The 96,543-nt window shown below is 52.4% G+C and carries 89 protein-coding genes, 4 tRNA genes and 3 pseudogenes; 17 read left to right on the top strand and 79 right to left on the bottom strand.

Going from position 1 to position 96,543, the window contains the following annotated elements:
* Positions 1 to 348 precede the first annotated feature (348 nt).
* The 7 genes from phoU to CSA35_05060 all read right to left on the bottom strand — a co-directional run bounded on the left by phoU (position 349) and on the right by CSA35_05060 (position 8,443).
* Positions 349 to 1,104, bottom strand: coding sequence for a phosphate transport system regulatory protein PhoU (gene phoU, locus CSA35_05030; protein PIE54621.1), 756 nt, complete (start codon positions 1,102 to 1,104; stop codon positions 349 to 351).
* Positions 1,082 to 2,704, bottom strand: coding sequence for a hypothetical protein (locus CSA35_05035; protein PIE54542.1), 1,623 nt, complete (start codon positions 2,702 to 2,704; stop codon positions 1,082 to 1,084). Before CSA35_05035 ends, phoU begins: the two co-directional genes overlap by 23 nt.
* Positions 2,705 to 2,751: 47 nt before the next feature.
* Complete coding sequence (locus tag CSA35_05040) at positions 2,752 to 4,227, bottom strand: C4-dicarboxylate ABC transporter permease (protein ID PIE54543.1); 1,476 nt, start codon at positions 4,225 to 4,227, stop codon at positions 2,752 to 2,754.
* A 3-nt stretch (positions 4,228 to 4,230) separates the two neighbouring features.
* Positions 4,231 to 4,674 carry a hypothetical protein gene (locus CSA35_05045; protein ID PIE54544.1) on the bottom strand — a complete coding sequence of 148 codons (444 nt, stop codon included), beginning with the start codon at positions 4,672 to 4,674 and terminating at the stop codon, positions 4,231 to 4,233.
* Positions 4,675 to 4,689: 15 nt separating this feature from the next.
* A complete protein-coding gene (locus tag CSA35_05050; protein ID PIE54545.1) occupies positions 4,690 to 5,634 on the bottom strand; it encodes a recombinase RecA in 945 nt (314 codons plus the stop codon).
* Positions 5,635 to 5,708: 74 nt separating this feature from the next.
* Complete coding sequence (locus CSA35_05055; protein PIE54546.1) at positions 5,709 to 6,665, bottom strand: hypothetical protein; 957 nt, start codon at positions 6,663 to 6,665, stop codon at positions 5,709 to 5,711.
* Positions 6,614 to 8,443, bottom strand: a complete 1,830-nt coding sequence (locus CSA35_05060; GenBank protein PIE54547.1) for a DEAD/DEAH box helicase — start codon at positions 8,441 to 8,443, stop codon at positions 6,614 to 6,616. The genes CSA35_05055 and CSA35_05060 overlap by 52 nt, the downstream gene beginning before the upstream one ends.
* A gap of 167 nt (positions 8,444 to 8,610) precedes the next feature.
* Between CSA35_05060 and CSA35_05065 the strand changes: the two genes are divergently transcribed.
* Positions 8,611 to 9,753 carry an ornithine decarboxylase gene (locus tag CSA35_05065; GenBank protein ID PIE54622.1) on the top strand — a complete coding sequence of 381 codons (1,143 nt, stop codon included), beginning with the start codon at positions 8,611 to 8,613 and terminating at the stop codon, positions 9,751 to 9,753.
* Positions 9,754 to 9,931: 178 nt separating this feature from the next.
* Here the strand turns inward: CSA35_05065 and CSA35_05070 are convergent, their stop codons facing one another.
* The 5 genes from CSA35_05070 to CSA35_05090 form a co-directional block, all read right to left on the bottom strand.
* On the bottom strand, positions 9,932 to 11,374 hold the full coding sequence (locus tag CSA35_05070) for a proline--tRNA ligase (protein ID PIE54548.1): 1,443 nt from the start codon (positions 11,372 to 11,374) through the stop codon (positions 9,932 to 9,934).
* Positions 11,375 to 11,447: 73 nt separating this feature from the next.
* Positions 11,448 to 13,619, bottom strand: a complete 2,172-nt coding sequence (locus CSA35_05075) for a hypothetical protein (protein PIE54549.1) — start codon at positions 13,617 to 13,619, stop codon at positions 11,448 to 11,450.
* A 30-nt stretch (positions 13,620 to 13,649) separates the two neighbouring features.
* On the bottom strand, positions 13,650 to 14,138 hold the full coding sequence (locus CSA35_05080) for a chemotaxis protein CheX (protein ID PIE54550.1): 489 nt from the start codon (positions 14,136 to 14,138) through the stop codon (positions 13,650 to 13,652).
* Positions 14,120 to 14,611 (bottom strand): endonuclease, encoded by a 492-nt coding sequence (locus CSA35_05085; protein PIE54551.1) that lies wholly within the window; start codon positions 14,609 to 14,611, stop codon positions 14,120 to 14,122. Before CSA35_05085 ends, CSA35_05080 begins: the two co-directional genes overlap by 19 nt.
* A gap of 4 nt (positions 14,612 to 14,615) precedes the next feature.
* Positions 14,616 to 15,494, bottom strand: a complete 879-nt coding sequence (locus CSA35_05090) for a lipid A biosynthesis acyltransferase (GenBank protein ID PIE54623.1) — start codon at positions 15,492 to 15,494, stop codon at positions 14,616 to 14,618.
* A 136-nt stretch (positions 15,495 to 15,630) separates the two neighbouring features.
* Between CSA35_05090 and CSA35_05095 the strand changes: the two genes are divergently transcribed.
* A complete protein-coding gene (locus CSA35_05095; GenBank protein PIE54552.1) occupies positions 15,631 to 16,446 on the top strand; it encodes a hypothetical protein in 816 nt (271 codons plus the stop codon).
* Positions 16,447 to 16,459: 13 nt separating this feature from the next.
* On the opposite strand, the gene CSA35_05100 is transcribed toward CSA35_05095, so the two are convergent.
* From CSA35_05100 to CSA35_05135, 8 genes are all read right to left on the bottom strand, one after another.
* Positions 16,460 to 17,080, bottom strand: coding sequence for a hypothetical protein (locus CSA35_05100; protein PIE54553.1), 621 nt, complete (start codon positions 17,078 to 17,080; stop codon positions 16,460 to 16,462).
* A complete protein-coding gene (locus tag CSA35_05105) occupies positions 17,077 to 17,826 on the bottom strand; it encodes a 2,3-diphosphoglycerate-dependent phosphoglycerate mutase (GenBank protein ID PIE54554.1) in 750 nt (249 codons plus the stop codon). Before CSA35_05105 ends, CSA35_05100 begins: the two co-directional genes overlap by 4 nt.
* A gap of 204 nt (positions 17,827 to 18,030) precedes the next feature.
* Entirely contained in the window at positions 18,031 to 18,846 is an 816-nt protein-coding gene (locus CSA35_05110; GenBank protein PIE54555.1) for a potassium ABC transporter ATPase, read from the bottom strand.
* Positions 18,843 to 19,598: a 1-(5-phosphoribosyl)-5-amino-4-imidazole-carboxylate carboxylase gene (locus tag CSA35_05115; GenBank protein PIE54624.1), complete on the bottom strand. Its 756-nt coding sequence runs from the start codon at positions 19,596 to 19,598 to the stop codon at positions 18,843 to 18,845. The genes CSA35_05110 and CSA35_05115 overlap by 4 nt, the downstream gene beginning before the upstream one ends.
* Before the next feature lie 77 nt (positions 19,599 to 19,675).
* Positions 19,676 to 20,296 (bottom strand): 30S ribosomal protein S4, encoded by a 621-nt coding sequence (locus CSA35_05120; protein PIE54556.1) that lies wholly within the window; start codon positions 20,294 to 20,296, stop codon positions 19,676 to 19,678.
* Positions 20,297 to 20,402: 106 nt separating this feature from the next.
* Entirely contained in the window at positions 20,403 to 21,158 is a 756-nt protein-coding gene (locus tag CSA35_05125) for a hypothetical protein (protein ID PIE54557.1), read from the bottom strand.
* A 64-nt stretch (positions 21,159 to 21,222) separates the two neighbouring features.
* Positions 21,223 to 22,317: a hypothetical protein gene (locus tag CSA35_05130; protein PIE54558.1), complete on the bottom strand. Its 1,095-nt coding sequence runs from the start codon at positions 22,315 to 22,317 to the stop codon at positions 21,223 to 21,225.
* A 102-nt stretch (positions 22,318 to 22,419) separates the two neighbouring features.
* Positions 22,420 to 24,528 (bottom strand): hypothetical protein, encoded by a 2,109-nt coding sequence (locus CSA35_05135; GenBank protein PIE54559.1) that lies wholly within the window; start codon positions 24,526 to 24,528, stop codon positions 22,420 to 22,422.
* 133 nt (positions 24,529 to 24,661) lie between these two features.
* Here CSA35_05135 and CSA35_05140 point away from each other — a divergent pair, with 133 nt between their 5' ends.
* Positions 24,662 to 26,374 (top strand): hypothetical protein, encoded by a 1,713-nt coding sequence (locus CSA35_05140; GenBank protein ID PIE54560.1) that lies wholly within the window; start codon positions 24,662 to 24,664, stop codon positions 26,372 to 26,374.
* On the opposite strand, the gene CSA35_05145 is transcribed toward CSA35_05140, so the two are convergent.
* From CSA35_05145 to CSA35_05170, 6 genes are all read right to left on the bottom strand, one after another.
* Positions 26,375 to 28,843 (bottom strand): ATP-dependent Clp protease ATP-binding protein ClpC, encoded by a 2,469-nt coding sequence (locus tag CSA35_05145; GenBank protein ID PIE54561.1) that lies wholly within the window; start codon positions 28,841 to 28,843, stop codon positions 26,375 to 26,377. It abuts the gene before it with no gap.
* 13 nt (positions 28,844 to 28,856) lie between these two features.
* A complete protein-coding gene (locus CSA35_05150; protein ID PIE54562.1) occupies positions 28,857 to 29,336 on the bottom strand; it encodes a CtsR family transcriptional regulator in 480 nt (159 codons plus the stop codon).
* A 64-nt stretch (positions 29,337 to 29,400) separates the two neighbouring features.
* Positions 29,401 to 30,018 carry an acyl-phosphate glycerol 3-phosphate acyltransferase gene (gene plsY, locus CSA35_05155; GenBank protein PIE54563.1) on the bottom strand — a complete coding sequence of 206 codons (618 nt, stop codon included), beginning with the start codon at positions 30,016 to 30,018 and terminating at the stop codon, positions 29,401 to 29,403.
* Positions 30,015 to 32,027: a hypothetical protein gene (locus CSA35_05160; GenBank protein PIE54564.1), complete on the bottom strand. Its 2,013-nt coding sequence runs from the start codon at positions 32,025 to 32,027 to the stop codon at positions 30,015 to 30,017. Before CSA35_05160 ends, plsY begins: the two co-directional genes overlap by 4 nt.
* A 146-nt stretch (positions 32,028 to 32,173) precedes the next feature.
* The gene (locus tag CSA35_05165) at positions 32,174 to 32,482 is read right to left on the bottom strand and encodes a DNA-binding protein (protein ID PIE54565.1); all 309 of its coding nucleotides are present in this window, start codon (positions 32,480 to 32,482) and stop codon (positions 32,174 to 32,176) included.
* Between the two features lie 814 nt (positions 32,483 to 33,296).
* Positions 33,297 to 34,955, bottom strand: a complete 1,659-nt coding sequence (locus tag CSA35_05170; protein ID PIE54566.1) for a peptidase C69 — start codon at positions 34,953 to 34,955, stop codon at positions 33,297 to 33,299.
* Between the two features lie 251 nt (positions 34,956 to 35,206).
* Here CSA35_05170 and CSA35_05175 point away from each other — a divergent pair, with 251 nt between their 5' ends.
* Entirely contained in the window at positions 35,207 to 35,884 is a 678-nt protein-coding gene (locus tag CSA35_05175) for a hypothetical protein (GenBank protein PIE54567.1), read from the top strand.
* A gap of 43 nt (positions 35,885 to 35,927) precedes the next feature.
* On the opposite strand, the gene CSA35_05180 is transcribed toward CSA35_05175, so the two are convergent.
* The 12 genes from CSA35_05180 to CSA35_05235 form a co-directional block, all read right to left on the bottom strand.
* On the bottom strand, positions 35,928 to 36,647 hold the full coding sequence (locus CSA35_05180; GenBank protein PIE54568.1) for a hypothetical protein: 720 nt from the start codon (positions 36,645 to 36,647) through the stop codon (positions 35,928 to 35,930).
* Positions 36,619 to 37,407, bottom strand: coding sequence for a hypothetical protein (locus tag CSA35_05185; protein PIE54569.1), 789 nt, complete (start codon positions 37,405 to 37,407; stop codon positions 36,619 to 36,621). Before CSA35_05185 ends, CSA35_05180 begins: the two co-directional genes overlap by 29 nt.
* A 10-nt stretch (positions 37,408 to 37,417) precedes the next feature.
* A complete protein-coding gene (locus tag CSA35_05190) occupies positions 37,418 to 38,197 on the bottom strand; it encodes a hypothetical protein (GenBank protein ID PIE54570.1) in 780 nt (259 codons plus the stop codon).
* Between the two features lie 141 nt (positions 38,198 to 38,338).
* Positions 38,339 to 38,728, bottom strand: a complete 390-nt coding sequence (locus tag CSA35_05195; GenBank protein ID PIE54571.1) for a hypothetical protein — start codon at positions 38,726 to 38,728, stop codon at positions 38,339 to 38,341.
* 13 nt (positions 38,729 to 38,741) lie between these two features.
* Positions 38,742 to 39,848, bottom strand: coding sequence for an ABC transporter permease (locus CSA35_05200; GenBank protein ID PIE54572.1), 1,107 nt, complete (start codon positions 39,846 to 39,848; stop codon positions 38,742 to 38,744).
* Positions 39,845 to 40,888 carry an ABC transporter gene (locus CSA35_05205; protein ID PIE54573.1) on the bottom strand — a complete coding sequence of 348 codons (1,044 nt, stop codon included), beginning with the start codon at positions 40,886 to 40,888 and terminating at the stop codon, positions 39,845 to 39,847. Before CSA35_05205 ends, CSA35_05200 begins: the two co-directional genes overlap by 4 nt.
* Positions 40,888 to 42,495, bottom strand: coding sequence for a sugar ABC transporter ATP-binding protein (locus CSA35_05210; GenBank protein PIE54574.1), 1,608 nt, complete (start codon positions 42,493 to 42,495; stop codon positions 40,888 to 40,890). The genes CSA35_05205 and CSA35_05210 overlap by 1 nt, the downstream gene beginning before the upstream one ends.
* 194 nt (positions 42,496 to 42,689) lie before the next feature.
* Positions 42,690 to 43,898, bottom strand: coding sequence for a hypothetical protein (locus tag CSA35_05215; GenBank protein PIE54575.1), 1,209 nt, complete (start codon positions 43,896 to 43,898; stop codon positions 42,690 to 42,692).
* A 220-nt stretch (positions 43,899 to 44,118) separates the two neighbouring features.
* Entirely contained in the window at positions 44,119 to 44,655 is a 537-nt protein-coding gene (locus CSA35_05220; GenBank protein PIE54576.1) for a BioY family transporter, read from the bottom strand.
* A 101-nt stretch (positions 44,656 to 44,756) separates the two neighbouring features.
* Positions 44,757 to 45,608: a choline ABC transporter permease subunit gene (locus CSA35_05225; protein PIE54577.1), complete on the bottom strand. Its 852-nt coding sequence runs from the start codon at positions 45,606 to 45,608 to the stop codon at positions 44,757 to 44,759.
* A complete protein-coding gene (locus tag CSA35_05230) occupies positions 45,598 to 46,470 on the bottom strand; it encodes an ABC transporter ATP-binding protein (GenBank protein PIE54578.1) in 873 nt (290 codons plus the stop codon). Before CSA35_05230 ends, CSA35_05225 begins: the two co-directional genes overlap by 11 nt.
* A 50-nt stretch (positions 46,471 to 46,520) precedes the next feature.
* Entirely contained in the window at positions 46,521 to 47,270 is a 750-nt protein-coding gene (locus tag CSA35_05235; GenBank protein PIE54579.1) for a hypothetical protein, read from the bottom strand.
* Positions 47,271 to 47,479: 209 nt separating this feature from the next.
* Here CSA35_05235 and CSA35_05240 point away from each other — a divergent pair, with 209 nt between their 5' ends.
* The 3 genes and pseudogenes from CSA35_05240 (at position 47,480) to CSA35_05250 (ending at position 49,425) form a co-directional block, all read left to right on the top strand.
* A complete protein-coding gene (locus CSA35_05240; protein PIE54580.1) occupies positions 47,480 to 48,130 on the top strand; it encodes a hypothetical protein in 651 nt (216 codons plus the stop codon).
* Positions 48,124 to 48,606: a flavodoxin gene (locus CSA35_05245; GenBank protein PIE54581.1), complete on the top strand. Its 483-nt coding sequence runs from the start codon at positions 48,124 to 48,126 to the stop codon at positions 48,604 to 48,606. The genes CSA35_05240 and CSA35_05245 overlap by 7 nt, the downstream gene beginning before the upstream one ends.
* Positions 48,607 to 48,802: 196 nt before the next feature.
* Positions 48,803 to 49,425 (top strand): annotated as a pseudogene (locus CSA35_05250) (hypothetical protein).
* A 590-nt stretch (positions 49,426 to 50,015) separates the two neighbouring features.
* On the opposite strand, the gene CSA35_05255 reads toward CSA35_05250, so the two are convergent.
* The 10 genes from CSA35_05255 to CSA35_05300 all read right to left on the bottom strand — a co-directional run bounded on the left by CSA35_05255 (position 50,016) and on the right by CSA35_05300 (position 62,851).
* The gene (locus CSA35_05255; protein ID PIE54582.1) at positions 50,016 to 50,951 is read right to left on the bottom strand and encodes a hydroxymethylglutaryl-CoA lyase; all 936 of its coding nucleotides are present in this window, start codon (positions 50,949 to 50,951) and stop codon (positions 50,016 to 50,018) included.
* Positions 50,952 to 50,954: 3 nt separating this feature from the next.
* Entirely contained in the window at positions 50,955 to 52,151 is a 1,197-nt protein-coding gene (locus tag CSA35_05260) for a carnitine dehydratase (protein ID PIE54625.1), read from the bottom strand.
* A 27-nt stretch (positions 52,152 to 52,178) separates the two neighbouring features.
* On the bottom strand, positions 52,179 to 53,459 hold the full coding sequence (locus CSA35_05265) for a C4-dicarboxylate ABC transporter permease (GenBank protein PIE54583.1): 1,281 nt from the start codon (positions 53,457 to 53,459) through the stop codon (positions 52,179 to 52,181).
* A complete protein-coding gene (locus tag CSA35_05270; GenBank protein PIE54626.1) occupies positions 53,456 to 53,962 on the bottom strand; it encodes a C4-dicarboxylate ABC transporter permease in 507 nt (168 codons plus the stop codon). The genes CSA35_05265 and CSA35_05270 overlap by 4 nt, the downstream gene beginning before the upstream one ends.
* A gap of 85 nt (positions 53,963 to 54,047) precedes the next feature.
* Positions 54,048 to 55,040 carry a C4-dicarboxylate ABC transporter substrate-binding protein gene (locus tag CSA35_05275; GenBank protein PIE54584.1) on the bottom strand — a complete coding sequence of 331 codons (993 nt, stop codon included), beginning with the start codon at positions 55,038 to 55,040 and terminating at the stop codon, positions 54,048 to 54,050.
* A gap of 100 nt (positions 55,041 to 55,140) precedes the next feature.
* The gene (locus CSA35_05280; protein ID PIE54585.1) at positions 55,141 to 55,806 is read right to left on the bottom strand and encodes a hypothetical protein; all 666 of its coding nucleotides are present in this window, start codon (positions 55,804 to 55,806) and stop codon (positions 55,141 to 55,143) included.
* 306 nt (positions 55,807 to 56,112) lie between these two features.
* Complete coding sequence (locus tag CSA35_05285) at positions 56,113 to 56,931, bottom strand: polysaccharide deacetylase (GenBank protein PIE54586.1); 819 nt, start codon at positions 56,929 to 56,931, stop codon at positions 56,113 to 56,115.
* Positions 56,916 to 60,602, bottom strand: a complete 3,687-nt coding sequence (locus CSA35_05290; protein PIE54587.1) for an exonuclease SbcC — start codon at positions 60,600 to 60,602, stop codon at positions 56,916 to 56,918. The genes CSA35_05285 and CSA35_05290 overlap by 16 nt, the downstream gene beginning before the upstream one ends.
* 9 nt (positions 60,603 to 60,611) lie before the next feature.
* The gene (locus CSA35_05295) at positions 60,612 to 61,832 is read right to left on the bottom strand and encodes an exonuclease sbcCD subunit D (protein ID PIE54588.1); all 1,221 of its coding nucleotides are present in this window, start codon (positions 61,830 to 61,832) and stop codon (positions 60,612 to 60,614) included.
* Between the two features lie 945 nt (positions 61,833 to 62,777).
* Positions 62,778 to 62,851, bottom strand: a tRNA-Gln gene (locus CSA35_05300).
* 137 nt (positions 62,852 to 62,988) lie between these two features.
* Here CSA35_05300 and CSA35_05305 point away from each other — a divergent pair.
* Positions 62,989 to 63,255, top strand: a pseudogene (locus CSA35_05305) (recombinase XerD).
* A 443-nt stretch (positions 63,256 to 63,698) separates the two neighbouring features.
* Here CSA35_05305 and CSA35_05310 read toward each other — a convergent pair.
* From CSA35_05310 to CSA35_05355, 10 genes and pseudogenes are all read right to left on the bottom strand, one after another.
* A pseudogene (locus tag CSA35_05310) lies at positions 63,699 to 63,920 on the bottom strand (addiction module antitoxin).
* 34 nt (positions 63,921 to 63,954) lie between these two features.
* Entirely contained in the window at positions 63,955 to 64,152 is a 198-nt protein-coding gene (locus CSA35_05315; protein ID PIE54589.1) for a CopG family transcriptional regulator, read from the bottom strand.
* Positions 64,153 to 64,201: 49 nt separating this feature from the next.
* The gene (locus tag CSA35_05320; GenBank protein ID PIE54590.1) at positions 64,202 to 64,465 is read right to left on the bottom strand and encodes a type II toxin-antitoxin system mRNA interferase toxin, RelE/StbE family; all 264 of its coding nucleotides are present in this window, start codon (positions 64,463 to 64,465) and stop codon (positions 64,202 to 64,204) included.
* On the bottom strand, positions 64,449 to 64,673 hold the full coding sequence (locus tag CSA35_05325) for a hypothetical protein (protein PIE54591.1): 225 nt from the start codon (positions 64,671 to 64,673) through the stop codon (positions 64,449 to 64,451). The genes CSA35_05320 and CSA35_05325 overlap by 17 nt, the downstream gene beginning before the upstream one ends.
* A 136-nt stretch (positions 64,674 to 64,809) precedes the next feature.
* The gene (locus CSA35_05330) at positions 64,810 to 65,997 is read right to left on the bottom strand and encodes a hypothetical protein (GenBank protein PIE54592.1); all 1,188 of its coding nucleotides are present in this window, start codon (positions 65,995 to 65,997) and stop codon (positions 64,810 to 64,812) included.
* Between the two features lie 237 nt (positions 65,998 to 66,234).
* Positions 66,235 to 66,444, bottom strand: coding sequence for a type II toxin-antitoxin system mRNA interferase toxin, RelE/StbE family (locus tag CSA35_05335; GenBank protein ID PIE54593.1), 210 nt, complete (start codon positions 66,442 to 66,444; stop codon positions 66,235 to 66,237).
* On the bottom strand, positions 66,428 to 66,649 hold the full coding sequence (locus CSA35_05340; protein PIE54594.1) for a hypothetical protein: 222 nt from the start codon (positions 66,647 to 66,649) through the stop codon (positions 66,428 to 66,430). The genes CSA35_05335 and CSA35_05340 overlap by 17 nt, the downstream gene beginning before the upstream one ends.
* Before the next feature lie 342 nt (positions 66,650 to 66,991).
* Positions 66,992 to 67,065 (bottom strand) — tRNA-Gln (locus CSA35_05345).
* An 88-nt stretch (positions 67,066 to 67,153) separates the two neighbouring features.
* Positions 67,154 to 67,363 (bottom strand): hypothetical protein, encoded by a 210-nt coding sequence (locus CSA35_05350; protein PIE54595.1) that lies wholly within the window; start codon positions 67,361 to 67,363, stop codon positions 67,154 to 67,156.
* Positions 67,364 to 67,585: 222 nt separating this feature from the next.
* Positions 67,586 to 67,918 (bottom strand): hypothetical protein, encoded by a 333-nt coding sequence (locus CSA35_05355; protein PIE54596.1) that lies wholly within the window; start codon positions 67,916 to 67,918, stop codon positions 67,586 to 67,588.
* Positions 67,919 to 68,574: 656 nt separating this feature from the next.
* Between CSA35_05355 and CSA35_05360 the strand changes: the two genes are divergently transcribed.
* The 5 genes from CSA35_05360 to CSA35_05380 all read left to right on the top strand — a co-directional run bounded on the left by CSA35_05360 (position 68,575) and on the right by CSA35_05380 (position 72,991).
* The gene (locus CSA35_05360) at positions 68,575 to 69,156 is read left to right on the top strand and encodes a hypothetical protein (GenBank protein ID PIE54597.1); all 582 of its coding nucleotides are present in this window, start codon (positions 68,575 to 68,577) and stop codon (positions 69,154 to 69,156) included.
* 5 nt (positions 69,157 to 69,161) lie between these two features.
* Positions 69,162 to 70,067, top strand: coding sequence for a radical SAM protein (locus CSA35_05365; GenBank protein PIE54598.1), 906 nt, complete (start codon positions 69,162 to 69,164; stop codon positions 70,065 to 70,067).
* The gene (locus tag CSA35_05370; protein ID PIE54599.1) at positions 70,064 to 71,059 is read left to right on the top strand and encodes a radical SAM protein; all 996 of its coding nucleotides are present in this window, start codon (positions 70,064 to 70,066) and stop codon (positions 71,057 to 71,059) included. Before CSA35_05365 ends, CSA35_05370 begins: the two co-directional genes overlap by 4 nt.
* On the top strand, positions 71,040 to 71,849 hold the full coding sequence (locus CSA35_05375) for a lipoate--protein ligase (GenBank protein PIE54600.1): 810 nt from the start codon (positions 71,040 to 71,042) through the stop codon (positions 71,847 to 71,849). Before CSA35_05370 ends, CSA35_05375 begins: the two co-directional genes overlap by 20 nt.
* Positions 71,850 to 71,962: 113 nt before the next feature.
* Positions 71,963 to 72,991 (top strand): 3-oxoacyl-ACP synthase, encoded by a 1,029-nt coding sequence (locus CSA35_05380; protein ID PIE54601.1) that lies wholly within the window; start codon positions 71,963 to 71,965, stop codon positions 72,989 to 72,991.
* A 52-nt stretch (positions 72,992 to 73,043) separates the two neighbouring features.
* Here the strand turns inward: CSA35_05380 and CSA35_05385 are convergent, their stop codons facing one another.
* The 6 genes from CSA35_05385 to CSA35_05410 all read right to left on the bottom strand — a co-directional run bounded on the left by CSA35_05385 (position 73,044) and on the right by CSA35_05410 (position 81,871).
* A complete protein-coding gene (locus tag CSA35_05385) occupies positions 73,044 to 74,558 on the bottom strand; it encodes a hypothetical protein (protein ID PIE54602.1) in 1,515 nt (504 codons plus the stop codon).
* Between the two features lie 109 nt (positions 74,559 to 74,667).
* Positions 74,668 to 75,690, bottom strand: coding sequence for an ABC transporter substrate-binding protein (locus tag CSA35_05390; GenBank protein ID PIE54603.1), 1,023 nt, complete (start codon positions 75,688 to 75,690; stop codon positions 74,668 to 74,670).
* Between the two features lie 155 nt (positions 75,691 to 75,845).
* Complete coding sequence (locus CSA35_05395; GenBank protein ID PIE54604.1) at positions 75,846 to 77,615, bottom strand: hypothetical protein; 1,770 nt, start codon at positions 77,613 to 77,615, stop codon at positions 75,846 to 75,848.
* A 597-nt stretch (positions 77,616 to 78,212) separates the two neighbouring features.
* Positions 78,213 to 78,288, bottom strand: a tRNA-Asn gene (locus CSA35_05400).
* Positions 78,289 to 78,389: 101 nt separating this feature from the next.
* Complete coding sequence (locus CSA35_05405) at positions 78,390 to 80,144, bottom strand: pyruvate, phosphate dikinase (GenBank protein PIE54627.1); 1,755 nt, start codon at positions 80,142 to 80,144, stop codon at positions 78,390 to 78,392.
* On the bottom strand, positions 80,144 to 81,871 hold the full coding sequence (locus CSA35_05410; protein ID PIE54605.1) for a pyruvate, phosphate dikinase: 1,728 nt from the start codon (positions 81,869 to 81,871) through the stop codon (positions 80,144 to 80,146). Before CSA35_05410 ends, CSA35_05405 begins: the two co-directional genes overlap by 1 nt.
* A 508-nt stretch (positions 81,872 to 82,379) precedes the next feature.
* On the opposite strand from CSA35_05410, the gene CSA35_05415 reads away from it, so the two are divergent.
* Positions 82,380 to 83,204: an alpha/beta hydrolase gene (locus tag CSA35_05415; GenBank protein PIE54606.1), complete on the top strand. Its 825-nt coding sequence runs from the start codon at positions 82,380 to 82,382 to the stop codon at positions 83,202 to 83,204.
* 170 nt (positions 83,205 to 83,374) lie between these two features.
* Here CSA35_05415 and CSA35_05420 read toward each other — a convergent pair whose 3' ends face one another.
* Positions 83,375 to 84,688: a hypothetical protein gene (locus CSA35_05420; protein ID PIE54628.1), complete on the bottom strand. Its 1,314-nt coding sequence runs from the start codon at positions 84,686 to 84,688 to the stop codon at positions 83,375 to 83,377.
* Positions 84,689 to 84,948: 260 nt separating this feature from the next.
* Here CSA35_05420 and rarD point away from each other — a divergent pair, with 260 nt between their 5' ends.
* Complete coding sequence (rarD, locus tag CSA35_05425) at positions 84,949 to 85,848, top strand: protein RarD (protein PIE54629.1); 900 nt, start codon at positions 84,949 to 84,951, stop codon at positions 85,846 to 85,848.
* A gap of 3 nt (positions 85,849 to 85,851) precedes the next feature.
* On the opposite strand, the gene CSA35_05430 is transcribed toward rarD, so the two are convergent.
* The 3 genes from CSA35_05430 to CSA35_05440 form a co-directional block, all read right to left on the bottom strand.
* On the bottom strand, positions 85,852 to 86,574 hold the full coding sequence (locus CSA35_05430; protein ID PIE54607.1) for a hypothetical protein: 723 nt from the start codon (positions 86,572 to 86,574) through the stop codon (positions 85,852 to 85,854).
* A 3-nt stretch (positions 86,575 to 86,577) separates the two neighbouring features.
* Positions 86,578 to 87,420 carry a peptide-methionine (S)-S-oxide reductase gene (gene msrA / locus CSA35_05435; GenBank protein PIE54608.1) on the bottom strand — a complete coding sequence of 281 codons (843 nt, stop codon included), beginning with the start codon at positions 87,418 to 87,420 and terminating at the stop codon, positions 86,578 to 86,580.
* A 235-nt stretch (positions 87,421 to 87,655) separates the two neighbouring features.
* Positions 87,656 to 88,369, bottom strand: coding sequence for an aspartate racemase (locus CSA35_05440; protein ID PIE54609.1), 714 nt, complete (start codon positions 88,367 to 88,369; stop codon positions 87,656 to 87,658).
* 70 nt (positions 88,370 to 88,439) lie between these two features.
* Here CSA35_05440 and mutY point away from each other — a divergent pair, with 70 nt between their 5' ends.
* Positions 88,440 to 89,504 carry an A/G-specific adenine glycosylase gene (gene mutY / locus CSA35_05445; GenBank protein ID PIE54610.1) on the top strand — a complete coding sequence of 355 codons (1,065 nt, stop codon included), beginning with the start codon at positions 88,440 to 88,442 and terminating at the stop codon, positions 89,502 to 89,504.
* Here mutY and CSA35_05450 read toward each other — a convergent pair.
* Entirely contained in the window at positions 89,491 to 90,327 is an 837-nt protein-coding gene (locus tag CSA35_05450) for a metal-dependent hydrolase (GenBank protein ID PIE54611.1), read from the bottom strand. The two genes, mutY and CSA35_05450, sit on opposite strands and share 14 nt — an antisense overlap.
* 425 nt (positions 90,328 to 90,752) lie before the next feature.
* Between CSA35_05450 and CSA35_05455 the strand changes: the two genes are divergently transcribed.
* Complete coding sequence (locus CSA35_05455; protein ID PIE54612.1) at positions 90,753 to 92,129, top strand: sodium-dependent transporter; 1,377 nt, start codon at positions 90,753 to 90,755, stop codon at positions 92,127 to 92,129.
* A 122-nt stretch (positions 92,130 to 92,251) separates the two neighbouring features.
* On the opposite strand, the gene CSA35_05460 is transcribed toward CSA35_05455, so the two are convergent.
* From CSA35_05460 to CSA35_05505, 10 genes are all read right to left on the bottom strand, one after another.
* Positions 92,252 to 92,626, bottom strand: a complete 375-nt coding sequence (locus CSA35_05460) for a sulfurtransferase (protein ID PIE54630.1) — start codon at positions 92,624 to 92,626, stop codon at positions 92,252 to 92,254.
* Between the two features lie 194 nt (positions 92,627 to 92,820).
* Positions 92,821 to 93,198, bottom strand: a complete 378-nt coding sequence (locus CSA35_05465) for a 50S ribosomal protein L7/L12 (protein PIE54613.1) — start codon at positions 93,196 to 93,198, stop codon at positions 92,821 to 92,823.
* Positions 93,199 to 93,261: 63 nt separating this feature from the next.
* Positions 93,262 to 93,789, bottom strand: a complete 528-nt coding sequence (locus tag CSA35_05470; protein PIE54614.1) for a 50S ribosomal protein L10 — start codon at positions 93,787 to 93,789, stop codon at positions 93,262 to 93,264.
* Positions 93,790 to 93,990: 201 nt separating this feature from the next.
* Entirely contained in the window at positions 93,991 to 94,698 is a 708-nt protein-coding gene (locus CSA35_05475; protein PIE54615.1) for a 50S ribosomal protein L1, read from the bottom strand.
* Positions 94,699 to 94,764: 66 nt separating this feature from the next.
* The gene (rplK, locus tag CSA35_05480; GenBank protein PIE54616.1) at positions 94,765 to 95,190 is read right to left on the bottom strand and encodes a 50S ribosomal protein L11; all 426 of its coding nucleotides are present in this window, start codon (positions 95,188 to 95,190) and stop codon (positions 94,765 to 94,767) included.
* 60 nt (positions 95,191 to 95,250) lie between these two features.
* Entirely contained in the window at positions 95,251 to 95,805 is a 555-nt protein-coding gene (nusG, locus tag CSA35_05485) for a transcription termination/antitermination factor NusG (protein PIE54617.1), read from the bottom strand.
* 86 nt (positions 95,806 to 95,891) lie between these two features.
* Positions 95,892 to 96,074 (bottom strand): preprotein translocase subunit SecE, encoded by a 183-nt coding sequence (locus tag CSA35_05490; protein ID PIE54618.1) that lies wholly within the window; start codon positions 96,072 to 96,074, stop codon positions 95,892 to 95,894.
* 49 nt (positions 96,075 to 96,123) lie between these two features.
* A tRNA-Trp gene (locus CSA35_05495) sits at positions 96,124 to 96,200 on the bottom strand.
* A 21-nt stretch (positions 96,201 to 96,221) separates the two neighbouring features.
* The gene (gene rpmG / locus CSA35_05500) at positions 96,222 to 96,371 is read right to left on the bottom strand and encodes a 50S ribosomal protein L33 (protein PIE54619.1); all 150 of its coding nucleotides are present in this window, start codon (positions 96,369 to 96,371) and stop codon (positions 96,222 to 96,224) included.
* 73 nt (positions 96,372 to 96,444) lie between these two features.
* On the bottom strand, positions 96,445 to 96,543 hold a 99-nt coding region (locus CSA35_05505), incomplete at its 5' end, for a hypothetical protein (GenBank protein PIE54620.1).

Consider the following 96,543-nt stretch of genomic DNA (forward strand, 5'->3'; position numbering starts at 1 on the left):
CCCAAAGAGAAGCACAAAAATATAAAGGGTCGGACTCTTAATACCTACCCTCCAAGGACGCAAAAGTTATAATACTACAAAATAGATAAAAACGTCAAGACCTTTATACGATCTTTTTTTGAGGGTACCTCTAAAAACCTACAACCGAGTTTCTCAACCTCAGGGCGTTCCACCAGATCTCTGTCTCGCCCAAGCGTATTTTTAACTTGCCTGCTCCCTACCATCGTCTCACAGGGTACCTCCTGTGCCCTCTTGGCTTGGGACGATGTCCGCCTCGCCCCAGTCGATGAATGGGCTCCGTCGAAACGATCTGAAGCGAGTTTCTGCGTTTTTAGAGGTCCCCTTTTGTCACTCTCTCAGGGAATGTCGTTTTTTCCCCAAGACGACGTCCTTTAAGCGCTCTCCCCGAACCATGAAGAAGACTCGTTCGGAGATGTTACTGGCGTGGTCGCCAATACGTTCGAGATGACGAACGGTCAAGAGGAGTTCCATAGCGACAGTGACGAGGTCCTCTCTGGTATCCAAGCCTGTTTTTATAATGTCCGTAAGTTCCTCTGACACGGCTTCGGCAAGTTGGTCCAGTTTTTTGTCATCCCGGAAGACATGCACAGCAAGGTCGGTATCTTCTTCGAAGAATGCCTGAAGGGATCGAGAGACCATACTGACTGCCATATCGGACATCTTAGGGATGTCGATCAGGGGTTTTAAAAGCGGATGGAAGGCCAGAACCAGGGCTCGTTGCGCGACGTTGACCGCCTGATCTCCGATACGTTCGAGGTCGGTGGTGATTTTGAGGACAGCAAAAATAAATCGAAGTTCGGACCGGACGGGGTTTCGCATAGCGATGGAGGCCAGGCATTCTTTATTGATGTCGATCTCAGTGATGTCGATGACGTCGTCTCCATCGATGACCCTCTGGGCCAAATGCACATCCCGATCCTGCATGGAGCGAATGGCATCGATCAAGGCGTTGCACACATGATCCCCCATGAAGGAGACGAGGGAAGATATCCGTTTTCTGTCGTCGCTTCCAACAACCCGGTCGAGGGACGATTTTTCGTCGGTGGTACTCTGTCGTGTTTTACTGCTCAGCCATTTCAGCATCTGTATCATTCCTGTCATCCCGAGAGAGAAGTTCGAAAGCCATTCGCTCCCCCCGGTTGATTTCCATACAGGCTTTCGCCAGTTGGGTTCCTCTGGCCAGATAGGCCAGACCGCAATGTTCTCCGTACCCTCCGCTTCTAAAGATATCTCGTCGAATAAGGTCGTCCAGGTCTTTGAGTTTTTGATACCAGAGAGCTCCATCATCGGCCATACTAAGGTCTCCCAGGGCAAGAGCACCCATGGATGATCGGACGAGTTCGAAGAGAACATTGTCGTATTTTTTCTGAAGGGGTGTTTTTTCCTTCCCCGGGCACTTCCCTTGACGTTGTCGCAGGAGCAGGGGATAAAGTCCGTTGTTGAGGGCTTCTTTGATACTGTGGAGAGCCCCAAGGTCATAGGCTATTCTGGAGTAGGTCCGCGCTGCATGGTCTTTGCCCGAGATACCGATGGAGTCGAAGTACTCTGACGCAGCGAACCAGAGTTCGTCCGTTCCCTGTTTTAGACGTTCCAGTTCGTGGCCCCCCCCTCCTGCACTGAGAAGAAGCCGGGTTTCGGTTTCAAGGTATCCTGCCAGACGGGTGAGTTCACGATTTAAGAGAGAGAGAGCAAGCCCTGGGAAGTCTACAAGCTGCGTATCGAGATAGGCAGGCTCCCCCACGGCCTGTTCTTTTCGTTGAAAACCCCGTCGCAGGATGCCTTCCAACAAACCAACACACGGCAGGAGGATGAGTGCGTTGAGCCAGACAACGGCAAATTGAAGTCCCACACATTGAAGCTCTGTGGACAGAAAGGAAAGTATCGACAACAACGAGGGAACGGCCGCAGCCAAAGGGATAGCGATGATTACGCCAATGGCTTTGTAGAGAGCGGAGCCTATTCCCAGAAGAGCAGCGTTTTGCTTGCCCGATATACCAGCGAGAACGACGATGACAGCTGAGCCAAGGTGAGATCCCAGGACGACAGGGTATACAGCCTGAACAGGAAGAGACCCCGAACCAGCCAGGGCGATAGCCAGAGCCATGACGGCCGAGCTGCTTTGGAGAACGGATGCGGCAAGGAGGGAGACGATGCCCATGATCCAGGGCCGTGACCCCCCATAGGCTAAGATTTCTACGAATCGGGGATCGCTGACAAGTGGGTCCACCCCATTTTTAATGAGAAACATGCCGGTAAGCACGGTAGCGATACCCCGAAGAGCTAAAGTGATGTCCCGAGAGCGTCCTTGGGAGAGTCCCACCGCGAGATGGGTGAGCGCTAGAAGCCCAGGGGCCAGTGAGACGATAGGCAGCCCCAGGAGTATGGTGACGAAGGTTCCCCCGACGCTGGCCCCCATCATGACAACCAAAGAGCCCGCCAGCGAGAGCATACCGACATCGACAAGCCCAACGGCGAAGGAGGTAGCCACCGAGCTGCTCTGGGTGATCATTGAGAGCCCAAGTCCAAAGGCAAAGGCCATTGGTTTGTGGTCGGTGATCCGAACTATTTTCTTTTTGGTCGACAGTCCTATACACTTTCTAAATCCGTTGGAGGTGGCAGAAACACCCATGAGGAACAGGGCCAACCCTCCTGCGATCTGTGCCCAAGAAAAGAGGGATGTCATGGCTCACTACCTCCTTTGGTCGATATAACTCAAAATAAAAAGAATCCCTACGACGTCTCTGGCGAAAGCCCCTTTCGTCTCAGTGCCGGAACAAGAAGGAGGATGATCAATCCCCACAGAACCAGGCATATAGGACGGGTAAAGAAGATCGCTGGCGAGCCATGGGAGATGATCAGGGATTGGCCAAATCCCAGTTCAGCGACAGGACCCAGAATGAGCCCCAGAACCACTGCCCCTAAGGAGAACCCTGCCCTGTGGAGAAAGTACCCCCCGAGGCCAAAAGCTATCATGAGCCACACATCGAACATGCTGTTGCTGATAGCATAACTTCCAACTACCGAAAGAACCGCTATGGATGGTATCAGCACGGAATTGGGCACGGTAGCGACTTTGGCAAAGAACCGAGCAAAAGAGAGACCTAAAATCAGGAAACAGACGTTGGCCAGAAAAAGCGACAGGATGAAACCGTAGGTGACAGTTCCGAATCGGGTGAAGAGCTCGGGACCAGGGATCAGTCCCTGAATCATCAGTCCCCCCATAAGAGCGGCTGCTACGGAGTTCCCCGGTATACCCAGGGTGAGGAGAGGAACCAGAGACCCTCCGACACACCCGTTGTTGGCGCTCTCCGCTGCTGCCACCCCCTGAGGATTCCCGGTGCCAAAGGTTTGGGGTTCCCGTGAGATCTGCTTGGCGAAGTTGTACGAGATGAATGAGGCGATGGTGGCTCCGGCACCTGGGAGAATTCCCACCACGGTACCGATGAATCCGCCCCGGACGATGGTACCGCCAAGCCCTTTGGGCAGACGACTTGTACTGAGCCCCACCGGATCCGCCAGTTCCTGTACGATATGGCTGTCGGCAGTGAGCTCCAGGATCTGGCTTACGGAAAAGAGGCCGATGAGAGCCGGCATGAAGGAGACTCCCTCAAAAAGATCGACGATCCCACCGGTGAACCGAATGTACCCGTCGATGGGATCCATACCCACCGTAGCGATGACCAATCCCAGCACTCCGGAGATGAGACCTTTCAGGAGGTTACCCGAGGTGAGGGTGACGATGCTGGCCAAGCCCATGACAGCCAGAAGGAAATACTCAGGAGGGCCGAATCGCAGGGCGAAATGAGCGAGGATTGGAGCGAGGAGCAGCAGCGCAGCCGTGGATATGATACCGCCCCAGAAGCTGGCCACGGTGGCAACCGCTATGGCGGTGCCTCCTCTTCCCTGCCGGGTCATTGGATAGCCGTCAAATGCAGTGGCCGCAGCAGCCGGGGTCCCCGGCGTCGAGAGCAATATAGACGAAATAGCCCCACCGTACATGCCGCCACTGTAGACCCCTCCCATCATGGCCAGGCCAACCACCGGATCCATACCGAAGGTAACCGGGATGAGCAGCGCCACAGCCATGGTGGCGGTAAGCCCTGGAATGGCACCGATGACGATTCCTCCCAGGGTCCCTGAGAGGATCGCCAGGAGCACTTCAGGATGCGCAAGAGATCCCAGGGCGTTCAGAAGCATAGCCGACATGGTTCAGGCCCCCCATGATCCCGGGGGGACCGGAACCGAGAGAAAACGGACAAACACCAGGTAGACGAAACCCAATAGCCCCCCTATGCAGGCGAGAAGCCACAGAGGTTTTCGGAACCCCAAAGTCCATCCAAGAACAGCCATGAAGAGGGCACTGGCGAGAAAGAATCCGAGCCAGGACAAAACGAAAACATACAGGGCCACCGCACCGACGGTGCTCCAGAAGAACCAGGGACGAAGAAACCACGAGACGGTTCGATTATCTCCAGATCGCCCCGACTGGATGAGCAAGAGCAGACAAAGGCAGCCCAACACAGCGACGAGGAAGAGAACGTATCCTCTCGCAGAAGGGGCTCGATCAGGGATTGTTCGGGTTTGGAGAAACATGGCAGCCGCCAGGACAAGCCCGGCGGCACCACATAACGCATTCAGTCGTTTTCGGGTCATGACGAAGAACGGTGATCACCACGGGGCTGTCTTGAAAGCAGCGTCGGTTTTTTGCTTGAGTTCATTCAGATACTGACCGTAGAGCTTGTCATCCAGAACATCCAGGAGCAATTGGCCCTGAGCGGCTTTGATAAATTTTGGGTCTTTGAGCACCTCGTTAAAGGCATGAAGGAGTTTCTCCATGGCTGCCTGAGGAATTCCAGCGGGTGCAGCAAAACCCCGAGATGAGTCGGAGAGGACGTTGTATCCCAGTTCCAGAAAGGTAGGAATCTCCGCCAGATACGAGCGTCTTTTTCGGGTCATGATGCCCAGAATTCGAAGCTCTCCCGAGCGGACCTGAGCGTCCACCTGGGAGGCGTTCATGAAGGCCATATCAACGTGGCCCCCCATGAGAGCCGCCTTCTGTCCAGAGGATCCCTTGGATGGCACCGCGTTGAGCTTTATAGCAGCAGCTTCTTCAAACTGCCGACGGGCGAAGTCGTCGTCGCCGCCGGGGCCTGACGTGGAGCTTGTGAGGGCCCCCGGGTTAGCCTTGGCGTGATCCACAACATCCTTTAAGGTGGCGAAGGGACTGTCAGCCTTGACCACAAGGACTCCCGGATCGGTGACGACGTTAGCCAGGGGGGCAAAGCTATCCAGAGTATATTTGGCCCGCCCCGACGAAATATGGGCCACCACATGAGGGGTGTAGAGGCAACCGATGGTGTACCCGTCCTTTTTCACCCTGGCAATGGCCTCGAATCCTATCTGGCCGCCCGCCCCAGGCTTGTTGACGATAACCATGGACTGTCCCAGATACGGCTCTATAAACTGAGCCACCAGACGGGCCATGGTGTCGGTACCACCGCCCGCTTTAGACGGCACGATAATGGTAACCGGTTTCTCTGGATATGCCGCCCACGCACCGGTCCCTAACACTACTGTCATACACAGAGCCAAAACAATCGAACGTTTTCTCATAATTTCCCCCTCCTGTGATTTTTCTTAACAACAAGACTCTTTACGTCTGCGCACGTGCTGTACGTTATCATATCCTACCTGAAAATCTCCTCGTTGAGAAGGACCCCCATGACACCGTGACGAAGACCTGATGGGGAGACCTTGATGAGGTCAACCTCAAGGGTTTCGCAAATAGCCCGGAGGATACACGCTCCGGCCAGGATAATCTCAGCTCTGCCCGGGACGATGCCGGGAATATCGCGACGTGCCTCCAGAGGAGTTTTTCGGTAGAGCTGAATCTGTTCCTCAACGGCTGCCAGGGGGAGATCTCCCTCAACGCCAGCCACCGAGGCTACCGTCGTGACGTTGCCGCCGACGCCTATGACGAGGGACGATGTAACTGGTGTGCATATGTCGTTCCCGATCAGGATGGTTCGAATCCACCCAACGGCCTGATCGACCTGCTCCTGAGAGACGAGATCTCCTGAGAGTCTTTTTTCAGTCAAGATAACGGCTCCTACGTTCAGACTCAGGGTTCTCAGTCGTTCCTGACCCCGAAATAAGATGAACTCGGTGCTTCCTCCGCCAGTGTCAAAGAGCCAGCCCTGGGCGTTTTCGGGAATGATAGCCTGAGCTCCCAGGAAGGAGTAGAACCCCTCCTCATCACCAGAGAGGATATGAAGGGGACTTCCCGTACAGGTCTCGACCAGTTCAGCAAACTCCTGAGAGTTAGTAGCAGCCCTGATAGCCATGGTCCCAACTACCGTCGGACGATCCACTCCCCATGAAGAGAGCTCCTTCATAAACTCGGATATGGAGGACAGGGTTCGGGCCATAGCCTTCTCCTGGAGCCCTCCTGTTTCGGTCAGACCCTGGGCGATTCGGGTTATTTGGTTTCGATCGACAAGGCAGGTTACGGAACCGCTTTCGTCTTTTTCAGCAACCAGGTATTTGACCGAGTTAGAGCCTATTTCCACCAGGGCTTTTCTCTCTTTTTGGCTCACGAGGATCGTCTCCTTCGAGGACGTTTTTTTCGGCTGTGGTGCCAAGATGAGTCTTTAATTTTCCCCGTGCCGCTCTTTTCAGCATGTCTGTTTTTTTGTACGGTCTGTTTCGAAAGCCGTTTTTTTCGTCGCTCCACTACGTTCTGAGCCATTTTGAGGTTGAGTTCTGGAAGATCAACTTTTGTGGTCTCCATTTCCCGATATTTTTCCTCAAAGCCAAAGACCGTGGGGTCGATGTCCATGATGGCGTCTTCCACAGCGTCCATACCGGTGAATTTATATTCGTCGGGTAGTGAATTGTTGAATCGCTTGACCTTGAGCAGAGCCTGGAGACGGTTTCTTTCCCTGGGACCCAGGCGATCAGCCGCAGTAAGGCCGTCAGGATGTGTGTATTCGCCTTGCTTTCCCGTTCCCCAGAGGAAAAGCTCCGCCATCTCAAGGTTTTGTTCGGTCTCCATCTCACCGTACCACAGATCCGCCAGGATCGACCGAAATCGGTCTCTCTCGGAAGAAGGCACCCGATGTATGCTTTGATCGATAACGTCCATTGCCAGGCGGATATCTCCAAGGACCTGTCGATAGTTTTGTTCCGGCAATGAGCCAAAGGCCACGATCTCCGCCTCGGTCTCGACTGTTCGCCGTCTCTTCAGAATGGCCCCCACGTCCGGTTTAAGGGTGACGGCCGCTTCCTCCATCGCAGCATCGCTCAGAGTCTGGAACATCTCTCCCGTGGAGACCCCAAAGGACTCGGCGGGAGAGCCCTCCAGCCAGGTTACATAACCTTTTTCGAAGAGCCCTTTTCGTCCAGCCCGGCCAGCCATTTGAAGGAAGGCGTTTTTCGAAATGGGACGGCGGTCATGAAACGAGACCAACTGTCCGAATACGACTTTTTCCGCCGGAAGGTTGACACCCAACGCCAGAGCATCAGTACCAACGACGACGTCGATGATTCTTTCTCTGTAGGCTCGTTCGACCAAAAGCTTTTCCTTGGGAAGCAGGCTTCCGTGGTAGAGACCAACTCCTTTGAACATACACCGTCGAATACTGGAGACCTCCAGTATCCAGGCCAGATCCTCAAGACGATGTTTTCGGCTATCGTCGAATCGCAGGCGATGGTTGGCGATGAGATCGGCCACCTGTTGTGTGCCTTTCTGGGAAAAGACAAAGACCAGGGCATCTCGAATGTCCCGGGGGGTAACGGGCTCATCACAGAATTTCAATTCGGTTACACGGTAGGATGACTGAAACAGGGCGAAGGCCCTGTTCGTGACCCGCTCGAGGTAGGACTGAACCCTTTCGGCTCCACCGAAGGTGGCTGACATGACCAGAATGGGAACGTCGGGAGCCGTTTTTCTGATGCCATCGATGTAGGCACGGCTCCGGTCATTATCCCCGAAGATGTAGTGAAACTCGTCTATAACGAGCCGGAGTCCCGATGTTCCAGCGTATTTCAGGGCGTAGATTTCCTGGGTACAGCAGATAATGGAGGCTCCCGTGTTTTTTTTAAAATCTCCAGTCTCGATACCCACGTCAAATCCCATTCCGATAAGATCCATGTACCGCTCGTTACTCAGGGCTTTGATGGGAGCGGTGAAGATAACTTTTTCTCCAGCGGATGGCTGATGCCGAGCTCCGTCGGGATAGAACAGACCCGACCAGATATAGGCCACCCAGGTTTTTCCCGAGCCTGTCGGGGCGGAGAGGACGGCGTTGCGTCCCGCCGTTTCCCGAATCGCGCGTTCCTGCCACGAATAAAGCGTCCTCCCGGAGATTTCCTGAACTGTCTGCTGTACCTCCAACGTCACAGATGCCTCCTCCTCTTCCATCCTATTGTCATCCATTATAGCGGTTTGGTTCAAAAAACGTGTTCCACACAGGGATACATACGATACAATATTATATAGTAATCTACGAAGCGAGAACGTCAGTATGTGAAGGGGTGAAAGCGGTGTTGGGGGTTCCTGCTACGTATACGTTTGACCTGGAGCGATTTATGCCGAGGGAGCGTTTTGAGAGGATCAAGGAGTTTGTTCGGGACAAGGAGATGCCCTGTCTCGTGCTGGATATGAAGAACATAGAGAGACAGTTTGATACGTTGCAAACAGCTATGCCCTATGCCACTATTTATTACGCTATCAAGGCCAATCCTCACGAAGCTGTTCTGCGTATGCTCATCGACAGGGAATGTTGTTTTGATTTCGCCTCCATAGCTGAGATGGAGACTATTCTGAGGCTGGGAGCGAGACCGGATCGGCTGAGTTACGGCAACACGATTAAAAAATCGGAACACGTGGCCTGCGCCTACGCTCAGGGCGTTCGGATGTTCGCCACGGACTCGGAGGACGATCTTCGTCGCATCGCTCGCAAGGCTCCGGGATCTCGAGTGTTTTTTCGGCTGTTCATGGAGTGCAGTGGAGCCGATTGGGCACTCTCCAGAAAATTCGGTGCCCATCCCGATACGATCTATCAGCTGATACAGTTGGCTAAGGAGTTGGATGTTGACCCCTGGGGGCTGTCGTTTCACGTTGGGTCTCAGCAGAGAGATATCGGTCAGTGGGGAAGCGCCATTGCAAGCTGTCGATATCTCTTTGACGCAGCTCAGGAGGTCGGTGTACAGCTCAAGATGATCAACCTCGGCGGCGGTTTCCCCGCCAGGTATGTGCAACCCACGGTTCCCCTTGAGGTCTATACCAAGGAGATCACACGATTCCTCACGGAGGATTTTCCATCGGGCATGCCCGAAATTATCGCAGAACCTGGCCGATCTCTTGTGGGGAACGGGGGAGTTCTTGTAAGTCAGGTGATTCTCAAGTCCAAAAAGGACAATTACAACCCCTATAGCTGGCTCTACATGGATGTCGGGAAGTTCGGAGGGTTGTACGAGACCATCGACGAATCAATCAAATACCCCATCTACTCGGAGAAGGATGGACCAGCGGGAGAGTACATCCTGGCAGGGCCCACCTGCGACAGTATGGACGTGTTGTATGAACGGGAGAAGGTCCTCTTACCGCAGAACCTCGTTGAGGGGGATCGGCTGTATTTTCTATCAGCAGGGGCCTACGTGCATTCGTGTTCGCTCGAGTGTTTCAACGGTTTCAATCCACCGAAGGTGTACGTGTTCGACAAGGACTAAAGGACGTCTCTAAAAATCAAGCTTTTAAATACAGAGCAGCCCTTCTATCGGCAAAAGAGGTCGTGAAATAGAGGCAAGATGTCTGTTTTTACCGTGGTTTTTCTGTTTTTAAAATTGTCCTCAAGTTAAAAAAGAGACCTGCATCGAGCAAGGTCTCTTTTTTCTCTTTTATCCTGCGTCAATACGCCTTGGCAAAGACGGCCAGTCGGGCGTCGTCACGGCCGGTGTAGAAACACCGACCACGAAGTTCTCGATCGACCTGAGGGTAACAGCGAACAGTAGCACCGGTCATGTCCTTGATGGCCTGTTCGTCCCCGTCGTCCCCGGCAAAATACGCCCGAATGAAACCGCCCTTGGTCTCCAGGATTTTTTTGAACTCGCCCATGGAAGTGACCTCGTGGGTGTTGTCCAGACGGAAATTCAGTGCTCTGTCGTAGAGAGTGTCCTGAATCTCACCCAGGAGTTTCTGGACGATCTCGACGACGTTGTCCCAGGGGATATCGATTTTCTCGCCAGTGTCCCGACGAACAGCTCGAACCGTGCCGTTTTTCAGCTCAGCTTCGCCGAGTTCGAGACGGAGCGGGACCCCTTTTTGAAGGTGGTGAAAAAATCGATCACTTGGACGGATGTGAAACTGACGATCAACGGAAACTCGGTTGGGTCCCAATGAAGCGTTCAGGGACTCGGCCAGTTCCAGAGCCTTGGGCAGCAAACTCTCCTGGAGCAGGGGCTCGTCCTTGCTTATGGGAAGAAGTACCACCTTGATCGGAGCGATCCGAGGCGGCAGGATGAGACCGTCGTCGTCCGAGTGAGTCATTATGATGGCTCCGATGAGCCGGGTGGAGATGCCCCAGCTGGTGGTCCAGGCGTACTCCATCCTGGAGTTCTGATCCTGAAACTGAATATCGAAGGCTTTGGAGAAGTTCTGCCCCAGGAAATGACTGGTGCCAGCCTGAAGGGCTTTGGTGTCGCTCATCATGCTCTCGGTAGTGTAGGTCTCCTCAGCTCCAGGAAAACGTTCCCGTTCGGATTTGACCCCGGTGATGACCGGCAGAGCAAGGTCCTCAACCATTATTTTTCGGTAAATCTCCAACATTCTGACGGTCTCTTCCTCGGCTTCCTGTCTTGTCGCATGGGCCGTATGCCCCTCCTGCCAGAGAAATTCGGAGGTTCGAAGGAAAAGCCGGGGTCTTTTCTCCCAACGCATAACGCTGCACCACTGGTTGATCAGGATAGGCAGATCACGCCAGGACTGGATCCACTTACTGTACATATGTCCGATGACGGTTTCTGACGTCGGACGGACGACCAAGGGTTCCTCCAGCTCATCTCCACCAGCGTGGGTGACCACAGCGCACTCAGGAGAAAAGCCCTCGACATGTTGGGCTTCTTTGTCAAGGAACGAACTGGGGATGAGGACCGGGAAATACGCATTGACGTGACCGGTCTCCTTAAAAGCCCTGTCAAACACCGACTGAATCTCTTCCCAGATAGCGTAGCCAGTAGGTCGAATGACCATGCACCCTCGAACCGGAGCGTAATCCGCCAGTTCACCGACCTTGATGATGTCCAGATACCACTGAGAATAATCCTTTTGTCTTGGTGTTACGTTCCTTGCCATATGTATGCCTCCAGATACGGTAAAGGTTTTCTCGCCACTGATGCGAGGAGTGTATTCATTGTAGCAGATTCGATCATGGGAAAGGATGATGAATTGACCACCGAGGCTCACCTACGGTGAATCCAAAAGTCCAGTCATTGTATTCGCTGTAGACGGCCAAAAGTCGGGCCTTGATCAAACGAGACGGGATGGTAAAAGCGAGGCCTACTTCCCATGGGTCGTCAGTCAGGGTCGATGCGTCATTCCAAACGTATCCCTGACCTCCGAAAAGCTCGGTACTCCACGGAGAGTTCCCCGATCCCAAGCGGTATTTCATCCCCACACGCCACCAGGCAAACCGCTCGCCCCTCAAGGGGTGATCCATCAAACTGTAGAGTTCGCCTCGCCCGCCCAGGTAGGCTGCCTGCATGGCGAAACGAGGATCCTCGTTGCCCTCCATAAACCCGCCTTTGAGGAACACACGCCATGCCGGAGATATGGTGACGTTTAATTTACCATCCAAGCGATAGAGAAGCTCCTCTCCGTCGTCGGGGAACCAGGCTCCTAGATAAAGGGACGAACATCCTGACGGATCGTTATGCGGTTTTGGGCCCTCCCAGGCAAGGCGCACCGTGGGGCCCCAAGTCTCGACGGTACCGCCACCATCGGTTCGACTGCCCATTATACCCAGGCTCACTTGAGCTCGTTTCATAGTAAAACTCCGGGAGAGGGATATGTTCTGGAATTCCCATTTAGAAAAACGACCGTTGAGGGGGGATATGGAGAACCGTCCAGACTGAAGCCCCACCTCGTAAAAGCCCTGCTCCGCCGCAAAATGATAGGCAGCTCGAACGGCCCAATCTTCTCCGATGATGGCGTCCAGATTCAGGTAGTCTCCGTCGGAGGCGAGATCCATGAACGTTCCCCTGATGCCAAGCCAGCTCTGATTTGATAAATTTGTGGCGTAGCCGTCAAGGGCCAGACGATAGGCAGGCTCTCGATTGATCTTGAGAACCACGTCTACGCCGTCATCGTTCTTCACAAGACAGTAATCCACCGTTCGGACATCCTCTCGGGTTCGAATCCACTCGGCTCCGCGAACGATGGCCTCAGGATCGACGGGACGTCCCACCCACTCTTTAAAGCGGTTCTTGATCCTTCGAGCCAATCTTGAGGGAATTCCCTCCACTTGGACACGGGAGACCACCCGAAGGGCTGTCGTGGAGCGCTGCGGTGCTGGAGGTGCCGAGGCAGCCAAGTTTTGAATCATAGCGATATTATCCCTGGTGGCAATCTCGCCTATCCTGAAGATGTCCTGAACGTCGACATCGCCAAGAAGAGGGGCCATCCCCACATCGGGACGGATGGTCAGGTCGGCCAGAGCGGCTTCCCGATCGACGTTCTGTCTCGTCAGAATGGTGATGGTCTGGTCTATGACGTCTATCATGGTCCTCATCTCGTCGGAAGTTCGAAGCATACTGCTCACGTCCACTGCGATTATGGGATAACCAGGGAATATCTCCTTGGCAGTGGTCACCGGAAGGTTGGAGACGAGGCCTCCGTCCACGAGAAGTCGCCCCTCAACGGGCCACGGTTCGAAGAGACCGGGGATGGACATGGAGGCCCTCATAGCCGATGCCAAAGAGCCGTGGCGAAGGACGACCTTTTCTCCTGTGACCAAGTCGGTGGCCACAGCAGCAAAGGGAATGGGAAGTTCGTCAAACTGGACAACTGAGACTCGCGATGTGAGGCGAAGGAAAAGATTTAACGCACCAGCACCGGTCAAGGGCCCCTTCGGGCCGATAACCTTGCGATGAATATTCAAGTCAAGTTTTGGCATGAGGGGGGAGAGAGGCTCTTCCTTGAACAGGGTGTCTGCATCGTTATCGGTTCCCAAAGCAACCGATGCCAGGTCGGTTTTTCCCAGAAGATCCTCCAGTTCCTGAGGGGTATAGCCTGTTGCAGCAAGTCCTCCGATGATAGCCCCCATGCTGGTGCCCACGATCCCTGCGATCGGTATGTGGTTTTCAGAAAGGACCTTGAGAACTCCCACATGGGCCAAGCCCTTTGATCCCCCCCCCGACAGTGCCAGAACAACCGCACCCTGTCCAGCACATGAGGCTGTGGAGATGACAAGGCACAGAGCAAGGGCGAAAAGCATGCGGGCTGTGTTTTTCATATGGGACCTCCTTGTGTATTTGTCAATAAGGCACTTTATTATACACCGAAAGGATGGGGGGCCCCTTTGGTTTAAGAAGCCCCCCATCCTTATCAGAACGTACCCACGGTACTGGTGCTATATAGTGTTAAATGAAAGAACAAGATAGACTCGCCCTCTCGGGGTAACCTGAAAAGGCAAAGTGAAGTTGATGATATCCGACGACTGTGAAGGGACCGTTTTGATGCTGGCTCCCGATATAAGCTGAGGCGGGGTCACATCGATACCGGGCAAAGAGGCTTGTGTAAGGGCTCGCCCACTTATCATATTGGAGAGCTCCCCCACCACGCTCATGGCGATGGGGTCATCCATGTTCGGCTGAATCATCCCCCCGGACATCGACGTAACAGTACACGCAAAACCACCGTTGTCCAGCATGATGACTACCGTACCTTGAACGCCTTCGCCCACGATACCAATCAACGACGCACAACAGACGTTTTCGACGTTGACCCCCTTTGTGATCTGAGTTTTAATAAGCTCAACCTCTACGCCGACCTCCCCGGCTACAGAGATCAATGACGTTCCAAAGGTATTAACCAGGGTTGTCAGTTTCTGGTTGGACATTCTTCGTTCTCCTTATCATAATCTAAAACAGCTAACTTTCGCATTCCTCTTAAGGCAATGCAGTACGCAGCAAGATCGTCTATGGGACGAGGCGGGACTTGCACAGAGAGAGGGAGCAAGCGCCACCACCCCTTCGGGGGATGAAAATGCCAATAGAGTTTCCGAGCTTCGAGTGTCGAGCCGACCTCGTCGACAAGGACGACCTTAAAAGGCACAGACCACCCAGGTTCTACAAAATCTCGATAGCCCGTGCCGTTTCCGACGAACAAGATCCGTATATCTTGCTCAATCACTTCGTTAAGTGTACCCTCTAATGGCGGCTCGTCAAGTGCTGGAGTCGAGGTTCCCGAAAAGATCGAAAAAAAAACATCGTATCTATCTTTTTCCATGATACCAGAGCATCGGAGTGAGCCAGCAGTATCCACGACAGCCCAGCCAAATTTGAACCGCCCAGGATCCACAGCCAAATACACGGTTTTACCGATCTCCCAGGGTACTAGCCCACCGGGGATAGAGCCACATCCATTGTTCTGGATGGCGACGAATCTCCGCTCCCAGGCACCGGTTACATCGTACTAAAGCCTCTTTTATGCCGTGCTCGCTCAACGGTGACTGGGGAATAGGCAACGGAGGACAGATACGAATGTGAAAGTGTGTCCCCTCCCTCTGACGAATGGAGAATATCGGGACGATCTGAGCTCCCAGCTTGGAGGCCAGTTTGACCGGGCCGTATGGGGTGCTTGCTGGTGCCCCTAAAAAAGGGACGATCATTCCCCTACTCTTAGCGTCCTGGTCGAGAAGAATACAGAGGATCTCTCCCCGTCTGAGACACGAGAGGGCCATTTTAAGGTCAAAACCCTTGCCTATGCCCCGAATACCACATCGCTCCCTGATGTGTACTATGAAATCGGTGATTCGAGGGTCTCGTTGCTCGGCACCGACCGCATTCATAGGGTATCCACGAAAGCCAAGCCAGGCAGCAGCCATCTCCCAGTTGCCCAAGTGGGCGGAGAGAAGGATAACGCCCCTTCCCCGCTCAAGAGCCCGACGAAGATGCTTCTCCCCCTCGACCGTGACGAGATCATCAAGAGCCCCAACTGTTTGGGGGAGCCGGACGAATTCGGCCACAGACCGTCCATGGTTTTCGTAGGATTTTCGAACGATCACCCGAGCAAGAGTCGGCCCCACTCCGAGGATGCGAACACATCGAGCTTCCGCCCGGTCCACCCTTGCTTTGCTCAGAAACCAAACGAGACGCCCAAGCCACGCACCAAATCCAACCGCTATCCTGTGAGGCAAGCGACGAAAAAAGGCGCACAGTCCCTCAAGCAAGCGCCATTGTCTGTCTTTATGCATGAAATCTGCCCTTTCACGTTTTCTGACTGTCTTCAGTTTCCAATGCCCCTGATGGACAAGCGATTTTTTTCCGATATGATACAGATAGAGGATGTGACTGCTGCCTCCCATATTACGAGAGAAAGGGGCCTTTTTCATGTTCAAGAAGATATTATACCCAACGGATCTCTCAGAACGGTCAGAAAGGGACCTTCGATGGGTTTCTTCCCATCTCTATGAACCCGGTGAAGAATTTATCGTGGCCCACGGTGTCGATGTCGCAGTAGGTATGGAGACTCCTTCGGTGGTCTCTCAAGCCGGTATGCTTCTCCAGGAGCTCTGCGAGAGGGCCATTCCCCCGTCGGTGGCCTTTCAATGCCGAATCAGAGCAGGCGGCAGGGATGAGGCTGTCCCCGCTATAGCCAAAGAAGAGAACTGCTCCATGGTTATCGTGACGTCATCTCCAACGGCACCAGTGGTTCCCATCATACAGTCTCTGGCTATTCCGCAGCTTATCCTCCGGTGGGAGAACCTGCCAACCGTACCAGGAGAGCTTCTGAAAAGCGTCGTCGTCGCCACCGATCTTGAGGAAGAACGCACCACCTCGGTCTTACAAGGGCTTCGGTCTGTCCTGGCTGTCCTGGATAAAAGCGACCACCATCCCAGAATCACCGTTCTCCACGGTGTCCCAATGACGGAAACTCAAACAGCTCATCAGGTGTTCAACCAAGCGAGTAAAGCGCTGGAGCTTCTACGAATCGACGTCGAGAGCTGGAACGGGCAGGCCGAAAGCCAACTGGTCGGCGGACAGACAGAGGAAGAACTTCCCCAAGCCATTGTCGAGCTCAACACGTCCCTGCTGGTTCTGGGGCTCCCCTCCCGAGGAGACGTCTGGCAACTTCTTCTGAGTAATACCGCAGAGGCCCTCGTGGAACGGACTAAGTGCCCTATCCTCATTGTCCCCACCGATTAGAGTACACAAACACTCACGGTGTTTTCTCGTTCTCAACGGTCTCCTGAAAGGAATGGACCATGTTGCCGTAGTGTTCCCATATGACCTCGGCTGATCCCGGAGCATCATCGTACCATCGGTTCACCATGGCCCCATAGTCTTGGCCGCTTTTTTCCAAGTTTCTCGACATGAGGTCCGTGCCGACCCGAATGTTAAGTACAGGTTTGCAAAGGATTCGACGGGATGTGATCCGTGGATGGTCTTCCATAATCCATCGTTTGTTGTCTCCCCAGTCCAGGCCCATAAGACCGTACTGATCGCCCTTGCTGGAGGTCCAAACCAAGCGAGAACGCTGAATCATAACCGCTGCGATGAGAAATGGATCCACCCTGTATCGAAGGGAGGATCGGGAGACGTAGATCCCGTAGGTGCGCCCCCGTCGATGGCTGATGCCATCGTTGACCACATCGAAATATCTCGCGATCACGTTCTGGATTGAGGATCTCCACTCTTGGTTGAAGCATCGCATCTGGACAAAGCGCCCATACTGCTTCATGTCCGACGGATACTGTGGGGTTGCTGTTGTAACTGTGGAGAGGACAAAAAAAAACGTCACAGAGACCAGAAAGATGCGGAGAAAGCGAGAGGAAATCATCGTCCGGCTTTGCCTTGGTTAGCGACGGCTTCCTGAGCCCGACGGATTTCCTCGGCATCTCCCAGATAGTAATGGGTAATGGGTTTGAGTTTGTCGTCCAGTATGTAAATCAGAGGAACTCCCGTTGGTATGTTGAGGCTGGGGATGTCCTTGCTGTCGACGTCATCGAGATATTTGACAAGGGCCCTCAGACTGTTCCCATGAGCGGCGATGATGACTTTTTTCCCAGAGAGGATGGCCGGAGCCACATCCTCGAACCAATACGGAAGAAAACGCTCCACCGTGTCCTTTAGACACTCAGCTCGAGGGATATCTTCCTCGGTCATATCCGCATATCGAGGATCGTTTCCGGGATATCGAGGATCGTTCAGCTCCAGGGAGGGCGGGGGGACATCGTAGCTTCTTCTCCATAGTTTCACCTGCTCCTCGCCTCGTTCCTGGGCCATTTCAGACTTGTTGTATCCCTGCAACGCACCGTAATGCCGCTCGTTAAGTCGCCAAGAACGTTTGACGGGAATCCACATCAAATCCATCTCTTCCAACACGATCCACAGGGTTTTTATGGCTCTCTTGAGAGTTGATGTACAGGCTAAATCAAAGACATAGCCCTTCTCTGCCAGAAGCTGGCCGGCTCTGTGAGCTTCGGCCATACCGTTCTCGGATAGGGGAACGTCGGTCCAACCTGTGAATCGGTTTTCCTTGTTCCAGACGCTCTCCCCATGTCGGAGCAAAACCAACGTATGCACGGTATATCTCCCCCTTTCTTGTCATTTTCCATAGAGGCACCTCTCAAAACCTGCCTCTGAGTCTCCCAACCTCAGGTCGTTCCGCCAGAGCTCTGTCTCGCCCCAGTCGATACTTCACGATGGCGGGTCAGAAATACGACTCTCGAAAAACGAGTTTCTGAGATTTTAGAGGTTCCCATAATTATACACCACTACCGAGATGTGTTATGGCCAGACACGGCCAGTTCGATATCCCTCCAGGTCCACCATGATCCGATGAAAATCATAAGGGGATAATATCTCCAGAATTCGACCCCGTGGGACGATCTGAGTCTCCCCTATTTCCGGGGGAAATTCAAGACAGACAGCTCCGGCCCATGCCCGCAATCGAACGTCAAATCCGGCGTTTTGCAGATCCCGCTCGGCGTTGCCGACCTTTTGAGCTTCCTGAGGATCGAGCTCGCTCCCCACGGGAAAACGAGTCGCCAGGCAGGCCGTAGCCGAACTGTTCCACCATGGAATTTCAAGCTCTCTGGCCAGAGCCCGAACACCTGCCTTGGACAGTCCTGCCAGAGCCAGAGGACTGAATACAGGATACCGGGCAAGAACGCGGTTTCCAGCTCTGGTTGGATCCCGAAGGTCGTCTGCATTAGTACCGTCCACCAGGGTGGCGATGCCCTCTGTCTCGCAGAAGTGAATCAGGGCCTGTATCCGAAGCTCCTTACAGATGGCACACCGATCTTCATGGTTGGAGACCACCAGAGGGGCGCTCATCTCAGGGCCGGTAATCAGAATGTAGGGAACGTCTAAGGCTCGGCTTAGAATCTCGGCCCGCTCTCGTTCTTCCTGAGGATGAAGAAAAGAATCGAAGATAACAGCCCGCAGGGAGCCCTGAGGCATGACCCCAGCCAAAAGAGCCAAAACCGCCGAGCTGTCTACCCCTCCAGAAAGGGAGACGGTTGCCGACGATAGTTCCAAGATTTGAGACGCTATCGATTCGGGAAAAAATTGGCGAAGGATCGTTTTGTTTCCGGGTTTCATTGGCTCTGACGGGCAATCATCGCGGCGGTACATCCGGCTCCGAGGCCATTGTCTATATTGACGACCACCACGCCGGTAGCGCAGGAGTTGATCATGGTCAACAGGGCCGAGAGTCCCCCGAAATTGGCTCCATAACCAACGCTCGTGGGGACAGCGATAACAGGACAGGACACGAGACCTGCGACAACGCTGGGAAGAGCTCCCTCCATTCCTGCCACAGCAATGATAACCCGAGAGGCCATCAGAGTCTCCACATGAGCCAGCAATCGGTGAACCCCAGCAACACCTATGTCGTATAACCGAGTGACCGTACAATTGAGGTATTCGGCGGTCAAGGCGGCTTCCTCCGCAACGGGAATATCGCTGCTTCCGGCAGCGACGACGGTTACGCCAACTGAGGAGGCGTCATCCTCTTCTTCCCGAACAAGGGCGGCCAAGGATCCCCTGGGATGATACCGGATATCGGGCAGCAACTTGGCGAGAAGCTCGACTTGTTCCTCCCGAATCCGGGAAAAAAGGAAGGTCCCCTGACGTTCAGTCAAGGCTTCAGCAATGGATTCAAGCTGAGCATCGCTCTTGCCAGGACAGTAGACAATTTCGGCTATGCCCCGACGGAGGAGGCGATGGTGATCGAATTTCACATCACCCAGATCCTGAAATGGTTCGATCTTGATCTTATCCACAAAATCCTTCGGAGAAAGCTCCCCTGTCTTGAGGGATTGGGCAAGTCGTAAGAGTTCTTTTGCATCCATGAACGTCATCCCTTTATCGTTTAAATCCTGATACAAACAAAAAGCCCGTCCTGAGGGACGGGCACGTTGCTCTTATGTTACTTAGCGTAGTACTCGACGACGATCTGCTCGTCAGCGATGGTAGGAATTTCCTGGCGTTCAGGAAGTCGTTCGATCTTTCCTGCCATGCCGTTAAGAGTAAGCCACGCAGGCTTGGAGACCGCAGCAGCAACTTCCGCGTTCTCACGCAGGACCTTCATCTCACGGCTTTTCTCCACGACAGCTATCTCATCTCCTGGGTATACCATAGCACTGGGAATATCAAGCTTCCTGCCATTAACCGTAAAATGACCATGGCGGACGAGCTGTCTGGCCTGAGGTCTGGTGGAGCACAGACCAAGACGATAGACCACATTATCCAGCCGAGACTCCAGAAGAACTAACATATTATGACCGGTAACACCGCCCTGTTTCTTGGCCTTGGCATAGACCGCCCGAAGCTGTTTCTCGCTGACCCCGTAAGCAAATCGGATCTTCTGTTTTTCGAGAAGCTGCTGCCCATAGATGGATAACTTGGCGGGGCGACGCTTGCTGTTCCCAGAAGCTGCGCTTTTCTTGGCTAGAAGCTTGTCGTATTTACTGTTTCCAAAGACGTTCACACCAAAACGACGTACCATCTTCCCCTTAGGGAGGTTTTTTCTGTTCGTATTCTTCGACATACCGAGCTCTCCTCATTTGTGGACTGGGTGACGGCAGTCCAGCAGCCTGTGTATCTCAGGGTACGATACGAAGTTTCAATCGTTTTGTCAAGGCTTATCCTGAGTTTTACTTGAACTTGACCGTAATTTTCTCTCGAAGACGAGAAAGCTCGTGAGCAAGATACGACGCCTGAAGGGCATCCCTGACCCTGTCTTGCACGAACTCGAACGGGAGGACTTGCTGGCCTTGATATTCCAGAACACGAACAACTAAGACCGAGCCATCAGGAAGAATCACCGGTGGGATGTCCCCCATACGGAGTTCCTGGAAGAACGCTTTTTGAAGGGGTACTGGGGTATCCTCAAAGGAGTACCAACGAGGCTTAAGCCCCTTTTCTCTTCCCCGGTAGAGGATCGCTTCATCCCGATCGGCACAAAGTCGAACGAGCGCACGAACCCGTTTGGGAGCTAGGTATTTCTGGGTATTGGATTCGTAAAACCGCAATAGAGCTGGGGTATGGGTATCCCACCCTAAGGCCAGGCGGTCTACGTAGGCTTTGGCCAGGGTGTTGACCGTGTCCCATCTGGTCTGACGAAGGACATCTTCGTTGAAGGCTAGTCCCTTAAGACGAGCTGCCTCAGAAAGAATAACGACATCCCCTACGTAGGTTAAAAATGACCGCCGCTGAGACGGAGAGAGATCATCAAGAGCCAAGGCAGCGATGGTACGATCACTGCCCATCCTTTTGGAGAGGATGTAGATCAGATCATCCCTGGAGATGTCCACATTGGAGGCACGCAATGAACTGACAGCCACAGCCTGCCCCGCATTGAAGACGGAGAGGAGAAGTACCACAAGCCATAGTGTTCGGAGAAAACGCAAAAAACTCTCTCCTTTTTGTACAGATAACACCCGTAGCAGAGCCACAGGAGGCCCAGAAAAGATCTTATTGACCTTTGATTCTATCCGACCCTGTTTTAATACCAAGAGCGACAAGGTCCTTGTTCTGCAAAATATCCCACCTGGAATTCAAGACCACCAGGAATACAGCCGAGTAGCCATCGACCTTCCAGGTCTCTATACTTTCTTCAAAGGCTGAATAGACGGTCTTCAGTTGTTCGAGTCCTGTGTTCCCCTTTTTCATGGCTGTGAGGAATACACGAACGTCGTTCATCGTCGAGATCTCAGCAGCCTGAAGGATACGGAAAAGGTCATCCAGGCTGTCGTCCAAGTCAGAGGGTCCGGGAATGTACACGGGGAAGCCCACATCCTGAGCGTTTTCGATCCATTCGGTGTAGACAGCCTCGTCGTTCTCCATAAAGATACGTTTCAGCCCTTCTCGGGAGAGGTTTTCCTGTTCTTGAGGCGACTCCGATTCAAAAATGGGGGCACCCTGCTCCGGTGCTACCGGAACAGATAGACTCTGAGCGGTTTCACGAAGATAGTGAAAATCCTCGTCAGCCTCCTCCAACAAGGCACTGACCCGAGAAAGTTTTCTCTTAAGCTTACCCTTGGTGACCGCATCGGTCACGCCAGCAATCTCGGGACTGATGGCGGCCCATGCCTCCTGAAGCATCGTTCGAACCTGAACGTGAAGCTTAAGATCCCGGTATTTCTCCCATTCCTTCAAACCGCTTCGGTCGGACTTCAAGGACACATCGTACACGATGGACCGATATCCGAAGAGATCAGGATCCTCCAAGTCCTTGCTGGTCGTAGACCGAGGCAAATCGATCAAAAACTCCTCCTGGATGGTCTTCTCGACCATCGCGACATCGCTGGGAAAATAGAGGAGGATCTTGACGGTAGCCAGATCGGAAATGTCCTTAAAGGGGTCGGCGGGAAGAGACGTCCTGCTCCCCGACAAATCCTTCAGGAATTTTTCCGGGGACTTGGCCCAGCCATTCAAGGCGTAGACGTTCACCCCTTCTCGTTCGATAAGATCCTGAATGAGGTTTTTCATCCTGCGGACGAATTCCTGATATATAGAATACCTCTCTATATATTGGATTCCCCATTCTTCAATTTTTTGGGACTGCATCCTGCAACCACCACCTGTGCTCAATATTGACCTAGATTCGTCCTGCCACCGAGGTTCCCAGTAAAGTATAGATGAAAAAGAGGATATTGGGAATACTATTCCCTAAAGCTTTCGAGAAGAGACTTCCCGTAAACTCCTGATAAAGGGCTCCTCCGGTGCCAGTATCTCAGCTTTTCTAAGAAGGGCCAGTCCATCGACGCTCCTGCCTATACTCAGCATCCCGTGAGCTTCCATAGCAAGCGCCATAGCCCGTGTTGATCGATCCGATGGCTTAGGGGCCTGGTGCCCCCAAAGAGCCACGTATCCTATGTACAGTGCTCGATAGGGCTCGTTGACCTGAACTGCCCGCTCCACCGATAAATAGATATTCAGGGGCAGAACTGGTGGTTCCACTCCGGGGATTGTCAAAGCCTCGTCGGAACTGTAGAGGACAATTCGTTCATCCAACTCGCTCAGAGGCTTCCATCCTATATCCCAACTCTGGAGGGGGACTTGGACGATAGAAGTGGGAGGCTCCACGTTCTCAAGTTGTCCATCGCCATGGAGGAGTCCATGTTGAAGGACTGCCAGGGCGTCACGGTCACGGCCAATAGCATCATAACTATAGGCTGTCTCAGCCAGAAGCCAAGGCTGATTACCGTTCAGGGCGAGGGCCCTCTCGAGAAACAGCAAAGCCTCACGAAACCGCCCCGAACGATTGTAGTCCTGAGCCAGCCGATAGAGAACCTGTACACCGTCGCTACGTTTCACGAGAGCTCTCAGCGGGGCTGCGTCTCTTTTATCGATAGGACGCGATGTCCGAAGAAGCTCCTTGAAATGGACCTCCTCCGGCGATAGAGGACTTTGAGGAGTTTCCTTTTTTTGAGCCAACCTACGTGTCTTCGAGACCGCCGGTTGAGATCTCTGTTTCGGGGAACGAGGCAGCTGAACTTGCTCCGTGGATCGTTTTTCCTCCTTGATCTTCTCAGAAGATACGATTATCGCAAGCTCTTCCTTCAGATTTTTCCCACTCAAGAGATCGGGGGATCCTGTCCTGTCCTGAACTGAAATGTCTGAAACCACAAGAGTCCAGCCCACATCCTCTGAACAAGGGAGAGCGTCCATGGAGATCCCTTTGTCGGAGGAAACGGGCACGAAAGGGGCACTCGCGATGTTTTTTATAGAGGGGAGCTCAGGCCCGACGGAGAGAGGAAGCTCCACGATTGATTCCTCAGATATCGGGACCTCAAAAGATGTCACATCATCGGAGATAACGACGGCCATGTCTGGAGAGATGTCGGGCTTGGAGGCTCCATTATGCAAACGGATTCTGGTCAGGGCCAGGAGAGTTTCCTTATCATCAGGCTTAAATCGCAGGACTTCTTTGTAGCTCTTCTCTGCCTGGTTGACGGACCCGAGATACATGAGGACGTCCCCAATGCGACGGTGAAGGTCGAAGTTCTCGGGGTCCAAACTCAGGGCACTATAGAAAGCATCCAAAGCCTCGGCACTTCGTCCCATACGAATCAAGGCCTCACCTTTTTTGATCGAAGCGTCCATTGGCAACGACATCCGTTGTTCGACCTGATCGTAGAGGGTCAGAGCATCTTTATACTCCCCCTTAAGAAAGGCTTGATCAGCCTTTTCCAAACGTTTTTGAGGAGAAGTATGGAATAGAAATGCTGCGACAGCAGCAACCAAAAGAAGCCCCCCTCCAAGCACAAGACGGCGTCTCCTCGTCGAAAAGGGGCTGGATTGTTCAGGGGGCCTTCCCTCTAATGGAATGGTTTCCGAACGAATCTCATCGGGACGTCCCAAGAAGGATGAGTCTTCTGGTTCATCGCGAGAGGAGAAGACGTCGCCACCAGGAGATACCTCGCCCTGGAACAAGAGCTGTTCCTCCTGAATTCCCACTTGATCAGGGGGAACGGCAAGCACTTTTTTCCCGAGGGAGGAGAGATCCTGCGACAATTCTTGAGATTCTGCTGAACTGGCCGAGTCCTCCTGAACAGGAGACACGAAAGAATCACCAGGATCCCGAAACTGATCGAAGGTTGCTTGGGGCTCAGGTTTAGGGACAACGGAAGCCCCTTCACGGAGAAAATCTATGGACGAGACGGGCACCGAAGGGAGCTCCTCAAAAAAGGGACGTTCGACAACAGGAAGCCCCATATCCGACGGATTCACCGTAGGCTGAGAGTCTCGAAGCCAAGCCTCCAGTTTTTTCTCCAAAAAGGTCACCTCCACATAGGTACGACTCGAACTGAAGATTATTCTAACACAAGGTCAGGCTCATTCGCCATGAATAGACGATCTTTATGATACCATTTGCCCATATGGACACAAAAACAGAGGAGGTTTATCCGTGAATCGATTCGTTCTACGTTTGACCATCGGAGTTTTGGTCCTTTTTCATGTGACGATAAGTTCTCTGGAAGCCAAGACGGTCTCCAGAGCCGAGGCCCTGTCCAAAATCGTGAGAGCTTTGTCTTTGCCCTTGGTACAGGGAACGAGAATATCCGACGTTCCATCGAATCATGCGCACGTACAGGCCATCGAATCGGCCTTCGCCATGGGGATTCTCTTTCCCTCTGATCGATTCTATCCCGATATCGCCATAAGCCGAGCCGAAGCTCTGGCCTTTGCCTTCAAAGCTATAGGCTGGGGACATGAGAGCGATCTGCTACGTACCCTTGATCCAACGGAATCAGATTTACCTCCCTACTTGGTACCTTTCGTAACCCTGGCTAAAGAAAGCTGGCCCAGCCTTCCAAAGACTTTTACCGCAGCACCAGGCAAAAATCTCACGAAGCAGGATCTGGACGATCTCGCTTCCTGGCTTGGAAAGTGTATGAGCTCAGGAATCCGATGGGAAAGGCGCATCGATCAATCAGGGCTGACTCTACTCCTCCATAGAGAAGGGGTAGGGCGCCCCTCCAAAGGATGGGCGGTTACCGTAACAGAGACGGTTATGAAAAACGAGGCAGAGATCTTGGCTCAGCGTTTTCGCTCACAAGGCCAGCCGTGTTATCTAGAGCGAGATAGCTGTACCATCTCAGTTCGTCTCGGCCCCTATAACAGTTACGTGGAGGCATGGCTCGCCGTACGGACTCTTCCATCAAAGTATAGATCGAGCTCAATCGTGCCAGTGGGAGGAGGAAGTAACGCCCTTTTCTGGGCCGCAGTGGTAGCTCCGGCCTCTAAAGCAAGCATCGTAACGGCCCCGGCCATCGGAGCCCTCACACTTCCTCTCAGCGTCATCGCCGAACAATCAGCAGCGTTGGCCGCTGTTAACGCTGGCTTTTTTTGGAAGGGACGGCCCGTCGGAGCGCTCGTCGTCAATGGGACGCCAGTTTCAGCTCCGTATAAAGATCGCTCAGCCATTGGCTGGAATCAAGAGGGGGAGGTGTCTTTCGGCAGTGGAAACTACGTTTTAAAGGCCAAGACGCCTTACGGAGAGGTTCTCGTGCCCTCGATAAACAGTTCGGTCAAGGAGGGCTTCCTCGGGTTCTTCACTCCACACTTTGGCCAATTCGCCACCAAAATAAAGGGGCAGGGGACCGAAATCCTCCTGGAAAAAGGTCACGTGTTGGCCTCCAGACAGAGTGTGAGGTCAAACCATTTTATGGAACCGAACCAGAACCTTCTCTTTTTAAAAACCAAAGCATTAGGGCCTTTCGCAAGCGCCAAAAGTGTTGATATGAAAATCGAATGGAAGGATCCCAACATGAAAGAGGCCGACCAGGTTATTCAGGCCGGCCCACTTTTATTGGGAAGTTCGAGAGGTTTGTCAGGCGAGTGGTTTTCCCAATCTCTTCTGGAAAAACGCCACCCTCGAACCCTCGTCGGATGGGATACAAAACACCTTTGGTGGCTTGTGATAGACGGACGATCATCGTGGCACAGCCTGGGGCTGACCCTGCCGGAAGCTGGGTATCTGATGAGACAGCTGGGCCTTTCTGATGCGCTGAACCTGGACGGTGGTGGATCGAGCCAGCTTTGGTGGAACGGCATCACCGTCAATAGCCCCTCAGAGGGACGGGAACGACCTTTGCCATACGCCGTCGTTTTCCGATAGCTAGTCTTTAGAACAGCTCTCGGCTTTGGGGTGAACACATCGAAACGAGAGCCGTCCCCGGGCTGCCCCCACTCGGGCCCTTCCCCCTTCAACGAGCCGACCATCCAAAATCATATCGGTAAGAGAGTCTTCCAGAAACCGTTGGAGGGTCCGTCTGAGGGGGCGTGCACCATATTGAGGCTGATATCCCTGTTCCAGAAGAAAATCCTTCGCCTTGGCTGATACGCTCAGGTGGATGCCCTTCTCGGAGAGGCGAGCTCGAACATCGTCCAGCATGACATCCACGATAGCCAGCATCTCGTGTTTACTCAACGGAGTGAAGATAACTTGTTCATCGATTCGATTCAGGAACTCGGGTTGAAATGCCTTGCGCACCTCCTCGTCGATGCCCTTTGTCACGTTGCTCCAGTCGGAAAATCCCTCTGTGTTTTCGGCGGAAAAACCGAAACCCTGGCGTTTAACGATGTTTCGGGCCCCTATGTTGCTGGTCATTATGACGACGGTGTTTCGAAAATCTACCGCCTGCCCTTGACCATCGGTCAAGCGCCCGTCCTCCAGGATCTGAAGCAAGATGTTGAATACGTCCGGGCTGGCTTTCTCCACCTCATCAAAAAGGATTACCGAATAGGGACGACGCCGCACTCGTTCGGTCAATTTGCCGCCGCTTTCATGTCCTACGTATCCTGGAGGGGCCCCAATTAGTTTAGAGACCTCATGACGTTCCATAAACTCGCTCATATCCAGGGTTATCAACGAATCCTCCGATCCAAAGAGAAACTCGGCCAGTGCCCTTGCCATCTCGGTTTTTCCGACTCCCGTAGGCCCCAGGAACAGAAAGCTTCCCACCGGACGTCTGGGATTCTTGAGCCCTCCCCGAGCTCGACGTATAGCCCGGGCCACAGCGGTCACTGCGGCATCTTGCCCGATCAGACGGTGATGGAGTTCCTCCTCCATGCGAATCAGCCGCTGAGACTCAGCCTCAGTCAGTTGCTGGACGGGGATCCCTGTCCACTCGGAGACGACTTTAGCCACATCGTCCTCGGTAAGAACCGGTACGGTTTTGCTCTGTATAACAACCCAGTCTCGACGGGATCGTTCCAGGTCATCAGCGACAGCCCTTTCATGATCCCGAAGGGCAGCAGCCTTCTCGAATGCCTGAGAATTAACCGCTAATTCCTTCTCTTTGCGAATACGATCAAGCTTGTTCTCTATCTCCCTCAGAGTTTCGGGAAGTTCCATGGTGTCAAGACGTACACGGGCAGCCGACTCGTCTATCAGGTCGATACTCTTATCGGGAAGAAACCGGTCGGTGATATATCGCGATGAGAATCGAACAGCGGCCTCCAGGGCTTGATCGGTTATGGTTACCTTGTGGTGGGATTCATAACGATCTCGAAGGCCCTCCATGATCCGGATGGCGTCGTCCCAGGTCGGCTCATCCACCTTGACGGGCTGAAAGCGACGCTCAAGGGCGGCATCCTTTTCGATGTGGCGGCGATACTCCTCCAATGTCGTGGCTCCAACGACTTGAAACTCTCCCCGAGCAAGGCTCGGCTTGAGGATGTTGGCCGCATCGATGGCTCCCTCTGCCCCGCCAGCCCCCACGATGGTGTGAATCTCATCGATAAACAGCACGACATCTTGACATTCTCGAAGTTCAATGACCAATTTTCGCATCCGTTCCTCAAATTCTCCTCGGTATTTGGTCCCAGCAACCAGATTCCCCATGTTAAGCTGAATAACCCGCTTGTCCCGAAGGCCTTCGGGAATGTCTCCAAGCAGAATTTTTTGAGCGAGGCCCTCCACTATGGCCGTTTTTCCTACTCCAGGATCACCGATAAGAACTGGATTGTTCTTGGTACGACGGGAGAGGACCTGGATGACCCTCCGAATCTCTTTAGCTCGACCGACGACAGGGTCAAGCTCCCCCTTCCCCGCCATCTCCGTCAGATCCATTCCCGATTGATCCAGAATGGGAGTTCGGTTTCGAGCTTTTTTCTCCTTGAAGCTGGCGGCAACGCTGTCGGTGCCTCCTCCCGATATAAACCGCAAAATCTCAGTTTTACCGTATTCAGGTTCAAGCCCCATAGAACGAAGCACCTGGACTGCCAGCCCATTACCCTCCGCGAAAAGCCCTAATAGCATGTGTTCAGTACCCACATAATTGATGCCCATATCCCGAGCCTCGCGAATGGAGAGGTCCAGAACCCGCTTTGCCCGAGGACTTAAAGGAAGATCCTTAGGAATCTCAATGGGATCATTCAGGGAGACACTGGACTCTAAAGCAGCGATCAGGTCGTTCAGGGAGATACCGACGGACGTCAAAATTTGAGCGGCCATGCCACCTTGCTCCATCGCCAGTCCTATAAGGAGGTGCTCCGTTCCGATGATCTCGTGTCCCATCCTAAGAGCTTCCCGATGAGCCAGCTGAATGACTTTTTTACTTCTTTCTGTAAAAAACTGCCACATGGACTTTCCTCCGTTATGACAGGACAAGGCTTCGGAGCATTCTCTTGAGGAGTTCCGCCTGAAGGGCGTTCCGTTTATACTGAGAAATGTCGAAGACCGATTCACCCATATCGCTCACATGTCGAAGAGCCACCTCGATAAGGAGACGCTCTCTCAGATTCAACAAACCTCTGGACTGGAGCGATATAAGAAGCCGGCGTGCTTCCTGCTCGGTGATCACATCGCCCACCAGATTTTCCAGATGGCGCACTCGATCCTCAGGCATGTCATAACAAATCCGAAGGATACGGATATATCCATGGCCTCCTCTTTGACTCTCGATCAGGTATCCTCGCTCGGGAGTAAAGCGACTTCGAAGCACGTAATTTATCTGACTGGGAACACAACCAAAACGTTCGGCAAGTTCCTTACGACGAAGAGATATGCCGTCCTCGTCGTTTTCCTCAATAAGTTCGATGATATGACTTTCTATGACCTCGGTGAGACTTCTCACGCCTATCTCCCCTTATCCACTCAAATGATGAACGGAGTTATCATACTGCATTGGTCAAAAATAGTCAACATCTCCCCTTAAAACCACAGTTCTCTACCTTTTCCTCCTGACCGGCTACAATTCGCCTCAGGTTGCTTCTATGCCTCCAGGTAGAGAGAAGGGAGAGGAAAAGGCCGGCCCAACCAAGTGAAGGGGAGATCAAAAACAAAAACAGGGCCATGGCATACAGGGAGCCCACGGAAGCCAGGGAGACGTACCTGGTAATCCGAAGCAATCCCCACCAGACCATTCCCGCCAGAGGTATCGCTATCATAGAACCCCACGGAGCCGAGAAGAACAGGGTACCATACGTTGTGGATACTCCCTTGCCCCCTCGGAAACCCAACCAGACTGGGTAGTTATGCCCAAAAACCGAGGCTACAGCGACCAAAGCGACGAGAGTATCGGAGCCCCCCCAGTATCCGACCATCAGGACCGCGAAGCCCCCCTTCAACATGTCGGTGAGAGCAACGATAACAGCCCATCGTCTCCCCATGAGACGCCCCAGATTGGTGGCCCCGACGTTTCCCGACCCCAGAGTTCGAATATCAACACCTCGGAAGCGGGAGGCCACAACATAAGCCGTTGGGAAAGAGCCAGCCAAATATCCCAGAATGAGCCAAAGAAGATAGTTGAATATCATAATCGTTCATTCCTCTTTTTTCTAAAGGCATAGGCATCGGCAATCCGAACGCCTTGCTCTGTGACAAAAGCCGAATCAATATCCAGAAGAAGCAGTTCTGGCTCGGAAGATGCAAGGATCGATATTTTAACGACCTCGTGAGCTAACGAGCGAAAATCAAGAGATTCTCTCCCTCTCAAACCGGAAAAAAGCCGATATCCCTTCAAGCTTTCGACCATGCTCAAGGCTTCCTGAAAGTCCACGGGGACGAGGCGGAGAGCCAGGTCCTTCGTCACATCGTACAGAGCCCCTCCAAGGCCGACTGCGACTACGGGACCAAAAACAGGATCTCGCTTGACGCCGATCATGCATTCGATCCCCTCCTCCACCATCTCCTGGACCAACACTCCGTCAATGACAGCATCAGGACAGGATCGATGGGCCCGTTCCAGGATCCGGCCATAGGCGTTTTGCAACTCCTCCTCTGTCCGGAGATCAAGAGCAATCCCCCGAGCAGCCTTCTTACTGAAGATATCGGTGGAGACAACCTTGATGACCACCGGATATCCCAACGTTGTGCCGGCCTCCAGGACTTCCTCCAGAGAACGACAGAATTTTTGACGAACCAAAGAAAGACCGTAAGCATCGATGAGACGTGTCGCATCATGCTCGTTCAGGTTCTGGGGAAAGGCCTTCAGAACAGGCTGTGTAGTGGAAGTTCCTTGACGAACCGGGGGTACCGGTGCTTTGAAGGCGTTCAGGTAGGCGGCCACAGCCCGAGCACATCGTCGAGGGCTTTCAAAAAAGGGCACCCCGCATTGAGAGCATGTCGAGAGCTTTAGGAGAGCGGAAAGGGACCAACAGAGTACAGGTTTTTTCAGGGTACAGCTCATCCGTCGTATCGAATCCTCTACGTTTTCAGATAACGGCGAAGGCAAAGCGGGGATGGCCAGAATAAGAATGTCGGCATCGTCTCCACGATCCAAAGCATATACAAGCTCTTCCAGAACACTCGACGTGTTCGATGTCCTTCGAGATGTAGAAACCATAAGAGATTGAGGAGTATCAGCAGCGAGAAGATGAAGAGATCGTTCGACATCCCTGGGCAATACCGCTATCGTCAGTCCTGCCGAGACACAAGCTCTTGAGAGCAGGGTACCCATGCCGTCCGAAAGGGGAAGAAGCGCCACAGCACCTCGTGGTTGAGGTCGAGGAAGACGCTCGACCACGAGACAAAGATCAAGCAGATCCTCCACGTCCTCCAGAAGAATCAGTCCGAATTGATCAGCGATAGTTCGCCATACCCCGTCGTCCGTGGTCAACGCCGTGTCTGATACATCTCCATGTCCTCGGAGAACGGCGAGAGGGACGCCTCTGTCATGGGCTTCCCGAGCCATGTCGAGGAAAGCGGAGCCCTCCGAAAGAGTCTCGATGCAGACCACGAGAAGATTTATTTCGCCGTTTTTCAGAAGCCACCGACCGATCCAAGCCGTCGTTTTATCGAATGGTATACCCGTGGTAATCCCGTATCTAAAGGGTATTCCGGCTGATGCCGCAGCGGCCATGATTGAGACTCCAACGGAGCCGTTTTGGGAGATACACCCGATTCTCGACGAGCTCTCTAAAGGAAATTCGGGAAGAGCTCCATTACTCACGATCATTAAATCGGTGATAAGCGAAAACCCAAGAGGCAGAGGGCCGAAGATACCTGTCCTTAGCACCTCGATGCCCTCAGTGAGCAAAAAAATCCAGGGGATTTTTTTCCGACAGCAGACCTCCAGTATGACATCGGACGCCTCTACCACAAATGCGACGTCAGGGACCTGCGACGAGCTCTCGAATTCTTCGATCTCATCTGTCCCCCAAGCAGATAAAGAAGAAGAGATCTCTCCCCTTTGAGAAATCCGCACACCTTCAGATGTGTTACCTCCCAAAATGACAAGGTTTTCAGGATGGAAGAGTCGCTCTACATCTGGTACAGCAACGAAAAAGGTTTCAGTCCATGACATCAAATGAGCACCCTCTCTCATAGCGACTCAGGCGTGATCTACGAGATAATCGAACTTCAATGTATTTCGGGTTCTCCACTGATCAGGGTGATTCAGCTCAATAGTTGGACAATAAAAAAAGCGAGGACCCACTTCGGGACGTCCCCGCCAGATATCTACGAAGCCCTTTATTTTTTTTTGCACCGCTTCCCCTTGCACGTGACATTCACCTTTTCTTTCAAACCTTTTCCAGGGCGAAACACCGGGACCTTCTTTGCGGGGATAGCCACGGTCTTGTCAGGATTCTGGGGGTTTCGTCCAATTCGAGCTGCCCTCTGCCGAATCTCGAACGTTCCAAAACCAACCAGCTGAACCCGCTCACCGGAGGCCAACGCATTAGCAAGCGAATCCCAGACTGCCGAGACGGCCCGAGCTGCATCGCTCTTCTTCAAACCAGTTTTTTCCCGAACTGCATCGATAAGCTCCATTTTTGTCATTCCAACACAAACCTCCCTAATCATTACAGCCTTACACTGATGTATAGAATAATTGTACTCTTCGAACCTACGTATATCATTGAGCGGAGAATCGAAAGGGATACCCGATCACTCCCTTTCTGGATCATCCATCTCCAGAAGCCTGAGCAACCTCAGTGCATACCTCAAATCCGAAGAGTTTAAGCCGCTCTCGAACCCGAACCCTGCGTCGCCCCCTCCCTCGGCATGCCAAAACACCGTGTTGTGAACCAGTTACCGAACGAGCTCTCGATGCCTTTTTCGCAACGCTCAATTGATTCACCTCGCTAAGGATATGGTGTAATTAGGCTCTCTTTACTCTCATTATACATATCCTCCAACTTGAATCAAGCACAAAAAACATCCCTGTAAAAATACCGTTGCGCACCCTGCCCTTAAGGGTTACCCAGGGGCCGTCCCTGCTTCTCCAGATAGTCGTTAAGGGCCTTTGTGATGGCCTCCTCGGCCAAAGACGATACATCCTTTCTTGAGGAAGCGTACAAAAACAGAGTAAAAGAATCAAAAATTGCGTCTCCGTTGCAGCTGAAAAGTGGCACTGTGACGTGGATTTTTGCATCATAGATCCACGCCCTCTAACCTTTTGGACAAAATCCTGTACCGTTTCGAGAGAGGAGAAAGCCGAGGAATTGATTGAGATACCTAACGGGAAGGAGGAGGATACCCTGTGATCGAACCAGCGATACCGCTGAACATGATCTTTAGAGGTATCCTCGAATGAAAAGAAAGCGAAAGAGTTAAACTCTCTCGCTTTCTTCACGTTTTTGTCCGTTCTTATTTATTTAGGATCAGCGGGATTGGAGAGGGCTCCATAGCCCACGTCCTCAAGCCACCAGGTAGGATATCCGACACCTTCCTGGGTTCCTTCCTCAGTCATGACGTACCCATCGCAGTATTTGCCGACCAGAGCGTCACCCAGAGCCCACCAGGCTTTCTCCACCTCGACCATGGCCTTGTCGGTATACTCAGTGACGAGGGCGACGGCCTTCTTGGGATTCTTTTTGTACATGTCCATAGCCTTGGATGACACGTCGGGAATCTCCTTAAAAAATCGGGACTCGAACCGCTCCTGTTCAGCCTGGATGTCCTTGATTATGTAGTTCCACTTAAGAGTAGCCCAGTTGCTCACGAAGTTGAAGGCCCACCATGCGCTCTCCCTGTCCATTTTGTGACGAGTTCCTGTGGCCCAGCTCTTGGGAACCTCGGTAACACCGCAGAAGATAGGCACATACACGGTGGTCAGAGGCTGATCCTCTCCAAACCAGAGAATACCGCCCACGGGGTCGGGACGATCAGCCCAAGACTGGGCAACGTGGCTGTACGAGCAACGGAAGATGCTGATGTTTCTCTCCCAGTACACGTGCTCCATTCCCTTGGGACGCTGGTCCATGTTGGGGCGATAGACCACAGGGCACTCAAAGGGACCGCCGGCCTTGGTCTTGCCCAGGTCGTAGGGAGTTCCCTGGTAATGATCCCGGTTGATGGCGATAAGATCCTGGACCGACACCTTTTTATCGGGTTTCACGGATAGAGGATACTGGGCAGCGGTAGAACTGAGTTTCAGCGAAGGTGCCAGAAGGCTCAGAACCCGCCATTCCCTCCGTGAACAGACAGGAAGGTAAGCGTTATCCTCGGCGGGCATGTAGGCCCTGTTGAACTCGAAGGTCTCGCCATCTTTCCACCAGCCCATCTCTTTGGCGAAGGATCTGACGTTCTCCGACCACATGTACTTATCGGGATCGTCGAAGTCCACGGCACCGATCCGGGAACGGTTAGCGATGACGCTCACGTGATTGTCGGGGATCCGGGCGGCGACCCACACGGCCCCTGGTTTGCCGCTCTCAGGAGTCCAGAGAGGCCCCGGGCCAGCGATCTCGAAGAGCCATACCTCGTTGCCGTCAGAGAGACACAGCCCCTCACCGGCATCGCCGTATCCGTACTTCTCGGCCAATTCACCCATGACCTTCACGGCTTCCCGAGCCGTCCTGGCTCTCTGAAGCGCAAAGACCTCCAGCATTTCGATCATCATCCAGCCGTTATCGCAGTAGAGCTCCTCCCGACCACCCCACGTGGCCTCACCGATCATGAGCTTGTGTTCGTTCATGAAGGGGTAGCCTACGTTGAAGTAGGTGTATGTCTCCTCCACCTGAGGGATGGTACCTACCTCGATGAGTTTTTTGGTGGGGATGGTCTGGTAACACAGGTTCTTGTACACCGAAGCCGTGGAACCGGCACCCCATTTTTTCCCCGGCACGATCTGAATTCTCTGGTCGTACCATCCATCTGCCGTATGACTGACCATGCTGGATCCATCAACCGTAGCGCCCTTTCCGACCATCATAGCCGTGCAGGCCATGGCTCCTCCTGCCACGATGAGCGACAGAGCAACGATACCCGATAGCACGCCAAAACTCTTGAAGACTCCTCTTGCTCTCATAACATAGACCTCCTGACGATATGCTATTATGTCGCCTTTGACGCCTCTTGTATGGAACAGATCTTACAAAGATACACGTATCATATCATCACACGTCAATCAAAGAAGTTCCCCACAGTTTTTGTAGGGAATCGTGCTCTTAAAGAACTTTTTGACCGAGTGAGTCCACAAAAAGGTTTACTCTTCTCTGGGAAGAGTTTGTCGTGTACAATGTCTGCTACAAGAAGTAAAGAAAGGTTTTGACGGGAACTATGTGGAACGAATTTCTCTGGGGGGGCATGATGCTGCTCAATTTCGCTGGCATCATGGTTATGTACCGGCTGTGGGGCAAGCAGGGACTTCTGTGTTGGATTCCCGTATCGGTGATCGTGGCGAACATTCAAGTGGTCAAGCTCGTCTCTCTCTTCGGGATTACGGCTACTTTAGGCAATATCGTCTACGCCTCAGCCTTCCTGGTAACCGACATCCTGTCGGAAAATCACGGGAAAAAGGACGCCAGACAGGCGGTATATATCGGTTTTTTCTCACTTGTGGTGATGACCACGATGATGAACCTGGCCCTGTGGTTTACCCCTCATAACGACGACTTTGCCCAGAGCGCCCTATCGACGATCTTTGCGATCATGCCTCGACTTACAGTAGCGTCCTTTCTGGCGTACGGTGTCTCCCAACTTCACGACGTATGGGCTTTCCACTGGTGGAAGACCCATACAGGAGGTCGCCATCTCTGGCTGCGAAACAACCTATCGACCATGGTATCCCAAGGATTGGACAGCGTTATATTCACCATTGTAGCTTTTTATGGTACTGTGCCCATCAAGGCACTGGCAGAGATCGTCCTCTCCACCTATGTCCTCAAATTCATCGTTGCAGCCTGTGACACCCCCTTCGTCTATTGGGCCAAACGCATTCACCGAAACGAGAGATAGCGGGTACCCTGATAAAGGAGACGACCTAAGAGAGTCTCTCCTCTTAGGTCGTCTCCTTGTCTCGTGCCACATATGCCCTCACGGTTCCATCCTCGGACCAGAAAAGGGCCATTACCAAAGGGTGTCGAATCTGGCTTGCCCTGATAATAGGTCTGAGACTCTCCCCGTCTCGGCGCATCCCATACAGTTGAGTGGTGGTGACTTCAATCGCATCAAATTCCCGACGTAACTTATCGATACTCAGAGGAAAAACGTCCGCTGTCTTTAAAAGATCGCTCCAAAGCATCCTATCATCGTTGCTCAGAAGATCGACCAAAGACATATCGTTCTCCGCTTGCGAAGGCGGTGGTTCCTGAAAGGGCGACAATTTTCTCTCTCTCTCGTTTTTCGTCTCCGCCGCTCGACGAGAAAGATTCCAGGACGACGGAGCACCCACGGTCACATTCTCCCCTCGAACCTGCAATACCTCCAGAAACCTCAGATCATCCACGAGAGAGTTCAGGGCCTCTGTAGGATCATCGGAAAAAAACTCGCTGAGATTCTTTAGTGACGTTTTCTCCCCTCTCCACCTCAGAAGAGAAATGGCAACGACGATGCCCCATTCTTGGAGTCTCAGTCCTTGAGGGGGACAGACCGAGAGAAGCTCCCGAACCAGATCCTCTCTCAAGGTGACCTCGGGCGGGGAGGATACGGGGACAGCCATCCCCCGAACATCGTCCCCCTCGGTGAGATATTTACGCAGACTCGGTCGCTTCTTTGCCATTACGTTTTTCCCTCTCTACGAATTCTTCAGCGAGAAGACGGTAGTCCCGAGCTCCATTACAGTTCTTGTCATAACTCAGGACAGATACTCCAGCACCGCTGGCCTCAACTATACTGATATTTCCCCTGATGTATCGCCGATAGAGCGTATCTCCGAAGTAGTCGGAAACCTCCTTTTGCACCTCTCGATTCATGACAACCTTGGAGTTATGTCTCGTCAGGACGACGCCTCCCACGGTAAGTTTTTTGTTCAATCTCTTCTGGAATAACTTCACCGTGGAGTCCAGGAGTCGGATCCCTGCCAAACTGTAAAACTCGCTTTCCAGGGGAACCATGATCTCATCAGCAGCAGCCAAAACGTTTCTGGTGAAGAGTCCCAGCTGTGGAGGACTATCACAGAAGATGTAATCGTACTGCTGAAGGTTCTCAGCTTCCAGCGACGAACGAAGCAGACTGTCCCGTCCCGGTTCCCGCTCAAGCTGAAGCTCCGCTACCGCGAGATCAAGACTACTTGGGATGACGTCCACTCCCTCACGACGAATCGCCAGATCAGACAGTGACAGATCCCCAACGAGAAAATCGTACACGTAGGGGGCCCCATCGGAGACCGATATGCCCCATCCAGAGGACAGGTTACTCTGGGGATCCAGATCCAAGGCGGCAATCCTGTATCCTTTGGAGACAAGAGCCACCGCGAGGTTCTGACACAGGGTGGTCTTGCCAACCCCTCCTTTAAGATTACAAAAGCCCAGTATTTTCATCGAGATCCTCCTACTTGGATCGATAGGAATAGGCGAGTCCGTCAAAAGGTTTGGGTACCGTCCACGTCGCCAGGTGCATCCACCCCTTTTGAAGTTCCAGGGTGTTCAGATGAACTGGAAAGACGAAATCCTTCATATTCACTATTGGCTGGGTCTTCTGGAGAGCCTTGTCCACTATCGAGGATTGATCGTCATTGTTGATCCGAAATTGGTATCGATCCAACCATAGCTCGGCACCCTCTCGAAGCTCCAAGCGTCCATCCAGATCGACCTTGATCCGAAGATTAACAGGACGATGAACATGATAGTACCCACTGGCCGATAGTCCCCCGGGCAGAAAGCGAACCGACATGGATTCCCAACAGCCATCATCGTCCTCTACGACCAATCCTTTAAGGAACTGGTTAAGATCCGAATCGGATATGGATGCATCCAAGTAGCCTCGAAGGACGCTTCGAAGTTCTTTAGGGCCATCGTCGTTCCAAGCCTCGACAGGTCCGAAATCACTGAAAGCCGCCTCAAGCGAAATCGACGAAAAACGAAGCCCCTCCAGAGAGGGTCCCACAGCTTCAAAATATATATGCCGCACCGTACCATCGTTGGGTACTTTTTCATCGAGGATCATACGTGCCTCCTCAGGCGACATCATCGCTACAAGCCACCGAAAGAGTCGAGTCTCTCGATCTGAAGCGGCGACATCCCCTACAAAAGATCGTTCGGTTCCCCATGCGGTAACGACTGATACGGCGCTTATGACGACAAACATGAACACCACAAGGCGTTTTTTCATTACCAAACACCTCCATCTGAGTTTCTTCTCTGGAGTTTATTCTACTACGAACGGCGAGAGGTTCAAAACCAATAAAGCCAAGCACAAAAAAGGAGGAGCTCGTCAGCGAGGCCCTCCTTAACGCGAACATACTCAATGAGTCTACAAGGTATAACTCCACCCCGGCAGTTTATCCCGAACAAGGGGAACCACGTTGATGACTCGTCCCTTAAGTTCCTTGTTCTTGAACGTCACTCGATAGGTTTTAGTGACCTGGTCATTCTTATCCAGTTCCTTGACGACAATCACGTGTGTCTGGCCTGCTATGGTGATGGCCCCCCGATCTCCGTCAACCAAGTACATGGGCTCTCCATCCTCGTCATCCACGAAGACCTCCACAGCCTCAAAAGCCGGATATGCCTGCCCCTCATGGACAAATTTCCGGTTATCTATCAAGACGTCGTATGCCTTTCCTTGGTTGTAGCAGAAGACAGCCACCCCGACCAGGCACGCTACAATGAGAACATCCACAAAAATCTGTCTCGACCTCATACCGCCACCTCCCCTATTTAGGATCGACCGCTACGCCTCGAAGGCCCTGGCGCGCTCGTTCTTTATCCTTATAGCGACGCCAGGCGTGGAGCACCAGAGCCAGAGAAATGATCCCGTACGAGACGAATACACGGAAATACTCCCCAAGCTGAGCCTGACCTATGAGGTATTTCCCTGCCATAGGAGAGACCACAAACATGAGGTGAAACAGGACGACCCCAAGGAAGACGTTGAAGATGGAAGCCCGTGAGACGCTGGCTCCCCCTACAAGCAAGGAAGCGATAGCAAACATCCCCGCCTGCTCGTGGCTATTGTAGGTGTTCATGGTACCTATGTTCTGAAGGAAGATGATCTGTCCATAACACGCCAGGACCGTGGATATCACGATGGAGATAAGGCGGGTTCGCTCCACTGGAATACCGGCGGACCGAGCCACGTTCATATCCTGACCGACAGCCCTCATATCCTGCCCCAGTTTGGTTCGCCGGAACCAGACCACGAACAGGCAGAACAAGCCGATCACTATAAATGTAGCCAGAGGCACCTCGACCCCATGAAGGTTCACCGGAATCAAGTTATCCAGACACTTTCGAATGCCCTCCAGGTTCGTCACGTTTCGGATTCCGTAGCCTCTGGAGAGAACCATCTTGGGATTCGTGATAGGGACGACACTGCCAAAGCCATAGAGGACAATAAGCTGATAGACCCCGTTCATAAAGAAACCCAGGATAAACGAGGTCACCATCTCTCGCCCCTTAGCCTTGTTCAGGACAACTCCGCAGAGCCACCCCAAGGCAATAGCGAGAGGCGTGGAGATGATCGCCGCCAAGAGCATCCCCGGGACACCCACGACGTTCCAGTCACTGATAAAGATCAGGCCTATCTGACCCGCCATGGCACCCAAAACCATCCCAAAATTAAGCCCCATGCCAGCCATAATGGGAATCAGCAGGGACAATACCAGAAAGGAATTTCGGGAGAGCCGGATCAGCATCTCCTGAAACAGATACCCTCCAGAAAACTGAGAGATAGGGATAGCAAAGGCACTAACCGCAAGAAAGACTATAGGAACTGCATTCTGGATGAGCAGATGCTTGAGAGTATCGGTTTTTTTATTCATGACTTCACCTTCACAACTCGGGTCAGGGCATAGAGGATCATACCGTTGGAGACGATGATTCGGATGACCTCCGACATGTCGGTCTGGATCATGCTGTTGATGACCGACGGCGTCATGGTGAGGATCCCCTGAAAAAGGATCGTTCCCACGATAACGTTCATGATGGTGGCCTTATGAACCGACGCTCCCCCGATAAGGATAGCCGAGACCGCAGGAAAGGCCATAAAGAATGGCCCCATGTAGAGCTGGATAAAACCAAAACTCTGTTCATAGATGATGATCCCAATGGCGCCAAGTATCGTCGAGAGAACCACAGAAACGATCCTCATTCTGTCTATATTAACCCCCGAGGCCCGAGCATACTCCGGGTTCGATCCCACGGTGGTCATAGCCGTACCGGTTCTGGTCCTCATGAAAAGCCACATGAGAAGGCACATGAAGGCAAAGAACAGGAACATTCCCGTCGGCACGTAGAAAAACTCCCCAACCTGAAACGCCCCCAGATTGCTGATGGCCGACTGCCAGAACCCCTCAACCGAGATAGTGGTTCGAAGCCCCTTGCCCGCGTAGCCCCAGACCATGTTCGAGCTTCGATAGGGCAGGACAAGCCACATGATGCACATAAAGGCCACGGACGAGAACCCCACGTACGTGGCGATCATCATCTCGCTTCCCTTGACCTTGTTCAGAAGTAGACCATAGGCGACACCAAGGAGAGCAGCGATGGGAACAGCTACAGCCATAGCGAGCAGGATTCCTGGAATGCCGGAGATACCCGCTTCAATGCTGGTCACAGCTCCCAGAAGACCGGCGATAATCCCCAGAGGCAAGCCGAAGTTCAGCCCACACCCTGCCTGGATCATGGGCACCATGGCCAGGACCATGACGCCGTTCATGCCGAAACGCACCAGGGTATCGCTGAAAGACGCGTCAAGACGAACCCCCACAAATGGCGCCAGGACGAACAGAGAGAGGAGGAAAAGACCGATGATGACCCTTGGCCAGCCTGCGTTTTCTATGAATTTTTTCAAAGTCTCCACTACACCGTCACCTCCTCCGCGTCCTTAACGGCACCGAGCATCAGTATGCCAAACTCCGTGGACGGATCGGTGGCCGGTCGGATACCGGCAATTCGCCCCGAGTCGACGATGGCAATTCGATCACAGACGGACCGAAGCTCTTCCAGCTCAGATGAAACCATAACGACGGTCGTCCCGTATTTTTCGTTATAAAACTTCAGGGTATCCAGAACAACCTTTTTAGCCCCCACATCGATCCCTCTGGTTGGCTCAGACACAAACAAAAGCTTAGGCCTTGTCTCAAAAGCTTTGGCAAGACAGACCTTCTGCTGGTTTCCTCCAGAGAGCTCCTGGACGGGTTGATGTGCCCCCATACATCGAATCTCAAGAGACGAGATATAGTCCTTAGCACATTGGTCGATAGCATCCTCATCCCGAATTTTCACCAGTCCCCCAAAAACAGGCTTGAGAAAACGTTCCTGCATCTGAAGAGCCGTGAAGGTAATGTTCCACGATATGGGTTCCTCCAAAAGCAGCCCCACACCACGACGATCCTCGTACACCGCCGACATTCCAGCCTTCAGAGAACTGGTTGGCTCGTTCAAAACGATGGGTTTGCCCTCGAAGACGACGGTTCCCCCAGCGGGAAACATTCCCATAATCCCGTTGGGTATTCCTAATTTTCCCTGTCCCGCCAGACCACCGATACCGAAGATCTCCCCTTTTCTGATCTCGAAGGAGACGTCTCGAACCGTCTCGCCGGGCATGTCGACCCATAGGTTTTTCACGGACAGTATGGGATCCCCCAGGGTTCGTCCCGAGGAGTCGGAACGAGCGAAGGCAGAGGAGACATCCCGCCCCACCATGCTTGAGGCTATAGCCATAATATCCGTATCATCGGGCAGTGTCTCCAAGACAACCTCACCATCCCGAAGAACCACGATCTTATCGCAGACGTCCAGAATCTCCTGCAATCTGTGGGAGATGAAGATGATGGAGATCCCGAGTTCAGCAAGGTGCCTCATGGAGGACAGGAGGATGTCGGCCTCCGATTCGGTGAGAACTGCCGTGGGCTCGTCTAAAACGAGAAGCCGGGTGTTCTCCTTGTCGATCTCCCGAGCAATCTCAGTGAACTGCTTGTATCCTACTGGGAGCTCAGAGACCAGAGCGTCTGGGTCCAGGGAGACGTTCAGCTTATCGATAGCCTTACGTCCCCGATCGATCATTGCCTTGCGGTCCAAGGTCCTGAGCCTGTCGCCACAAGCCTCGACCAAGGGGGTATACTGTGTTGACTCCCGGTTGAGCACCACGTTTTCCGCCACGGAGAAACCGGGAATCAGGGAGAACTCCTGATGGACCATGCCGATGCCTGCCTTCAGGGCATCGAAGGGAGTGTTGAAGGTCACTTTTTCGCCGTCGATGAAGATATTTCCCTCGTATCCGCCGGTCGTGTGGATCACAGTCATGCCGAAAAGAATGTTCATCAGGGTGGATTTGCCAGCTCCGTTTTCGCCGACAAGGCCCAGGATCTGACCTTTGTCAAGAGTGAAGTTGACGTTTTTCAACACTCGGTTGTTGAAGTAGGCTTTACCGATACTCTCCATTTTCAGGAGCGGTTCCGATGCCATACAATTCACCTCGCCATTCAGACACGTAACAGATAACAGCCAGAGACCTGCCCGAATAAAATTCAAAACATCAAAAAACGAAACACTACATGCGAAGAAGGATAAGGAAAGGGATAAAGCTTAAAAGGGAAGAGGGGAGAGTCGCTCCCTTCTCCCCTCGTTTAAAAACAGACCGCGCCAATTCGCCAATTGTCTTATTTCACGGAGAAGTACTTCTCTGGAACCTCAACACTGGTCATGCCGAGGAACCCCGTGCCGAAGATATAAGTATCCTGATAAAGAAGCACGTGGTTCTTCTTTTTCACGCCAGTTTGGATGTCGGTATAGTAGCTCCCATTCCACTGAGCGCCAGGAGTCAGCTCTGAATAGGCAGCAAATAGGTTGTTCAGTTTAAACTTCCTGCGGAAGTTCTTGTGGTCGATGCCGTTATCCACACACTGACGACCAAACTCCACAAGGGCTGCAGAGTTGGTGTAGCCATAGGAGAATGCCCAGGTCCCCATACGCCCTTTACCACCATGGTCGTTAACTGCCTTCTCGACCCGCTTGAGAATCGCGGGGAAGTCGCCCTTCACGTCGGCCAATTCAACACCCAAGGCACCGGGATAGCCCATGAGAGGCGAGGGAAGGTCGGCCTCGATGAAAAACCCACCGCCCTCGGCGATCCGCTTGAGCAGAGGCTCGGTGTGAGCGTCGTTGGTACAGAAGAAGGCAGTCTTCTTGCCGTATTTGTCGAGCCAGGCAGGCACCTTCTCCAGAATAAACTGCTGAGCTCCAGCCACACCCACGTCGCTGGTCGGGTCGGGAGCCGTCTCAAAGTGGAACTTGACGCCCAGATCCTTACAGGCTTCGGCCATGATGTTACGTCGACGGGAGAGAAGCTCATAGCTCATGTGGCGGGGGAAGGAGATATGAACGAAGTCCGTAGCCCCAAGCTTCTGCGCGGCAGCTACAATGAGATAGCCTCGAGCGATGTTGTCGCAGTTGATGGCCAAGTCAGCGACCGACTCAATAACGCCGGGATCCTCATGGGCCTCACCGGCGAAGAGAAGGATATCGTCCCTCTTCTCACGAATGCGCCGGAACGCTTCGGTAGTGCCCGGAATCCCCTGGTTGACGATAACCACCTTCATCAGAGGGTCGTCAGCAAACGAGGCGATCTGAGAGATCGTGGTCTCCATCTCCTGCATGAAATTATCAGGATAGGTGATGTGTTTGATCATTCCCCCATCAGCCACATCGCCGTACTTGTCAATCATCGCCTCAGCACCCCGAAGGTCGTCCTCCGACTGAGACACGGTCCCCGTACAAATACCGATATGAAACTTGGCGTCAGCAAAGACTGCGGACGCTGCAACTGCAATGAGACACATACTGAGCAATACGACGATAGATCTCTTCATAATAATCGGCCCCCTTAGATAAAATTAACTCTCTACATCATATGGCATCTTATAAGATCCACGCATACTTGTCAAACGAGAGAGCCTCTCAAATGATCAAGAAAAGCACAATTTTTAGTTAGCGTCACGTCTGTAGGGTTTTGTCGCCTTTTGTGCCATTTCAAAAAACTCCAGATCACAGAAAAATCAAGAGATACATTTTGTCTCATGAACAACCTTCTCAGTTGAGTCGAGGAACTATGCGCGAGGCAAGCCACGAAACGGCGACGATTTTGAGCCCATCTCCTGGAAGAAAAACAAGGCATCCAACCTTAAAAGCCCCCCAAAAGGTCATCTCCACCCCTGAAATACGGGTCAGGATAAGATAGAGCCAGGGAATTCCCAGGAGATAGATAAAAAGGCTCCCTGCGAACGTTGCTACAAGAAAATTTTTCATGACAGGAGGGCGGCGTTCCATGTATTTCCCCACGGTCCAAGCACAGAGGACGAAACCCAGGAGGAATCCAAACGTCGGTGACAGAATGTAGGATGGACCAGCACCGGAGGTAAAGACTGGCACACCCATCAAGCCTGTGAAGATGTAAAGAGCCTGGGAGAGAGCCCCGAGCCTCGCCCCCAGAAGACAGCCAGCCACCAGGGTGAAAAAAGTCTGCAGAGAGATAGGAGCCGGTCCTAAAGGAAACCGAAAAAATGCTCCCACGGCGGTACATCCAGCCAAGAGAGCTACCAAAGCCATATCCTTCGGTCGTATCTTCAAAATATAAAACCTCCCGTCAGCGGATTTTCAACACAACTGAACGGGAGGATACATGTTTACGAACCTATTGTCAACCTAATAGTTTTATTGTCACCTTTTGCCTAACGTTTTTTCGGTCCCCATCGTCGTCCCAGTCCCTGAGTGATGCGATCGATGACGATCGCCATAATGACGATACTTATTCCCGATTCAAAACCTCGTCCCACGTCAATCCTATTGATGGACAAAAGGACCTCCTGACCAAGGCCTCTAGCACCGATCATGGCGCAGACGACCACCATAGCCAGAGCCATCATCGTCGTCTGGTTGACGCCTGCCATAATTCCCGGCATGGCCAGAGGAATTCGAACTTCCTTCAGGAGCTGCCACCGAGTAGCACCATAGGCAATTGCGGCATCCTGAGCAGGCTTAGGGACCTGTCTGAGTCCCAGAGCCGTCAATCGAATCACCGGCGGCATGGCATAAATAAGGGTGGCGAACACCGCAGGAACCTTCCCAAGCCCAAAGAACATCATGGCTGGTATGAGATAGACGAAGCTGGGCATGGTCTGCATACCATCCAAAAGGGGCTTCATGAAGGCCGATGACCGAGGAAATTCGGCGATGAGGATGCCTAAGGGAATCCCAAGCACAAGGGCAATGAGCACCGATGTGACGATGATGGAGAGAGTCTCCAGAGCCAAGGCCCAAAGGCCGAACAGACCGATACAGACTGTCAGGAGAGCCAGAATCAGGGCCGAACGAATTTTCCCTGTGGTTTTCCAGACAGCCAAAGCCACGAGAACTATGTAGATCCACCAAGGAACGGCGTTCAACCCTCCCTGAATTCCTGAGAGGATCGAAGAGATGACCGACGAGATACTGTCAAACGCCGGCGCGAATCGATCAAGCAGCCAGTTTACTCCCTCGTTGACGTAGGGAGCAACGTGATATCTCCAGGCATCAGGAAACATCGGTGGATACCTCCTTCTTCGATACAGCGACGGTACTGGTGTCCACCATTCGAATTTGTTCCCGCTGATCCTGAACGAATCGCGCCACGTATTCGTCGGCGGGATTGGCCAGGATCTCCGACGGGTGCCCCAACTGGACGATCTCGCCGTCTTTCATGACAGCCATTCGGTCACCCAGCCGCATGGCCTCATCCAGGTCGTGGGTGACGAAGAAAATGGTCTTGTGCATCTCCTCCTGAAGCCGGATAAGCTCGTCCTGCATTTCCCTGCGGATAAGGGGATCAAGCCCACTGAAAGGCTCATCCATGAGCAAAATAGGCGAATCCATAACGATAGCCCGTGCGATACCTACTCGCTGGCGCATACCACCACTCAGTGAAACGGGATAATAGCTCTCCCACCCGTTGAGCCCGACCTGTTCCAGAGCAATCATAGATCTTTCCATACGTTCCTTGGGAGCAACGCCTTTAAGCTTCAGGCCAAACGCAGTATTCTGGAGCACTGTCCGATGAGGCAAAAGACCATAGTGTTGAAAAACCATGGCTACATGCTCCCGTCGGAACTGGACTAACCCTTTTCTATCCAGGTTTGTCACGTCCTGTCCGTCAACGAAAATGGAGCCCGATGTCGGGTCCACCAAGCGAAGAATGCTTCTGATCAAGGTCGACTTTCCACTCCCCGACAGTCCCATGACCACGAAGACCTCTCCACGCTCGACCTCGAAAGAGAGACCTCGCATGGCCACCACGGCCTCGTCCGACTCGTCCAGTTTAGTTATGAGATCGTCGTCTTCCACATCCACGTCCACTGCGTCCTTACCGTAGATCTTCCATAAATCGTTCACCTCAATAATCGCTGTCAACGCTTCATCACTCTCCTTTGTTCTAGGGTTGAGGGATTTTTTCCCTTCCCTCACCTCTGTTGGGTAATAGCCCGAAAGAGAAACGTGACCTCATTTTTTGACGATTGATATATGAAATATTTGCGATAGCTGTCAACGAATTCACCGTCGACAATTGTCATCGTATAGAGCTCGGGCTCCCCTGTCTTCCAAACCCGGTAGACCGCCTCTATGAGCTCGAAGCAGCTCTGCCCCTCCAGATCATAGCAAACAGAGCGAATCATGTAGGCGGCCATGATCTGCCCCGTCATATCCTCATCCACTTCATCAAGCTGCATGGCTATAGAATTAACTGCCTCGACGATAAAATTTCTCATTTTTTCGTCATATCGAAGCACCATAACCCCGTTGGGACTGTTTTGAAACAGTTTATAAAAATCTTGCTCCTTGGAACGCTGAAAAAGAGCCATGGAGAGAAATACCTGAAGATCCCAATCCTGTATTGGTTTAACAAGGAAGCCGCAGGGAGCGATCTTTCCATCCTGCCCCGGAGGAAGACCATCCGATGAATCAGTGACAAAAATCACCGGAACATCCAGGGTGCGACACACGTCTTCCGCAAGAGAAAGAGCATTAATATCCTCACCGAGAGAGACATTCATCAGCACTACGTCAGAATCTTCTGCAGCTATAGATTGAAGAGTTGCCGCCGACGGATTACAGAGTTCACTCACATCGCAGCCCATCCGCTCCAGTCTGGATCGGAGATCCATGGCAACATTGACATCGCGATCAATGAGCACAACCTTAAATTGAGACATCGCACGCCTCCATCTATAACGTTTTTCTTCTCATATCGTCATTATGATCGTAATTCTAAAAAACACACTTCAAGTATTCTAACATTTTTTCTCTCGTTTATGCACACTAACATAGGTTTTAGTCGTATAGTTGTGACGTATACGGTCCTGATTGTGAGCCTGAATCCCCCTTGACAGGTCTACGCTTCATCTTGAAAGGAGACCGCTTTATGAACTATCGCATCACCATCGGAGAATTTTCCAAGCTCAGCGGTCTCTCCCGAAAGGTCCTCCGTCTCTACGAGGAGCAGGGATTGCTCAAACCCATATTTATAGATCCCACCACGGGATACCGGTACTACGCCCCCATCCAGGTCGTTGAATCGGAACGAATTCAGGCGCTTCGCATGCTGGATATGCCCCTGAGTGAAATCTACCTCTTCCTGAACGAACGGAATCCCGAGGTACTGAGAGAGCTCCTGGGAGAATACCGCAATCGACTGGAACGTCGCGTATCGTCTATGAGACGGACCCTGGATTTCCTCGACCAACTTACCGAATTGAGGGAGGAGATTTTTGTGGGCTACACCGTCATCGTTAAAGATCTTGAGGAGCAGGCTATCGTATCAACCAGGATGATCACCACGCTGGCGCAAGTAGGGGAAAGCATGGAAGAAGCGTTCGGCAGGCTGTACAAGTACAGGGAGATGGAAGGACTTGAGAGTTCGGGGGTGTGTATGAGCCTCTATCATTGCCAGGAGTTCGACCCGGAGCACATGGACGTCGAGGTCGCCACGGTCGTAGACCGCCCCTGTGCAGAAAGGGAGGGTCTCACGTATCGGCTCCTTCCGCAGTGCACCGTGGTTGAGGAAAAATCGTGAATCGAACGGTGGTACTCTTTTATTCTTTCGAGGGAAGCACCAAAAAGGTCGCTGAGATCATTTCTCGTGCTCTGAGATGTGAGATGGTAGAGGTGAAACCCGTTCAGGAGCTCCATTCGACGGGGTTCAGTAAATACATCTGGGGAGGCACTCAGGTATTCATGAGGAGAAAGCCAGATCTTCACGAGCTCTCCGTTGACCTGAATCTGTACGATACGGTCCTCCTGGGCAGCCCTGTCTGGGCGTGGAACGTCTCTCCTCCCATACGCACTCTTTTAGAAAAGGGTTTTCTGCGGAATAAGGACATCGCGTTCTTCTGCTGTCACGAGGGGGGGCCTGGGGACGTGATCGGAAAGGCTCGATTCCTCATTGAACGTAACAATCGGTTCTTGTCCGCAATTGACTGCCCATTTGTGAAGAGAAATCTTTATAAAATTAAGAGGATCGTCTCAGCCTGGGCATTGGGCTTGCGGTGATCCTCAAATCATCACACCAAGCCTGGGATACGTCTCAGAATCATCGAACCAGAGTTGTTCCACTCACCGGTGAACAAATCGTTAAAATAGACCACTCCGCAGGCCGTCTTAATAAGCTTAGAATCAGGGGGGGGCTAGACTCCGCGTTACGCTTAATGCGAACCCGTTGTATTTTTACGTAGAGAGGATCACTTTCATGAACTATGAATGGCGTAAAAAAGAAAAAACATTTACTTACCACCCAAAAAACCCGTAGTGGTAGATGTTCCAGAATTTAAATATTTAACAATAACTGGAAGAGGAAATCCAAACAGTCTATTTTTCACTGAATACGTTGAAGCGCTATACGCAGTTTCATATGCAATACGGATGTCTCACAAAAAAGGTCTTCAACCTGAAAACTTCTACGAATATACAGTGTATCCTTTGGAAGGAGTTTGGGATATATCAGAAGATGCAAAGAAATCTTTTGAAGGAATAGTCAACAAAGACGAGCTTGTTTTTACGTTGACGATTCGGCAGCCAAACTTTGTGTCAAATGAATGTGCTGAGAAGGCAAAAGAATGGACAAAAAAAAGAAAACCCAATATCAATATTCAAGAGTTATCATTTTGTGCAACATCAGACGGCAAATGCATACAAATGATGCATATTGGAAGTTACGACAACGAACAAGAGTCGTTTACAATAATGGATAACTTTGCCAAGAATAAAGGTTTAAAAAGAAAATCAATGGAACATAGAGAAATATACATCTCAGATCCGAGAAAAGTAGCGCCAGAAAAACTGAAAACCGTTTTGCGTTTTAAAGTTGAGTAATAAGTATTACGCAATTCAAGGTTATTTAAAAAATAATTATTGACAGATGAGACTTAATCTATAGTGACTCTAGGGAAATGGATTAACGGTTAAAATATTTTATAAGTAACGCTTAAAATTTCACGCCGGCAGGCCTTCGACACCTGTTCCCGTATGACAGAGAGAAGTCATCTCCCCAAGATACCTTTGCTTTCAGAGGAAAATCTGGCTTCTTGTTTAATCTAAGCCGAGCAGTTCCCTCTGTTGCTGTCATTTCTCCTCGTACCTTCTGTCGATAACCGCCATTTTTTTCAATTCCTGTACGTTCAATAAAATATCTCTCCTCATTTTGCTATTCTGACACAGAGGGGATGATATTTTACCTGTCCTGTCACAGAAATTCGCTCATGCCTTGAGAAAGAAGCTTGGAAAATATCATCTCGCTTCGTCTCTTGTACTCTTACGATCTCCAGTACCTGGAAAAACTTGTCGATCCCGACAAGACAGAACGAGAATTGGCTCGGGACAGCCTTCTTTTGGCCCTCCTCCATGACGTTCGTGACAGCCCCTAGTCACGGTGAACAAGGGAAAGGAAGGGTACAGGTTCGTGGTCACGGTCCCTCCTCCTCCTCCGTAGCTCGGGAGCAGATGGAACTTGCCGCAGACAGGTGGCTGTTCACGGGCAGTCCCATGGTCTTCATTGTCTCGGAGACCTGAAGCACTGATCGAAGATCCAGACCAGTCTCCACGCCTATTCGATGCAGGAAATTAACCATGTCTTCGGTCGCCAAATTTCCTGCAGCCCCTGGAGCAAAAGGGCATCCTCCTAGACCTCCCACTGCTGTATCGAAACGACAGAACCCCAACTCCATGGCCGCAACAGCGTTGATCAGAGCCATTCCGTGGGTATCGTGAAGATGAAGGGTACATGGCGTCTCCATAAAACACGAACAGACATCCTCCAGGATCTCGACAAGCATTCGGGGATCACAGGTCCCTATGGTATCCGCCAGGGTAATCCCGTTGATCCCTATATCCAAAGCAGCCTCAATCACTCGACGGACCGCCTTCGGCTGTACCGGGCCGTCAAAAGGACACTCAAAAGACGTGGCCACCGAGAGCTCCAGAGAGACGTTCCCTCGAATAGCGGCTACTTTCGCCAATTCATCCAGGGATTCCTGGACAGAACGCCTTGTATTGGCTTGATTATGGGCCTCACTGGCAGAGATCACGAAGTTCAGCTCATCGGGTTCTGATTCCAGAGCCCGATGAGCCCCTTTTAGGTTAGGGACCAAGACGACCGAACGAATCCTTCCGTTCCATCGACTATTAAAGTGAGCCATTACCTGGGCAGCATCGATCATCTGGGGAATGGCTTTGGGGCTCACAAAGGACGTAACCTCCATGGTCGAAATCCCAGTTTCAGCCATGGCGTCAACAAGAGCAATCTTATCCTCCGTTGCCAGTTGCTTCGGTAGGTTCTGGAATCCGTCTCTGGGGCATACTTCCCGAATATATACCCGCTCAGGATAACCGTGCTCAAACATAGGTCAAAGGACTCCCTGAGATCGAAGAATCTGAAGGTCACTGACGCTCAGACCAAGAAGGTCCCCGTATATCTCTTCGTTGTGCTGCCCCAGGGTTGGCGACGGGAACCGAAATTCTCCTGGATTATTTGAGAGTTTGATGTGGCTTCCGGTCAAAACGGTATCACCCGCAACGGGATGCTTTATTGGCAAAAACATTTTCCGATCTCCAGCGATATGAGGGTCTTTGGTGACCTGATCGATGGATAGGATGGGAGCACAGGGAATACCGGCCTCGTCCACAATTCGACAGACCTCCTCCACAGTGTGGCGACCGGTCCACTCCTCCACAATAGGCTTAATCTCCTGGTGATGAGCCACTCGATCAGAGACGGTAAGGTACCTGGGATCATCGGCCAGACCGGGACGTTCCATGAGTTGACAGAGACTCTTCCAAAGTTTGTCATTGGCTGCCCCTATGACCAAGCCGCCGTCGGATGCCCGAAATGAATCGTAGGGGTAGGTAGATTCATATCGATTGCCGATACGCTGGGGAACCCGTCCCTCCACCAAATAGATCATATTGATGATCTCCAGACTAGCTACCGCTGAGTCCACCAGGGCTACGTCAATTTTTTGTCCTTCCCCCGTCAATTCACGACCATTAACTGCCGCCAAGAGCCCTACGGCACAGGAGAGACCGGCTAGGACATCCCCCATAGCTGTTCCTGTTCGGGTTGGTTCACCATCCGGCCAACCAGTGGTGCTCATGAGACCACTCATGGCCTGAGCGATGATGTCGTATCCCGGACGCATCTTGTAGGGACCGGTATGACCGAAGCCAGAGATGGCAGCATAGATGATCCGAGGATTGACCTCCTTCAGATGATCGTATCCCAGACCCAATTTCTCCATTGTTCCGGGCCGATAGTTCTCCACCACCAGATCGGCTTTCTGAACCATTTTGAGAAAGAGTTCTTTCCCTTTAGGAGATTTGAGATTGAGAGTTATCCCTCGCTTGTTCCGGTTCAGATTCATGTAGTAGGCACTCTCGCCGTTAACGAAGGGGCCCATCTGTCGCGTATCGTCCCCGACCCCCGGTCGTTCGATCTTTATGACGTCAGCCCCCATGTCAGCCAGAATCATAGTACAAAACGGACCGGCTAAAACCCTCGTCAGATCCAAAACAACGAGGTTTGACAACGCACCACCCGTCATAATCAACAACCCCTTCCGTTTGTTATTTAATTAATGCATCACCGAAGGCAACCAGGTACTAAGCTTTGGGAAGAGCATGACAATAAATAACATGAGCAGCATAAGAGCCATAAAGGGGAAGACTCCTTTGATGATTTCCTCCATGGTGATGTCGTCCCGAAGCCCGTTAATGACGTAGAGATTCATTCCCACCGGTGGTGTTATCAAGGCCATTGTCATGTTCACCGTCAGGATGATGGCGTACCAAATAGGGTCGATATGGAGAGTCATGAGAATCGGCGTCACTAACGGCATAGTCAGAAGAACGATCGAGACCGTCTCAAGAATTGTGCCCAGAATGATCATGAGGATGTTCATAGCTACGATAAACATCATTGGAGAAAGGTTATATTCGATGATCAGTTCCGTCAATTTTTGGGGAATCATGAGCAAGGTCATTATCTTGCCAAAGAGAACAGCTCCGGCTATGACCATGGCAATCATGGACGAGGTCCCCAAGGCCTTCATACAGATAGCAGGCAGAGCTCGAACCGATATAGTTCTGTAAACCACCACAGTGATGAACAAGCTGTAGACCAACCCAACCGCTGCAGCTTCCGTCGGAGTAAATATACCGGTGTAGATACCACCGACGACAAGCAGAGGAAGGAAGATACCCCATATATTCTTACCTGTGATGGATAGACGCTCTTTCCACAGAACTCGAGGCATGGGCGTGAAGCCACCCCGTTTACTCTTGATCACCGCGTAGGTAACGAAGATAGCGCTCAGAACCAGACCGGGAACAATTCCTGCGATAAAAAGTTGTCCAACCGACTCCTCTGTAATGGCACCATACAGGATCAGGGGAATACTGGGAGGTATAAGAATTCCCAATGTTCCTCCAGCTGCTAACAGTCCCAGGGTAAAAGTCTTTTCGTACCCTCTCTCTAAAAGAGCTGGATAGGCCACCATCCCAATGGTGGCAGCAGTGGCTGCGCTCGAACCCGTAATGGCTGCAAAAAAAGCACAGGCCAGTATTGTGGCGATGGCGAGCCCCCCTGGAAGATGCCGTACCCATGCATTCATAACGTTGAACAAATCATCGCCGATACGTCCGTCCAGAAGAATCTGGCTCATAAGGACAAAGAGAGGTATTGACAGAAGGACGAAGCCCTCGAGAGACGAAAAAATAGACTGAGACACGATTTTCATCGGAAGATCATAGATGATTGCCAAAAGAATCGATGTTCCGCCTAATGAAAAGGCCACAGGCATACCTGCGAAAAGGACGATGAAAAGCAATCCTATAACGATGAAAAAGGACGTCATGACAGTCCTCCTTTGTCGCTCGAAGGACGATTACTTAGATGGAGAGAGCACACTTCGTCGATAACGATAACCACGAACTGCATAGTGAGAAGGAAAAAACCGACCAAGATCGCAGACTGAGGAATCCAGATCGGAACCTGAAGCGGTGTCGGAGAATGCTTATTGTATTGCACGGCCTTATATACCATATGCCACCCCGAATATGCGACCTCGCTACAAAAGAGTATTCCCGCAACGGCGGTTATGAGGCGCAGAGTGCTCTGAGCATTTTTCGACAATTTCGAGGTCAACAGGTCAATATTGACGTGCTTTCCCTTTTGCAAGGTGTAGGATGCGCCGCCGAACATACACCATATAAAGATGTAAATCGAGACCTCCTGAGTCCATACAGTGGGAGAATTGAAGAAATACCGCATGACCACTTCATAGAAAAGGATAAGCCCCATGATCAAAATCCCCACACCACAGGCCCATGCCAACATAACGTTCAGGTTCTTTACCATTTTCCTGTACAGGTTGATCACGACACCACCCCCCAACAGGGGAACAGAAGAAAGAGTTTTCCTCTTCCTCCTACTCCATTCTAATTTATTTCATTTTTTTAGTAATATCGATAAGCTTGGAACAAAGTGGGCTTTTTTGGGCAAAAACTTCTCGAACGGGCTTAGTTGCCTGAATAAAAACCGAACGCTGCTCGTCATCCAACTCAACGATCTCCAAACCAGCATCAGCGATGGTCTTTTGAGCGTCAGCCTCCGACTGGGTAATCCGGCCTCGGAGCCATTCAGCAGCAGCATCACCGGCTTTTTGGAGGACTTTCTTCTTTTTTCCCGATAATTTATCCCACCACTCAAGATTACACTGAACCACAAACTGAGCCGTAGTGTAATTACAGACAGTGAGGTATTTTTGAACCTCAAAGATATTCCTGGATACGGCAGCAGGCATCCCTGTCGTAGCTCCATCCACAGTTCCCCTCTGGAGGGCCATGTACATCTCCGACGAGCTCATAACCACTGGAGTACCTCCGAGAGCCGAAACTGTCTCGGCAGTCCCGTTGCTGAAGGTCCTGATCTTGAGCCCCTTAAAATTGGCTGGAGTAAGCAACGGGCGTTTGCTATTGAAGAACTGAACAAAACCATAGTCGGCCCAAAAAAGGGTGTTAGCCCCCTTTTTCTTGAACTCGTTGTTCAGGAGATCACCAGCACCAGCATCTATAAACACCTTAATGGATTCTAGTTTTTTGAACACGAAGGGCATTTCAAATATATCAGTAGCGGGAATCATTCCAGACCATTTATTGACAGGAACCAGAGCTAGAGGAACTAAGTTTTCCTGAAGAGCCTCCACGACCTCAGTGTCCTTGAAAAGTTGGGCCGAGTGAAACACCTGAACAGTTATCGCCCCATCTGAATATTCTTGGACCTTTTCAGCGAAAAATTCTAAGGCTTTAGAGATGTGATGGGATGGAGGAAATTGGTTGGACAGCTTGATTTCATCGGCCAAGAGAACTGATCTGCACACGAAGAGACAGATCATGACCGAGATTATAGCCAAAGGTGCTCGGAATCGCATCGTCATGTCGGGACCTCCATTCAAGACACATTAAGACTCATCGGTTTCTTCACACATACGACTCGCCGCTGAAAGACCCTATATGCATAATTCATCACTCACCCCCTCAAATCTCCAACGAATTGTTTCTTCTATTAAAGTAGCTATAGCGCCGATCAACAGCTAAACTTTCAAGATCGCCTGCTAACAGGTTATCCAAAATTGAGTAGTGGAGCCGTACCAGATCCGCCAGAACCTCAGTTTTTTCAACGTCGCTCAAAAGAGCCTGGTGGAGCTGAAAATAAAGCATCTCGAGAGCATGAGCGGTCCATTTTCTACGAGAGAGTTCCGCCAAAGACATGTGAAATTCCATATCCTTGTCGCAAAAAGTCGCTATCTTTTCGTCCCTCTCCAGATCGCTCTCGCAGATTCTCAAGAGAGCCTCCAGCATCTCCTCAAAACGCCTATACTGCCCTCGGGTGAACAACCCATTCTCGACGATGCTCCTAAAAACACACCCCTCAAGGACCTCTCTCATCTCGTACAGTTCGTTCAGCTCCTCCGGTGAAAAAAAACGGACCTGAACCCCTCGTCGTGGAAGGGAAACCACCAGTCCCATCATCTCCATCTGTTTTATCGCCTCGCGGACAGGAGCCCGACTCACCCCTAGGCGCTGAGCAATTTCTCCTTCCCGGATAAACACCCCTTCTTTAAATTGGTCGGACACGATGATCTCTCGACGAAGAAAATCGAACATCTGACTACTGAGAGTTACGTATTCGAGCGTCTGCACGATCCCAGGCCCCTCTCTTTATCTCTTGCACTTTGTCGACCGACTCTCGTCGACCGAATACTTAAATTATACTGCGAACCGATAACCTGTCAAGGATGAGATCAAGAAAAAACAAATAAACGCCCTGCCGAGGCAAGACGTTTTTAAAAAAAGAAGTTTATTTGATGGTAACCCTCAAAAAAAATTAAAGATCAATAAAGAAATCAAAAGGACTTTTTGTACCAAGCAGCACGATATTCCCCTATATGGGCTGAATAAGACGATCAGTCAGATAAAACTCTCTCTGTCACTAAATGTTTTTAGTTATTACCTTAGTCGAAGCAAATCGTTCAGGATGACGAATCGATACCCCATTCGGGAGAGACGTTCCACGGCATTACGAACACCTTCGGCAGTTCCCGATCCCGGTCGGTTCATGTGGCAGAGAACCACGTCACCGGGGCTGACCGACAGAATCCGCCGTTCTACCTCGTAGGCAGAAAGGGTAGCTCCCTGATCTCCGTTGACGCTGAAGCCGGCCACAACATATCCAAGAGCTCGGACGATCTCCACAGCCACGTCGTCATAATGGGCGGTCCCGGAACGAAAGAACCGGGGACGATGACCCGTGAGGGATCGAATCTCACCAGAGTTCTCCTGGACTTCCCGGATAACGTCCTCCACACCGACGGTTCCCGGGATACCGTAGGCTTTTCGACCGGTCACCGATAGAGGGCAGTGTCGGCTCCCATGGTTTTCGATCTGAAAGAGAGGATCCGAGGCGAGGTCACGAGCCTCTTGAGGATGAGCCAATATCCACCGTCGGTTTAAAAACAGTGTAGCAGCGATCTTTCGGGAACGAAGAAACCCGATGAGCTGTCGATCGTAATCGTCGGTTCGCCATCGACCGTTTCGCATGGCTCCGCCACATGCGTCAAAGGTGAGAGCGACCACCTTCTCTTTATGGGGCACCCGGCGAAGAATACCGGGCAGATCCGTACCCCATACGTTGGGACGCTTGTTGGCAAATAGTTCCGCCACATCATGCGCTTCGTCGACCTCACCATGGCACGAGCCTGTCAGAACGAAAATAAGGCCCCACAGCACTGGCAGGCATCGACAAAGTAATATCATGGACCGCCGCATCGGGAACACCCTGGTCCCTCAAGCCAACTTCTGCCCCCTGTCTGAGGTATGACTCGAATTTGGACGGCTATACGATCCTTGAGAGCCGGGACATGGGATATCACTCCGATGAGCTTGCCGTCCCGTCGCAAGGCCGCCAGGGCCTCAAGAGCGGTCTCCAAGGCCTCGTCGTCCAGGGTGCCGAAGCCCTCATCTAAAAAGAGGGAGTCAACCTGAACTGCGTCGCTGGCCATACGGGAAAGCCCCAGAGCCAATGCAAGGCTGACGATGAAGGTTTCGCCACCGGAGAGGTTTTTAGTGGATCGAATCTCACCTGCCTGGTAGTTATCCATCACGTTGAGCTCCAAAGGATGTTCGTCGTCGTGGAGCAACAGGTACCGGTCGCTCATGGTGCCGAGCTGACGATTGGCGTGACGGATGACCATGTCAAAGGCGAGGCTCTGGACAAAGTTCCGATATTTTTTCCCGTCGGCCGACCCAATGAGGCCATGAAGAAGATCCCACCTCGCACACTCCTTTTTCTGAACATCCAAGGCGTGGAGTCCCTCCTCCCGCCGTCCTTTTCGCCGGTCGTTCTCCCCCAGCTTCTCCCTCAGGGCCCCTATGTTCAGTTGACGTTCCCGATGTTCTTCCTCCAGCCCTCTAAGTGTCCTCTCGATCTCATCCAGAGGCCTGTCGCTCAGTTCTTTGTTCCGCTCCCTCTCCAAAACGCCAGCCTTCTCCATCTCCATGGCCGTCAACCCGGCGAGTCGGTCGGATAAACTCCTGGAGCGCTCGGACAGAGCTTTTCGTTCCTCCTCGGAGAGGCAGGCGGAAATATAGCTCTCCTCGTCGGAGAATCCGGCGTTCACCAGGCGGCTCGAAAAGACATCCCACGCTGATCGGAGGGAGGCCGATCGAGTTTTGATCGTTTTTTCAAGTTCAGCCATCCGATCCCAAAGTCGTTTTCTCTCCCCACAGGCCCTATTCAGGGACTCCACTGCCCGGTCAGTTTCACCCTGAGCAGCGGTCATGTCGTCGTCGAGTTTTTTTTCCTCATCGTCAGGGAGCCTGTCTCCCAAGAGCTCTCGACGCTCTCTAAGTAGAGCTTCACGCCGTTTCTCAACCCCTTTTAGATTTTCCTCAAGTTTTTTAAGAGCGGTTGCGGACGACAGAAGAGCCTGAGCTCCCTGATCAGCCCTGATCTCGAACGAAACGATCTCACTGGTCAGTTCATCCCTCTTCTCCTGATCCTCCAGCCATTGGTCCCGACGATTGGTCAATGTCACCAGGATCCTATCAAGTTCTGAGAGAGACGAAAGACCTATCCCGTAGGGAGCAAGCTCGTCAGCCATTCGCTTCACAGCCTCGGTTAACAGACCCTGACGACGACGAAGTTCGTCGTTCGCCCCTCTCAGACGCTCCTCAATGAGAGCCATCTGAGCAGCCTCCTCTCGGGCATCCCGGTCGCTCCGAGAGAAGGCCTCATGGGCCTGCTCGGCCCGACTTTGCAAACCGGTTAAGGCACCCTCCATGGCTTCAACAGTCTCGACAATCCTGGTACTCTGAGCCAGATCTTTCTCGTCAGTCACGGCCAACTCATCCAAAACTCCCGAAAGCTCGGAGTCAGACGGCAGCTCAGCCCTCGAGAGCCTGGGCCAGTTTTCCTTCAGAATCCGTCTGGCACGCTCCATGCTCTCTCCGAGAGAGATCTCATCAGACTCACTCCTCTCAAGATCCTTGTTTATCTCGGCCAAACGTACCTCAAGACCGACACGAACCTCCGTGATCTCCCGAAGGCGCTTTCGGACCGCTTCAAGACGGGCGCTGCTCTCCTCGAACGTCGGTCGCTGTCCAGCGGCGTAGGGATGATCGAGAGCGCCGCACAGGGGACAGGGGATGCCGTCCACCAGATAAGATCGAGCCTCCTCCAGATCCTGAACGGCTCGAATCAGTCTGCACTGAAGCTCCAAATCCCCCACCTTTTCGTCCAACTCGGCGGCTTGGGCCTCATAGTGCTGCAAATCGACGGCGACAGAGACTCTCTGGTTCTTCAGGGAGGATCGACGATCGTCCAAGAGCTGCACGGCCAGATTCGCCGACGCCAGATCCCCAAGCGCCGTCTGGCATCGATCGATGGCGTCCCGTCGTTCCGCAAGCGTTGCCCTTTGGGTTCGCCAATCACCGATTTCCCGTCCCATAAGAACCGCTTTCAGGGATTCGGATTGCCTGGCGAGTTCCGCCACGGCCCGATCCCATTCGGTTTTCGTCCTCGCTGCCACATGGGCTGTTCGAAGAGCGGAGTCAAGCACCAGTTCATGCTGAGGTTTCAACAACCCCACGGCCCTCTCTGCCTCGGCGACATCCCGGCCCAGAGCTCTGATCTGCTCTCCCCGGCTCTCGATACCGGCCAGGTCTCGAACCAGGGCCTCGTCGGTCTGGGAGCCCAGCAGTCGACACTCCAGCTCCGAGAGGGTTGAACGGATCTCATCCAGCCTCTGAAGGGTCTCCCGTTGGCTGGCCTCCAGCTTCGCCAGAGAAGCCCGGCCGTCGGCGACGGATAGCTTTGTATCCTCCATGGGTCTCTCCATCTCCGATATCTTCAGGTCCAGTTCCCGAACAGCCCGTATCGTGACCTGCCCCTCCCGTCTCCGGACTTCGGCTTGCTTCAGAGTCTCTTTTGAGGCATCTCTTCCCGCCTCGGCCTCCTTTACGGCCTGATCGATCCCGGATATCTCCGACTCGCAGCACTCCAGAGCCTGACGATCCTTGTCCTGAGCTTTTCGAAGATCCGTCACAACCCCATAATCGGCAGCCAGCTCCAGAGCCCTCAAGCCGGCGTCAAGCCTGGCCTGCTCCGGCGCAAAGGCATTCAGACGATCCAGATGTTCTTCCTTGGACTGACGTACCGCAGCCAGCTCCTCCTCAAACCTGCCAACAGCCCTGAGCCACCCGGCTGCCGTCCTCATCTCAGTAACCCGCTTGGCAAGCTCTCCATCCTCTCTCTCCATCAGTTTCAGCTCGGAGGTCAGTCGCCGTTCTTCCTGTACATCAAGGAGATCTATTGCCCCAACTTCGGCCTCTAAAAGCTCCAAGAGCTGCCTTTCCCGGGAGCGATGCTCGTGTACCCGGATAGAAATCCGGGTGTAGATATCCGTCCCGGTGATACGCTCCAGAAGAGGAGCCCGTTCGTCCGGCCCAGCCTGTAGAAAGGCGGCGAATCCTCCCTGGGCGAGAAGCATGGACCGGGTGAACCGATCAAAGTCCATACCGGTAACGACCTCCACTCTCTCGGCGACGCCGCGAATCGTGGACTCCAACACACGGCCGGAGGTCTTGTCCACCATCTCGTGCCTGGGGTTCTGAAGGTCACCTCCCGGTTTCCTATGAGCTCGACGCTGACTCCAGTGACAACGAAAAATACCTGAACGTGTCTCGAAGGTAGCCTCGGCAAAACACTCGCCAGTCCGACGGGACATGACCTCGTTACCGCTCTTGGTCACCTTGCCAACTCTGGGAGTCTGACCGTAGAGGGCCAGACACAGGGCGTCCAGAACAGTGCTTTTGCCAGAGCCCGTAGGCCCAGTGATGACAAAGAGACCATCGGAGGCAAAGTCCCCATGGGTCAGATCAATAAGCCATTCGCCAACCAGGGAGTTTAAATTCTTAAATCGAATACACTTTATTTTCATAACTCCATCCTATTCGGCGCGAACGTCGTCGTCTTGGAGGGATGACAAGATCTCTCCATAGGATCGAAGAAGCTCCGAACGCTGTTCCTCCGGGACGTCATGGGCATCCAGACATCGCTCAAAAACATCCGAGGTGGTCAGTTCAGCCAAAACCTCGTCGTCCTCCAATCGCTCCATGGCCATACGGACACACCGCCGGTCGGTCACCCGAAGGACCTCCACACCGGTTCCGTCCACTGCGGCGTCGACCCGCTCCCTCAGGTCGTCCACGAGGAGATCGCCCTCGTAGATAACCTCAAGCCAGGGGGAGTCCCCTCCCATGGATAGCTCAGCGATACGTTCTGCGATCGTCTCCCAGTCTCCCCGAATACGACACAGTTTCTGAAACGATGGGACAGGACAAAGACGAATCGACGGACATCGGCCGTCGAACTCCACCAGACAGACGCTCTTCTCCTGCCCGGCCTCCCCAAAGCCCATGGGAATGGGCGAGCCGCTATAGCGCATGATCTCGGAGCCTCCCACTCTCTGAGGAACGTGAAGATGCCCCAAAGCCAGATAGTCGAGGTTATCGGGAAATATTCCGGCACTTACGTGGGCCAGGGACCCGACGTAGAGCTCCCGAACCCCGTCGCCGTCGATCGTCCGCCCACCGGCGGTGAAGAGGTGTCCCATGACGACGACGGGAACGTGAGGTCCTAACTCCCCCCGCCTGGCCTCGGCCAGAGCGAGCACAGACGCATAGTGGTCGCGGATGCCGTCCACGAGCCTGCGATCCTTCTCCTCTACCGACTCACCTTCGTCAGAGAAACGAACGTCCCGGTCACGAAGATAGGGCACAGCGCAGACGATGAGCTCAGGACCTCCATCTCCCGAGAGAACGACGACTTCGTCCTCAGGGGATGACGCTCGTCCCAGTACATGCACATGAAGGGATTTAAGAAGATTTCGGGGGGCCTCCAAAAAGGAGGGAGAGTCGTGATTCCCGGCAATGATCACCACATGACGACAGCAGGACGACGCCCGGGACAAAAAACCGTAATAAAGTTCCTGAGCCCGGTTGCTCGGAGTCCCCGAGTCAAAGACATCTCCCGCCACGAGAAGAATATCGACAGCCTCATCCATCATAATCCGGGTGAGCCAGTCCAGAAAGCTCTCGAACTCCTCGTAGCGCCTTCTACCATAAAGCGTTCGACCGAGATGCCAATCGGAGGTATGGAGAATTTTCATGTGCAACCTCGTCTTTTTAATTAAAGAATGCTCCTTCTCCAGGTTAGAATGGTAGAATATTAATTATAACCCAAACTCCTGAGAAGGAATGGCACTCCCCTAAGCAGCGAGGGATCCTCGCGGAAGAAATCGCCCAAGACCATCTTCACCGACTCAGCCTATTGAAGCCATGAGAAAAACTCCTGGCTTGAGGAACACGGCTACAGAACAAACGCCAAAATACGGGACACAGAGGACACTTTATCACTCGGCAGGAGAAAAAGGGAAACCGAAGTAATCGCTCTAAAATCCAAAGCCGTTTGAAACACGTATTTGGAGCTTCTTCCTTGAAAACAGGGCCCTGATACTGAGGGACCTGACCTATACCATCACTCGACTCTCGTACCTGATACTACACTCAGGGGGCTCTGTTCTCTGTCTCAAAATATCATCATAAGCCCCTCTGGATCGAGAGAGAAACCGGTGGTCAAACGGGATTTTTATGTCTCTTTTTTGACCAATATCACCAAATCTTTCATTTTAAATTTATTTTGCATCTCAAGACTGCCAGGATTTAGGGGTACCAGAGGTGCCCTGATATTTTACCATTCTAACCTGGAGGGAAGATCTCCACCCTCCAAGCAGGAAAATTTTTAAAGGTACCCCTAAAAAAATCAGGTTCTGATGCTTTAGGAAAAGTAGATTTTCATTGATCCCGCGTATCTCCATCATGAATGCCCAGCATATCAGCCCCTTTTTACGTAAACCGTATAGGGCCACATCCTATCAGGGGTTGTACTGTAAAACAGGTTCCTTCGAGATTATTGTACGCTAGGTTGTGCAGTTTAATTCTACGACCATACGATTTAGGATAATCGCCCCTGATGCAAATACAGCAAAAAACCCACTGTTTAGCGGGCTTTTGAGGATTCCTGACAACTGATGATATTTGACGAAACAAGGCGTTGGCTGCCCCACCTGGACTCGAACCAGGATCAACGGAACCAAAATCCGTTGTGCTGCCTTTGCACCACGGGGCATCACGATCAGCCACGGAGAATCCAGTCATACCAAGGTATCAGGCGCATTGATATTGTTTAACATGACAGCACGAAAAAGAGAAATCCGTTGTGTAATTCGACGCCTCCCGGAGAAGTTTTAGACGGGAGGATACATCATGAATAACGTTCTTTCAATCGAATCGTGGCACAATCTCCCCACACCAGCTCAGGCACTCGAGACCTTTCTCATCTTCAAAAAAGCCACGGGGACAGCTCCCAGGACCATAGCCGATTACCACAAAAACGTAGGAACATTCTTCCGTGCCAACGAAAACGCCTGGAACGGCCCTGTCGCCATGAGGACACCCCTGGTGTCCTGGTTATCACAGGAAGTTGCCCCAACAACATACAACCTTCGCCTCGTGTACCTCCGGGCCTTCTTCACAGACTCCAACTCCAACGCTCAGGGATAGAGCTGTACAGCGATCTCTTCGGAGGTACAGGAGAAAGGCAAGCACGGCAATCACAGCCAGGACTGCCAAGCGCCAAACTCCTGGCTCCCACTTCCTGAACCCCATATCAGCCCATAGGGCAAATGTCAAAAAAGTGTTCCCCAGTGTACAGCCAAACGAGAGTATCCACGCCCAGAGTGCCAACCGACTAGTGGGATGATTGTTTTTCGGCACACTTAATGTTTCGCTCATCGTCTTCGCTCCTTTGATCGTCGATATTTATGAGATCATGATCTGCGTGCCCCTTCGCTCGGCTCGAGCCTGCCGCTGATATGGCTGAGGGATCGGCCAGACTGGGCGAACTGTGCCAATTTCAAGACGGATAGTCGATTTTACCACCCGAGTCCAAGGAGCTTCTTCGTGTCACACAGCCCTCAGATTACTTGTACACAATCCCTCCGATGTCCAAATTCTACGACATAAACGGTGAGACGGTTATTTTCTATTCGGCAAAGAATCCTGTATTCTCCCACTCGATACCGCCAAAAGCCTTTCAGGTTGGCTTTTAAAGGTTTGCCTGTTGAGCGGGGTGCGTTCCCCTAAGCTATACGTTGATCCATGTAGTCCAATATCCTCTTTTGTATTTCAAGAGGCATTCTGGAAAGGGCTTTTTCTACCCTGGGGGCATATTCAACCGTCCAGCCCAAGACGCTGCCTCATTTCGTCGGAGCTTATGGGCTTGATTCCACGCTCTTTCGCCTCAAGATACCGCTGTTCAGCCAGTTGAGCGTCTTCGAGGGGTTCAAGAACAGCTTTTTCGTAGTATTCCTTCGTCTTCCCCGTGACGTCGACGAGTTCTGTTATTCTTTTGTCCAGAGCGGTAGTCATGACGCAGCCTCCTTTTTCCTCTCGCCACAGTTCTCCGACAACATGGAGTCTAGCTATAGACAGAGCTTCTGTGACCGATTCGAACGATGAGGACGAGAAGTTTGTTGTCTTCTATTCGGCAGAGAACACGCCACGAACCTACGCGGTATCGCCAAAAGTCAGACAGGTCGCCTGAGAGGTTTTTGCCCCGCTCACGCGGGTTCTCGAGAGTTTCCAGTCGAGCCAGGTATTTGACGATCCGCAGGGCTTCAGGTTTGTCGATGGAGGCGAGGTCTTTTTCAGCCCCTCGTGAAAGCTCAACCCTCCAAGCCAAGGCGGTGTCTCACTTCGGAAAGAGGAGAGGATTGGTGCCCGTCAAGAAGATATTCCTCATATGCAGCAGCGGCCAAGGCGGCGTCTTCCATGTCGTCAAGGTAGGTTTCTATGGCTTTTCGAGCATACCAGGTTTTTGTTCGACCGGTTTTTTGCGCCAGAGTTTCGAGGCGTGATGAGAGCTTTTCGTCCAGACGTATTGCAAGCATGGTGGATTTCCTCCTTTTTGCAATACAAGTATAGCATACGACGGCTCACTTTTGAGGGGACATTCATCCCCGCTGATAAGCTGCGCTTCTTCCTCGTGATCACAAGAAGCCAGCGCAGGGGAGCTTAAACGAGAGCTTATATGCGTCTTCGGGGGATCAAAGCCCGGACGATGTCGATATTGGCCCTGATAGTATTCCTGTTTTTCACGATAAGCCCTTGAGCTGAGAGGCTTTTTATGTCTCTTGTAAGAGTCTTCCGGGTTTTGTCGGCGTACTCATCTGAAAGTTCCGGGGATAGCCGACGGATTTCTTTGATATTGATCTCTACAGGGTTTTGTACCTTCGTCAGAGCAAAAACGAGTTCCTTTTTTCTGATAGCTGTCGAGCTGGTGTTTCTGGAAAAACTCTCATTGACCAGATGCGTCCAGAGGATTTTGTACTGTTGTCCCTGGATAAGATCTATTTGTTCGTCAAGACCATCGATGAATCCCTGGAGAGCATATTCGATGAACTTACGAATTCCCTCTCCTCCCTCGCGGGAAGTCTCTTCCAGCCGAAGATAGTACTCGGAGCGAGTTTTGTTGTAGTGATTGCTTAAAAGGTGTGCTGCCGGAGTGGGAACACCAGATTCCAGAAGGAATCTGAATTCCAGTAGTCGAGCGGTTCTACCGTTTCCATCTCCAAAGGGGTGTATCCATGCAATGTACAGGTGAGCAAGGATGGCCGCAAGGATTCCCGAAGCGATCTCAAATCCTTTCCCCAGAACGGGGTCTTTCGGGTTTGTGATGTTCTGAAGCATGGAAACGAGTCTATTCATGAGGTAGGGGCAATCCTCGGCAGGAGGGGTTTTGTAGTGCCCGACTCCTACAGGATATTCCCGATATTCTCCAGGAATAACCTCACTCCTTACTTTGAGACCACGGAGGGTGGTTTTGTTGTAGCTTCGGATTTCGTCCGAGGACAGGGAGAAGTCCTGATGGTTGAGTATCTTCTCGCCTATTTCGTTGCACGCATCAATGATGTTCTGTATTTCCTGCCCCAGGTATTCTTGTGATGGAGGAAGTTTGAGTTCTCCCTTGCAAAGAGCCTGTGCGTCTTCTTCCTGAAGGGTGTTCCCCTCAATTGCAGTGGTCGCAAGTGCCCCCTTGGCAAGGTAGACACCATGCATTTCTGCTGCAAGGTCAGGAAGCAAGGCGACTTTTGAGAGGTGCCGACATTTGGATTGAGCAGCCCCCAGGAACATCCAGAGTTTTGGGGAAGCGTTTCTGAGGTCAGTCTCGAAAGTAATCCATGGGTGGCTTGTTTCGTAGGCTTTTTGAGACATGGGTTCCCTCCTTAGCTTGTAATTTTTGTTGCATAAGTATATGCTTTTCCCATGGAGATGTCCATAGATTTGTCCAGACCATTGTCCCCTAAAATGTCTGGATTGCAGCAAGGAGAAAAGACCAGTCAACTGGACCCAAAGGCGTTGCTTTGAGGAACTTCCAGTATGCCCCCACAGGGGGAACAAGAGTCTAGCTATAGACAGAGCTTCTGTGACTAATTCTAACGATGAGGACGATCAGGGTTTATTGTCGTGGACTTCATAGATGATTCGGTAGTCTCCCACTCGGATGCGGTAGCGTTTTTCGACTTTGAGGATTGCACAGCCTTTTGGCCTGGAGGCTTCGGAGAGTGGGTCTACTGCTGATCGGATTCGAGAGTAGGTTATCCCGTCAAGTTTCCGCAGTTGTTTTGCAGCGGAGGAAAAGATTTCAATCTTGTATGACATGGAGGGTATCGAGTTCGCTTTTGAGTTCTTCCCAGCTTATGGGGGCTCCTCCTTCTGCAAGGACCTGATCTGCCAGGCGGTTGTCCTGCTCGTCTTCGAGGGCGTCGATGTACCCCAGGACACGAGAGGCGTCCCTGTCTGAGAGGTTGCCGAAGCGGTTGTAGAGTTCTGTTTTCGTTGCGTTTTTTGTCATGGTTTGAGGCATGGCGATCCCCTCCTTTTTACGGATACTTCTTCTCGACTGTTATATCTTTTTAGCATTATGACTTCTCCTTAATTTGAACTTTTGCGACATCCGGCTTCTTGCCGGCTCCTCTGACGTGTGGACAGACAGACGTACCTGTTAACGCAATGAACCCGCCTCCCATCAGGGGTTGTACGGTAAAACAGACACCTCCGGCAACGGAGTACGTTAGATTGTACGGTTCGAGTCTGAGCTTGTACGATTTCGAGTTCTTTCCTCTGACATAAGGATATCAAAAAACCCGCTAAACAGCGGGCTTTTGAGTGCTTACGATGGTTCATAACGGTTGGTGAAATAAGGTATTGGCTGCCCCGCCTGGACTCGAACCAGGATCAACGGAACCAAAATCCGTTGTGCTGCCTTTGCACCACGGGGCACCACGATCAGCGAGGGATATTATACGGGAAAATCGCTCAGGGTGCCACCGGGGGAAACCTTTTTCTCAGTATAGCTATCTCCTCTCTTTCAGGGGTATCCTATATCCGGCTCCACATCGAGACGGACAAGTTGACGATCTCGAACGATCGGCAGCCCTCCAACGAACAGGTACCGTACCCCGTTGAGGTCGTCCACTCGAAAGTCACAGAACCGTCCGGGAGCTAGGGGGCCAATCTCACCGTCACCGAAGGGGAAGGCAGACCGTCCCAGATCATCCAACACATCGGCAGGCACCAAGCCATCGTACGTGCGACGGAGGAAGACCCGCTCCCCCTCAACGGACAGATCATCGTTACTGGCCTCGCCATCGGTGCCCAGAAAAACAGGGAGCCCGGCCTTTAAAATTGCAGGCAGAGCAGCTCGTCCAACACAACCCGCGCGTTCATTCGGGGATTGAGGGCGACCGTCACCCCATGTTCTGCCAGGAGACAGCGCTCCTGGTCATCAACCCAGCAACAATCAGAGACGATCAAGTTCGGCTCCGAGGTTCAGTGCTCGGACGATAACGTCTCCGCTTGAAGCGTACATACTGTGAATCGTAGGAGCCACTACAACATTGGGACCTTCATAATCCATGAGCTCCCGAAGATAGGCCTCACCCTTCTCATATGTCTCAAAATAGATCTCCTGCAAGAGCCGTTTGGCCTCGTATGCCTGGGGAGAGACTATATCGTAGGTCATCCTTTCAAAGATCAGTCGTATCCCCACGTCTCGAGCAGCCACGATGACCTCCCTGTCGTATTGGTTTCCTTGACGGTTATGAAGATAGAAGGACACCATGACCGACGACACCGTGCAGAGCCATCCGAGAGAAGGCTCTGCGACAGGCCAATAATCGAACGTGTTCCGGGCTCAGGTATGGGTTGTATCGATAAATGGTCTTGCGACTCCACGTCCCCAGATCCCAACTGGGATTCACATCGTCCACATAGATGGACTGCTCCGGGTGGGAATGGGCGTTGAACTCCCCATGGCGGATAACTAAAGGGGAAGGGAAAATCCTCCCGAGTCGCCCCTCCAGTTCGAGCATCGAATCAGGAACACCGAACCCCACGGCTTCTATCCGGTCACCTCAAGCCAGTAGATAACCGGGTTTCCTGATCCCCTTCAGTTCCAAGACTCCCATAAAAAGGCACCGAGATTCCGCCCTCTCTTTTTTCATGGTTTATCCTCTTTATACTCGACCAAGAGACTCAATAAGAGGATATAATAGAAAAGGAGTACACACTTTGAGGCTATCACATTTTTTCCGTTACATACAACGCTTGCGAGAACAACTTCAGGAGGTTGTGCAGCGGTTTATGGATGAAATACAAAAGGAGGTGCGTTTATCGTCTTAGAGAAAAATCCAAAATGCTCTGGTATGGCGTCAAGCAACAAGATCAACGAGATCAAGAGACAGCAGGAGAATGCCGAAACTACACCCATAGACCGAGGAGGCGTAAACGATGAAACGATATACAATATTGGCTATGACCTTAACGGCACTTCTATGGACAGCCAGCTACGTCGGAGCTTCTGAGTACTCGGCAACCATGGAGACAACTAGTCCAGAAGGGACTTTCTCCGCCAAGGTGTTCGTCAAGGGCCCATGGCACCGCCATGAGCAGGACGAGTCCATTGTTCTCTACAACCAAAAAACAGGAACGACATACTCCATCATCCCATCGGAAAAAACCTACATCGAGATGACTGATGAAAATCCTTACGCAAATCCCATAAAGTCGATGGGGGAGCAGAATATAGCTGTCGGGCAATCCCTGAGCGATGCGGACGGCACGCTGGAGAGGCTTCCATCGGAGACCTTTGCCGGATACCGATGCGACGTCTATCGCCATACCCCTAACGACTTAGAATTCGGCCCATCCACCGTGTGGTACTCGCCAAAACTGCACGCAAGCCTTAAGGTAATCTACGACGGGCCGACAGGTGTTATCACGATGGAATACTCTCACATTGCAGAAGGCCCCCAGGATGACAAGCTCTTTGTTCTTCCGAAGGGATACAAAAAAATGGATCTTCAATTTTAGTATCCATGCCCGTCTATCCCTCGGATATTATCCTCATCCAACCGGAAACGGAAAAAGAGCTTGTTGGTTCGTGGGCTATTCGAAAAAGGAACTTTCCCGACGAGCTTCACTGCGATGTACCGGAAAAGACCCTCGTTCTTTCCCTCACCGGAAGGGATTGCGCCCTGAACTGCGCTCACTGCGGCGGGCACTACCTCAAAGGGATGACGCAACCGGAAGAACTGCTGGAAGCTCTCTCCGGGGGGCGATACACCAGCTGTCTCGTCAGCGGTGGCTGTGCCTCATCCGGGGCCGTTGACGGAGAAAATAAGGCACACATGATTGCCAACCTGAAACAGCGAAACCTGCGAATCAACATGCACGTAGGACTCATGTCTCCAGAAGAGCTGCAACTCGTAGCGCCTCTGGCAGACAGAATATCCTTCGACTTCGTCACGGACGACACCACCATCGAAGAAGTCTTCGGCCTTCATCGAACATCTCAGGACTACATCAAGACCTACAACCTCCTCCGAAAGCTGGGAACCCCGGTTCTCCCTCATATCTGTATCGGCCTCAAAGGCGGGCAGGTTATCGGCGAGTATGGTGCTCTCGAGAAACTCGCCGAACTGGGAGCGGACGGACTGGTCTTTATCGTTCTGATCCCGACCCCGGGCACCCGATATCAGGACAAGACCCCACCCCCGCTGGACGAGGTGGCCCAACTTCTGATTCGGGCCCGTACACTCTTCCCCGATATTCCCCTTCACCTCGGCTGTATGAGACCCAAAGGACGATATCGGCGTGAGCTGGACTGCCTTGCCGTGAGATGCGGTCTGAACAAAATCGTCAACCCCACGCCCCCTTCCCTGAAACTGGCACGATCCATGGGACTCACCCTCCGTCACGGAAAGGAGTGCTGCGCCCTATGAACGTTCGCCTATCCATCGGAACCGCCGCCGTTTTGGGCCTTGCCTCTCTGAAATCCGACGCCGACCCGACAACGGCCTACATCATGGACGAGGGAGGCCGCTGCCTCCGAAGCTGTGCTTTCTGCTCTCAAGCTCGAAACGCCAAGTGCGGCGATGACAAACTCTCCCGTGTTATCTGGCCTCTCTTTCCCCTGGACGAAGTCCTGCCGCTCCTCAGACGGGCCGAAGAAGATAAGAAGCTCATCCGGGCCTGCATCCAGGTGCCGATGAACAGGGGATCATACGAACGAACCCTCACCCTGACCGAGAAGATCTCCAGCGAGACCGGGCTTTCAATCAGCGTTTCCACCAACATCCAGAAAATAGACCAGGTTCAGGAACTCATGAACCGGGGAGCTGCTCGAGTCAGCATCGCCATGGACGCCGCAACCGAGGACATCCACCGAACCGTCAAAGGGGGAAGCTTCAACGGCAAAATCGAACTCATCACTCAGGCGACCGCCCTGTTTCCCCGGCGAATATCGACCCACGTCATCGTCGGCCTCGGCGAGAGCGAGGAAGAGGCGCTGAAACTCATCGGCCAGATGATCGCCATGGACGTAACCGTGGGACTGTTCGCCTTCACTCCCCTGCCGGGAACCGCTATGGCACACGTACCGCCTCCTCCTCCGGGCACGTACCGCCGGGTGCAGATTGGGACGTGGCTCATGAAAAGCGGGCACATTACCGTAGACGACATGAGCTTTTCTCAGGGACGCCTGACATCCATCGCCATGGATAGCCAGGAGCTTCTCGACCTGATCGGCACGGGAGCCCCCTTTCGTACCGCCGGCTGTACCGGGTGCAACAGACCCTACTACAACGAAAGCCCCCGCCGGGGCACCATGTTTAACTATCCCCGTTACCTGTCCCCCGAAGAGGCCAGAACGGCCCTTGAGGAAACCGATCTGGAACAGATCAAGGAGGTACTGCATGAAGTGGCGATTCGTTAACACAGGGACCCAATCGGGAGCCATGAACATGGCTCTTGACGAATCGGTGATGATCCACTGCGCACGGGGCGACGTCTCCCCAACCCTGCGGTTCTACCGATGGGATCGCCCAACCCTCACCCTGGGCTACTTTCAAAAAGCCCACGGAGAGGTCAACCTGGAGGCCTGCGAACAACAGGGCGTTGCTGTCGTCCGACGTCTCACAGGCGGCAGGGCTGTACTCCACGACCGGGAACTCACCTACAGCATCGTCATGGGAAAAGAGCGGGGAGACCTGCCTGAGGGCGTGACAGCCTCCTACAAAATCCTCTCGGAAGGGCTCCTTCTGGGATTCAAAAACCTTTCGATTCAGGCCTGCATGAGCCGACCGACACCCTCAGGATGCCGCTCATCCTCAGCATGTTTCGATGCCCTGTCAGCCTACGAACTCGAGGTGGGAGGGAAAAAAATAGTGGGCAGCGCACAGGCCAGAAGACACGGAGCCCTGTTGCAACACGGCTCCGTCCTCAACGACCTGTCCGTGGATCTGCTTTTCTCCGTGCTTCGGGACGACGGGCAGGGAGGGCTGGAGCGTGCGAGACAGGATTTTCTGAACAAAGCCACCAGCATCCGCCACGAGACCGGCGCTGAAAAAAACTGGGAGGAGCTCTGCGATGCCTTCCTCCGTGGCTTTCAGGAAGCGTTTGACGCCCCGCTTATTGAGACCGACCTCACCCCCTCCGAGTGGGAACTCGCCCACCAGCTGACCGAGGACAAATACAGCTCGCTCAGCTGGACGACCCGTCGATAAGCAAACAACGCTTCGCATGTGGTTATAAGACCAGCTTTTATTTTTACCCGATCCGTCGTATAATACACCTCAGCTTGCTCCCAAGAGAGCCAAGAAATGAGGAGGCATCACCTATGAACGACGGCGTCCAGCCATATCTGAGTCATATTTTCTACCATCTGCCAAAACGGCGCCTCACGAACAAAGACCTTATCGAGGAATTTGGTACCTGGACCGAGAAAAAAATTCGATCAAAGACAGGAGTAGAGGAACGGGCCGTTGCATCAGAGACCGACACAGCATCCTTCCTGGCCACGAAGGCAGCGGAAAAACTGTTTCAAGAGACCGGTATCGACCGATCATCGATTGACATGCTGATGCTCTGCACCGAGACACCCGATTATCTGCTCCCCGCCACAGCCTGCCTCGTCCATCATAACCTTGGACTTCCCAACGATTGTGGCGCCTTTGACATATCCCTGGGCTGTTCAGGATATATCTATGGTCTCCACCTCGCCTCGGCCATGATCCAATCGACGATGGCGAGAAGAGTCCTCTTCCTGACCGGCGACGTCCTGAGCCACTACATACACCCCAAAGATAAAAGTACCCGTACCATCTTCGGCGACTGCTTTACAGCTTCCCTCATCAACAGTGACGAGACAGGAAATTTCGGACAGATCGGACACTTTGTCCTTGGTACGGATGGATCAGGCAGTCAGAATCTCATCATCCCAGCCGGAGGCGCAGCTCAGCGCTGCTCCCAAGCTACAAAAGAAATCTACACAAACCGATACGGCAACTCCAGAACTCCCGAGGATCTGTATATGAACGGCCCGGAAGTATTCGCCTTCGCTCTCCGCGAGGTCCCTCCAGTAATCGACGAGTGCCTGAAACTCAATAGCCTGACCATAGACGAGGTTGATTTATTCGTCTTTCACCAGGCGACGGACATGATGCTCCAGAAACTTCGTCACGAGCTGAACATCCCTGAGAACAAGTTTATCGTCGATGTGGCAAAGACGGGCAATACAGTGAGTTCCTCCATTCCCCTGGCTCTTCGAAGAGCAATGGATAACGGTCGGCTTCACCCAGGAGCCATCGTCCTGCTCTGTGGTTTTGGCGTGGGATACTCTTGGGGTGCGACCATCCTTCGGCTCTGAGAAACATAAAAAAGCGGCAGACCATTTTGGGCCTGCCGCTTTTTTCTTGAAATCACGCCTCAAAAAGAGATCGTGAGGCAAATCCGGGGTCGCTGGTGAGGTTGACACCCAGCTTTCGAAACGCCGTCTCGTCACCGGGCGAGGGGATATGGGAGAGGTGTACCTCACAGTTCCGCAGTTCTCGAAGCTTCTCCACCGCCTCGGCAGCAACCGGGTTCGTCGTTGCACAGATGCTCAGAGCCGCCATGGTCTCCTCCAGGTCAAGCCCAAGCATTCGCTCGCCTAATACATCTTTTTTCAGATGTCCCAACGACTCAATCACGTTAACAGACAGCAGGTCGATAGCATCGGGGATACCTGCCAAAACCTTGATACCGTTCAGCACCAAGCTGGACGCTGCATGAAAAAGAGGGGAGTTTTTCCCCGTAACGATCCGACCATCGGCAAGCTCAAGTGCCGCACCGGAACAGACGCCATCAGCGCCTTTACCTTTTTTCTTCGCATCTATAGCCGTCTGTCTGGCAGGGAGGACCACTCGACGATCCTCTGGACGAACACCCAGTTCCTCCATGAGCAGTGCCACCCTCTGAACCGCCTCCTCCTCGACAGATCCCGAAAGATAGTCGCAAGAGTACCGAAAGTACCGACGGATGACCTCCTGGATCGACGCATCTCTGACGACCTCGTCGTCCACGATGCCGAAAAACACTCGATTCACCCCCATGTCCGTGGGTGAACGATACAGGGAACTTTCCCCCGTAATTTTCTCCAGAATCCGACGAAGGAGGGGAAAGGCCTCCAGATCACGGTTGTAGTTCACCGTCTTTTCGTCGTAGGCTTCGAGGTGAAAGTGGTCGATGAGGTTGACGTCGCCGATATCGGCGGTGGCCGCCTCGTACGCCACGTTGACCGGATGTTTCAGGGGCATGTTCCACACCGGAAATGTCTCGAACTTGGCGTAGCCTGCCCGAATTCCTCTCTGATGCTCGTGGTAGAGCTGAGAGAGGCATGTGGCCAACTTGCCGCTGCATGGTCCGGGAGCCGTGACCACGACGATGGGACAATCCGTCTGAATGTAGGGATTGGCACCATAGCCCTCGGGGCTTACGATGACATCGACATCGGTGGGATACCCCTTGGTAGCACCGTGAAGATAGACCTTCATACCCCGACGCTCCAGCTTGTTCTTAAACATGACCGCCGCCGGCTGATTGTCGAATCGGGTGATGACCACGGCACCGATGGCGATGCCTCTATCTGTCAGGTCGTCGATGATCTTCAGGACATCGACATCGTAGGTGATGCCAAAATCAGCCCGGACCTTCTTCCGTTCGATATCACCAGCATACAGACAGATCAGCACCTCAAGCTTCTCCCTGAATCGTTCAAGAAGGCGAATCTTCACGTTCGGATCGAAGCCTGGAAGGATTCGGGCAGCATGATAATCAAACATCAGCTTACCACCAAACTCGATGTACAATTTGTTGTCGAACTGCTCCATCCGTTTTAGGATGGCCTCGGTCTGCTGTCTGAGGTACTCCTCCGAGTCAAACCCCCGCTTTACCATAGAGAACCTCCCCCTTAGATTTCTGCAAACAGCAAATCAGACAGGAATACGAATTACGAAAGAGAGGACAAGCGAGATCTCGCCTGTCCTCTCCCTTTTCGAAAGTTCTTTAAGGCTGCTTATCCAAAGCAGCTTTGACCTTTCCGATCCTTGGATCGTTGGCGATGGGGAAGCAGCGATGCCACTGCTCTGGGTAGGCACGAAGGAACCACACCGCTGCCGCTTCAAGAGAGGCGTTTTTCTCTTTCATGTACGCCAGCGCCGCGTTAGTCTGTTCCAGGGTGGACGTGTAATTAGCCAGGATGGTGACAGCCTCGGGTGACTTGATGCACAGTTTTGTCGAGATCCCGATGTGGACCCGGGACGGGGGGAAGGAGCAATCATAGCTTTCATCGTCCCATCTGGCGTGCTCATAGGGAGGCTCCTCCAGCTTATACATGTCCAACATCCCCATGAGAGGCGTGGGTTCCCAATAATAGGTAAGAATCGGATCGCCCTTCTCGTACGCCGAGAAGATCGCTGTCGCCAGAGCAGCGGACGATCCGGCGCTGAAGTTCTCATACAGGGGGTCCAGACCGTAGGCTTTCAGCTTGGCCTCGTTGACCGAGTAGGTCACCCAGCCGGTGGGACCATTATAAAACCGTCCCTTGCCCGGTTCTCCTCCCGACTTGGGCACGAAGAGGTCCTTATATTTTTTCAAATCCTGAACGGATTTCAGATCAGGGGCCATAGGCTTGATGCCCCGTTCGGGGTCGCCCTTCACCACGTAGGCCGGCACGTACCACCCCTGGACTGCATCGGGATAGGTGGGCCCAAGGTCCAGAACCTTACCCTTGGCGGTCATCTCGCTCCAGGTCTCCTTGATGTTATCCGACCAGATCTCCATGGTGGCGTCCACATTTCCTCGAGCCATTCCCATAAGCAGAGGCATGGTCTCGGCGAACTCGTACTGGACATCCATCCCAAGACCGTGCTTCAGGATAAACCCGACAATCCGATTGTGAAGCTGCACGCTGTCCCAGCTGAAGTCTCCCAGCTTGATTGATGACGACACAGCATCAGCAGACAGACAATTCGTGAACAGAAGAGATAGGCAACAGAGAAATACGAGAAAAAAACGGTTGGATTTCATGGTAAACCTCCTTGTTTAGCCCGTCTTCATCCGAAAAGGAGAAGATAGCTCGACAAACGGGATTGCCCCCCCACAAAAAAGGGGCGAAACTTAGCGATCAAGTTCGCCCATTAAGCCTTATTTTATCATCAAGGCAATGTCGTGTCAAAAGAAGGCTAAAAGGAGGATTCTGAGAAAGACCCTTTGCGTAACAAGGCTTCAAAAGCATCGGGCGGAATCGGCCGACTGAATAAAAACCCCTGAAGCACATCACACCCTAAAGTTTTCAGATAGGACCACTGTGCAACTGAGTCGACGCCTTCGGCGACAACCTCCTTCCCCAGAGCATGTCCTAAATTTACGACAGCCTCAGCAATAGCACGATCTCGAGTGGCTTCAGGAAGCCCCGAAACGAAAGATTTGTCCATTTTTAATCTACGAACGGGGAATTGTTTGAGATAGGTCATGGAAGAATATCCTGTGCCAAAGTCATCGATAGAAATCCCGATTCCCTGGTCTACCAGCTGAGTTAAAAGCTCAACCGCCCGATCCTCCGTACGAATCAGGGCATTTTCCGTCAACTCCAGATCGAGACACGAAGCTGGAAAACCCGTCTGGTTCAGCACATGCTCTACCTTGGCTACCAGGGCGGGATCGCTGAACTGCCGAGCTGATATATTCACCGAGAGTCGCAGGTTGGGAAATTCATCAAGCCAATGGAGAACCTGAGAACACGCTTTGCGAAGAACCCATTCGCCCAATGCTGTGATCACCCCCGTATCCTCTGCGACAGAGATAAACTCATCAGGCATAACGAGACGTCCCAAACGGGAAGATCGCCACCGAACAAGAGCCTCCATACCACCGATCTCCCCCGTGTCCGTGTAGACCGTGGGCTGATAATGAAGTTCGAATTCCTCTTGCTCAAGAGCTTCTTGAATGTGCGGACTGACCTGAAAGTAACTTTTATGCTCCGACGACAGGGCCTGTGAAAAGAGCCGAAACGCTCCCTTCCCGGCGACCTTAGCGGACTGAAGGGCCACCTCGGCGTTGGAGAAAATCTCGTCATCATCCTTGCTGTCGTCAGGATAGACAGCCACGCCACAACTCAGCGACAGATCAACACGATGCTCCCCCACAGAGATCTTCCCGGCAAACATGTCTTCGATCTGTTCTGCCATCATGAACAAACCGGGTCGCCCCAAATCCCCCGGTACTATCAGAGCGAACGAGTCACTGCCGATCCGAGCTACAGAAGCACCATCAGTCACCAGGGACGAGAGTCTTTTCGCCACGGCAATCAAAATATGGTTGCCGACCGAATACCCCAGAGAAACGTTGAGAGATGTGAAATGATCAATATCACAGAGGAACAAACTCATCATCTCATTCTCTTTTTTGGCTTTTTTAATAGCCAACGAAAGGAGATCCAGAAACAAAATTCTGTTGGGCAACCCCGTAAGCCCGTCAATATGTTCATGATCAGAGCACCGCATCTGTAGAGCCTGAGAGATCTCCTTGGTATGGGACTCCACTAATCGCTCCATACGATAACGATACTTTTGATTGTCCCTCTGAAGAGAAGCCCAGGCCAAAGCCTGCTTCGCGAGATGCCGAATCCAGCGTTCTTCGATATCAGGCTTGATCAGCCATCCCCACGCTCCTTTTTCGAGAGCCTGCTCTACAAAGTCGTCCTCATCGGCGTGAACGACCACGATCACCGGAGTTTGTTGAGATCGACGAGTGATCTCCTGGAGAACCTCCATACGCGAAATCTCAGAGATCAAGTCACCTAACAGCACAAGGTTATACTCTCCATCGCCGAAGCGATATAGCGCCTCCTCACCGGATTCCGCTGTTTCCACCGAATACCCCAAAGACGTCAAGGAGTGAATTACACTCTTCCGATCCCCAAGATTGCTATCAACGACAAGGACAGACGCCATAAGTTCTACCCTCCAATGTTATAAAAACAATGCTTTAGCAGTATAACATATCTTGCTCAACACGCCGATGATTTCCTCTACGATATACATTTCTCTCACTATGCACGAGTTTGAGAACTTCTTTCGGATATCCTAAAAAGCAAAAGCCCGATCAGAAGATCAAGCTTTTACTTTTTTCATTGTTCCGAAGAATCTACCGACAAAGCGGTTTGATCCCCTCAGGGGTTTTGATCAAAATAGCCCATGGAACACTGTCGTTCCGAGCTCTGAGGAACGTTCCCTCAGGCATACGCCAAAACCATGCGCCGGCCACCGAGACGAGCTTAGCGTTCATCAAGATCCCTCCTTTTTCTTGAGGGCATCTCTAAAAACGGGGAAAATACAGGATGTTGAAAAGTGAGATAGGTTCTTACCTATATTTCACATAGTTTATACATATTTAACTCCTGATCCACAGTCAAAAAGTGTACTTTTAGAGATTCCCTTGAGTTAGTTCTCCTCTAATCGCCGAACTATCGAAGTACGAGAGGAGAATTTCAAAACATCGAAGACACAAAAAATCACTCCCAGAGAACAGCAGGAGTGATTAAAATGATCTGGCTCCCCGGGCAGGACTCGAACCTGCGACCTAGTGGTTAACAGCCACCCGCTCTGCCGACTGAGCTACCGAGGAATACGCAGCACCTGTGTATCTTGAACGAAGTGTATTATATCACATTCTATAACAATAACAAGACTCCCAGTAGATAAGGAGAGAAAGAAGAACTCTCTTTTTTACTCCGCCACGACGAGCCCCAAGTTCCGCTCAGCGCTGGTAAAGACAGTGAAACGACCTCGATAGATCCGAATGGCCGGATGAGACCCTGGCTCATATGCGATGCTGTCGAACCATTCCTGCCTGAACAGATTGTTCTGGTATCCCTGAAACACCGGCATATAGAGTACCCCGTCCACCTCAAGGTCTGAGAAAAAATGAGTCCCATAGGACAACTCCGGCATGTAGCCCATTCTGGGGATCCCCACTTCCACCATACAACAGCATCGGGAAAGTTCATTATACTGCACCGGTACACCCAGCATGGGATTGCTGGAGCCGATCCGGCCCGGTGCAACAAAGATAAATCGCTCACCCTTGAGGCGATCGTTCACCATCCCAACAGATCGGGCGATGAGTCCGGGATCGGGGGCTCCGGTGTAGACTGCATGATCCACATACACCAGGTTACGAACGTCTCGAAACGACCCGTTGGTCACCATACGATCCGCCCTGAGTATAACTCTGTCTTGGTTCACAGCCTCCAGGGAGCTCGTCAACACGCCACTCCCGGCCCAGAGGGGACGAGCCTGAATGAGCTCCAGATGATTATCTCGAGGCTCGTAGGCAAACTCAACATCCGCCGGGACACCCATGGCCTCCTCCAAAACCGCCAAAGTTCGACGCATCCGTTCAAAAAACCGACGGTGCCTCTTAGGGAAATCCTCAAAGGTGAAGCATATCCGGCTCACCCGGTCATCTGACGGCGAGGCGTTAGGGGAAGTAAAGTATCCTCCCCCCTCATCACCCCGGTACATCTGCGCATACTGGGAGACTTCCTCCCTATAGCATGGAAAAATCTGATCCCAGACATCGTTGACGTTCACAGTCACCAACGTATCGGGTCGGTCCTTCGAGGCCTCGTCAAATCGAGCTCGAGAAATAGCCTGAAACCGCTCCTGTGAGTGACGCAACACCGTATAGGGATCCTGCCCCTCCGGCCGAAGGAAAGGGTTAGTCAACGAACAGGTTCGGGCATACTCACGTTTTGTACTCATAGTCCCCAGACCAAAGACGAATCGGACGACCCCGTCCTCCATATTTACCCGACTGGTCCACCTCCGATAATTTCGGGAAAAACCCACTCCGCCAATAGTGGGGTAGAACAGATCCCCCCGCCATTTCCCCGACATAGCCATGATGATAATGCCCATGGAGTCGTCGCCAATACTATGTCGCTCCCTGTAGGAGATAGCCTTGGGAAAATAAACCCGTGAATAGATCCGACGGATTTCTCGACAGACCGCCGCAACCCGATGGTTCAAAGGACCGTAGTTGCCCAGAAAATCGCTGAGATACTTACCCGCGAAAGAATATTTCAATGAATCCTCCTGGATACTACTGCTGCGAACGACAACAGGGTCGGTCACATCGACCAAAAAGGTCGTCACCCTTTGAACTACAGCATCGGGAAGACGATGGGCCAAAAAGGCCGCCTCCAGCTCCTCAGGGGAAGCAGAGCTGATAAGTCTCTCTCTCCCTGGCAGGGATGCCACAAACCGATCAAAAAGGTCACTCCCAAAAAACAAAGCCCGAGGCATGGTGGTCTCGACAAGCTCGGGATCCTTTGAGTCCCGAAGTGCGCGAATACCGTACAGAAGGGATCGTCCTTTTCCACCGATCGACCCCTCGCCCAGAATCATGGGAGCAAATTCAGGATCGTCCCGAGGCTCCCAGGCAAAATATCGCTGTACCTGTTCGTCTCTGTCCATCATCATGCCTGGACCACCTCTCCTTCGCCGGTTTCAAAAACGACACCTTCTTCGCCGTCGCCGTTTAAATACACGTCGAAGCATCCATGGTACACCCGAACCGCCGAATGCCCCCCACTCTCATAAGGATGCCCGTCGAACCACTCTCTATGAAAGACATTATCCTGCTCGCCATCTATCACCGGGAGATAAAGAATATCGTCCACATCCAGATCCAAGAAAAAATGTGTTCCATACGACAGCTCAGGGATCATCCCACGCTTCGGGATACCCACCTCAACCATACATCCGCAGTTGGATATCTCGCTGTAGTCCACAGGGACTCCCAAAGCAGGGTTGGAACTTCCCCATCGCCCCGGGCCAACAAGAATGTATTTCTTTCCCTCCAAAACTCTGTTCAAAGCACCCACCGCCCGTGCAACAGCTGCAAAATCCTGACTTTCGCTGTATTCATCGGGATCGACGTACACAATAGTGGATATTCCCTTAAGAACATGGTTGGTCACCATTCGGTTACCCCGAAGCATCACACGATGTGGTGGAATATCCTTCGGGATACCCACCCTTCCAAACTCCACATATGACGCCAGGGGACGAAGCTGAATCAAGGTGAGGACATCGTTCTCCGATTCATAGACAGCCTCCACATCAACGGGGAATCCCATCGCTCCCTCAAAAAACGAGAGTATCCGCTTCATCCGGACAAATAACCCACGACAGCGCCGAGGCAAATCCGAAAAGGTAAAACATGGCATAGGCATCCGAAGGTTGGACAAGTCGGTATGAAGCCAGTAGAGCATGCCGTCGTCATACCACTCAACAAAAGCCGAAGCCATACGATGACGCTTTTGGATATAGGGCAAAGCTTGCGTCAAAGACGCCGTCACGAGCCGTCCTTGAGCCAGATCCACGTAATCAAACTCTTTCTGAGCATAGAGGTAGATCTGTTCACCGTTCGTCCCCTCTGGACGGAGTGACGGATTGGTCAGGTAAAAGGTTCGTGCAAAGGAGCGATCCACAGCGCGGGTTCCCAAGCCAAAACACAGACGCATCACTCCGTCGTTCTTGTTGATCCGGGGGGATGGCCGACGAAACACACAGGAAAAGGCCGTGACGGCCAATTCAGGGTAAAAGCAATTTCCTCTCTGACGTCCCTGAAGGGGCTGAATTAAAACAGCCATTTTCTCGGTACCTCGAGGAATACCGTGTTTTCGTTGATACTCCAAGGCTGCCGGATGATACGTAGAGGCAAAAACTGTCTTGATCGCCTTTTCCAGATCCCGGTGAGCAACTGATCGGTCAACCCCGTTAGCGACAAAACACGTCGCATATTTTCCCGCAAAGGACAGCTCGATATCGTCCTCCAGCAATGACGAAGAGCGAATCGCCAGAGGGAGTCCAACGGAGGCACCGTGATTCTCAATATCGGTCAGAATTGACGACGGCAGAGGAAGCGACATGATATACGCATGAAGCTCATCGAAGGACACCTCGAGAGAACGATCCTCCAGATCATGACAAGCGGCAAACTCCTCAAAGACCTCGGTGCTCAGAGCAACCGTCCTCTCGGGAAGGGAGACTTCCTCACAAAGACAGTCTTCCATAAGAGATTCATGCGCAAAGGCCAAGCCCTTTCCCTTGCCTCCGATGCTTCCCCCACCGATCACCCAGCCCCGTTCCCTGTAGTAGGGCAGTGGATCGTACGCACGGTACAACTCCTTATGATCCATAATGCCACCTCCTCAAGGGAACTCTAGCAGAAAAACGAAAAAGAGACGACCTCTCAAAATGAGAGTTCGTCTCTTAGTAAATCGCCAGTACCTCTATGAGATGATGGCAAGGCTCCTCAGTGTCTGGGTTGATCGCAGCAACACTCATGGAAGCACACCGCCAGGTCTCCTCTCGGACGACCTGTCACATTGGATGCGAGCACAGCGACCTGCTCGAGAAAATCTTCCCGTTCCTTCTCGGATAAATCTGAAGCACTCACACGAATAACCGTCATGAAGACACCTCCCTAAGCATGCTAATGATCTGACATGATAAAGAATTATACACGCAAAAAGAGAATATGTAAACCCCCGCAGAGGCACCGCACATAAAGAGCATGTCACCCCCGAAAGAAAGACCTTCTTAAGGAAAAATCTAGTATTCTTGCCGACAATGTGTGCGTTATCGTATAATGAGAATGTGAACATCAATGTAGAAGTGTAGCACCCATAAAGGAAGTATGAGATCATGCTTGGTTTTCTGTCTAAGATAACGGCATTTCTCCTGTGTCTGTCCCTGATCTTTTTGGCGGTAGTGCGATTGCTCTTTCCGTTCCTGGCATTTCACCCTGACCGAGAGCTTCGCTGTACGCCCACGACTGTAGGTCTGGCCTACCAGGATGTACCCTTTATGACCAAAGACGGCATTCAGCTTCACGGTTGGTATATCCCAGTCGAGCCATCCCGAGGAGTTGTGCTTTTCTGCCACGGAAACGCTGGCAACATAGGGCATCGACTGGAATCTATCGGGATTTTTCATGATCTGGGACTCTCCGTACTGATCTTCGACTATCGAGGATATGGACGAAGCCAGGGATCTAGCAGCGTGAAAGGACTCGCAGTAGACGCAAAAGCCGCATGGGATTGGCTGGTGTACGATCAAAAAATCTCTCCTGATGAGATCGTGCTTTTCGGCCGATCTCTGGGAGGTGCCATAGCCTTGGAGCTAACCAAAAGCGTCGCCCCCAAGGGCATTATCCTGGAATCCACTTTTGCTTCGCCGTTCGGGCTCCTGCCCATCGGTCTGATCGCCCCCCTCCTTCGGACGGCCCTGGGGAACCCCTGGGATTCCCTTTCAGCGGCACGAGAGTTGGACATTCCAACCCTGTGTATCCACAGCCCCGACGATGAGATCGTCCCCTTCCGGGAGGGGCAAAAGCTCTACGATGCCGTGATGGGGGAGAAATCCTTTGTAGAGATCAAGGGAGGACACAACGACAGCTTTATGATGTCCATCTCCACATACGTCCCGGCTCTGGACGATTTTCTGACAAGGCTCCTGGGGCCACGATGACAAGAGCTCTGTAGGGCACCTCTAAAAACCTACATCCGAGTCTCCCTGTCATGAAGGGCTCATACTCCGGGACATTGCATTCTATCGACACCAGCCAGATACGGACAAAGGGCCTCACCCAGCGTACGTGAGGCCCTTTGTCCGTTCAAACGCATTGTTTGTTCCCAATATTACGAAACTCCCCCGTCCCCAAACTCCCCTTCCATATGCTGCGTGACCTTCGTCACCAAGACCTGGTCGATCTTGTAGTTGTCGATGTCCACCACCTCGAACTTGTACCCATCGTGAACGACGAAGTCGGTTCTGTGAGGGATGCAGCGCAGCATGTACATCAGAAAACCGCCGACGGTTTCGTAGTGCTCGGCATGAGGCATCTCTTTTATCTCAAGCACTCTCATCATATCGTCGATAGGGGTAGCACCTTCCAGAAGCCAGGAAGAGTCGTCCCGCTTGATAATCTGCTCTTCCTCTCCCACAAGAGTCCCCATGAGCATGAGCATTATATCCTGCAAGGTGATGATACCCACGACCAGAGCATATTCGTTGAGCACCACGGCCAGGCTCTCCCCCCGCCCCTTGAACTGATCCATAGCCTCGGCAAGAGTCAGGGAATCGGGCATTATCAAAGGCGGCTCAACTTCTATTCCGCTGTCCAAAAGCAAGCTCTCGCCCTTGAGCACCCTCTCAAGCAATTCCTTGGATGCCACACATCCCACGATGTTGTCGATCCCCTTGTCGCAAACCAGGTACGTGGAGTGAGGGGCGGCGGCGATCTTTTGCTTTATACTGGACTCGCTTTCTCGGAGCTCAAAGTACACCACATTCTCCCTGACGGTCATGGCCGAGGGGACAGTGCGGATATCCAGCTCGAATACGTTGTCGATCAGGGCCTTCTCCTGCTTTCTCAGAAGGCCAGCAACGGTTCCTGCCTCCATCACAGCATACAGATCATCGGAGGTGATATCTTCCTGGCGATTTTCGGGTAGCCCCAGCACGCGGCATATGACGATGCTCAAGACATCAAAGATTTTTGCCAGGGGTTTACATAGCTGGATAACCCACCCCATTCCGTTGATAGTCCAAAGAGAAACTGACTCCGGAACCGCCATGGCAATACGTTTGGGAATGAGGTCGGCAAAGAGGACGAAGAAGAGGGTTACCCCCACAAAGGGGATCGCCGAGGCAAGCTCCCCTCGCAAGACGGGAGACATACTCTCAGGCAAAAGTCCGTAAACCACAGGAGCCAGGCAGGAGTCCCCCACGATACCGGCCAGGATAGCTACAGCGTTCAACCCGATCTGAACTGTGGTAAAAAATAAACCAGGCTGCTCCTGAAAGGAGAGAACACGTCTGGCTCGAGGATCTCCTTTATCTGCCCGGCATCGAAGTTTCGTTCTCCTGGAGGCCGCCAAGGATATTTCTGAAGACGAAAAAAAAGCACTCGTCAAGGCCAATACGGCTATGCACAAAACACCATATAGCACTGTTACGTTCAATTTAGACGTCTCCTTCTCGAAGCGACATATAAAAAAATAGGCAGCCTCGCCGACGTTACGGTCTGTGTCGTATAATTGGGCATACGACACATCAATACAGAATTGTAGCACCCAAGTAGGTCATGATGGGAGCTCTCCGGGTTTTCCATATAACACAGTGGCTGTACGAAGGCCCTGTTGCAGAGCCTCGTCATCCAAGACCGCAGGTGGGTGCAGGAACAATATTTCGACAGAAAGGATTGTGTCTCATGGATACAGCATACAAAGGAGGAATAGCCGCCACCGTTGCGGTTGTTCTGTGGGGTTTACTTCCCATATACTGGAGACAGATAGCCCACGTTCCGGCGTACGAGATACTTTGTCACAGGATCATCTGGGCCCTCCTGGTAACCGCCGCTTTACTGGGCGGCTCTCGGCAATGGGGTCTGGTTCGAGAGGCCCTGAAAAACAGAAAATCCCGATGGCTTCTTCTCCTCAGCGGGATGGTGATTGGCTGTAACTGGCTGATCTACATCTGGTCGGTCAATCACGGCTATGTTCTTCAATGCAGTCTGGGGTATTTCATCAACCCACTGATGTACGTCTGTCTTGGTGCCCTGTTTTTTCAGGATAAGCTCCGACCAGCCCAGTGGTTCTCCGTAGGGATTGCAACAGCTGGAGTTCTGTACCAAGTGCTCCTTCAGGGACAAGTTCCTTGGATCGGCCTGGGCTTAGCGTGTTCTTTCACTGTGTACGGATGCATTCGAAAGATCGTGGCTGTCGAGTCTCTACCCGGTCTCTTCGTAGAAACGTCCTTTCTCGCTGTGCCTGCCGGAGCTTTTTTGATCTGGACAGAAACTCACGGTCAGGGCACATTCATAGGTGGCGGACTCAGAACCAGCCTGTTTCTTGCTGGATCTGGCGTCGTGACCTCAGTTCCCCTTCTGTGGTTTGTCCAAGGGGCTCGAGCTCTCAGCATGGTCACCACAGGGCTCCTTCAATACATTGCCCCGTCAATCCAGTTTATCCTGGGCTATTGGGTATACAAAGAGACCTTTACGGAGCCCCAGCTAGTGACATTCGGAGCTATCTGGATAGCTTTAGCTCTCTACACAGCCGATAAACTCCGACAACACCGATCCAAAATTCAGACTCTTGGCAACCCCTAAGGATCACTCCCAACGCATGGAGATCCGTGCAACCTCGTCACCCTGGCCATTTTCCAGACGGTGTACCGTGATGTTCTGCCCCAGAAGCCCTGCTAAAGACGTGACCGAATCTCCCCGGGCAACCTCCTTCCGAAAGGAAAAGAGTAAGTCTTTGGGCATGCCAACAGGACACCTCTCCCCAGAGAGGCACTCAAGGGCCCATCCCAGATAGACGGTGTTGTTTACATGGCCGTTCAGGTCCAGTTCGGAGTTTCTGGCGACTGTACTCCAGCGCCACCAAGCGACATCAAGGTTTGGAATGCTGGGGATCTCGTCAGGATAGAGCTGCTCGTCCCGAGAGGGGAAGCTCTTAAACACTCTGTTGAGGGAGATTGCTCTTCTTGCGGAGAGATCCAGAAGACACCAGACACTGGTTCCTACAGCGATGAGTTCGTCCTCCACAAAGAAAGCCACATCCCTGTAGGCAAAGATTCTCCGTGGGGCCCTGGGCCAGGTCTGGAGCGTCACAGTCTCGCCATATCGAGGATACCGATCCACCGTAAGCCGAAACTTCGTCAGAACCCACCCCAGATCCCGAGGAAAAAGCTGAGCATAGCCCATGTCAAAGCTCTCGGCGTGGTGGCTGGCCGCATCCTGAAAGAGGTTCATCATGGTGACCGCTGTCGCCTGGCCGCTGGGCCCCACCTCGTAGATACGAAGGCGGAAGGTCTCTGTCCAGCGTTCCATACGTCAGAAGCGAGACACCCGGCGATGGCAGTAAGGAGCCCCGCCGGTTCTGGTATAGTAATGCTGATGAAGAGGTTCGGCCATCCAGAATCGGGAAGGTTCCCGAACCTGGGTTACCGGCTGAAGGCCCAAGTTTTTTAAGGCCTTCAGGAGCTCTTCAACAATCCGTCTTTGCTCCTCATCCATGACGAACACCGCCGACTCGTATTGCTGGCCGATATCCGGCCCTTGTCGGCCTTTCTGGGTGGGATCGTGAATTTCAAAAAAAGCCCGTATCAGAGCTTCGTATGATATTTCTTCAGGGTGGAACCACACCTCAACCGTCTCCAGATGGCCGGTTTGACCGGAGCAGACCTGCTCGTACGTGGGAAAATCCACGATTCCACCACAGTAGCCACAACTGGTCTCCAAAACACCGTCCAGATCTTTAAGGAGATGCTGTACTCCCCAGAAACATCCGCCAGCCAGGAGCGCCCGACAGAGGACGGATCGAGGAATAAATGAGAGGGATAGGGAGTTCACGCAGTGACGGATATTTTTCATTGTCAGCCGCTCTTTTTCAAAAACGTGCCCCAGATGACCATCACACCGAGCGCATCGGATCTCCGTCCGCTTACCATCGGCATCGCTAACCCGACGGACCGCCCCAGGGACTTCGTCGTCAAAGGCAGGCCAACCACAAGGACAGGGAAACTTATGCTCCGAGAGATATAGAGGCAGCAGACACCGCCGACAACGATAGACGCCGGTCTCGAACACGTTACAGTATACACCGACAAAGGGAGGCTCCGTTCCTCCGTGGACAATGACTTCTTTTTCCTCGTCGGTCAGCTCTCGATAGAGCATCGTAAACAGCCTCCTTTCGTATCCTTTATATCCATAATATCATGAGACTTATGTGAACAGTAGCTCCTGTACTCTTTTGAAACGGAGGGCCTCAAGCAATAAGAGGAGACATGACCAGGGTCAAGCCGTTGTTTTTTCGCTCCTGCCCTGCAATTCCTGACAGTGTTCCGTACAGGTACACTCAAGGGCTCCCGAGAAGGAATTGAACGACTCAGACAGAGTATAATGGTACAAATTAGCCCCGGCAGCCATAAAGCTCCTGTACACACTTCCCCGCCAGGGCCTCCAAACTGGAGATCATGCCAGCAGAAGGAAGACTCGAGACAGCGTAGGCCAAGGGCAGCTCTGTACAGGCTCCGATCACGGGCAGATCGGCACTGGACCAAAGTTCCTGAATGACCGGTGCCAGTAGCACTGCGGCGGCCTTCACATCACCGGCCTTCACCAGAGAGATGGACCGGGAGATGGCCTGAACCGCCTCATCTGGCGGAAACCGAAGCTCGTACCCCTGCTCTCGGGCCACAGACTGATACAGACCGCTCTGGACAGTCCCCTCGGTAGCCAAAAGCCACGCTCCCGAGTCATCCGTCTCCATGGCCCGTTCCACCGTGGCCTCCACGATGTGAACCAAGGGGACCTTAAGTTTGTCCCGGAAGCGATCTATGAAGATGTGAGCGGTGTTGCATGGAACGGCCAAAAGTCCGGCACCCCAGCTCACCAAGGTCTCCAACCCATCCCGGAGAAAGGGCTCAGGACTGGGACCAATTCCCAAAACGGCAGCACTCCGATCAGGAATCTGCGGGTTGGAGTACACGTACGTCACAGGATGTTCCTGATCTCGTCCTGCTGGTGCCATGACAGCCAAAAGCCGCAGAAACTCAGCGGAAGCCGCCGGCCCCAAACCGCCTAATACCCCGAGTATCGTCCGGGGAACCGAAAGCTGACTCATCGAACACACCACCTCCACAAATCCGGGGACCCTACTATTTCCCCAAAACAAAGGAGTTTTTATAAAAAACATGCACACCTCTGCCGACCTTATCGCCAACACCCTGCTTCGGTGGTTCAAGACGAATCAGAGAGATCTTCCCTGGCGTCGGGACTACACCCCGTACCAGGTGTGGATCTCCGAGAGCATGCTCCAACAAACCCAGATGGACCGGGTCGTTCCCTACTATCTCCGTTGGATGGAAGAATACCCCACCCTTGAGACATTGGCCCGATCACGAGAGGAGGATGTTCTCCGACTCTGGGAGGGGCTGGGCTATTACTCCAGAGCCAAAAACCTCCGAAAAGCCGCAGAATGGCTCCGTTCCCACGGGTACGACACAGTTCCAGGCGACAGAGACGTGTTGACCGCACTGCCAGGCGTGGGCCCCTATACCGCAGGAGCGATACTGAGTATCGCCTACCAAGAACCGGTGGTGGCTGTCGATGGCAACGTCCGTCGGGTTTTTGCCCGCCTCGGCGACCTAAACCTCCCCACGGACAGAGGCGAGGGAGACAGGAGCATCCGCCGATGGGCCACCGAGTTTCTACACCGACGATCCCCGAGAGCGATCAACCAGGCCGTGATGGAATTCGGAGCCTCTATCTGTACCCCCAAGCCCCGATGCAACAAATGCTTGCTCTCAGATCATTGCCTTTCTCTCCAAAGAGGGACCGTCGCCCAACGTCCTGTGGGCAAGACAAAAAACGTCAGAATCGTCGCCGACGCGGCAGCAGTGGTGATCGTACACAAAGACAAGATCTTTCTTCGTCGTCGTGCCAATCAAGGCCTATGGGCCGGACTTTGGGAATTTCCGTGGACCATGATACAGGACCGTGAAACCCACGCTCAGGCCCTTCAGCGAGAACTCGGGGTTTTATGGCCGTCGATCCGTCTTGAGAAAAAACCCGTGGCGAGCGTACGTCACAGTTTCACCAAGTGGACGGTCACCCTCTCAGGGTACCAGGCCGAGATGGACGTACCGTCTTTGAACGAGATAAACCAACGCTGGGTCACAACTGAGGAATTGAGGCAAACGGCTCTCCCCGCCGGAAGCCGAAAGCTCAGGGAACAACTCTTCCCTATGGGGCCATAAAGGCCAGGGCGTTCTCCGAAAGCACAGCCGATATGACCGATTCGGGTATCCCAGCTTCGGCCAGGCGTTTTTCATAGCGAGGATATGTCAAAATAGGCCAGTCAGACCCATAAAGAATCTTATGCCCGACTCCAACTGCGGCCGCAGCGGCCAGGAACGAACCTCCATAAAGCCAGGGCCACGCCGCCGTATCGTATCGGGCGTTGGCTAAAATACGCCTCATCTCGGGCATAGCTTCATAAAGCCAGAGTCCTCCGCCCCAATGGGCGAAGACAACCTTGGCCTCGGGATGGTTCATGCAAAACTGAGCAGCCTCCTTCGGCCCGACGTCTCCCTTACCGTCGTACTCATGTCCAACAGGCTCGGCTGTGTGGATCACCAGGATCATATTCCGCTCTCCACAGACACCTACGAAACTCTTCGTCTGGCAACGTTCTCCCAAGGCCAGATCCTGCCCCTGGGGAAAGAGTTCGCCCACACCTACAAGGCCAGCATCGTGACATCGGGCGACCTCCGCTTCCATCCCCGGATCCCTCGGTGGAACCACGGCTAAACCCTTGAAGCGATCAGGCCACCTTTTAACAGCCTCTATCACATAGTCGTTACACAGACGACACAGCCCAATATCCTTGAACGCAAAACCAAATATCCAGCTCTGATCCACCCCGTCCCGCTCCATCTGAGCGATCAGTTCTTCCGCTGTTCCCCATTTATGAACTTTGTTATGAGTGAGAAGATCGAAATGAGGCTCTCGTTTCGATATATTCTCCTGATCCTTACGAAGCTCATCAGGATACACGTGAACATGAGTATCCACGATCATGGAATCACCTCCTTCTCAAAAGAAACGAGACTATTATAACCGCACCACCCCACAAGAGACAGAAACTCGCTGTACTTTGCTCAGTTTGGTACGTTCGTTACCCATGCACAACTGATTTCCAATCTATTCGACAAAATACCGAACAGAACTCAGAATCTGACCAACCAGATCATGTAGGGAAAAAGATACCAATATACGCTCTTTTATTGTTCAAGGAGCCTAGTGAGGCATGGAAAGCAGGCTCCCGTACTTGTATAATCTAGTAAAGTAGTAGGAATCCTCATCGACTGCTTTTACCACATAACGTTCTTCATGTTGCGGATGCTGGCAGTAATATACCTGTTTATTGAGGAGTTCTGCCACACGGCTGTGTACTCAAAAGACACATCCAGTGTGGGAATTTAAAAGGGAAAGGTGGGAACAACATGTCGAAACAGCGCGAGAATTGGGGAAGCCGTATCGGTTTTATCCTTGCAGCAGCCGGATTTTCAATTGGTTTGGGGAACATCTGGCGTTTTCCATATCTTGTAGGAACCTACGGAGGTGGTGCATTTCTGCTGATATACGTGGCGATATGCATCCTGATCGGTATACCGCTCTTCATCGCCGAAGTGGGGCTGGGACGCAAGAGCAAACTAACTCCCATCGTCGGAATGAGAAAGCTGGCAGGTGACAAGGGTACCCCTTGGTCGATCATCGGATGGGTAGGTTGCCTTGCCTGCGTCGTCCTGATGTCCTACTACATGGTCATCGTTGGATGGATGTTCGCCTACGCGGTCAAGGCTATATCAGGTGCCTTCGGTGGTATCAGCCCTGAGGGGACCAAGGTCCTGTTCCAGGATTTTATGAAGAACCCGATACAGATGGCAGCGTACACACTCTTCGTCGTCGCAACTCTGGGCATTACCGTTACCCAGGGACTGAGAAACGGCGTGGAGCGGGCCTGTAAGTTTATGCTTCCAATCCTGGGTATCATGCTGGTGGTGCTAGCGATACGCTCGCTTACCATGACTCCTCAGGTAGCAGGCGCTAAGAGCGCCTTGGAGGGACTGAAATGGTACCTCACGCCGGACTTCAGCAAGATTACAGGCCATGCCGTCCTCGCAGCGCTGGGACAGGCGTTCTTTTCCATTGGAATCGGCATTTCGACAGCAATTGTCTATGGTTCCTACCTGAAACCGGACAGTAACATCCCGGTGGACAGCTGCTGGGTCGTCTCCATGGATACTGGATTTGCTATCGTTGCAGGGCTCGTGATCTTTCCTGCTCTCTTCTGCTACGGCATGGATCCGACTTCCAGAGGCTTCGGGTTGGTTTTTGAAACCCTGCCGATCATCTTTGGCAAAATGCCAGGTGGTCATTTCTGGGGCACTCTGTTTTTCTTCCTGGCCGCACTGGCCGGTTTTACCTCGGGCATAGGCTATCTGGAGGCGCCAGCTGCCAGTTTCGCCGAGTACTTCAACATCAGTCGAAAGAAATCGACCTGGACGGTGCTGGCGTTGATGTTCTTGTTGGGTATCCCCTCCATTCTTTCCCTGAGTCCAGAAAGCACCTGGAGCTCCTACAAGATCATGGGCAGGAGCATTTTCGATTTCGCCGACCATCTGTCTGGAGATATTATGATGCCCGTAGATGCCCTGCTGGTCGCTCTCTATCTGACGTTCGTCTGGAAATTCGATAACTACCAAAAGGAGTGTAACATCGGCGCTACCGGATTAATCCGCGTCGCTTCCTGGTGGAAACCCTTGGTGGCATACGTCATTCCGGTGGCCCTGTTAGTTATCCTGTACAGAGGATTGTAGATCCGAAAACATCTCTAGAATTTGGAACTCTCGCCCAATGCAGAGATAGAACAAAAAAGGTCCCAACATGTGAGTTGGGACCTTTCACACTCCCCCTTTACCAAAGGAGGCATCAATTACGTTCAGGAAGAACACGAAGAAACTAAAGGCAGATGCACCGCATCACAACTCATTCCGCCCTTAAGAGAACAGCAGTCGAAGCCCAAAAGTTTCAGAAGGGCCACAGTCTGACCGGCAGTCTGACCGGAATAGCATATCACGATGATCTTCTTGTCTTTCGGAAGTTCGTCCAGAACATCTCCGACGTCGGCCCAAGGGATGTTCACCGCACCTTCGATATGATCCTCGGCGTAGTCCTCCGGCTTTCTGATATCAAGAAGATAGAGAGGAGACTTTTTCTCCCTCTGTTCCTGAAGCTGGGCACAGTCGATAAGGTTATTACACCCCTTCTTAAGATCCAGCCAAAAGGCATCCACAGCGGCTCGTATTTCTTTCATTCGAAAGACCTCCCCCTGCATTTGTTTTTTCTCTCGAGAATCCCCTTCTGCATTGCTCATCTTTTTAAAATCGAATTTACCTTATCAAGATAATAGCACGCAGAAAAAAAAAGTCAAATATAAAGAGTATCTCAAAAAAAGAGGACACCGTCTTGAGACGATGTCCTCTTACTGTATATATGTCCGTATTTTTATTAGGACAACTCCACTCCAGCGCCGACTTCCTCAAGCTGCTTCTTGATGGCCTCGGCTTCTTCCTTGGAGACCCCCTCTTTAACGGGCTTACCCGGATTATCGACAAGCTCCTTGGCTTCCTTCAGGCCAAGTCCGGTGATCTCCCGAACAACCTTGATCACCTTGATCTTCTGGGCTCCAGCTTCCTTAAGAACCACGTTGAACTCGGTCTTCTCTTCCTCACCTCCAGCGGCAGCTCCCCCGGCCACGGGAGCAGCCATCATCATCGCAGGAGCAGCGGCGGAGACACCAAACTTATCCTCAAGCTCCTTGACGAGCTCGGAGAGCTCCAAAACAGACATTTCCTCGATTGCTTTTATGATATCTTCACGGTTCATTACATTCATCCTCCCTAAAAAATATAAATATGTACCCCGGAAAACCACCGAGATATGAACAGGCTATGCTGCGCCCTTTTTCTCCGCTAATTGCGACAAGCACGTTACCAAACCACGACTGGGACCGGAAAGCACCGTGACCAAGCCACGAAGGGGACCGGCCATGGTTCCCACGACCTGAGCAATGAGCTGATCCCTAGAGGGTAGGTCGGCCAGAGCCATAACTTGATCCAAAGACAGAATGTCGGTGCCCATGACCCCACCCTTGATAAGCAAGGCCTTGTTCTCCTTCTTTTTTGCGAACTCCTTAAGGGCTTTCGCTACAGCGGGGCTATCCTGAGGAGCGATAACATAGGCGTTTGGCCCCACGGTAAGCTCTTGGGATACCGCCATTCCAACGTCTTTCATGGCAATCCGAACCAAGGTATTCTTAGCGACCTTGATCTCTCCGCCAGCTTCTCGAACCAGACGTCGAATCTCAGTGGCCTGAGCCACGGTCAGTCCTCGATACTCACACACAAAAACGGCCTCTGCTCCGTCAAGTTTGGTCTTAAGTTCATCAACCAGCTCGTATTTTATCGATGCGGGCATACTTTCACCTCCTTCTTTCGTTTAAAGTAAAAAAGCTCCCATTCCACCAGGGGATCGGGAGCTTGACGTTCATGCACATAAACGCACAGACGAGTGCCTCCGAACCTCGGCGGGGGACAAAGCATTATTCTCCTGCTGAGGAGAACCCGCTGTCTTTGGTTCCTTTCCGGAAACTATACCCGGTATATTGGGTCGAGAACTCTACTCGGCCACATCTTTCTGGGCAGCGGAGGGGTCGATCTTGATACCGGCACCCATTGTAGAGCTCACGGCGAAGCTTTTGACGTAAGTTCCCTTGGCCGCAGCAGGACGAGCTTTGAGGATAGCCGAGTAAAAGGCCTTGAGGTTGTCCAGAATCTGCTCCCGGGAAAAACTGGCCTTACCGATGGCATTGTGAACAATACCGTACTTGTCCACTCGGAACTCTACCTTACCAGCCTTGATCTCCGTTACGGCGTTGGCGACATCCTGGGTGACTGTGCCGGCCTTGGCGCTGGGCATGAGTCCTCGAGGCCCCAAGACCTTTCCGAGACGTCCGATAAGCTTCATGGCATCGGGTGTCGCCACAACAGCGTCGAAGTCCAGCCAACCGCCCTGGATCTTTTGGATCATATCCTCTCCGCCAACAAAGTCAGCACCGGCCTCCTGAGCCTCCTGCCCCTTCTCTCCGGTGGTGATAACCAGCACCTGCTTGGTCTTGCCGGTACCATGGGGAAGAACCACGGTGCTCCGAACCTGCTGATCCGCATGCCGGGGGTCGACGCCGAGTCGGAGATGAACCTCAATGCTCTCATCAAACTTTGCCGTCGCGTTCTCTCGGACCAGGCTTACTGCCTCATCCAAGCTGTACTGGCGCTGAGCATCCACCTTTTTGGACAACTCAGCGTGACGCTTTCCCTGCTTAGACATATCTGTATCCTCCTCTTTTCGTGGTCATATCGGGATTGAAGGATCCCTGCCACAGGGGAACCGAGGTCAGTCGACTACGGATATCCCCATAGAACGGGCAGTACCTGCGATCATACACATGGCCGCCTCCACATCGTTCGCGTTGAGATCCTGTTTCTTGATCTCAGCAATCTCCTTGAGCTGGGCCTTGGTGAGAGAGCCAACCTTGACCTTATTGGGCTCTCCTGCTCCCTTAGGAACTCCAGCAAGCTTCTTGATAAGGACGCTGGCTGGCGGAGTCTTGAGCTCGAAAGAGAAACTCCGATCTGCGTAGACGGTTATCACCGCGGGGATGATCATCCCCGGCTGATCTCCGGTCTTGGCGTTGAACTGCTTGCAGAACTCCATGATGTTCACGCCATGCTGACCAAGAGCGGGCCCCACGGGGGGCGCCGGCGTCGCCTTTCCCGCTGGAAGCTGCAACTTGATCTGCCCTATAACTTTCTTCGCCATTCACTAAAACTCCTCTCGTTGATGGTTACGACAGAAACCCCTTCGCTGTTTTTACGGATATTACAGTTTTTCAAGTTCGGTGTAATCAATCTCCACCATGGTCTCTCGGCCAAACACCGATACACTGAACTTGACCTTGCCCTTTTCGGGCAGGATATCAATGATCGGACCGACGGCGCCCTCAAAAGGACCAGCCTTCACCTTGATGACATCACCCTTTTTGAAGTCAATCTCGAAGGTTGGACGATCCTGCTTCTTGGCTCCACCTCGGCCGATTTTATCCATAATCTCCCTGACCTCCCGTTGAGTCAGGGGAATAGGGTGATTCCCCGAACCAACGAAACCGGTCACACCGGGAGTATGGCGAACCACATACCACGGCTGGTCATCCATGACCATTTCGACGAGAACGTAGCTCGGAAAGAGTTTTTTGGTCACCTTCTTGGATTTGCCGTCTTTGACGACCATCCGATCCTCCACAGGAACGAGAACATCGAAGATGCTGTCCTCCATACCCATGGTGGCGATTCTCTGTTCAAGATTCGCCTTCACCTTGTTCTCGTATCCCGCATAGGTCTGAACGATGAACCATTGTCGTTGAGTCGTGGTCACCATGATAAAAAAGGGACCCGATGCTCGGCCCCCTTAAACCTCCCTGTTCTTAGACACCGGAGACTCCCACCACATTTGATCGCAGAAGACTATCCGATAACCCTCGAGGAGATGCCGGTCAAAGCGATGTCGACAATCCCGAGGTAGACAGCTACCAAAAGGGTTACGAATATAACGACTAGGGTGGAGTACCAGACCTGCTGTTTCCCAGGCCAAGTCACTTTTTTAAGCTCCGCTCGGGCCTCCCGAAGAAAACCAAAGACTTTCTGCATGATCCTGGCCCCCTATCGCAACATATCATCTCATCCAAAAAATAAAGAATGGCAGGCCCGGAAGGACTCGAACCTTCAACCCCCGGATTTGGAGTCCGGTGCTCTACCAATTCGAGCTACGGACCTGCAACAAGAATATATTCTACACTACTTGGTTTCTTTGTGCAAGGTATGTTTCTTACAAAAACGACAGTATTTGCTCAGCTCAAGTTTGCCGCTCATGTTCTTCTTGTTTACTGAACTGATGTAATTTCGTCGTTTACAATCTGTACACTGAAGGCCGATCTGGTCCGCCATGTTCTCTCACTCCTTCTGATAAGACGGTCCGCCCCCGCCTTCGGCAGGGGCGGACCAAAACGCTCGTTGATTTTTACTCTAGTATTTCGGTAACGACGCCAGCGCCCACGGTGTGACCGCCCTCACGGATCGCAAACCGAAGCCCTGAGTCCATCGCTATCGGGCTGATCAG

It is taken from the genome of Dethiosulfovibrio peptidovorans (genome assembly GCA_002748665.1).
GTDB classification, from domain to species: Bacteria; Synergistota; Synergistia; order Synergistales; family Dethiosulfovibrionaceae; genus Dethiosulfovibrio; species Dethiosulfovibrio peptidovorans_A.

Excerpts from the sequence above, each read along its gene's own strand:
- CSA35_05185 (PIE54569.1), bottom strand. The coding sequence starts at position 37,407 with ATGAAAATACTGGGCTTTTGTAATCTTAAAGGAGGGGTTGGCAAGACC.
- CSA35_05100 (PIE54553.1), bottom strand. The coding sequence starts at position 17,080 with ATGATTTCCTCTCGCTTTCTCCGCATCTTTCTGGTCTCTGTGACGTTT.
- CSA35_05360 (PIE54597.1), top strand. The coding sequence starts at position 68,575 with ATGAAACGATATACAATATTGGCTATGACCTTAACGGCACTTCTATGG.
- CSA35_05225 (PIE54577.1), bottom strand. The coding sequence starts at position 45,608 with ATGTTTCCTGATGCCTGGAGATATCACGTTGCTCCCTACGTCAACGAG.
- CSA35_05045 (PIE54544.1), bottom strand. The coding sequence starts at position 4,674 with ATGACCCGAAAACGACTGAATGCGTTATGTGGTGCCGCCGGGCTTGTC.
- CSA35_05325 (PIE54591.1), bottom strand. The coding sequence starts at position 64,673 with ATGCTTGCAATACGTCTGGACGAAAAGCTCTCATCACGCCTCGAAACT.
- CSA35_05035 (PIE54542.1), bottom strand. The coding sequence starts at position 2,704 with ATGACATCCCTCTTTTCTTGGGCACAGATCGCAGGAGGGTTGGCCCTG.
- CSA35_05470 (PIE54614.1), bottom strand. The coding sequence starts at position 93,789 with ATGCCCGCATCGATAAAATACGAGCTGGTTGATGAACTTAAGACCAAA.
- CSA35_05285 (PIE54586.1), bottom strand. The coding sequence starts at position 56,931 with ATGCGGCGGTCCATGATATTACTTTGTCGATGCCTGCCAGTGCTGTGG.
- CSA35_05040 (PIE54543.1), bottom strand. The coding sequence starts at position 4,227 with ATGTCGGCTATGCTTCTGAACGCCCTGGGATCTCTTGCGCATCCTGAA.
- CSA35_05170 (PIE54566.1), bottom strand. The coding sequence starts at position 34,955 with ATGAGAGCAAGAGGAGTCTTCAAGAGTTTTGGCGTGCTATCGGGTATC.
- CSA35_05385 (PIE54602.1), bottom strand. The coding sequence starts at position 74,558 with ATGGTAAAGCGGGGGTTTGACTCGGAGGAGTACCTCAGACAGCAGACC.
- CSA35_05190 (PIE54570.1), bottom strand. The coding sequence starts at position 38,197 with ATGAAAAAACGCCTTGTGGTGTTCATGTTTGTCGTCATAAGCGCCGTA.
- plsY (PIE54563.1), bottom strand. The coding sequence starts at position 30,018 with ATGATATTCAACTATCTTCTTTGGCTCATTCTGGGATATTTGGCTGGC.
- CSA35_05415 (PIE54606.1), top strand. The coding sequence starts at position 82,380 with ATGCTTGGTTTTCTGTCTAAGATAACGGCATTTCTCCTGTGTCTGTCC.
- CSA35_05390 (PIE54603.1), bottom strand. The coding sequence starts at position 75,690 with ATGAAATCCAACCGTTTTTTTCTCGTATTTCTCTGTTGCCTATCTCTT.
- nusG (PIE54617.1), bottom strand. The coding sequence starts at position 95,805 with ATGGTGACCACGACTCAACGACAATGGTTCATCGTTCAGACCTATGCG.
- CSA35_05440 (PIE54609.1), bottom strand. The coding sequence starts at position 88,369 with ATGAGTCAGCTTTCGGTTCCCCGGACGATACTCGGGGTATTAGGCGGT.
- mutY (PIE54610.1), top strand. The coding sequence starts at position 88,440 with ATGCACACCTCTGCCGACCTTATCGCCAACACCCTGCTTCGGTGGTTC.
- CSA35_05235 (PIE54579.1), bottom strand. The coding sequence starts at position 47,270 with ATGTCTCAATTTAAGGTTGTGCTCATTGATCGCGATGTCAATGTTGCC.
- CSA35_05180 (PIE54568.1), bottom strand. The coding sequence starts at position 36,647 with ATGGCAAAGAAGCGACCGAGTCTGCGTAAATATCTCACCGAGGGGGAC.
- CSA35_05330 (PIE54592.1), bottom strand. The coding sequence starts at position 65,997 with ATGTCTCAAAAAGCCTACGAAACAAGCCACCCATGGATTACTTTCGAG.
- CSA35_05375 (PIE54600.1), top strand. The coding sequence starts at position 71,040 with ATGAAGTGGCGATTCGTTAACACAGGGACCCAATCGGGAGCCATGAAC.
- rpmG (PIE54619.1), bottom strand. The coding sequence starts at position 96,371 with ATGGCGGACCAGATCGGCCTTCAGTGTACAGATTGTAAACGACGAAAT.
- CSA35_05270 (PIE54626.1), bottom strand. The coding sequence starts at position 53,962 with ATGGTAAAGAACCTGAACGTTATGTTGGCATGGGCCTGTGGTGTGGGG.
- CSA35_05200 (PIE54572.1), bottom strand. The coding sequence starts at position 39,848 with ATGAATAAAAAAACCGATACTCTCAAGCATCTGCTCATCCAGAATGCA.
- msrA (PIE54608.1), bottom strand. The coding sequence starts at position 87,420 with ATGCTCTATCGAGAGCTGACCGACGAGGAAAAAGAAGTCATTGTCCAC.
- CSA35_05395 (PIE54604.1), bottom strand. The coding sequence starts at position 77,615 with ATGGCGTCTGTCCTTGTCGTTGATAGCAATCTTGGGGATCGGAAGAGT.
- CSA35_05195 (PIE54571.1), bottom strand. The coding sequence starts at position 38,728 with ATGAGGTCGAGACAGATTTTTGTGGATGTTCTCATTGTAGCGTGCCTG.
- CSA35_05340 (PIE54594.1), bottom strand. The coding sequence starts at position 66,649 with ATGCCTCAAACCATGACAAAAAACGCAACGAAAACAGAACTCTACAAC.
- CSA35_05130 (PIE54558.1), bottom strand. The coding sequence starts at position 22,317 with ATGCAGTCCCAAAAAATTGAAGAATGGGGAATCCAATATATAGAGAGG.
- CSA35_05255 (PIE54582.1), bottom strand. The coding sequence starts at position 50,951 with ATGTTTGAGCACGGTTATCCTGAGCGGGTATATATTCGGGAAGTATGC.
- CSA35_05120 (PIE54556.1), bottom strand. The coding sequence starts at position 20,296 with ATGTCGAAGAATACGAACAGAAAAAACCTCCCTAAGGGGAAGATGGTA.
- CSA35_05335 (PIE54593.1), bottom strand. The coding sequence starts at position 66,444 with ATGTCATACAAGATTGAAATCTTTTCCTCCGCTGCAAAACAACTGCGG.
- CSA35_05110 (PIE54555.1), bottom strand. The coding sequence starts at position 18,846 with ATGAAACCCGGAAACAAAACGATCCTTCGCCAATTTTTTCCCGAATCG.
- CSA35_05215 (PIE54575.1), bottom strand. The coding sequence starts at position 43,898 with ATGAAGAGATCTATCGTCGTATTGCTCAGTATGTGTCTCATTGCAGTT.
- CSA35_05410 (PIE54605.1), bottom strand. The coding sequence starts at position 81,871 with ATGGATCATAAGGAGTTGTACCGTGCGTACGATCCACTGCCCTACTAC.
- CSA35_05080 (PIE54550.1), bottom strand. The coding sequence starts at position 14,138 with ATGTCCAACCAGAAACTGACAACCCTGGTTAATACCTTTGGAACGTCA.
- CSA35_05075 (PIE54549.1), bottom strand. The coding sequence starts at position 13,619 with ATGGGGGGCTTCTTAAACCAAAGGGGCCCCCCATCCTTTCGGTGTATA.
- CSA35_05070 (PIE54548.1), bottom strand. The coding sequence starts at position 11,374 with ATGGCAAGGAACGTAACACCAAGACAAAAGGATTATTCTCAGTGGTAT.
- CSA35_05405 (PIE54627.1), bottom strand. The coding sequence starts at position 80,144 with ATGATGGACAGAGACGAACAGGTACAGCGATATTTTGCCTGGGAGCCT.
- CSA35_05090 (PIE54623.1), bottom strand. The coding sequence starts at position 15,494 with ATGCATAAAGACAGACAATGGCGCTTGCTTGAGGGACTGTGCGCCTTT.
- rarD (PIE54629.1), top strand. The coding sequence starts at position 84,949 with ATGGATACAGCATACAAAGGAGGAATAGCCGCCACCGTTGCGGTTGTT.
- CSA35_05210 (PIE54574.1), bottom strand. The coding sequence starts at position 42,495 with ATGGCATCGGAACCGCTCCTGAAAATGGAGAGTATCGGTAAAGCCTAC.
- CSA35_05165 (PIE54565.1), bottom strand. The coding sequence starts at position 32,482 with ATGACAAAAATGGAGCTTATCGATGCAGTTCGGGAAAAAACTGGTTTG.
- CSA35_05460 (PIE54630.1), bottom strand. The coding sequence starts at position 92,626 with ATGAAAGAAATACGAGCCGCTGTGGATGCCTTTTGGCTGGATCTTAAG.
- CSA35_05265 (PIE54583.1), bottom strand. The coding sequence starts at position 53,459 with ATGACGTCCTTTTTCATCGTTATAGGATTGCTTTTCATCGTCCTTTTC.
- CSA35_05275 (PIE54584.1), bottom strand. The coding sequence starts at position 55,040 with ATGACGATGCGATTCCGAGCACCTTTGGCTATAATCTCGGTCATGATC.
- CSA35_05380 (PIE54601.1), top strand. The coding sequence starts at position 71,963 with ATGAACGACGGCGTCCAGCCATATCTGAGTCATATTTTCTACCATCTG.
- CSA35_05370 (PIE54599.1), top strand. The coding sequence starts at position 70,064 with ATGAACGTTCGCCTATCCATCGGAACCGCCGCCGTTTTGGGCCTTGCC.
- CSA35_05465 (PIE54613.1), bottom strand. The coding sequence starts at position 93,198 with ATGAACCGTGAAGATATCATAAAAGCAATCGAGGAAATGTCTGTTTTG.
- CSA35_05290 (PIE54587.1), bottom strand. The coding sequence starts at position 60,602 with ATGAAAATAAAGTGTATTCGATTTAAGAATTTAAACTCCCTGGTTGGC.
- CSA35_05145 (PIE54561.1), bottom strand. The coding sequence starts at position 28,843 with ATGTGGCAGTTTTTTACAGAAAGAAGTAAAAAAGTCATTCAGCTGGCT.
- CSA35_05295 (PIE54588.1), bottom strand. The coding sequence starts at position 61,832 with ATGAAAATTCTCCATACCTCCGATTGGCATCTCGGTCGAACGCTTTAT.
- CSA35_05050 (PIE54545.1), bottom strand. The coding sequence starts at position 5,634 with ATGAGAAAACGTTCGATTGTTTTGGCTCTGTGTATGACAGTAGTGTTA.
- CSA35_05065 (PIE54622.1), top strand. The coding sequence starts at position 8,611 with ATGCCGAGGGAGCGTTTTGAGAGGATCAAGGAGTTTGTTCGGGACAAG.
- CSA35_05175 (PIE54567.1), top strand. The coding sequence starts at position 35,207 with ATGTGGAACGAATTTCTCTGGGGGGGCATGATGCTGCTCAATTTCGCT.
- CSA35_05115 (PIE54624.1), bottom strand. The coding sequence starts at position 19,598 with ATGGATGCAAAAGAACTCTTACGACTTGCCCAATCCCTCAAGACAGGG.
- CSA35_05160 (PIE54564.1), bottom strand. The coding sequence starts at position 32,027 with ATGAGAGAGGGTGCTCATTTGATGTCATGGACTGAAACCTTTTTCGTT.
- CSA35_05315 (PIE54589.1), bottom strand. The coding sequence starts at position 64,152 with ATGACTACCGCTCTGGACAAAAGAATAACAGAACTCGTCGACGTCACG.
- CSA35_05240 (PIE54580.1), top strand. The coding sequence starts at position 47,480 with ATGAACTATCGCATCACCATCGGAGAATTTTCCAAGCTCAGCGGTCTC.
- CSA35_05475 (PIE54615.1), bottom strand. The coding sequence starts at position 94,698 with ATGTCTAAGCAGGGAAAGCGTCACGCTGAGTTGTCCAAAAAGGTGGAT.
- CSA35_05450 (PIE54611.1), bottom strand. The coding sequence starts at position 90,327 with ATGATCGTGGATACTCATGTTCACGTGTATCCTGATGAGCTTCGTAAG.
- phoU (PIE54621.1), bottom strand. The coding sequence starts at position 1,104 with ATGCTGAAATGGCTGAGCAGTAAAACACGACAGAGTACCACCGACGAA.
- CSA35_05095 (PIE54552.1), top strand. The coding sequence starts at position 15,631 with ATGTTCAAGAAGATATTATACCCAACGGATCTCTCAGAACGGTCAGAA.
- CSA35_05365 (PIE54598.1), top strand. The coding sequence starts at position 69,162 with ATGCCCGTCTATCCCTCGGATATTATCCTCATCCAACCGGAAACGGAA.
- rplK (PIE54616.1), bottom strand. The coding sequence starts at position 95,190 with ATGGCGAAGAAAGTTATAGGGCAGATCAAGTTGCAGCTTCCAGCGGGA.
- CSA35_05430 (PIE54607.1), bottom strand. The coding sequence starts at position 86,574 with ATGGAACGCTGGACAGAGACCTTCCGCCTTCGTATCTACGAGGTGGGG.
- CSA35_05490 (PIE54618.1), bottom strand. The coding sequence starts at position 96,074 with ATGCAGAAAGTCTTTGGTTTTCTTCGGGAGGCCCGAGCGGAGCTTAAA.
- CSA35_05455 (PIE54612.1), top strand. The coding sequence starts at position 90,753 with ATGTCGAAACAGCGCGAGAATTGGGGAAGCCGTATCGGTTTTATCCTT.
- CSA35_05060 (PIE54547.1), bottom strand. The coding sequence starts at position 8,443 with ATGGAAGAGGAGGAGGCATCTGTGACGTTGGAGGTACAGCAGACAGTT.